Source organism: Streptomyces mayteni (assembly GCF_054783955.1).
Map to the genome: position 1 here is coordinate 1 of NZ_BAAGPR010000010.1, position 108828 is coordinate 108828.

Annotated in this window: 118 protein-coding genes and 2 pseudogenes (1 of these 120 only partly in view); 59 read left to right on the top strand and 61 right to left on the bottom strand. The window is 72.6% G+C overall.

Going from position 1 to position 108828, the window contains the following annotated elements; translation table 11 throughout:
- Positions 1–105 precede the first annotated feature (105 nt).
- Entirely contained in the window at positions 106–1449 is a 1344-nt protein-coding gene (locus tag ACYVPE_RS06980) for an MFS transporter (RefSeq protein ID WP_461032533.1), read from the bottom strand.
- 114 nt (positions 1450–1563) lie between these two features.
- Positions 1564–2007 (bottom strand): MarR family winged helix-turn-helix transcriptional regulator, encoded by a 444-nt coding sequence (locus ACYVPE_RS06985; RefSeq protein ID WP_461032534.1) that lies wholly within the window; start codon positions 2005–2007, stop codon positions 1564–1566.
- A 159-nt stretch (positions 2008–2166) separates the two neighbouring features.
- On the opposite strand from ACYVPE_RS06985, the gene ACYVPE_RS06990 reads away from it, so the two are divergent.
- Both ACYVPE_RS06990 and ACYVPE_RS06995 read left to right on the top strand, forming a co-directional pair.
- On the top strand, positions 2167–2463 hold the full coding sequence (locus tag ACYVPE_RS06990) for a DUF2530 domain-containing protein (protein WP_461032535.1): 297 nt from the start codon (positions 2167–2169) through the stop codon (positions 2461–2463).
- Positions 2464–2490: 27 nt separating this feature from the next.
- Positions 2491–4941 (top strand): HAD-IC family P-type ATPase, encoded by a 2451-nt coding sequence (locus tag ACYVPE_RS06995; RefSeq protein WP_461032536.1) that lies wholly within the window; start codon positions 2491–2493, stop codon positions 4939–4941.
- Here ACYVPE_RS06995 and ACYVPE_RS07000 read toward each other — a convergent pair.
- Both ACYVPE_RS07000 and ACYVPE_RS07005 read right to left on the bottom strand, forming a co-directional pair.
- Positions 4832–5158, bottom strand: coding sequence for an antibiotic biosynthesis monooxygenase (locus tag ACYVPE_RS07000; protein ID WP_461032537.1), 327 nt, complete (start codon positions 5156–5158; stop codon positions 4832–4834). The two genes, ACYVPE_RS06995 and ACYVPE_RS07000, sit on opposite strands and share 110 nt — an antisense overlap.
- 41 nt (positions 5159–5199) lie before the next feature.
- On the bottom strand, positions 5200–5622 hold the full coding sequence (locus ACYVPE_RS07005; RefSeq protein ID WP_461032538.1) for an ArsI/CadI family heavy metal resistance metalloenzyme: 423 nt from the start codon (positions 5620–5622) through the stop codon (positions 5200–5202).
- 79 nt (positions 5623–5701) lie between these two features.
- Between ACYVPE_RS07005 and ACYVPE_RS07010 the strand changes: the two genes are divergently transcribed.
- The 4 genes from ACYVPE_RS07010 to ACYVPE_RS07025 all read left to right on the top strand — a co-directional run bounded on the left by ACYVPE_RS07010 (position 5702) and on the right by ACYVPE_RS07025 (position 7744).
- Complete coding sequence (locus tag ACYVPE_RS07010) at positions 5702–6058, top strand: ArsR/SmtB family transcription factor (protein WP_461032539.1); 357 nt, start codon at positions 5702–5704, stop codon at positions 6056–6058.
- Between the two features lie 29 nt (positions 6059–6087).
- A complete protein-coding gene (locus ACYVPE_RS07015; RefSeq protein WP_461032540.1) occupies positions 6088–6795 on the top strand; it encodes an aquaporin in 708 nt (235 codons plus the stop codon).
- Positions 6792–7214: an arsenate reductase ArsC gene (locus ACYVPE_RS07020; RefSeq protein WP_461032541.1), complete on the top strand. Its 423-nt coding sequence runs from the start codon at positions 6792–6794 to the stop codon at positions 7212–7214. The genes ACYVPE_RS07015 and ACYVPE_RS07020 overlap by 4 nt, the downstream gene beginning before the upstream one ends.
- A gap of 152 nt (positions 7215–7366) precedes the next feature.
- Positions 7367–7744 (top strand): nuclear transport factor 2 family protein, encoded by a 378-nt coding sequence (locus tag ACYVPE_RS07025; RefSeq protein ID WP_461032542.1) that lies wholly within the window; start codon positions 7367–7369, stop codon positions 7742–7744.
- Between the two features lie 369 nt (positions 7745–8113).
- Here ACYVPE_RS07025 and ACYVPE_RS07030 read toward each other — a convergent pair whose 3' ends face one another.
- The 3 genes from ACYVPE_RS07030 to ACYVPE_RS07040 form a co-directional block, all read right to left on the bottom strand.
- Positions 8114–8656 (bottom strand): hypothetical protein, encoded by a 543-nt coding sequence (locus ACYVPE_RS07030; RefSeq protein WP_461032543.1) that lies wholly within the window; start codon positions 8654–8656, stop codon positions 8114–8116.
- Positions 8657–8864: 208 nt separating this feature from the next.
- Positions 8865–9083, bottom strand: coding sequence for a DUF7848 domain-containing protein (locus ACYVPE_RS07035; RefSeq protein ID WP_461032544.1), 219 nt, complete (start codon positions 9081–9083; stop codon positions 8865–8867).
- Positions 9084–9142: 59 nt separating this feature from the next.
- Positions 9143–9394 (bottom strand): hypothetical protein, encoded by a 252-nt coding sequence (locus tag ACYVPE_RS07040; RefSeq protein ID WP_461032545.1) that lies wholly within the window; start codon positions 9392–9394, stop codon positions 9143–9145.
- Positions 9395–9516: 122 nt separating this feature from the next.
- On the opposite strand from ACYVPE_RS07040, the gene ACYVPE_RS07045 reads away from it, so the two are divergent.
- Positions 9517–10860 (top strand): XRE family transcriptional regulator, encoded by a 1344-nt coding sequence (locus ACYVPE_RS07045; RefSeq protein ID WP_461032546.1) that lies wholly within the window; start codon positions 9517–9519, stop codon positions 10858–10860.
- Between the two features lies 1 nt (position 10861).
- On the opposite strand, the gene cutA is transcribed toward ACYVPE_RS07045, so the two are convergent.
- Positions 10862–11179 (bottom strand): divalent-cation tolerance protein CutA, encoded by a 318-nt coding sequence (cutA, locus tag ACYVPE_RS07050; RefSeq protein WP_461032547.1) that lies wholly within the window; start codon positions 11177–11179, stop codon positions 10862–10864.
- A 68-nt stretch (positions 11180–11247) separates the two neighbouring features.
- Between cutA and ACYVPE_RS07055 the strand changes: the two genes are divergently transcribed.
- The 4 genes and pseudogenes from ACYVPE_RS07055 (at position 11248) to ACYVPE_RS07070 (ending at position 13051) form a co-directional block, all read left to right on the top strand.
- Positions 11248–11610, top strand: coding sequence for a hypothetical protein (locus ACYVPE_RS07055; RefSeq protein ID WP_461032548.1), 363 nt, complete (start codon positions 11248–11250; stop codon positions 11608–11610).
- A 159-nt stretch (positions 11611–11769) separates the two neighbouring features.
- A pseudogene (locus tag ACYVPE_RS07060) lies at positions 11770–12171 on the top strand (YdcF family protein); the annotation flags it as partial.
- A gap of 17 nt (positions 12172–12188) precedes the next feature.
- The gene (locus ACYVPE_RS07065) at positions 12189–12359 is read left to right on the top strand and encodes a hypothetical protein (protein ID WP_461032549.1); all 171 of its coding nucleotides are present in this window, start codon (positions 12189–12191) and stop codon (positions 12357–12359) included.
- Positions 12360–12391: 32 nt separating this feature from the next.
- Positions 12392–13051: a maleylpyruvate isomerase N-terminal domain-containing protein gene (locus ACYVPE_RS07070; RefSeq protein WP_461032550.1), complete on the top strand. Its 660-nt coding sequence runs from the start codon at positions 12392–12394 to the stop codon at positions 13049–13051.
- A 16-nt stretch (positions 13052–13067) separates the two neighbouring features.
- Here the strand turns inward: ACYVPE_RS07070 and ACYVPE_RS07075 are convergent, their stop codons facing one another.
- Positions 13068–13754: a TetR/AcrR family transcriptional regulator C-terminal domain-containing protein gene (locus ACYVPE_RS07075; protein WP_461032551.1), complete on the bottom strand. Its 687-nt coding sequence runs from the start codon at positions 13752–13754 to the stop codon at positions 13068–13070.
- A 120-nt stretch (positions 13755–13874) separates the two neighbouring features.
- Here ACYVPE_RS07075 and ACYVPE_RS07080 point away from each other — a divergent pair, with 120 nt between their 5' ends.
- Entirely contained in the window at positions 13875–14321 is a 447-nt protein-coding gene (locus tag ACYVPE_RS07080) for a hypothetical protein (RefSeq protein ID WP_461032552.1), read from the top strand.
- Positions 14322–14374: 53 nt separating this feature from the next.
- On the opposite strand, the gene ACYVPE_RS07085 is transcribed toward ACYVPE_RS07080, so the two are convergent.
- The 6 genes from ACYVPE_RS07085 to ACYVPE_RS07110 form a co-directional block, all read right to left on the bottom strand.
- Positions 14375–15343 (bottom strand): ABC transporter permease, encoded by a 969-nt coding sequence (locus tag ACYVPE_RS07085; RefSeq protein ID WP_461032553.1) that lies wholly within the window; start codon positions 15341–15343, stop codon positions 14375–14377.
- Entirely contained in the window at positions 15340–16239 is a 900-nt protein-coding gene (locus tag ACYVPE_RS07090; protein WP_461032554.1) for an ABC transporter ATP-binding protein, read from the bottom strand. The genes ACYVPE_RS07085 and ACYVPE_RS07090 overlap by 4 nt, the downstream gene beginning before the upstream one ends.
- A gap of 22 nt (positions 16240–16261) precedes the next feature.
- A complete protein-coding gene (locus ACYVPE_RS07095) occupies positions 16262–16666 on the bottom strand; it encodes a GntR family transcriptional regulator (RefSeq protein WP_461032555.1) in 405 nt (134 codons plus the stop codon).
- A gap of 129 nt (positions 16667–16795) precedes the next feature.
- Positions 16796–17629 carry an endo alpha-1,4 polygalactosaminidase gene (locus tag ACYVPE_RS07100; RefSeq protein ID WP_461032556.1) on the bottom strand — a complete coding sequence of 278 codons (834 nt, stop codon included), beginning with the start codon at positions 17627–17629 and terminating at the stop codon, positions 16796–16798.
- The gene (locus ACYVPE_RS07105; protein ID WP_461032557.1) at positions 17617–20826 is read right to left on the bottom strand and encodes a sacsin N-terminal ATP-binding-like domain-containing protein; all 3210 of its coding nucleotides are present in this window, start codon (positions 20824–20826) and stop codon (positions 17617–17619) included. The genes ACYVPE_RS07100 and ACYVPE_RS07105 overlap by 13 nt, the downstream gene beginning before the upstream one ends.
- Before the next feature lie 212 nt (positions 20827–21038).
- Positions 21039–21818: a DUF3027 domain-containing protein gene (locus ACYVPE_RS07110; protein WP_461032558.1), complete on the bottom strand. Its 780-nt coding sequence runs from the start codon at positions 21816–21818 to the stop codon at positions 21039–21041.
- Positions 21819–22121: 303 nt separating this feature from the next.
- Here ACYVPE_RS07110 and ACYVPE_RS07115 point away from each other — a divergent pair, with 303 nt between their 5' ends.
- From ACYVPE_RS07115 to ACYVPE_RS07130, 4 genes are read left to right on the top strand one after another with little or no spacing between them, the layout of a single operon-like run.
- Complete coding sequence (locus ACYVPE_RS07115) at positions 22122–23534, top strand: MFS transporter (RefSeq protein ID WP_461032559.1); 1413 nt, start codon at positions 22122–22124, stop codon at positions 23532–23534.
- A gap of 27 nt (positions 23535–23561) precedes the next feature.
- Positions 23562–24149 carry a hypothetical protein gene (locus tag ACYVPE_RS07120; protein ID WP_461032560.1) on the top strand — a complete coding sequence of 196 codons (588 nt, stop codon included), beginning with the start codon at positions 23562–23564 and terminating at the stop codon, positions 24147–24149.
- 47 nt (positions 24150–24196) lie between these two features.
- Positions 24197–25060 (top strand): futalosine hydrolase, encoded by an 864-nt coding sequence (locus ACYVPE_RS07125; RefSeq protein ID WP_461032561.1) that lies wholly within the window; start codon positions 24197–24199, stop codon positions 25058–25060.
- 9 nt (positions 25061–25069) lie between these two features.
- A complete protein-coding gene (locus ACYVPE_RS07130) occupies positions 25070–25975 on the top strand; it encodes a 1,4-dihydroxy-6-naphthoate synthase (RefSeq protein WP_461032562.1) in 906 nt (301 codons plus the stop codon).
- On the opposite strand, the gene ACYVPE_RS07135 is transcribed toward ACYVPE_RS07130, so the two are convergent.
- Complete coding sequence (locus ACYVPE_RS07135) at positions 25960–26340, bottom strand: cold-shock protein (protein WP_132818027.1); 381 nt, start codon at positions 26338–26340, stop codon at positions 25960–25962. The two genes, ACYVPE_RS07130 and ACYVPE_RS07135, sit on opposite strands and share 16 nt — an antisense overlap.
- Positions 26341–26505: 165 nt before the next feature.
- Between ACYVPE_RS07135 and ACYVPE_RS07140 the strand changes: the two genes are divergently transcribed.
- Positions 26506–26772 (top strand): hypothetical protein, encoded by a 267-nt coding sequence (locus ACYVPE_RS07140; RefSeq protein ID WP_461032563.1) that lies wholly within the window; start codon positions 26506–26508, stop codon positions 26770–26772.
- 200 nt (positions 26773–26972) lie between these two features.
- On the opposite strand, the gene ACYVPE_RS07145 is transcribed toward ACYVPE_RS07140, so the two are convergent.
- Entirely contained in the window at positions 26973–28160 is a 1188-nt protein-coding gene (locus ACYVPE_RS07145) for a helix-turn-helix domain-containing protein (protein ID WP_461032564.1), read from the bottom strand.
- 230 nt (positions 28161–28390) lie between these two features.
- On the opposite strand from ACYVPE_RS07145, the gene ACYVPE_RS07150 reads away from it, so the two are divergent.
- The 6 genes from ACYVPE_RS07150 (at position 28391) to ACYVPE_RS07175 (ending at position 32683) form a co-directional block, all read left to right on the top strand.
- Positions 28391–29377 carry a radical SAM protein gene (locus ACYVPE_RS07150; protein ID WP_461032565.1) on the top strand — a complete coding sequence of 329 codons (987 nt, stop codon included), beginning with the start codon at positions 28391–28393 and terminating at the stop codon, positions 29375–29377.
- A gap of 7 nt (positions 29378–29384) precedes the next feature.
- Positions 29385–30167 (top strand): hypothetical protein, encoded by a 783-nt coding sequence (locus ACYVPE_RS07155; RefSeq protein ID WP_461032566.1) that lies wholly within the window; start codon positions 29385–29387, stop codon positions 30165–30167.
- A 62-nt stretch (positions 30168–30229) separates the two neighbouring features.
- The gene (locus ACYVPE_RS07160) at positions 30230–31030 is read left to right on the top strand and encodes a hypothetical protein (protein ID WP_461032567.1); all 801 of its coding nucleotides are present in this window, start codon (positions 30230–30232) and stop codon (positions 31028–31030) included.
- On the top strand, positions 31027–31617 hold the full coding sequence (locus ACYVPE_RS07165; RefSeq protein ID WP_461032568.1) for an AAA family ATPase: 591 nt from the start codon (positions 31027–31029) through the stop codon (positions 31615–31617). The genes ACYVPE_RS07160 and ACYVPE_RS07165 overlap by 4 nt, the downstream gene beginning before the upstream one ends.
- An 82-nt stretch (positions 31618–31699) precedes the next feature.
- Positions 31700–32131: an NUDIX hydrolase gene (locus ACYVPE_RS07170; RefSeq protein ID WP_461032569.1), complete on the top strand. Its 432-nt coding sequence runs from the start codon at positions 31700–31702 to the stop codon at positions 32129–32131.
- Between the two features lie 126 nt (positions 32132–32257).
- A complete protein-coding gene (locus ACYVPE_RS07175; RefSeq protein ID WP_461032570.1) occupies positions 32258–32683 on the top strand; it encodes a hypothetical protein in 426 nt (141 codons plus the stop codon).
- A gap of 66 nt (positions 32684–32749) precedes the next feature.
- Here the strand turns inward: ACYVPE_RS07175 and ACYVPE_RS07180 are convergent, their stop codons facing one another.
- Both ACYVPE_RS07180 and ACYVPE_RS07185 read right to left on the bottom strand, forming a co-directional pair.
- Entirely contained in the window at positions 32750–33373 is a 624-nt protein-coding gene (locus tag ACYVPE_RS07180) for an HAD family hydrolase (protein ID WP_461032571.1), read from the bottom strand.
- 651 nt (positions 33374–34024) lie between these two features.
- A complete protein-coding gene (locus ACYVPE_RS07185) occupies positions 34025–34975 on the bottom strand; it encodes a hypothetical protein (RefSeq protein ID WP_461032572.1) in 951 nt (316 codons plus the stop codon).
- 324 nt (positions 34976–35299) lie between these two features.
- Here ACYVPE_RS07185 and ACYVPE_RS07190 point away from each other — a divergent pair, with 324 nt between their 5' ends.
- The 6 genes from ACYVPE_RS07190 (at position 35300) to pstS (ACYVPE_RS07215) (ending at position 41505) form a co-directional block, all read left to right on the top strand.
- The gene (locus ACYVPE_RS07190) at positions 35300–36025 is read left to right on the top strand and encodes a response regulator transcription factor (protein WP_461032573.1); all 726 of its coding nucleotides are present in this window, start codon (positions 35300–35302) and stop codon (positions 36023–36025) included.
- Positions 36026–36264: 239 nt separating this feature from the next.
- Complete coding sequence (pstS, locus tag ACYVPE_RS07195; RefSeq protein WP_461032574.1) at positions 36265–37380, top strand: phosphate ABC transporter substrate-binding protein PstS; 1116 nt, start codon at positions 36265–36267, stop codon at positions 37378–37380.
- A 158-nt stretch (positions 37381–37538) separates the two neighbouring features.
- Positions 37539–38483: a phosphate ABC transporter permease subunit PstC gene (pstC, locus tag ACYVPE_RS07200; protein ID WP_461032575.1), complete on the top strand. Its 945-nt coding sequence runs from the start codon at positions 37539–37541 to the stop codon at positions 38481–38483.
- The gene (gene pstA / locus ACYVPE_RS07205) at positions 38483–39574 is read left to right on the top strand and encodes a phosphate ABC transporter permease PstA (RefSeq protein ID WP_461032576.1); all 1092 of its coding nucleotides are present in this window, start codon (positions 38483–38485) and stop codon (positions 39572–39574) included. The genes pstC and pstA overlap by 1 nt, the downstream gene beginning before the upstream one ends.
- Before the next feature lie 24 nt (positions 39575–39598).
- Positions 39599–40378, top strand: a complete 780-nt coding sequence (gene pstB, locus ACYVPE_RS07210) for a phosphate ABC transporter ATP-binding protein PstB (protein WP_461032577.1) — start codon at positions 39599–39601, stop codon at positions 40376–40378.
- 29 nt (positions 40379–40407) lie between these two features.
- Positions 40408–41505 carry a phosphate ABC transporter substrate-binding protein PstS gene (gene pstS, locus ACYVPE_RS07215; RefSeq protein ID WP_461032578.1) on the top strand — a complete coding sequence of 366 codons (1098 nt, stop codon included), beginning with the start codon at positions 40408–40410 and terminating at the stop codon, positions 41503–41505.
- A gap of 176 nt (positions 41506–41681) precedes the next feature.
- Here pstS (ACYVPE_RS07215) and ACYVPE_RS07220 read toward each other — a convergent pair whose 3' ends face one another.
- Positions 41682–42536, bottom strand: coding sequence for a helix-turn-helix domain-containing protein (locus ACYVPE_RS07220; RefSeq protein WP_461032579.1), 855 nt, complete (start codon positions 42534–42536; stop codon positions 41682–41684).
- 214 nt (positions 42537–42750) lie between these two features.
- On the opposite strand from ACYVPE_RS07220, the gene ACYVPE_RS07225 reads away from it, so the two are divergent.
- Both ACYVPE_RS07225 and ACYVPE_RS07230 read left to right on the top strand, forming a co-directional pair.
- Complete coding sequence (locus ACYVPE_RS07225; RefSeq protein ID WP_461032580.1) at positions 42751–45141, top strand: helicase-associated domain-containing protein; 2391 nt, start codon at positions 42751–42753, stop codon at positions 45139–45141.
- Between the two features lie 144 nt (positions 45142–45285).
- Positions 45286–47451: a hypothetical protein gene (locus ACYVPE_RS07230; protein WP_461032581.1), complete on the top strand. Its 2166-nt coding sequence runs from the start codon at positions 45286–45288 to the stop codon at positions 47449–47451.
- Here ACYVPE_RS07230 and ACYVPE_RS07235 read toward each other — a convergent pair.
- Together ACYVPE_RS07235 and ACYVPE_RS07240 are read right to left on the bottom strand one after the other, a co-directional pair.
- Positions 47423–47896: a hypothetical protein gene (locus ACYVPE_RS07235; protein WP_461032582.1), complete on the bottom strand. Its 474-nt coding sequence runs from the start codon at positions 47894–47896 to the stop codon at positions 47423–47425. The genes ACYVPE_RS07230 and ACYVPE_RS07235 overlap by 29 nt on opposite strands.
- Positions 47897–48068: 172 nt before the next feature.
- Positions 48069–48863 (bottom strand): SGNH/GDSL hydrolase family protein, encoded by a 795-nt coding sequence (locus ACYVPE_RS07240; RefSeq protein ID WP_461032583.1) that lies wholly within the window; start codon positions 48861–48863, stop codon positions 48069–48071.
- A 177-nt stretch (positions 48864–49040) separates the two neighbouring features.
- Between ACYVPE_RS07240 and ACYVPE_RS07245 the strand changes: the two genes are divergently transcribed.
- The 3 genes from ACYVPE_RS07245 (at position 49041) to ACYVPE_RS07255 (ending at position 50737) form a co-directional block, all read left to right on the top strand.
- Positions 49041–49613, top strand: a complete 573-nt coding sequence (locus ACYVPE_RS07245) for a CGNR zinc finger domain-containing protein (protein WP_461032584.1) — start codon at positions 49041–49043, stop codon at positions 49611–49613.
- A complete protein-coding gene (locus tag ACYVPE_RS07250) occupies positions 49610–50086 on the top strand; it encodes a protein-tyrosine phosphatase family protein (RefSeq protein WP_461032585.1) in 477 nt (158 codons plus the stop codon). The genes ACYVPE_RS07245 and ACYVPE_RS07250 overlap by 4 nt, the downstream gene beginning before the upstream one ends.
- 63 nt (positions 50087–50149) lie before the next feature.
- Complete coding sequence (locus ACYVPE_RS07255; RefSeq protein WP_461032586.1) at positions 50150–50737, top strand: Uma2 family endonuclease; 588 nt, start codon at positions 50150–50152, stop codon at positions 50735–50737.
- A 45-nt stretch (positions 50738–50782) separates the two neighbouring features.
- Here ACYVPE_RS07255 and wrbA read toward each other — a convergent pair whose 3' ends face one another.
- The 3 genes from wrbA to ACYVPE_RS07270 all read right to left on the bottom strand — a co-directional run bounded on the left by wrbA (position 50783) and on the right by ACYVPE_RS07270 (position 53013).
- Complete coding sequence (gene wrbA / locus ACYVPE_RS07260; protein ID WP_461032587.1) at positions 50783–51400, bottom strand: NAD(P)H:quinone oxidoreductase; 618 nt, start codon at positions 51398–51400, stop codon at positions 50783–50785.
- A gap of 123 nt (positions 51401–51523) precedes the next feature.
- A complete protein-coding gene (locus tag ACYVPE_RS07265; protein ID WP_461032657.1) occupies positions 51524–52690 on the bottom strand; it encodes a cytochrome P450 in 1167 nt (388 codons plus the stop codon).
- An 89-nt stretch (positions 52691–52779) separates the two neighbouring features.
- Entirely contained in the window at positions 52780–53013 is a 234-nt protein-coding gene (locus ACYVPE_RS07270; protein ID WP_461032588.1) for a ferredoxin, read from the bottom strand.
- A gap of 468 nt (positions 53014–53481) precedes the next feature.
- Here ACYVPE_RS07270 and ACYVPE_RS07275 point away from each other — a divergent pair, with 468 nt between their 5' ends.
- Positions 53482–54126, top strand: a complete 645-nt coding sequence (locus tag ACYVPE_RS07275; protein WP_461032589.1) for a transglycosylase SLT domain-containing protein — start codon at positions 53482–53484, stop codon at positions 54124–54126.
- A gap of 122 nt (positions 54127–54248) precedes the next feature.
- Here the strand turns inward: ACYVPE_RS07275 and ACYVPE_RS07280 are convergent, their stop codons facing one another.
- The 3 genes from ACYVPE_RS07280 to ACYVPE_RS07290 are packed head-to-tail and all read right to left on the bottom strand — an operon-like array spanning position 54249 to position 56989.
- Positions 54249–55106, bottom strand: coding sequence for a hypothetical protein (locus ACYVPE_RS07280; protein ID WP_461032590.1), 858 nt, complete (start codon positions 55104–55106; stop codon positions 54249–54251).
- The gene (locus ACYVPE_RS07285) at positions 55103–55903 is read right to left on the bottom strand and encodes a MerR family transcriptional regulator (RefSeq protein WP_461032591.1); all 801 of its coding nucleotides are present in this window, start codon (positions 55901–55903) and stop codon (positions 55103–55105) included. Before ACYVPE_RS07285 ends, ACYVPE_RS07280 begins: the two co-directional genes overlap by 4 nt.
- 33 nt (positions 55904–55936) lie before the next feature.
- Positions 55937–56989, bottom strand: a complete 1053-nt coding sequence (locus tag ACYVPE_RS07290; RefSeq protein WP_461032592.1) for a LacI family DNA-binding transcriptional regulator — start codon at positions 56987–56989, stop codon at positions 55937–55939.
- A gap of 177 nt (positions 56990–57166) precedes the next feature.
- Here ACYVPE_RS07290 and ACYVPE_RS07295 point away from each other — a divergent pair, with 177 nt between their 5' ends.
- The 3 genes from ACYVPE_RS07295 (at position 57167) to ACYVPE_RS07305 (ending at position 59067) form a co-directional block, all read left to right on the top strand.
- Positions 57167–58189 (top strand): pectate lyase family protein, encoded by a 1023-nt coding sequence (locus ACYVPE_RS07295; RefSeq protein WP_461032593.1) that lies wholly within the window; start codon positions 57167–57169, stop codon positions 58187–58189.
- Between the two features lie 93 nt (positions 58190–58282).
- On the top strand, positions 58283–58888 hold the full coding sequence (locus ACYVPE_RS07300; RefSeq protein ID WP_461032594.1) for a helix-turn-helix domain-containing protein: 606 nt from the start codon (positions 58283–58285) through the stop codon (positions 58886–58888).
- A gap of 32 nt (positions 58889–58920) precedes the next feature.
- Positions 58921–59067 (top strand): DUF6126 family protein, encoded by a 147-nt coding sequence (locus tag ACYVPE_RS07305; protein ID WP_461032595.1) that lies wholly within the window; start codon positions 58921–58923, stop codon positions 59065–59067.
- Here the strand turns inward: ACYVPE_RS07305 and ACYVPE_RS07310 are convergent.
- A complete protein-coding gene (locus ACYVPE_RS07310; RefSeq protein WP_461032596.1) occupies positions 59064–60467 on the bottom strand; it encodes an aldehyde dehydrogenase family protein in 1404 nt (467 codons plus the stop codon). The genes ACYVPE_RS07305 and ACYVPE_RS07310 overlap by 4 nt on opposite strands.
- A 195-nt stretch (positions 60468–60662) precedes the next feature.
- Between ACYVPE_RS07310 and ACYVPE_RS07315 the strand changes: the two genes are divergently transcribed.
- Both ACYVPE_RS07315 and ACYVPE_RS07320 read left to right on the top strand, forming a co-directional pair.
- Positions 60663–61169, top strand: coding sequence for a carboxymuconolactone decarboxylase family protein (locus ACYVPE_RS07315; RefSeq protein WP_461032597.1), 507 nt, complete (start codon positions 60663–60665; stop codon positions 61167–61169).
- A 181-nt stretch (positions 61170–61350) separates the two neighbouring features.
- On the top strand, positions 61351–62511 hold the full coding sequence (locus tag ACYVPE_RS07320; protein WP_461032598.1) for a hypothetical protein: 1161 nt from the start codon (positions 61351–61353) through the stop codon (positions 62509–62511).
- Between the two features lie 102 nt (positions 62512–62613).
- Here ACYVPE_RS07320 and ACYVPE_RS07325 read toward each other — a convergent pair whose 3' ends face one another.
- On the bottom strand, positions 62614–63237 hold the full coding sequence (locus ACYVPE_RS07325; protein WP_461032599.1) for an NADPH-dependent FMN reductase: 624 nt from the start codon (positions 63235–63237) through the stop codon (positions 62614–62616).
- Between the two features lie 148 nt (positions 63238–63385).
- Here ACYVPE_RS07325 and ACYVPE_RS07330 point away from each other — a divergent pair, with 148 nt between their 5' ends.
- Entirely contained in the window at positions 63386–64249 is an 864-nt protein-coding gene (locus ACYVPE_RS07330) for a helix-turn-helix domain-containing protein (protein ID WP_461032600.1), read from the top strand.
- A 159-nt stretch (positions 64250–64408) separates the two neighbouring features.
- A complete protein-coding gene (locus ACYVPE_RS07335; protein ID WP_461032601.1) occupies positions 64409–65392 on the top strand; it encodes an aldo/keto reductase in 984 nt (327 codons plus the stop codon).
- A 27-nt stretch (positions 65393–65419) separates the two neighbouring features.
- On the opposite strand, the gene ACYVPE_RS07340 is transcribed toward ACYVPE_RS07335, so the two are convergent.
- The 3 genes from ACYVPE_RS07340 to ACYVPE_RS07350 are packed head-to-tail and all read right to left on the bottom strand — an operon-like array spanning position 65420 to position 67802.
- Positions 65420–65908: a glutathione peroxidase gene (locus ACYVPE_RS07340; RefSeq protein WP_461032602.1), complete on the bottom strand. Its 489-nt coding sequence runs from the start codon at positions 65906–65908 to the stop codon at positions 65420–65422.
- Positions 65797–67149: a sensor histidine kinase gene (locus tag ACYVPE_RS07345; protein ID WP_461032603.1), complete on the bottom strand. Its 1353-nt coding sequence runs from the start codon at positions 67147–67149 to the stop codon at positions 65797–65799. The genes ACYVPE_RS07340 and ACYVPE_RS07345 overlap by 112 nt, the downstream gene beginning before the upstream one ends.
- Positions 67140–67802, bottom strand: coding sequence for a response regulator transcription factor (locus ACYVPE_RS07350; protein ID WP_461032604.1), 663 nt, complete (start codon positions 67800–67802; stop codon positions 67140–67142). Before ACYVPE_RS07350 ends, ACYVPE_RS07345 begins: the two co-directional genes overlap by 10 nt.
- A gap of 82 nt (positions 67803–67884) precedes the next feature.
- Between ACYVPE_RS07350 and ACYVPE_RS07355 the strand changes: the two genes are divergently transcribed.
- From ACYVPE_RS07355 to ACYVPE_RS07365, 3 genes are read left to right on the top strand one after another with little or no spacing between them, the layout of a single operon-like run.
- Positions 67885–69144: an ABC transporter permease gene (locus ACYVPE_RS07355; protein WP_461032605.1), complete on the top strand. Its 1260-nt coding sequence runs from the start codon at positions 67885–67887 to the stop codon at positions 69142–69144.
- A 16-nt stretch (positions 69145–69160) separates the two neighbouring features.
- On the top strand, positions 69161–70540 hold the full coding sequence (locus ACYVPE_RS07360; RefSeq protein ID WP_461032606.1) for an ABC transporter permease: 1380 nt from the start codon (positions 69161–69163) through the stop codon (positions 70538–70540).
- A gap of 2 nt (positions 70541–70542) precedes the next feature.
- A complete protein-coding gene (locus ACYVPE_RS07365; protein WP_461032607.1) occupies positions 70543–71319 on the top strand; it encodes an ABC transporter ATP-binding protein in 777 nt (258 codons plus the stop codon).
- A gap of 65 nt (positions 71320–71384) precedes the next feature.
- Here ACYVPE_RS07365 and ACYVPE_RS07370 read toward each other — a convergent pair whose 3' ends face one another.
- From ACYVPE_RS07370 to ACYVPE_RS07405, 8 genes are all read right to left on the bottom strand, one after another.
- A complete protein-coding gene (locus tag ACYVPE_RS07370) occupies positions 71385–73499 on the bottom strand; it encodes a non-reducing end alpha-L-arabinofuranosidase family hydrolase (RefSeq protein ID WP_461032608.1) in 2115 nt (704 codons plus the stop codon).
- A gap of 262 nt (positions 73500–73761) precedes the next feature.
- Positions 73762–74784, bottom strand: coding sequence for a LacI family DNA-binding transcriptional regulator (locus ACYVPE_RS07375; RefSeq protein WP_461032609.1), 1023 nt, complete (start codon positions 74782–74784; stop codon positions 73762–73764).
- Between the two features lie 149 nt (positions 74785–74933).
- Positions 74934–75398, bottom strand: a complete 465-nt coding sequence (locus ACYVPE_RS07380; RefSeq protein ID WP_132819414.1) for a PPOX class F420-dependent oxidoreductase — start codon at positions 75396–75398, stop codon at positions 74934–74936.
- A gap of 243 nt (positions 75399–75641) precedes the next feature.
- Complete coding sequence (locus tag ACYVPE_RS07385; protein WP_461032610.1) at positions 75642–76052, bottom strand: hypothetical protein; 411 nt, start codon at positions 76050–76052, stop codon at positions 75642–75644.
- Between the two features lie 63 nt (positions 76053–76115).
- Positions 76116–76343 carry a hypothetical protein gene (locus tag ACYVPE_RS07390; RefSeq protein ID WP_461032611.1) on the bottom strand — a complete coding sequence of 76 codons (228 nt, stop codon included), beginning with the start codon at positions 76341–76343 and terminating at the stop codon, positions 76116–76118.
- On the bottom strand, positions 76340–76471 hold the full coding sequence (locus tag ACYVPE_RS07395; protein WP_461032612.1) for a hypothetical protein: 132 nt from the start codon (positions 76469–76471) through the stop codon (positions 76340–76342). Before ACYVPE_RS07395 ends, ACYVPE_RS07390 begins: the two co-directional genes overlap by 4 nt.
- Before the next feature lie 217 nt (positions 76472–76688).
- Positions 76689–77912, bottom strand: coding sequence for a helix-turn-helix domain-containing protein (locus tag ACYVPE_RS07400; RefSeq protein WP_461032613.1), 1224 nt, complete (start codon positions 77910–77912; stop codon positions 76689–76691).
- A 154-nt stretch (positions 77913–78066) separates the two neighbouring features.
- Positions 78067–78762: an alpha/beta fold hydrolase gene (locus tag ACYVPE_RS07405; RefSeq protein WP_461032614.1), complete on the bottom strand. Its 696-nt coding sequence runs from the start codon at positions 78760–78762 to the stop codon at positions 78067–78069.
- 184 nt (positions 78763–78946) lie between these two features.
- Between ACYVPE_RS07405 and ACYVPE_RS07410 the strand changes: the two genes are divergently transcribed.
- On the top strand, positions 78947–79588 hold the full coding sequence (locus ACYVPE_RS07410) for a phage tail tip lysozyme (RefSeq protein ID WP_461032615.1): 642 nt from the start codon (positions 78947–78949) through the stop codon (positions 79586–79588).
- Positions 79589–79621: 33 nt separating this feature from the next.
- Here the strand turns inward: ACYVPE_RS07410 and ACYVPE_RS07415 are convergent, their stop codons facing one another.
- The gene (locus tag ACYVPE_RS07415; protein ID WP_461032658.1) at positions 79622–80653 is read right to left on the bottom strand and encodes an aldo/keto reductase; all 1032 of its coding nucleotides are present in this window, start codon (positions 80651–80653) and stop codon (positions 79622–79624) included.
- Positions 80654–80915: 262 nt separating this feature from the next.
- On the opposite strand from ACYVPE_RS07415, the gene ACYVPE_RS07420 reads away from it, so the two are divergent.
- Positions 80916–81521, top strand: coding sequence for a hypothetical protein (locus ACYVPE_RS07420; protein ID WP_461032616.1), 606 nt, complete (start codon positions 80916–80918; stop codon positions 81519–81521).
- 105 nt (positions 81522–81626) lie between these two features.
- On the opposite strand, the gene ACYVPE_RS07425 is transcribed toward ACYVPE_RS07420, so the two are convergent.
- Together ACYVPE_RS07425 and ACYVPE_RS07430 are read right to left on the bottom strand one after the other, a co-directional pair.
- A complete protein-coding gene (locus ACYVPE_RS07425) occupies positions 81627–82049 on the bottom strand; it encodes a VOC family protein (protein ID WP_461032617.1) in 423 nt (140 codons plus the stop codon).
- A gap of 157 nt (positions 82050–82206) precedes the next feature.
- Positions 82207–82761 (bottom strand): MarR family winged helix-turn-helix transcriptional regulator, encoded by a 555-nt coding sequence (locus ACYVPE_RS07430; protein ID WP_461032659.1) that lies wholly within the window; start codon positions 82759–82761, stop codon positions 82207–82209.
- Between the two features lie 151 nt (positions 82762–82912).
- Between ACYVPE_RS07430 and ACYVPE_RS07435 the strand changes: the two genes are divergently transcribed.
- A complete protein-coding gene (locus tag ACYVPE_RS07435; RefSeq protein ID WP_461032618.1) occupies positions 82913–83992 on the top strand; it encodes an alkene reductase in 1080 nt (359 codons plus the stop codon).
- 82 nt (positions 83993–84074) lie between these two features.
- Entirely contained in the window at positions 84075–84446 is a 372-nt protein-coding gene (locus ACYVPE_RS07440; protein WP_461032619.1) for a PPOX class F420-dependent oxidoreductase, read from the top strand.
- Between the two features lie 45 nt (positions 84447–84491).
- Here ACYVPE_RS07440 and ACYVPE_RS07445 read toward each other — a convergent pair whose 3' ends face one another.
- Together ACYVPE_RS07445 and ACYVPE_RS07450 are read right to left on the bottom strand one after the other, a co-directional pair.
- Positions 84492–86549 (bottom strand): GMC oxidoreductase, encoded by a 2058-nt coding sequence (locus ACYVPE_RS07445; RefSeq protein WP_461032620.1) that lies wholly within the window; start codon positions 86547–86549, stop codon positions 84492–84494.
- Positions 86550–86636: 87 nt separating this feature from the next.
- Entirely contained in the window at positions 86637–87464 is an 828-nt protein-coding gene (locus ACYVPE_RS07450) for a TIGR03620 family F420-dependent LLM class oxidoreductase (RefSeq protein WP_461032621.1), read from the bottom strand.
- Between the two features lie 181 nt (positions 87465–87645).
- Between ACYVPE_RS07450 and ACYVPE_RS07455 the strand changes: the two genes are divergently transcribed.
- The 4 genes from ACYVPE_RS07455 (at position 87646) to ACYVPE_RS07470 (ending at position 90471) form a co-directional block, all read left to right on the top strand.
- Complete coding sequence (locus tag ACYVPE_RS07455; RefSeq protein WP_461032622.1) at positions 87646–88602, top strand: GlxA family transcriptional regulator; 957 nt, start codon at positions 87646–87648, stop codon at positions 88600–88602.
- A 118-nt stretch (positions 88603–88720) separates the two neighbouring features.
- Positions 88721–89722 (top strand): type I glyceraldehyde-3-phosphate dehydrogenase, encoded by a 1002-nt coding sequence (gene gap, locus ACYVPE_RS07460; protein ID WP_461032623.1) that lies wholly within the window; start codon positions 88721–88723, stop codon positions 89720–89722.
- A 48-nt stretch (positions 89723–89770) separates the two neighbouring features.
- A complete protein-coding gene (locus tag ACYVPE_RS07465; RefSeq protein WP_461032624.1) occupies positions 89771–90031 on the top strand; it encodes a ribbon-helix-helix domain-containing protein in 261 nt (86 codons plus the stop codon).
- Complete coding sequence (locus ACYVPE_RS07470; protein WP_461032625.1) at positions 90028–90471, top strand: PIN domain-containing protein; 444 nt, start codon at positions 90028–90030, stop codon at positions 90469–90471. The genes ACYVPE_RS07465 and ACYVPE_RS07470 overlap by 4 nt, the downstream gene beginning before the upstream one ends.
- A gap of 21 nt (positions 90472–90492) precedes the next feature.
- Here the strand turns inward: ACYVPE_RS07470 and ACYVPE_RS07475 are convergent, their stop codons facing one another.
- The 7 genes and pseudogenes from ACYVPE_RS07475 to ACYVPE_RS07505 all read right to left on the bottom strand — a co-directional run bounded on the left by ACYVPE_RS07475 (position 90493) and on the right by ACYVPE_RS07505 (position 94540).
- Positions 90493–91125: a bifunctional 4-hydroxy-2-oxoglutarate aldolase/2-dehydro-3-deoxy-phosphogluconate aldolase gene (locus ACYVPE_RS07475; RefSeq protein ID WP_461032626.1), complete on the bottom strand. Its 633-nt coding sequence runs from the start codon at positions 91123–91125 to the stop codon at positions 90493–90495.
- 73 nt (positions 91126–91198) lie between these two features.
- Complete coding sequence (locus tag ACYVPE_RS07480) at positions 91199–91672, bottom strand: TIGR02611 family protein (protein ID WP_461032627.1); 474 nt, start codon at positions 91670–91672, stop codon at positions 91199–91201.
- A 189-nt stretch (positions 91673–91861) separates the two neighbouring features.
- Positions 91862–92046, bottom strand: a pseudogene (locus ACYVPE_RS07485) (DinB family protein); the annotation flags it as partial.
- Positions 92046–93152, bottom strand: a complete 1107-nt coding sequence (locus ACYVPE_RS07490) for a methyltransferase domain-containing protein (protein WP_461032628.1) — start codon at positions 93150–93152, stop codon at positions 92046–92048. The gene ACYVPE_RS07490 and the pseudogene ACYVPE_RS07485, both read right to left, overlap by 1 nt.
- Positions 93153–93361: 209 nt before the next feature.
- Positions 93362–93907 (bottom strand): hypothetical protein, encoded by a 546-nt coding sequence (locus tag ACYVPE_RS07495; protein WP_461032629.1) that lies wholly within the window; start codon positions 93905–93907, stop codon positions 93362–93364.
- A 217-nt stretch (positions 93908–94124) separates the two neighbouring features.
- On the bottom strand, positions 94125–94355 hold the full coding sequence (locus ACYVPE_RS07500; RefSeq protein WP_461032630.1) for a hypothetical protein: 231 nt from the start codon (positions 94353–94355) through the stop codon (positions 94125–94127).
- Entirely contained in the window at positions 94352–94540 is a 189-nt protein-coding gene (locus tag ACYVPE_RS07505; protein WP_461032631.1) for a hypothetical protein, read from the bottom strand. The genes ACYVPE_RS07500 and ACYVPE_RS07505 overlap by 4 nt, the downstream gene beginning before the upstream one ends.
- A gap of 93 nt (positions 94541–94633) precedes the next feature.
- Between ACYVPE_RS07505 and ACYVPE_RS07510 the strand changes: the two genes are divergently transcribed.
- Together ACYVPE_RS07510 and ACYVPE_RS07515 are read left to right on the top strand one after the other, a co-directional pair.
- Positions 94634–95836 carry a helix-turn-helix domain-containing protein gene (locus ACYVPE_RS07510; protein WP_461032632.1) on the top strand — a complete coding sequence of 401 codons (1203 nt, stop codon included), beginning with the start codon at positions 94634–94636 and terminating at the stop codon, positions 95834–95836.
- Positions 95833–96351 carry a flavoprotein gene (locus ACYVPE_RS07515; RefSeq protein ID WP_461032633.1) on the top strand — a complete coding sequence of 173 codons (519 nt, stop codon included), beginning with the start codon at positions 95833–95835 and terminating at the stop codon, positions 96349–96351. Before ACYVPE_RS07510 ends, ACYVPE_RS07515 begins: the two co-directional genes overlap by 4 nt.
- 116 nt (positions 96352–96467) lie before the next feature.
- Here ACYVPE_RS07515 and ACYVPE_RS07520 read toward each other — a convergent pair whose 3' ends face one another.
- Positions 96468–96641 (bottom strand): hypothetical protein, encoded by a 174-nt coding sequence (locus ACYVPE_RS07520; protein ID WP_461032634.1) that lies wholly within the window; start codon positions 96639–96641, stop codon positions 96468–96470.
- 226 nt (positions 96642–96867) lie between these two features.
- On the opposite strand from ACYVPE_RS07520, the gene ACYVPE_RS07525 reads away from it, so the two are divergent.
- The gene (locus ACYVPE_RS07525) at positions 96868–97329 is read left to right on the top strand and encodes a protein kilB (RefSeq protein ID WP_461032635.1); all 462 of its coding nucleotides are present in this window, start codon (positions 96868–96870) and stop codon (positions 97327–97329) included.
- A gap of 2 nt (positions 97330–97331) precedes the next feature.
- A complete protein-coding gene (locus tag ACYVPE_RS07530) occupies positions 97332–97883 on the top strand; it encodes a hypothetical protein (protein WP_461032636.1) in 552 nt (183 codons plus the stop codon).
- Here the strand turns inward: ACYVPE_RS07530 and ACYVPE_RS07535 are convergent.
- The gene (locus tag ACYVPE_RS07535) at positions 97850–98557 is read right to left on the bottom strand and encodes an HD domain-containing protein (protein WP_461032637.1); all 708 of its coding nucleotides are present in this window, start codon (positions 98555–98557) and stop codon (positions 97850–97852) included. The two genes, ACYVPE_RS07530 and ACYVPE_RS07535, sit on opposite strands and share 34 nt — an antisense overlap.
- A 93-nt stretch (positions 98558–98650) precedes the next feature.
- Positions 98651–100534, bottom strand: a complete 1884-nt coding sequence (locus tag ACYVPE_RS07540) for a rhamnogalacturonan lyase family protein (RefSeq protein WP_461032638.1) — start codon at positions 100532–100534, stop codon at positions 98651–98653.
- A 212-nt stretch (positions 100535–100746) separates the two neighbouring features.
- Between ACYVPE_RS07540 and ACYVPE_RS07545 the strand changes: the two genes are divergently transcribed.
- Together ACYVPE_RS07545 and ACYVPE_RS07550 are read left to right on the top strand one after the other, a co-directional pair.
- The gene (locus ACYVPE_RS07545; protein ID WP_461032639.1) at positions 100747–101847 is read left to right on the top strand and encodes a LacI family DNA-binding transcriptional regulator; all 1101 of its coding nucleotides are present in this window, start codon (positions 100747–100749) and stop codon (positions 101845–101847) included.
- A gap of 153 nt (positions 101848–102000) precedes the next feature.
- A complete protein-coding gene (locus tag ACYVPE_RS07550) occupies positions 102001–103467 on the top strand; it encodes a glycoside hydrolase (protein ID WP_461032640.1) in 1467 nt (488 codons plus the stop codon).
- A 72-nt stretch (positions 103468–103539) separates the two neighbouring features.
- On the opposite strand, the gene ACYVPE_RS07555 is transcribed toward ACYVPE_RS07550, so the two are convergent.
- The 5 genes from ACYVPE_RS07555 to ACYVPE_RS07575 form a co-directional block, all read right to left on the bottom strand.
- A complete protein-coding gene (locus ACYVPE_RS07555; protein ID WP_461032641.1) occupies positions 103540–104235 on the bottom strand; it encodes a class I SAM-dependent methyltransferase in 696 nt (231 codons plus the stop codon).
- Complete coding sequence (locus tag ACYVPE_RS07560) at positions 104232–104426, bottom strand: MbtH family NRPS accessory protein (protein WP_461032642.1); 195 nt, start codon at positions 104424–104426, stop codon at positions 104232–104234. The genes ACYVPE_RS07555 and ACYVPE_RS07560 overlap by 4 nt, the downstream gene beginning before the upstream one ends.
- A gap of 225 nt (positions 104427–104651) precedes the next feature.
- Positions 104652–105104: an SRPBCC family protein gene (locus ACYVPE_RS07565; protein ID WP_461032643.1), complete on the bottom strand. Its 453-nt coding sequence runs from the start codon at positions 105102–105104 to the stop codon at positions 104652–104654.
- A 65-nt stretch (positions 105105–105169) separates the two neighbouring features.
- Positions 105170–106183, bottom strand: coding sequence for a glycoside hydrolase family 5 protein (locus tag ACYVPE_RS07570; RefSeq protein WP_461032644.1), 1014 nt, complete (start codon positions 106181–106183; stop codon positions 105170–105172).
- A gap of 106 nt (positions 106184–106289) precedes the next feature.
- Positions 106290–108828, bottom strand: the 3' portion of a protein-coding gene (locus ACYVPE_RS07575) for a CHAT domain-containing protein (RefSeq protein ID WP_461032645.1). 1100 nt of this gene lie beyond the right edge of the window; only the last 2539 of its 3639 coding nucleotides appear in the window; the start codon falls outside the window, past its right edge — the gene reads right to left on this strand; its stop codon occupies positions 106290–106292.

Below are 108828 nucleotides of genomic sequence, written 5' to 3' on the forward strand. Positions count from 1 at the left end.
CCGGCGCCAGCCCGCACCGCACCGGCGCGCGCCGGGCGCCGCAGGGCCCCGGCGCCCGGCGCCGGCGGTCCGTGCGCCCGCCCGTGTCGGAGAGACTGGCGGCCGTCAGGCCGCCCTCGCGCTGGGGATGGCGGGGACCTCGCGGGGGACGAGGGCGACGCGGCGGCGGCCGCCGCGGACGGTGATCTGGAGGCGGAGGCCACCGATCCTGGCCAGCACCAGGGCCACGGCCACCGCCGAGCCCAGGCAGATCGCGCCGCCGACCATCATCCCTATCCGGGCGCCGAGCTCGTCCGTCAGCCAGCCCATCAGCGGTCCGCCGATCGGCGTGCCGCCCACGAAGACCATCATGAAGAGCGCGACCACCCGGCCCCGCATGGCCGGGTCGCTGGCGACCTGGATGCTGGAGTTCGCCGTCACCTGGAACGCGAGCGCCGCCATCCCGACCGGGATCATCAGCACCGCGAACAGCCAGAAGACCGGCGAGAGCGCGGCCACCATCAGCGCCAGGCCGAACGCCGCGCCCGCCGCCACCGTGAACCGCATCCGTCTGCTGCCACGCCGCGCCGCGAACAGCGCGCCGGCCACCGATCCTGCCGCCATCAGCGAGTTGAGCAGGCCGTAGGTGCCGGCCCCGGAGTCGAAGACCCGGTCGGTGAAGGCGACCAGCCAGATCGCCGCGTTGAAGCCGAAGGTGCCGATGAAGCCGACGAGCACGATCATCCACAGCAGGTCGGGCCGGCTCCCGACGTACCGCAGGCCCTCGCGCAGCTGTCCCTTGCTGCGCGGGGCGCGCTCGGCCGGGTTGAGCTCGGAGACCCGCATCAGGCAGAGGCCGATGATGGGGGCGATGAACGAGAGCCCGTTGTAGAGGAACGCCCAGCCGGAGCCGACCGAGGTGATCACGACGCCGGCCACGGCGGGGCCGACCAGTCGCGCGGACTGGAAGTTGGCGGAGTTGAGCGAGACCGCGTTGCGCAGCAGCCCTGGCCCGACCATGTCGGAGACGAACGTCTGGCGGGCCGGGTTGTCGATCACGGTCGCCACGCCCACCGCGAACGAGAGCGCGTAGACGTGCCAGACCTCGACTACGCCGCCGAGCGTCAGCGCGGCCAGCGTGAGGCCGGTGATGCCGAGCGCGGCCTGGGTGCTGATCAGCAGGCGCCGCTTGTCGAGCCGGTCCGCGAGGACGCCGCCGTAGAGGCCGAAGAGCGCGAACGGCAGGAACTGGAGCGCCATGGTGATGCCCACCGCGGCGGCCGAGTCGGTGAGCTCGTGCACCAGCCAGTCCTGGGCGATGCGCTGCATCCACGTCCCGATGTTGGAGACGGCGGAGCCGAAGAAGTGGATCCGGTAGTTGCGGACCCGGAAGGAACTGAAGGTCGATATCTTGTCGGTCGTCGGGGAGGCGGGTGCGGGTGCGGAGTCGGCTCCGGGTCCCGAACTCAAGGGGAACACTCCTTCGTGCTGTGGTTCCTATCGGTGCGTCGGTGCGTGGGCGGGGTGGTCTGGGGGGATCGGGGGCTGAGGGGGAGCGGGCACGAGGCCCCGGCGCTCGCGGCGCTACAAGTGGGCGAGTTTGTGGAGTACGGGCGCCGCGTCGCGCAGCGCGGCCCACTCGTCCTCGTCGAGCTCCTCGACCAGCTTGGCCAGCCAGGCGTTCCGCTGGTGGCGGCTCGACTCCAGCATCTCGGCGGCCTGGTCGGTGGTGGCGACGAGCTTCTGCCGGCGGTCCTCGGGGTGCGGTTCGAGACGCACCAGGTGGCGCTCCTGGAGCAGGGCGATGATCCGCGTCATCGACGGCGGCTGCACGTGCTCCTTGCGGGCCAGCTCCCCCGGCGTCATCGCGCCGCAGCGGGTGAGCGTGCCGAGGGCGGAGAGTTCGGCGAGGCTCAGCCCGTGGTCGACGCCGAGATGACGCAGCCGGCGGGACAGTCGCAACACGCCCATGCGGAGCGTGTTCACCGCCTCGGCGTCATTCGCGTCGTCCATCATCGCGTGGGGCATGCGTCACACCACCGTCAACTCAATTAGCTTGCCTAACGAAATATATGACGATCATAGGCCCGGGTCCATTCCCCTGCACCCACTCGGGTGAGATCGGAGTCCTACGTCACACCCGGGCCGCACGCCCGGGCGGCCCACGGCCGCGGCTAGTCTTGGCCCATGCGCTGGGGTGACGTGACCAAGGGAAAGCGGGAGGCACCCGAGCCCCTCGAGGGCAACGTGGTGGCCACCATCCTCACCGGCACCATCGTCTGGGCCGTGGTCCTGGTCGCCCAGCTCCCCTTCTACTCCTGGTACGCGGACCACGGGCACACCCGCTGGCTGTGGTCCTGCGCGGCCGGCGTCGGCCTCGGGCTGCTCGGCCTGTGGATGGTGCGCCGGCGTGAGGCGGCGCTCCGGGCCGCCCGCGCGGCCGCCGGCGGTGCCTCGCCCGGGCAGAGCGCTCCGCAGGACTGAGGGCCCGCCCGGCCGTACCGTCGGAACATGACGGAGTCGCCGGAGCCGGGGGAGCCGGGGGAGCCGCAGGCCCCGCGGGAGACTCCGGCGGGCGGCCTGACGGCTGCCGAGGTCGCGGAGCGCGTCCGGCACGGCCAGGTCAACGACGTGCCCGCGCGTTCCTCGCGTCCGGTGCGGGAGATCGTCCGGGCGAACGTCCTCACCCTCTTCAACGGGATCATGGGGACGCTCTTCGTGATCATCCTGATCGTCGGCCCGATCCAGGACGCGCTGTTCGGCTTCGTCGTGGTGGCCAACGCGCTGATCGGCATCGTGCAGGAGCTGCGCGCCAAGCGGACGCTGGACAGCCTGGCGGTGATCGGGGAGGCCAGGCCGACCGTGCGCCGGGACGGCGCGGCCGTCTCCGTCGGCACCTCGGAGGTGGTGCTCGACGACCTGATCGAGCTCGGCCCGGGCGACCAGGTGGTGGTGGACGGGCGGCTCGTCGAGGCGGACGGCCTGGAGGTCGACGAGTCACTGCTGACCGGCGAGGCCGAGCCGGTGCTGAAGCGCCCGGGCGACCGGGTGCTGTCCGGCAGCTTCGTGGCGGCGGGCGGCGGCGCTTTCCAGGCCACCAGGGTGGGGCGGGGCGCGTACGCCGCCCGGCTGGCCGAGGAGGCCACCCGCTTCACGCTGGTCAACTCCGAGTTGCGCAACGGCATCCAGCGGATCCTGCGGATCTGCCTCACCGTGATGGTGCCGGCCGGCGTCGGGCTGGTGATCAGCCAGCTGGTGGTCTTCAACAGGACCGACACCTTCGGCGCGATCCGGCGGGCGGTGGCCGGCATCGTGGTGATGGTCCCGGAGGGCCTGGTGCTGCTGACGTCCGTCGCCTTCGCGATCGGAGTGATCCGGCTCGGTCAACGGCTCTGCCTGGTACAGGAGTTGCCCGCCATCGAGGGCCTGGCCCGGGTGGACGTCGTCTGCCTCGACAAGACGGGCACGCTGACCGAGGGCGGCATGGACGTGGCCGAGGTGCGGCCGCTCGGCGACACCCCGCGCCAACTGGCCGGGGACGCGCTGGGCGCGCTCGGCGCGGCCGAGCCGCGCCCCAACGCCAGCCTGCGCGCCGTCATCGCCTCGCACCCGCCGCCCGAGGGCTGGCGGGCCGCCGAGACGCTGCCGTTCTCCTCGGCCCGCAAGTACGCGGGCGCCGTCCTCACCGGCCCGGACGGCGCGACCGGGGTCTGGCTGCTCGGCGCCCCCGACGTGCTGCTGCCGTCCGGTCATCCACAGCTTGTGGATATCGAGGGGCTCAACGCGTCCGGGCTGCGGGTGCTGCTGCTCGCCCACACCGACCGGCCGCTCTCCGCGGGGCCCGAGGGCGTCTCCCCCGCGGCCCTGGTCATCCTGGAACAACGGCTGCGCCCCGACGCCGGCGACACGCTGCGCTACTTCGCCGAGCAGGGCGTCGCGGCCAAGATCATCTCGGGCGACAACGCCGTCTCGGTGGGCGCCGTCGCCGGCAAGCTGGAGCTGCCCGGCGCCGCGGACGCCGTCGACGCCCGCCGGCTCTCCGCCGGCGACCTGGAGCGGGCCACCGTCTTCGGCCGGGTCACCCCGCAGCAGAAGCGGGAGATGGTCGGCGGGCTGCGCGCCGGCGGCCACACGGTGGCGATGACCGGGGACGGCGTCAACGACGTGCTGGCCCTCAAGGACGCCGACATCGGCGTCTCGATGGGCTCTGGCTCGCCGGCGGCCAGGGCGGTGGCCCAGATCGTGCTGCTGAACAACAGCTTCGCCACCCTGCCCTCGGTGGTCGCCGAGGGGCGGCGGGTGATCGGCAACATCGAGCGGGTCGCGGCGCTGTTCCTCACCAAGACCGTCTACTCGGTGGTGCTCGCGGTGGTCGTGATCGCCACCGCGGTGCCGTACCCCTTCCTCCCCCGCCACCTCACGCTGCTGTCCGCGCTGACCATCGGCACCCCCGCGTTCTTCCTGGCCCTGGCCCCCAACACGGCCAGGGCCCGCGCCGGCTTCGTGCCCCGGGTGCTGCGGCTCGCCGTCCCGTTCGGCCTGATCGCCGGGGCCGCCACCATCGGCGTCTACCTGCTGGCCAGGGCCCACTACGGCGGCTCCGCCTCCTCCAGGGAGGCGGAGACCAGCGCCGCCACGCTCACCCTGTTCCTGATCGCGCTCTGGGTGCTCTGCATCATCGCCAGGCCGCTGACCGGCTGGCGGATCCTGCTGCTCGCCGCGATGGCGGTCGCGTTCGCCGTGGTGCTGCTGGTCCCCGCCCTCCAGCACTTCTTCGCGCTCCGCCTGGTCGGCGCCTATCTCCCGTGGACGGCCGTGGGGTTCGCGGTCGCGGCCGCCGCGCTGATCGAGCTCAGCTACCACCTCTTCCGGCTGCCCAGGCGTCGATCACCGCCACGTGCCGGATCCCGCCCGACTCGGAGATATGCCCGAACCAGGCGGCGCACTCCGGGATCGTCGTGATCATCCGCGCCGCCTCCTCGGCCTCCTCCCGGCTCCGCCAGACGATCACGTCGAGCCAGCTCCCGTCGTCCTCCTTGGTCAGATAGGCCGCCAGACACCCGGGAAACGTCCGGTGCAGCGCCTCGATCATCCGGGGCCGCTCGGAGACCAGCAGCCGCTCGGCCCCGTCCAGAATCCGAAACCGGGCCAATTCGATCACGTTCGACTCGTTGGACATGGCCGAGATTGTACGTTCGGCGACGGCGCGATGTGTTTCTGTCACGGCTGCGCCGCGCGGCAGCAGACGGTGTCGGCGGTGCCGCAGCGGGTGTCGGCGTCCCCCTTGACCGCGTAGACCTCCCACCGTTCGCCGCCGGGGCCGGTCGCCCAGACCTTGTCCTGCACGGCGTAGCAGCAGGCGACGTCGCGCTCCTCGACGGTGGGCAGCCCCTCCGCCGCCAGGCGCCCGGCCGCGACGGCGACCGCCGCGCCGTCGACCACCTCGACGCCGAGGTGATCGAGCCGGGTCTCCGCCCCCCGGTCGCCGCCCTCGATCAGCACCAGCTTCAGCGGCGGCTCGGCGACCGCGAAGTTCGCGTAGCCGGGGCGGCGCTTGGCCGGGGCGACGCCGAGGAGGCGGGAGTAGAAGGCGACGGACGCCTCCAGATCGCTGACACGCAGGGCCAGTTGAACGCGGGACATGCGGAACCCCCTCCTTGCATCGATGCCTGTCGATGCAGCCGAGCTTGGCACCTGCTTCGACATCCGTCAATATAGATCCATGCCTAAGCAAGCCGATCTCCCGCTGATCGACCAGACCGCCGTCTGCTGCGCCCCCATGGTCCGCGAGCCGCTCGGCGAGGCGGACGCCGCCGAGCTGGCGCGGATGTTCAAGGCGCTCTCCGACCCGATCCGGCTGCGGCTGCTCTCCCTGATCGCCTCGCACGAGGGCGGCGAGGCGTGTGTCTGCGACCTGACCGGCCGGTTCGACGTCTCCCAGCCGACGATCTCCCACCACCTGCGGGTGCTGCGCGACGCCGGCCTCGTCGACTCGGAGCGGCGCGGCACCTGGGTCTACTACCGGGTGCGGCCCGCCGCCCTGGCCCGCCTCGCCGCGCCGCTCCTCACCCCGGCGTGAACGGCCTCCCGTCGCCTCTGGCGCGGCGCGTGGCGGCCGAGGCGCTCGGCACGGCCGCGCTGGTCGCGGTGGTGGTCGGCTCCGGCATCCAGGCCGCCGAGCTGACCGAGGACGCCGGCGTCCGGCTGCTCGCCAACTCCCTCGCGACCGTCCTCGGCCTCGGCACGCTGATCGCCCTCCTCGGGCCGGTCTCCGGCGCCCACTTCAACCCGCTGGTCTCGCTCGCCGCGCACCTCGTCGGCCGCCGCACGGGCACCGGCCCGAGCCTGCGCGACGTGGCCGCCTACGCGCCCGCCCAGTTCGCGGGCGCCGTCGCGGGCGCGGTGCTGGCGGACGCGATGTTCGGCCGGCCGCCGGGAGCCCTCGCCACCACCGACCGCCTCGCCGCCCACCTGTGGCTCGGCGAACTGGTGGCCACCGCCGGCCTGGTCCTGCTGGCGCTCGGCCTCGACCGGGTCGGCCGGGCGCACCTGGCGCCGGCCGCGGTCGCGTCCTACATCGGCGCCGCGTACTGGTTCACGTCCTCGACGGCGTTCGCCAACCCCGCCGTGACCGTCGGCCGCGCGTTCACCGACACGTTCGCCGGCATCGCCCCCGGCTCGGTGCCGGCGTTCGTGCTGGCCCAGTCGCTCGGCGCGGCCGTCGGCCTCGCCCTGCTGGCCCTGCTCCTTCCCGCGCCCGCCCCCGCGCGGGCCACCGTCCACCCTCCCCGTCGCGAAGGCGTCCTCACCCCATGAACACCCCCGCCGTCCCCTCCGTCCTCTTCGTCTGCGTCCACAACGCCGGCCGTTCCCAGATGGCCGCTGCCTTCCTCGCCCACCTGGCCGCCGGCCGCGTCGAGGTGCGCTCCGCCGGCTCGGCGCCGGCCGACTCCGTCAACCCGGCGGTGGTCGAGGCGATGCGGGAGGTCGGCATCGACATCTCCGCCGAGACGCCCAAGGTGCTGACGGCGGAGGCGGTGCGGTCCTCTGACGTGGTCATCACGATGGGCTGCGGCGACGCCTGCCCGGTCTTCCCCGGCCGGCGCTACCTGGACTGGCGGTTGGCCGACCCGGCCGGCCAGGGGGTGGCCGCCGTCCGCCCGATCCGCGACGAGATCGAGCGGCTGGTGCGGGGCCTGCTGGCCGACCTCGGCGTCACGGCTGGTGGAAGGTGACCTCCGGATACCGCGCCGACGGCCCGCCGAGCAACGGCGCGTCCCGGCCCCGCAGTTGGTGATCGACGAACGCCGTGACGTACCGGAGCCCGTTCGGATCGGAAGGCGGCTAGCGGGACGAGCGCACGCGAAACGGCTGGTATTACTGGGGCATGCAGGAAGACATCGCACGCTCCGCGATCGACACGTTCATCTCCGCGTTCAACACCTCGGACGACAGCTATGTGACTGCCCTGCTCTCCCAGGCTCTGACCTCAGACGTGGTCTTCTGGGGGCCGTTGGGTCGCAGCGAAGGAATCGCGGCGGTCGAGCGGTTCGTGCTGGACATCCGGCACCACCCTGCGGGGACCGGCACGATGGTGCGCTGCTCGGCGGTGGACATGCCTGGCGAGTGGGCCCGGTACCAGTGGGTCTTCACCACGCCGGACGGAGGTCCCCGCCTGGCGGGAACGGACGTCGTCCATCTGCGGCGGAGCCTCATCGACCAGGTCATCGTCTTTGCGGGGGAGATCGAACCGTCCGTCTCCTGAGTCGTCCTTCCGCCGCTCCCCTTCTCGTGAACCTGCCTCTTTTCGGCGCTCGGGGGCTGCGGTGTCGAGGGGGCGTCCGCCCCAGCGGATGCCCTTCTCGCTGCGGGCGCGGGCGCGTTCCTGGTCTTCGTCGGCCTTTTGGCCAGCTGGGCGATCAGCGGCACCCGGTTCCCGCCCGCCGAGGCCAGCGGCATCATCGCGCGCCGGTAGCGCACCGAACTCGCGCTGCCCCTGCGCTTGATCTGCTGCGGCTTCTGCCCCTCCTGGTCGGTCAGTCTGCGTACACGGACGGGCTCGGCCACCGGGCCTCCAGCGATCGGATCGGACCTCGCCGCACATCCAACCGCCACGACCGCCAACCCGGTGAACCTATGCGGTCACAGCACCAGGCGGCACCCCCGAGTCCCCCCATCCGCCCACGGCCGACATTCCGGCACCGGCCCGCCCCCCGGGGTGAACCGGGCAGGGCAGGCCGGGGTTTGCTCTGTTGGGTGAGCAGGCGATGAGGTCGAGGGTGTGGTAGCTGGTTGCTTGGACGTACCAAGCGGCGTGCGTGTCGCCTCCCCGGCGGAGGACACCCTCGACATGCGCGACCTTCGCGGCGAGCCGCGCCGGCTCCCGCTCTTCCACGCTCGCGAACCCAGGTGCGGCGATGGTCACCTGCTCCTCGAACCAGGCGACGGTATCGCCGACTTCACGGAAGGTTGCGGCGATGGCGCCTGCCGGTCGTAGCAGCCAGTCGCTGATCCGCACGGGCGTGCACGGGTTGTTCGCGAACTCCGCCGACCCCGGCCGGCGCGGGCCCTCCCGGTCGTAGGTGCGGCGGTCGCCGCTCCAGCGGTAGGCGTGAAAGTGCGGCCGGGGCCAGCCCCCTTCCGAGGGCCGGCCGACTCGCGGGCTACTGACGTCCACAGCCGTCGCCGTCTCCACAACCGCCGGAGTCACCTGGATGGGGGCACCTCCCAGCGTTAGCTGGGGGAGGCTCGTCGTCTCCCGGATCCGCTGCCATGTCGGTTACCGTTCCTCTCATCCCAAGGCGCGCGGCTTGTCCCCACGCCGGTGATGCAGCCGTTCCGGGCGGGGACGGCCAAATCCATCCGCCCGGAACGGACATCTCTTGTCACGCGTGGTGCGGATTGCCAGGCGCAGGCGTGACGAGCCAGAACGACTCCGTCACCAACCGATAACGCCGGTGGGCGGGGTGCAGCCCGGTGTGCTTCAACGCCCACACCTCAACCGGCAACTGCTCGTCCTCCACCCGCATCGACGCCAGGCCACAGGACAGGCACATCACCTGGAACACGCCTTGCGGGACCCCGTCTTCGGCTTCGGCGGTCACCGTCCTCCCCCAGACTTCGTCCGGGGGTGCCCCCATGGCTGACCGGATCAGCCGGCGACTCAACGCAACTCCGCAGAACGCCGGTTCGCCTCCGCCACCAGCGGGCCGAGCGACTCGCTCAGCGCCACCGGCGCGACATCCTCCGGCAGGGCGGCCCACTCACACCCACCACCCAACGGCCGCAACCACACCCGCCCGCACTCATGCGCCATGACTCGGCCGACCTCGGCCCGGGATGCGTCGCGCGCCATCGCACCGACGTCCACCACATCCGTAGGGAACCTCTCGGGTTCTTCCCTTTCCCGCTCCATGGTTGGACTGTGACGGCTTGATGAGCCCCTACGATTGCCGCCGGCAGGGATACCCATCATGGGTAGACTTCCGGCCTGGGCTCCGTGCTATTCCTTGACTTCGATCTACGCGGGGATGCGAGATGGCCTTTGAGTCTCCGGCGGCGTTGCCCGTAAGGGTGCTGGAACGACCTGATGTTCGAGACGCATTGGCTCGTCATGACTTCGGGCGCGTCTTCTTCCTGGCCCGCAAGTGGGGCGGCATCAGCTATATGAAGATCGCCGACGCCTGCGCAATCAAGCCCGAGAGGGTTGGGAAGCTGGCAAGGGGGGAGGGCGCGATCACCACATACGAAAAGATCGCCACCATCGCCGACGGCCTACGCGTTCCAGGATGCCTCCTCGGACTCGCACCCCGCTCATGGGAGAGCAACCAGGCCCACTCAGAAGCCATACTGAGCACTGCCGGTACCTTGGCACTCGACGTAAGGCAGATGGGTCCCGAACACGCAGAGGACGAAACCTTGCGACGCAGAGAATTTCTCGCTGCCGCGATATCGGCGACCGGATCCACCCTCGACTTTCCCCTCGACTCGCAGCGTGTTGGTCCTTCGGATGTCCAACGCCTCAAGGAACGAACAATTCGACTGCGACGCCTTGACGACTTTCTGGGAGGAGAGTACACCTACCCGATATACGCTCGGGAGTTGCGTTCCATTTCCATGTTGCTGGACCGCGGAAGCTACCTGGAATCAACCGCGCGCGCGTTGCTCGCCCTAGCTGCCGAACAGGCTCAGCAAGCAGGCTGGGCCGCGTTCGACGCGGGGCAGCACCCTGAGGCCGAGCGGCTGTATCGCGTAGCGCTCCGTGCGGCCACAGACGGGAACGATCAGTCGCTCATCGGCAACTCGCTGGCCTTTCTCGCGTATCAGCAAATCAGCACTGCCCAGTCCGGGGTCGACATGGCAACGGCATCATGTGAACACGCAGGTCGCGACGCTCCGGCAGCCGTCCGCGCGCTTCTCTTCGAACGGCTTGCCTGGGCTCATGCCAAGGCCAGGCAACCAAGAGGCGCAGAACAGGCCCTGGCAGAGGCGGAAGCAGCAGTCGCATCCGCCGAAGCGGAGCAGGCCGGGCCTGACTGGGCGGCATGGGTGGATCAGCGGGAGGTCAGCATCATGACCGGCCGATGCTGGGCAGAACTGGGTCGACCGCTGCGCGCTGTGCCGGTCTTGGAGGAGACGCTGGCGGGCTTCCCCGACACTCGTGCGAGAGACAAGTCCCTCTACATGTCCTGGCTTGCCGATGCTTATCTCGATGCGGGAGAAATCGAGCAGGCGGCCGCAGTCACGGAGCGCTGCTTCCAACTGGCCCTTGGGATCGGCTCTGTTCGCCCCCAAGAACGGGTAACGATGTTACTGAACCGTTTGAAGCCTCATCATTCGGTGCCGGAAGTCGCCGAACTCCTTGAGCACGCGACGGCGTGAGTCAACTCGTGGCGCTGCGAATCCAGTCCAGATAGCCGGTCGCGCCGGCGCAGATGGGTACGGCGGCGATCTCAGGGTTCTCCCATGGATGATGGGCCAGGAGGTGTTCCTCCAGGTCCGGGTAACGGTCCATCCGGGTCTTGAGCAGCAACTGCCACTCCTCCCCGGTGCCGAACTCCCCCAGGTGCCAGAAGACCGAGACCACCGGGCCGACGATCTGAGCACCGGCGGCCAACCGAGCCTCGACAGCACTCCGGGCCAGGGCCTCCGCGGCCTCCCGGGTTTCGGTGGCGGTGGATACCTGCACGAAGTCAGTCATGGCCCGAGAGTACGCGCGAACGGCACGACAGCCGGCTGCTCGGCGAAGAGGAAGAGAGGAAGCACACGGTGAGCAACGAGGCCGGTCGGATCTTTCGTGAGGCGTGCATCGCGGGCGTGCGGAAGCACGATCCCGGTGAGCCCAAGCCGGGCTACGTGGCGCCCTGGGAGGAGACCCCGGAGTGGGAGCGGCAGGCGGCCGCCGCCGTCTCCGGTCAGGTGCGGGAGTTCGTCTCGGTCAGTGGTGGGAACACGAGCAGGCTCACGCGGGAGCAGAAGGGCCGCTTCGTCGCCCTCTGCTGGATCGCGCAGATCCACCGGCTGAACGAGTCGCCCAAGCCGGGCTATGTCGCGGACTGGGCGGATCTCCCGACGTGGCAGCGGGAGACCGACGCGGACGTCTTCGAGGCTATCGAGCGGGCCGCCGCATAGGGTCGGGGAGGTCACGAAACCTCGGAGGGCACGATGAACGTGACGGATGGCTATCTCGGCGCGGCGGAACGGTTGGCAGGACAGTACGGTCCAGGTCATCAACTGCGCTCCATCGAAGCCATCCGATGGCCGTTCGAGAGGACGAGACGGCCTGACTGAGGCTTTGCCGACGAGGCGATCCTCTTGGAGCCGGACGCCGCCAACACCGGGCAGAACATCGCCTTCGCGCGCCGGCTGCTCCAGGAGACGGGCATCGCGGTCGACTCGGTCCTGCTGATCTGCAAGCCGTACATGGAGCGCCGTGCGTACGCGACCTGCCGTCGGGTCTGGCCAGAGGTCGAGGTCGTCTGCACCTCGGAGCCGCTGTCCCTCGACGACTACGTCAAGTCCATCGGTGACGAGAAACTGGTGGTCGACATGATCGTCGGCGACCTGCAACGGGTGGTCGAGTACCCAGCGCTCGGCTACGCCGTCCCCCAACCCGTGCCGGACCGGGTCCGCGCGGCGTACGAGCGGCTGCTCCAGGCCCGGTTCGACAGCCGGCTGGTCGTCCGGAGCTAAGAGAAGGAGGACATCAGGTGACGAACGAGACCGGTCGGTTATTCCGTGAGGCGTGGATCTCGGGCGTGCGGAGGCACTGTCCCGGTGAGCCCAAGCCGGGGTACGTCGCCGACTGGGCGGAGCTTCCGGCGTGGCGGCGGGAGACCGACGCGGATGTCTTCGAGGCCGTCGAGCGGGACGCCGCATAGGGTCGAGGGTCCACGAGACCTCGGAGGGCACGATGAGCGTGACGGACGGCTATCTGGCCGCGGCGGAGCGGGCGGTGGCGCTGTTGGAGGCGCCGGAGGTGGTCGCCGCGTGGGAGCGGCCGAGCGTGCTGGAGGGGATGACCGTCGGTGGGCTGGCCGCGCACCTCGCGTACCAGATCTTCGACGTCGGCGCGGTGACGCAGGTGCTGCTCGACCCGGAGCTGCGGGAGTCCGGGCTGCGGGAGGCGCCGATAACGCTGCTGGAGAACTACGCCAGGGCGGCCTGGATCGACGTGCCGCTCGACGGCGAGGTCAACACCGGCATCAGGGAGCGGGCCGAGGGGCTCGGGGCCCAGGGGTCGGTGAGCCTGGCGGAGTTGGCCAGGACGACGTTGGCAACGCAGCGGGACGGGCTCGGCGCGTGTGCGGGTGACCAGGCCGTGTTCCTGCCGCGGGCGGGGTGGTCGCTGCGGCTGGACGACTACCTGGTCACCCGGTTGTTGGAGCTGGCCGTGCACCTGGACGACCTCGCCGCCAGCGTGGGGCTCGCGACCCCCGAGCTGCCGGACGCCGCCTTCGATCCGGTGCTCACGCTGTTGGCGCGGCTGGCGGCCAAGCGGCACGGGCAGAGCGCGCTGCTGCGGGCGTTGGCCCGGGTGGAGCGCGCGCCGGGGGCGATCAACGCGATCTGATCCGGCCGCCGCCGCGCTATCCGGCGAGTTCCCGCTCCAGGCCGTCGAGCAGGGCCTGGAGGCCGAACTCGAAGGTCCGGTCGGGGGCGGCGGCGTACTCGGTCGCCGCCTCGGTCTCCAGTCGGGCGCGCAGCCGCGGGTAACGCATCGCGATCTCCCGCGCCTTGGTCATGGTCTCGGCCATCGCCTCCTGGAACGACTCCTCCGCCGTGCCGTGGCCCCCGCCGAGTCTCCTGGTGAGTGAGGCGGTCGCGGCGATGCCGGCCGCGTTGCCGAGGACGTAGGTGAAGACGGTGGCCGCGGCCCGGTCGGCCTGGGCGCCGGTGAAGCCGGCGGCCTCGTAGACGGCCAGGCTGTGGTCGTCGTGGCGGGCCTTCCCTTCGCCGTAGACGAGGTGTGCGGCGAGGACCCGCACCAGCCAGGGGTGCCGGACGAACATCCCGTACAGGTCCGTGGCCATGGTGGAGGCCGCGGTGCGCCAGTCGACCGCGCCCAGGTCGGGCAGCGTGAGCTCGCTCCACACCTGGTCGGTGGCGAGCAGCACGAGGTTGTCCTTGCTCTTGACGTGCCAGTACACGGCCGTGGCGGCGGAGTCGAGCCGCTTGCCCAGGGCGCGCATGTTCAGGCCCTCGAGGCCGTCGGCGTCCAGGAGCTCGACGGCGGTGCGGACGATCTGGTCTCGGGTGAGTGTGTCGCGCGGCATGACCGCACGCTACCCAGCCCCTTGCACAAAGTTCAAGAAGGGGGTTGCACGGTGTTCAAGTCCTGACCTACGGTCTTCCTCGACACCGGTTGAACTTAGTTCAAGTCGAAGGAGAGTCCGATGAGTAACCTCGCCGGCATCATGCAGCTGCTCGTCGCCGCCGCCTTCGTCAGCATCCCGGTGGTCCGCCACCGGTTCGGCCCCGCCGCGAAGGCCGCCGCCGTGGCCGAGCTCCGCCGCCAGCGGGTCCGCCCGGAGGTGCTGGAGGAGAACCGGCTCCGGTTCGACGCCGGTGGCCACGAGACCGCGGCTCCGGCGGCCGTCGCCGCGGTGATGGTGGCCATCGCCGCCCCGAACTTCGCCGGCTCCGACCTGGCCCGGCCGCTGACCTGGGTCTTCTCCTCGCTGGTCCTGCTGATGAACGCGGCGATCGTCTACAGCGACCTCACCGCGGTGAGGTCCGTGGAGGCCGCCTTCCGCCGCTGGGTGCGGGCTCAGACCTACCTGCGCAACACCGTGGTCTTCGGCGGCTCGGCCGTCGCCCTGCTCGCCGTCTCCCTCGGCTGAGCCACCCCACCCACCTCGGCCCGCCGAGGTGGGGTGGGTGGGGTGGGGTGGGGTCAGGCGATCCGGCGGAGGCGGCGGAGCGCCAGGTAGCAGAGCAGCGCGGTCAGGGCGAGGAAGACGCCGGTCTCGATGAACTGGAAGGTCCAGAAGCGGTCACCCGGCTGATAGAGCTGCCAGTTGGTCGAGCCGGGTTCGACGCCGCCGCGCGCCAGGCACTCGGGGTCGTGCGGCGGGCAGCCCACCAGGCCGCTGCTGACGAGCTCGCCGTCCGCGTTCCGGACGCCGCTCTCGTAGACCCAGCTGGCCGCCGCGGGGTTGAGCCACTGGCCGCCGGTGGTGGCGTAGCTCAGTTCCACGGGGGCCAGGTAGTGCGGGCGGACCAGGATCTCGATGCCGAGGCGGACGACGACGAAGCCGCCCAGCGTGACGGCCATCGCCGGCAGGACGCGGCGGGTGAGGGTGCCGGCGAAGGCGCCGAGGGCGAGCGCGAAGAGGGTGTAGCCGACGGGGGCGACGCCCTGGACGTCGAAGAAGCCGTAGGCCAGCCGCCCGGTGCCGTTGGCCGCCACCGGGGCGAACCACCAGGTGACGCCCACCGCGTAGGCCACCGCGAGCGGGACGGTGAGGGCGGTGAGCAGGCCGAGCTTGGTGAGGGCCCAGCGGCGCCGGCTGATGCCCTGGGTCCAGACGAGGCGGTGGGTGCCGTGCTCGACCTCGCGGGCGACGAGGGGCGCGCCGAAGAAGAGGCCGACGAGCAGCGGCAGCACCATGAACAGGATGGCCACGATGGTGAGGCTGTTGAACTCGTCGGTGAACTGCCGGCGCAGCGCGTCGCACGTGTCGACCTGGCCGGAGACCAGCACCTCGGTGCCGAGCGCGTCGAGGCAGTCGGCGAGGCCCGAGTCCTCGAAGGTGGCGTGCATGTTCAGCCCGGTGGGCACCATCAGGGCCGCCAGTGCGGCCAACGCAAGGGCCAGGTAGAGGAGTTGCCTGCGGTGTTGGCGCCAGGTCAGCCAGATCACGCGGTCACCTCCGCGCGGCGGCTCTCGGCGGCGCCGAGGTAGGCGAGGACCAGGTCCTCAAGCGACACGTCGTGCGCCGACCAGGCGGGGTCGGCGGGGCCCGCGCCGGTGGTGCGGGCGAGCAGGGTGGTCTGCCGGTCGGTGTGGCTGGCGCGGATCACGCTCCGGACGCCGGGGAGGGCGTCGGGCGCGTCGGTGCGGGGGCCGACGAGGGTGCGGTGCTCGGCGATCAGATCGTCGACGTCGCCGACGAGTTGGACGTGGGCGGTCTGGAGCAGGATCAGGTAGTCGCAAACCCGCTCCAGGTCGGCGAGCAGGTGGGAGGAGAGCAGCACGGTGGTGCCGGTCTCGGCGACGGCGCTCATCAGGGCGCCCATGAACTCGTGGCGGGCCAGCGGGTCGAGGGCCGCGGCCGGCTCGTCGAGGAGCAGCAGTCGGGGGCGTTTGGCCAGCGCCAGGGCCAGCGCGACCTGGGCGCGTTGGCCGCCGGAGAGGCTGCCGACCGGCTTGCGGGTGGGGATGCCGATGGCGGTGAGCCGGTCGTGGGCGAGGTCGGTGTCCCAGCGGCGGTTGAGCCTGGCGCCCATGGTGATCAGCTCGTCGGCGGTGAAGTCCCGGTAGAGCGGGGTGTCCTGGGCGACGAAGCCGATCCGGGAAAGGGTCTCGGTGTCGCCGCGCGGGTCGCGGCCGAAGACCCGGACGGTGCCCGCGTCGGGGCGGAGCAGGCCGACGGCCAGGTGCAGCAGGGTGGACTTGCCGGCGCCGTTGGGGCCGACGAGGGCGGCTATCCGGCCGGCCGGCAGCCGCAGCGAGCAGCCGCGCAACGCCCAGGCGCGGCCGTAGCGTTTGCCCAGCGCGTCGGTCTCCAACGCGGTCTCGTGGGCTTCATCGGTCATCTGTGCTCCCACACGTCTCGGGTCATTGAGCGTCGTCGGGAACCGGGCGATCGAGGGTGGCGCGCAGCGTGGTGTCGATGAGGGCCGCGATGTCCTCGCGGGCGAGCCCCGCGGCCTCGGCCCGGCGCAGCCAGGCCACCAACTCCTCGCGCAGCTCCGCCTGTTGGGGCAGCGAGTCGCCGGCGAGGGTGCCGACGAGGAAGGTGCCGACCCCCGGCCGCCCCTCGGCGAGCCCCTCCAACTCCAGCTGGCGGTACGCCTTCAGGACCGTGTTCGGGTTGATCGCCAACGTTCGGGCGACCTCGCGCACCTTGGGCAGCTGGTCGCCGGGCCTGGCGATGCCGACGCGGAGCGCCTGCCTCACCTGGAGCACCAGCTGCATGTAGGTGGCCACCTTCGAGCGACCGTCGAGCACGAACTCGATCACCGGTTCATTCTCCTATTGTCCTATGACAGTAAGACAACATGCTCATGGCCTCGCACGATGTCAATCGCGCCGAGCATGCGAACGGGCCCGGGAGACGGCTCCCGGGCCCGTGACCGACACACGACGACGCTAGGCGGGGCAGGTCTCGCGCCACACGTCCAGGTCGTAGGTCTTCAGCAGCGAGCTGAGGCCCAACGCGGTGGTGGTGGGGCAGAACTCCTCGGTCGGCACGTTGTACTCGACGTGGAAGACCGCCTTGCCGGCCTCGATGAACGGGGTGAGCGCCTCGCACTCCTCCCACTCGAAGCACTCCTCGTTGACCGCGAAGTCGAAGTCGTCGACCAGCTCGGGGATCTGCTCCAGATCGTTCTTCAGCCCGACCGAAAGGCCACGCTCGTGCGCCAGGTCGGCGATCATCCGGTTGAACGCCAACTGGTCGTCGGCGGAGATGTCGAAGCCCGTCTCGTTCGCGAAGTTGTCGACGTTGTCCGGCTCGACCGCGTCGTAGCCCCGCTCCGCGCACATGTCGAAGCGCGCGGCCATCAGCGGCTCCAGCACGTCGAGGGCGCGGATGTCGAGCCAGCGCTCGCCCGGCCAGCCGTTGGACTCGCCCAGCAGCTCCTCCGGGAACTCGCCGGCGTCGGGACGCCAGTCCTCCCAGGCGCCGACGCTGATGTAGCAGATCACCCACCGGCCCTCGTCGTACAGCTCCGACACCACGTCGGCGTCGTTCTCGAAGCCGTCGATGTCGTAGACCGGCACGTCGATCGAGGTGTCCACGGTGCCCAGCAGCTGCCACTGCCAGTCGATGCCGGGCTCCGGGGTCCAGAACTCGCTGCTGGCGGCGGCCTCGTCGACGTCCGACGTGGAACGCTCGGCCGCCGCGTCCGAGTCCGACCCCGAGCAGGCGAACAACAGCGGCAGAACGGCCAGGGGCACGGCCATCCGGCTCAGTCGAACCATCGGGCGGTCTCCAACTCCTCGGTCCTGGACGGGTCCTCGAGCAGCGCCGCCAGCTCGAAGCGGCGCGGCCACTGCCCGGTGGCCCAGGCGAGGCCGGCGGCCAGGCCCTCGACGGTGGCCGCGTGCAGCGTGCCGTCCGCCGTCAGCCGCCAGTCCAACTCGACGCCGTCGACGACCAGTTCATCGTGCTCACGGTAGGTGGCCGGGGTGTCGGGGCCGAGCAGCGCGTGCGCCTCACCCGGGGTGTCGCGGAGGGTGCCGCCCTCCGGGGCCGGCGCCGGGACGGCGGCGCTCAGCGGCCGCACGTCGAGCACCGCGGCCAGCGCCGCCGCCCGCTCGGGCGGGACGGGCAGCAGGGCGCGGCCCGCGGCCAGCGGCAGCAGATCGGGCGCGTCCGCCACCAGGGCCTCGGCCGCCGGGACCACGGCGATGCCGCCGTCCACCACCGCGCACAGCTCGTCGGGCAGCGTGACGTCGGCCGGGTCGAGGTCGGCGAGCAGCGCGTAGAGGCCGTGGAGCTGCGCCGGGACCACGATCGACTCAGGGTCGGCGAGCCGGCCGAGCAGGTCGGCCGCGCCGCCGGGTTCGGCGAGCAGCGCGCGCGCCGTGGTGCGCACGCCGAGCGCGTGCAGCACGTCCTCGTCGGCGTCGGCCGTGTCGGCGTCCTCGTAGAGGCCGGCCAGCAGCGGGTCGCCGTCGGCCGAGCGCAGGCCCACCGGCCGGCGGCCGTCGAGGACGGGGGCGCCGCGCAGCCACCAGGCGGTGTAGGAACGGGCCCGCGCCACCGAGCCGTCCGGCATCCGCACCCGGAGCTGGGTGGTGAGCGCCTCCCGGTAGGGCGGGCGGGAGAGCAGCGCCAGGGCGCGCGGCCACTGGTCGTCCGCCACCAGGTCGAGGTCGCGGACGGCGACCACTTCGCCGGCCACCGGCGGCAGCCCGGACTCGGGCAGCGCGTCCAGCGCGTCCTCGCACCAGACGTCGACGGCGTCCAGCAGGTCGAGGTTGTCGGGCTCCGGGTAGCCGGCGTCCCGCTCCTCCGCCAGCTCGTCGGGATCGAGCACCACGTCGGCGGCCCGTATCAGCGCGAAGTCGGCCTGCACGCCGACCGCCGTCAGCGGCCGCTCGCCCCAGCGCTCGGCCAACTCGGCGTCGACGGCGGCCAGCTCGCCTGGCTCGATGATCTCGGCGAACGGGCTGCCGGGGAAGACCAGGTCGGCGGCCGGGCTGAGCTCGCCGTCCTCGTCGGGCAGGGCGAGCGCGCCGAGCCACGGCTCGTCGCCAGGGGCCAGGCCGGCGTCCCGCACCAGGGCGAGCACCGTCTCGGCGAGCTCGCCGGGTGGCACCGCCTCCTCGTCCCACACGTCCTCGTCGGACGAGGCGGCCACGGCCGCCCGCACCTGCGGGGTGGCCAGCACGGCGCGCGGCGTGGCCGGGCTCGCGCCCAGCTTCTCCAGCAGCGGATGGGCCGCCTCCGGGTGGACGACCCGCAGCCCGAGCCGGCCCAACTCGGCCGCGTCGGTGCCGGGCACCGGCAGCAGCGCCCGGCGCGGGCCGATCAGCACCCCGCCGTCGGCCAGCGGCACCGGCAGGCCGGTCAGCAGGTCGGGGTCGACGCCGGACAGCGACTCGTAGAGCCGCCACCACCAGCCGGGCGACCGCTCCACGCCGGCGAGCCGGTCGACGACCTCGCCGAGCGAGACCCGGGACACCTCCAACACCCGCAGCTCGGCACGGCGTTCCAGGCCGGCGGGCAGCAGCTGCGGGAACAGCTCGGCGAGCACCGCGACCGTCTCCGCGCCGGCCCGCTCCACCAGCTCCGCGTCCCTCGGGCGCAGCACGACGGCCGGCTCGGCGCCCTCCTCCTCGGGCGACGCGGGCGACGCGGGCGACGCGGGCTCCGCCGGCTCGGCGGGCTCGACCGCCTCCACGGCGGCCCGCGGCAGGAAGGACGTGCCGGGTAGCCGGTCGAGCAGCGCCTCCCGCAGCCGGCCGTCCAGCTCGCCGCGCCCCAGCGGCCCGGGAACCAGGTCGAGGATGTCGCTGGTGACGGGCCGCCAGTCGGCGAGCAACGCGGCATAGGCCGCGGCGGCCCGGTCGAGCAGGAAGTCGGTGAGCGGGCCTGGCGCGACATGCCGCCGGGTCGGCTCCAGCGGGAAGCTGGCGATCAGCAGCGCGGGCAGGCCAAGCGCGTCGTCCGTGGGTGTCGGCGCGTGCACCACGGCCGGGCTGGACGGCGCGGCCGGGGAGCCCTCCGCGTCCACCGGGACCGCCCAGGTGACGGACCAGTGCCGGCGCTCGCGCTCCTCGAGCGGCCGGTCGGCGAACAGCTCGGGCTTGGCCTCGCCGCCGTCCTGCGACACCCGCCACCGGGTGGAGCGCACGGCGAGCCCGGCGGGGCCCGGCTCCTCGGTGATCTGCGTGTAGGGGCCGAACTGGCGCCTGGTCAGCGTGCGGACGCCGCTCGGCGTCTCGACCGCGACGTCGGTGAGCCCCGGCAGGGTGAGCAGCAGCGTGTCGTCGACCGCGTCGAGCAGCCGCGTGGCCAGGTCCTCGGCGGCGGCGTCGCGCAGCGGCAGGGTGACGGCCGTGTCGAAGCCCTCGGGCACGACGGCGCCCGGCGCGCCGGGCGGCAGCGCGAACGGCAGCCGCAGCAGCGGGACGGCGTGCCGCTGGCCGGCCCTGCGGTCCAACTCGGCGAGCAGCCCCTGGCTCTCGGCCCCGGCGCCGCGCGCCAGCTCGGTGGCCTCCGCGAGCGACCAGCGGACGGCGCCCGCCGCGCCGGCGATGGCCGGCGCGTCACTCACCGTCAACACCGCGGCGAAGCCGACGCCGAAGCGGCCGACACTGCCGGGCGCCGCGCCGGGGCCGCCGCCCTCCTGGTCGCGCTTGGCCGAGGCGCGCAGCGTGGACAGCGACTCCACGCCCGTGGCGTCGAGCGAGGCCCCGGTGTTGGCGACGACCAACACGCCGTCGCGCAGCGTCAGGCGCAGCCGGCCAGGACGGCCGGCGCGGGCGGCGGCGTCCGCGGCGTTCTGCGCGAGCTCGATGACGAGGCGGTCGCGGTAGCCGCCGCGGGCCAGGTCCTCCTCGGCGTTGGCGTCCTCCCGGAAGCGGGCCGGCGACGCCGTCCAGGCGGTCAGAACGCCGTGCCGCAGACGCGCGGTGTCGAAGGGGTCGGCGTGGTGGTCGGTGGTCACGGTGCGACAGTACCGGGTCCCACCGACACCGGATTCCCGGGCGCGACAGGGCCTCCACAGGGTCGAGCGCGGCCCGTCACCCCATCGACACGAGCCGGAACCGTTCCGGCGTCCGGCCGGGGGAACACCGGTAGACGCAACGCGCCCCCGACGGATGAACCACCGGCCGACCGTGGACGAACTACGGACGCCCTACAGCGGGTACGGACGCCCTACAGCGGGTCGGCGCCCAGGTGGTCGATCACCGGCGGCGCCGGCCGCTGCGGCTTCGGCACCTCGGCCGCCTCCGAGTGCGCGCCGCAGCCGAAGGACAGCGACACGACCTGGCCGTCGGCCGGCGCGTACTCGTTGGCGCACACCCCGAACGCCTGCCGCAGCTGACCGGCCATCGGCAGCAGGAACCCGCAGCTCCCGCAGTTCGCCGGCGCCGCCTGGGCCATCGGCGTCTCCGGGCCGAACCGCTCCTCCCACCGGTCGGCCGCGTCCTGCAGGCCCACCCAGGACAGTACCCGGGGCCGGCCGAGCCCCAGCTCGTTGGCGACGTCCGTGACCACGCCACGCCCGGCCGCCGGCTCCTCCTCGTCGGCCTCCTCGCCCGGCGCCTCGGCCAACACCCCCGACTCGAGGCGCGCGTCGTCCGCCTCGGCGGGCAGCAGGTCGCCAGGACCCAGGTCGCCCGGGCGCAGCCGCTCGCTCCACGGCACCCAGTCGGGGGCGAGCAGCGCGTCCGGCCCCGGGGTCAGCGCCACCTCGTCGACCGTGACGTAGCGGGCGCGGGCCGCGCGGGCCACCGTGACGCTCCACCGCCAGCTCGGATAGCCGGGGTCCCGGCTGCCGAAGTAGTGGGTGACGATGCGGTCACCCTCGGCGACGGCCCCCAGGTAATCGCCGATCGGCTGGGGACGCGCGGCCTCCGCCGCGGCGTCGCGGGCGAGCTCGACCGCCTCGACACAGAGCCGATCGGGTGTGCCGCTTCGCGTCGGGCCTGCCATCCCAGCACTCACAAGAACTCTCCTACGCCGTTGTCCGGTGCGGGCGCCTGAGGGCGAACGGAGCCGACGGAGCGGACGCTGGGACCGCTGCGACGTCGCGCTGAACGAGGCAAGGCGCACCGCCGGCCCACGCTACCGCACGGGCCGGCCGGCCGGCGCCCCGCCCATACCAGGCCGGGGCCCTCGACAGGGGTGACCGACCGACGACGAGTCGGCGACCGGAGTGAGGCTGCCACACGAACCCGGCTAAACGCCGACGAGAAGCGGGAGCAGGAAGGGGCACACGGCTTAGGCTGGGTAATCATGGTCGCCGGAAGCTCGTCTGGTACGTCTGGTACGAGAAGCGGGGCCGGTTCGGGGCGCGTCTCCCGGGCGGTCCAGTCGGCGGGCCATGCCCTGCGAGCCGTGCCGATCGCCATCGGCCGCCGCATCCGCCGCATGACGCACGCGCACGGCGCCGGCGAGTCCGGGCTCGGCAAGCTGATCGAACTGCACGCCGTGCACTCGGCCGGCGACATGCTGATCACCATGGCGCTCGCCTCCACCATCTTCTTCTCGGTCCCCACCGGGGAGGCGCGCGGCCGGGTCGCGCTCTACCTGATCGTCACCATGGCCCCCTTCGTGCTGCTGGCCCCCGTCATCGGCCCGCTCCTGGACCGGGTGCCGCACGGCCGCCGCGCCGCGATGGCCGCCGCGCTGCTCGCCCGCGGCATGCTGGCCCTGGTGATGGCGAGCGTGGTGGCCTCCGGCGGCCTCGAGCTCTACCCGGCGGCGCTCGGCGTCCTCGTCTGCTCCAAGGCGTACAACATCGTGCGGGCCGCGGTGGTGCCACGACTACTTCCCACCAGCATCTCGCTGGTGAAGGCCAACGCCCGGATCACCCTGACCGGGCTCATCTCGGCCGGCGTGATGGCCCCGTTCGGGCTGGCGCTGCACGCCGTCAGCGACCGGCTGCCGCTCTACGTCGCCTGCCTGTTCACCATCGTCGGCGCCTTCCTCAGCTTCCGGCTGCCGCACAAGGTCGACCTGGCGCGCGGCGAACGCGACGTCCACCTGGCCGAGCTGGCCGAGACGCGGGCGGCGATGGCCAGGGAGAAGGACGAGCGGCGCGGCGCCAGCCCGCTGCGGGCGGCCGCCGAGTCACCGGTGTTCAAGGCGCTGCTGGCCAACGGCTCGCTGCGGGCGCTCTCCGGCTTCCTGCTGTTCTTCCTGGCCTTCCTGCTGCGCCACGAGTCGCTGCCCGGGCTCACCCCCGCGTTCTCGCTCGGCCTGGTGGGCGTGGCGGCCGGCGGCGGCAACGCGCTCGGCAACCTGCTCGGCAACTGGCTGCGGGACCGCACCCCTGAGCTGAACCTGCTGGTGATACTGCTGCTGGCGCTCGTCGCCACCGCCGCGGCCGCCGTCGCGTACACCGCGTTCACCGTCGTCGCCGTCTGCGCGGCGGCCGGCATCTGCCAGGCGATGGGGAAGCTGTCGCTCGACGCGATAATCCAGCGGGACATCAGCGAGGTGGTCAGAACCTCGACGTTCGCCCGCTCCGAGACGGCGGTGCAGATGTCGTGGGTGCTGGGCGGCGCCATCGGCATCTCGCTGCCGCTCAACGGCGCGCTCGGCATGTGGGTGGCGGCCCTCTTCGTGTCGGTCGGGGTCCTGGCCACCGGCCGCAGCCTGGCCGCCGCGGCACGGCGCGGCACCTCACACCCCCGCGTCAGGTGACGGCGGGCGCGCGGGTAACCTGCCCGCATGACTGCGATCTCCACGAACCGGGGCCGCCGGGCCTTCCGCTCCACGCTCGCGCTCGGCGCTGTTTCGCTGGGACTGGTCGCCCTCTCCGCGTGCCAGAAGCCGACTCCCAACGCGCACTTCACGATCAACACGGACACCACCTCGCGGGAGACCCCGCAGGACTGCTACGGCCACGGCGAGGCGCTGGGGGCCGAACAGGCGCGGTCCTGCACGGAGAGCAACGACGACGTGCCGTCCTTCACCACCCGCGCCGGCGACACCTTCCGGGTCGGCGTCGACCCGGACGTGGCGCACAACGGCTGGCTGCTCTTCGTCAACGGACTGCTCTACGACACGGAGCCGTTCACCACGACCTACCAGACCTTCGTGAGCGACGACCTCTACCGGGCCGCCGAGCAGCAGGCCGCCAACGGCGGCGCGCCGGCGGAGGACGAGACCCTGCGGCTGAACGTGGTCGAGGTGTCGGACGACTACGACGCGGACGAGATCTTCAACTCCCAGACGCAGGAGGAGTACGAGCAGAAGATGTTCAGCTCGGTCGAGGGCGTCTGGAACGTCGAGCTGGAACCGCACCGCGAGTCTTGAGCGAACCAGCCTGAGCGAACCAGCTTGGGCGACGGGAGGCCCCACCCATGCGGCTGCTGATCGCCACCGCCGTCGACTCGGAGCGGCGGGCCGTGACCTCGGCCGCCGGCGTCGACCCCGCCGTGGTCCGCCTGGCGAGCGGCGTCGAACTGCACCGCGTCCCGCTGCCGGCGAGGCCGACCGGCCTCGGAACGGCGGTCCGTCCGGCCGCCGGCGGCCCCGGACACGATGCGGCCCCATCGAACGCGGAGCAGCCGGTCGCCGACATGACCGATCGGGCTGGCGGGGAGCCAGGAGCGGCGACACCACTCACCGCGGATGTCGTCGTGACGGGAGTCGGTGGCCCGGCCGCCGCGGCCGTGGTGGCGAGCGTGCTGGCGGCCGGCGACGGCCGCTACGACCTGGTGGTCTCGGCCGGCATCGGCGGCGGCTTCGCCGAACGGGTGCCGGTCGGCGGCCTGGTCGTGGCGTCGACCGTGCTCGCCGCCGACCTGGGGGCGCAGACCAGGGCCGGCTTCGCCGACATGGCCGAGCTGGGCTTCGGCGTCGTGGCCCACCAGCCGCCAGAGGAGCTGGCGACCGCCGTGGCCGCCGCGACCGGCGCCGTCCACGCGCCCGTGCTCTCCGTCTCCACCGTGACCGGCAGCGAGGAGCGCCGCGCCGAGCTGGCCGCCCGCCACCGAGGCGTCGCGGGCGAGGCGATGGAGGGGTTCGGCGTGGCCTGCGCCGCCGCCCTGCACGGGGTGCCGATGCTGGAGATCCGCGCCGTCTCCAACGCCGTGGGCCCGCGCGACCGCGAGGCCTGGCGCATCCCCGAGGCGCTGGCCGCGCTCACCGCGGCGTTCACCGCCGTCGGGCCGGCCGTCCACGACTGGCACACCCGGTCCTCGCGGACCGGCTCACCCTCGTAGGGAGACACCATGACCGGGCACGCACCGCGACCGCTGGGCATCGCCTACTCGCCCTGCCCCAACGACACCTTCGTCTTCCACGCCTGGGCCCACGGCCTGGTGCCCGGCGCCCCCGCCATCGACGTGGACTTCGCCGACATCGACCTCACCAACGGCCGCGCCGAGCGCGGCGAGGGCGACATCCTCAAGGTCTCGTACGCCGTGCTGCCCTGGGTGCTCGACGAGTACGCGCTGCTGCCCTGCGGCGGGGCGCTCGGCCGCGGCTGCGGCCCGCTGGTGCTCACCCGCGAGCCGGGCGCGGGGGGCACGGTGACCTCGGCGACCACGGCGACCTCGGCGGCCGACCTCGCCGGCCGGACGGTGGCGGTGCCGAGCGAACGCTCCACCGCCTACCTGCTGTTCCGGCTCTGGGCCGCCGCCCACGTGCCGGGCGGCGTCGGCGAGATCCGGGTGCTGCCGTTCCACGAGATCATGCCCGCCGTGCGGGACGGCTCGGTCGACGCCGGCCTCGTCATCCACGAGGCCCGGTTCACCTACCGGCGGTTCGGCCTCCACCAGCTCGCCGACCTCGGCGAGTTCTGGGAGGCGAGCACCGGACACCCGATCCCCCTCGGCGCCATCATCGCCAAGCGCTCGCTCGGGCCCGAGCGGCTCGCCGCGATCACCGACGCCATCCGCGCCTCCGTCCGGCGGGCCTGGGACGACCCCGCCGCCAGCCACGACTACGTGCTCGCGCACGCCCAGGAGATGGACCCGGCCGTGGCGCGGGCCCATATCGACCTGTACGTCAACGAGTTCACCGCCGACCTGGGCGAGGCCGGCTACGCGGCGATCAACGAGCTGCTGACCAGGGCGGCGGACGAGGGCCTGGTGCCGCGAGTTCCCCTCGGGCCCGCGCTTCAGACGTCCAACTGATCGGCCACGGCGCGCAGCATGCCGGCGACCTTGCTGCCGCTCTGCCGATCCGGGTAGCGGCCACGCTCCAACTGCTGGGTGACGCTCTCCAGCAGGGTCGTCAGATCCTGCACGATCGAGGCCAGTTCGTCGGGCTTGCGACGCTGCGCGGCGGCCACGGACGGCGGGTTGTCGAGCACGGTGACGGAGAGCGCCTGGTCGCCGCGCTGGCCGGCGACCACGCCGAACTCGACGCGCTGACCCGGCTTCAGCTCGACCCCTCCTGGCAACGCTGAGGAGTGCACGAAGACATCGCCGCCGTCGTCACGGGAAAGGAAGCCGAAGCCCTTCTCGCTGTTGAACCACTTGACCTTGCCGGTAGGCACGTGTCCTCGTCCTCGCACTCGTCATAACAAGACGGCGGGTCACAAGACCCGCACTCACTCCAGGCTAACCGCCCCCTGCCCGGTGACAAGATGCCGCCGGGCCGTTTCGGAGGATCACTGCCCCCGCCGTGCGGCGGGTAACCCTGCGTCTGCCACTCTGTAGGAATGAGTGAGGTGAGTGAGCGGACCCCTGGGACCCCTGGGACCTCAGGGACCCCAGGGGACGCGTGGGTACGAGTCGGTGGCGTCATCTTCGCGGTGGGCGCGGTGGCCACGTTGGTCACCGTCATCCCGCTGCTGATCGGCGCCGAGCCGCTGCCGACCGTGGCCTATGTGGTGTCGATGCTGATGGGCGTGGGCTTCCTGGTCGCCGGCGTCGGGCTGCTGCGCACGATCGCGGCGCAGCGGGCGGCGGCGAAGGCGGGCGGCTGACGCCGGCGTCCGGCCCTCGGCCCTGGACCGAAGGCCCCGGAGGCGCCGACGAGCCCGGCAGCGGCAAAGGACAGTCACGCCGCTGGCCATGGGCTCCAGCTTGGCTGAGCGGGGGACGCTGCGCTCATCTCGCCCCGCCGGTTCCGAGGCGAGGACGCGATCGCATCCGCGACCGGCCAAGTCTGCGATCAGCGCACCTGCTACAACTCGATTCCCGAGAGCTTGGAGAGGTCCAACAGTTTCGAATTGCTTCGCCTGTGCAGGGAGGCGACCACCCGAAAGACCTCCCGCCCCATCGGGTGGATTCGCGCCATTTGTGGGGCCACTCGCCATGCGATAGTCAAATTCTCAAGTGCGCCGTCCCTATTGCCCATATCGAGCTGAGCCCGAGCGATATTGATGCGCGTAGGGGAAATGCGCGTCGGGGGCAGAGCGGACAGGACCTCGTCGAAATTCTCACCGCCGGCGACACGGAGCGCATCACCTGGCCGACCAAGGTCAAGGAGCGTGGCGAGTTCATGCGTTGCGGTGTTCCCAGGGCCGAAGATCATGCTGTGCATTTTGAGGTCCTCGCTAAAACCCTCTGAAGCCGTCCACGCGGATCGAATATGCCGCTCGGCCTCGCGTTTCCCTTCTCGCTTATCCCGGAGTCGTCCCGCGAGGGTCATACCGCGTAGATTCAACACACCAAGGGCGAAGGCACGCTGGGCTCCTGTGAGATGGGATTCTGCGGAGACGATCGCACGGTCCACGATATTCAACCCACCCTCGAAGTCGCCACCGTTGAGGTAGGCCCCGGCCCTATCTCGTGCCGCGATTGCCTCACCGAGAGGATTGGGCTTCTGCTCAACGGCCCAGCGCTGCCGCGTTACGGCCAACTCCGCCATATCCATCCAGCGGTGCCGGGCAGCAAGCCAATAGATGGTGCCGTAGACGTCGGCCAAGTCCGTCCAGCCCTCGACCACGTTTACTGAGAATGCGCGCGTCGTGGCACTTCTGAGCAGTCCGGGCAATAGCCCTAGCAGGCTGACAACATCAACCTTGTCCCGGCAAACATCGGCCTTGGCGAGCTCAGCGGCGAACATCCGCCCTTCGGGTTCGACGTCTCGCGGTAGATCATAATCACGCATAGCTGATCGCAGCTCAGATAGGCGAGCTTCATCGCTCCGCGTGACCGGGACTTGGCCGAGCACTTCGGCCATGGTGATGCCCATGGCGTGGGCGAGCGCTGCCGCCACGGCCGGTGTGAGGGTGCGATCTCCCACTTCGATCTTGCTGAGGAGCGACACGGAGATGGCCGCCTTCCGGGCCAGTACCGCCTGGGAGAGCCCGCGCATGTTCCGCAACGCCGCGACGTTCGCGCCTGGTGCCAGGTTGGTGGTGCCCACGAGATCCGTCTTCCCACGTCGGTGACCTGACCCCCCATGGTCGCACTCCCGGCGAGCCGACGCTGGGCCGTTGTGCAAAACCTGTGCAAGTCGCCCTCCGTGGATCCTTGTTGACTGGCTGTAGGCGCGGCAGAACCGGCCCGGTCGCGTGGTGACCGCCATTCCGTCCGCCTCGAACTCCCAGCAACCGCGCTGCCCTCCAATCCACCTCGATCGAGGGAGACACGAACATGACCGATCTCGGAATCCCCGGCGTGCCAGCGAGCAGGACGCGATCCATCAGCCCTGACGTGGCTTTCGCCAAGGACGGCCACCACTTCACGGCTGGCACGGACGTGGATGTCTCGGCGGTGGCGAACAGCGCCGCCGCGCCGCTCTCGGTGATCCTCCAGGTCACCAAGCGGTGCAACTTCGATTGCTCGTTCTGCTCGGAAACCCTCCAACTCCCGGACCCGACCCTCAGCCAGCTCGACACGATTCGGCAGAACCTCGCGGGGGTCTCCCGCGTGTTTCTGTCCGGCGGTGAGCCGCTGATGCGCAAGGACTTCGGCGAGATCGTGGACATGTACCACGAGGATCACATCCTCGCCGTCCCGACCAACGCGACTCACGGGCTCCAGCACGCGAAGCACATCGCGGGCAAGATCGCTTTCGCCAACATCGGCCTGGAGGGGCCGCGAGCGACCACGAACCGCGTGCGCGGGGACTACGACCAAGTCATGACAGGGGTCCGCGCCCTCATGGACGCCGGTATCCCGCTGTCGCTCTCCGCCGTGGTCTACCGCTCGACCCTCGCGGCGCTGCCGTTCACCTGCCAGATCGCCGATGTCCTTGACGCGGGCAAGGTCAAACTGATCATGCCGCTGCGCAAGGGCAACGCCCTCGACCTGGATGAGAACGAGTTCATCAGCGACACCGAGGCCGCCGAGACTTTCGCGCGGTTGTCGGAACTGCGCACCATTCACGGGTGGAGCCCGGCTCTGCGTATGACCACGTGGACGCCGGAGAACGAGGGTCACATGATCGTGATCGAGCCCACGGGGGTGGCGCGAGCCTGGCCGGTCTACGACGCGCCGGACCTGTGGGAGCCGCTGGGCAACGTGTTGGAGGAGCCGATCAGCGCGATCTGGCAGCGGTACCGGTTCAAGGAGAACCACTACGCGAAGTACCTGGGGCGCTCGATCCGTACGGCCGCGCACGCCGGGGCGGGTGCATGAGATGCGAGTGATCACGAACCTGAGCTGGCCACAGACCCCGTACGGGGCGGACAAGCGGCCGTTCGCGCGGCACGTCCAGTTGCTGACAGGGCTGGCCATGCAGTGGGTGGACGATGGCACCGCCGGTGTTCCGGCGAGCGTGGCAGTGGTCTTCCTGCCGGTCAGGCGGACGCAGGCTGTTCAGCTGACTCCGCAGACGCTGCACTTCGGTTACCGGCTAGCCGTGGCCGAACGGAACGACGATGCGCCGGAGCTGCTTCGTCTCATCGACGGCATCCTTGTGCAGGGGCGTCGCCATGCGGCCGGGATCGCCTGGCACTCCTTCGCCGACGACCTTCACGTGACGCAGGCCCTCGCTATTGAGCGGCTGCCTGGGTTCACCGCGCTCGGCGAGGCGTGGCGGGACCGGTCGCAGCGTGAGCGCGGCACGGCTCCGCTGGTGGACACCGCCACCGACCTGGGCATGTACGCCCTCACCACGCAGGCCGCGAAGGCCCAGGGCCTCGAACTCGGCCCGAACCTCGCCACGTTCCAGGACACGTCCGTGGTCCAGACCAGTCACGAACAACTCACCGCGGAGGAGGGGGACGGCGAGCTGCTGGTTCAGGAGCTGGCGGCCGGAATCCTCGGCCAGGCGTTGACTGTGGCCCTGCTCGGCGGCCGGACGATGAACCGGATCACCTGGCAAGCGCCGTTCGACGTGGCCGCGGCGGTCGGGCTGGAGGCGTGGCACGTCCTGCCGCTGCTGTACGACGCTGAATCGCCTACGGCGTCAGCCCCGAGCCAGTAGCCTCCCCCGGATGGTGGGCCTGGCCGTCAGGGACCAGGCCCACCCCAACCCCGGAGACCCGCGTGATCATCACCAGCAACCTCACCAACCCGAACCACCCGCCTCGCAAGACCAACGGCACTATCCGGATCGCATCCATCGATGTGGAGTGGACGAAGAACTACCGCATCACGAACGGCAACCGGCCGTTCTGCTACTCCATTGTCTGGCTGGACCTCCCCGACTCCGCGACACCCGCCGACCTCGGCGACCTGCCGTTCGCGTACACCAGCGTCTACGTCGAGGATGCCAGCGAGACCGCCGCCCTCGTCCGTTCCGCCGCCGCCACCCTGCGCACGGCGAGCGGCAGCGCCGACGTGATCACTGGTCATCAGCTCTGCTCTGACCTTGCTGTACTCGAAGCCAACGCAGACCGCCCTCACGAGCCCATCGGGAAGGCCCGTAGTGCGTGGAAGCGGCGCCGCACCTCGGCGGAGAGCGACCCGCGCTACCTCGATACCCGGTTCGACGCCGGGCACCTGCTCGCCGGCGCTTCCCGGCGCCTGGTGGACGTGTGCGCAGAGCTTGGCCTGGATGTCACCCAGCCGGAATTGCGCGGCACGTCCATGACCGCCCTGCACCGCCGATGGATCGAGCAGGACGACACCCAGGCCCGCGAGAAGATCAGCGTCCTCAACGTCCGCCATTCCCTGTCCACCGCCTACGTCGCCGCCCACGCGGCCGAACTCGGCCACTGGGACCCCCAGGGCCTCAACGTGAACCGCGCCCTCGCACGCGGCACCGCGGGCGCCTGGTCCTGGCTCACCTCACCGACCTTCACCGACCTCTTGGGAGAGATGTGCCTATCCGCGACTGCACCGTGATCGCCATCGAAGGCACCCAGGCCGCAGGCAAGACCACCCTCGTCCACGCCTTGACCGCCCACTACCGCGAGCAGTCCATCAACGTCACCTGCACCGGCGAGCCCGCCCGGACCAGCCCTTTCATGGAAGCGATCGTTCTGCACGGCAAGGGCACCTTCGACCTCGCCGCCGAACTCGACCTCTTCGCCCTCCAGCTCACCACCCCACTTCGCGCCGCGTGCAATCACCGGCTGCTGATCACCGACAAGACCCCGGCCAACGTCCTCGCCCTGGCCCGCCTCGTCCTCGACCCCGCCGAGCCCGGCAGTGCCGACATCCTCGCCGCCATGGACACGATGTGCCGGGCGTGGATGCCCACCGCCTATGACCTCGTCGTCTACTGTCGCGACCGCTACGACCAGAAGGCAGGCGGCGACCGCTTCCGCGAAAAGGTCCTCACCCTCCAGGACGAGGCCGATCAGGCCGTCTACCAGGCGTGTAAAGACAGCCGCGTCCCGCTCGTGGAACTCCCCACCGGCTTGGGCACGTCTGAGCGTGTCCGCTGGATAGCCGAGCAGGTGAGCAACAGGGGACTCTCCGTGACCTGATGTACCGACAGCCGCTAGGGTCCCTACCGCATCGCCACGCGCCGGAGGGGGCACCCCCGGACGAAGTCTGGAGGAGGACCCTATGGCATCGCACACCGTCATCGACGTCATGATCATCCTGGAGCGTGACGGTCATCTACTCCTCGCCGAACGCTCCGGCACCGGCTACGCCGACGGCCTGCTCAACCTCCCCAGCGGCAAGGTTGACCCCGGCGAGAACGTCATCGACGCCGCCGTGCGCGAGGCCCGCGAGGAGGTCGGCGTCATCATCGCCCCCGCCGCCCTCCGCCCCGCCCACGCCATGCACTACCGCAACCCGGAAGGACAGCCTCGTGTCGGCTGGTTCTTCGCCACGGCGCAGTGGGAGGGCGAGCCCGTCAACGCCGAGCCCCACAAGTGCGCTGGCATCTCCTGGCACCGCCCCGACGAACTTCCGTCCAACACCGTGCCGTACAACGCGCTAGGCATCGTCCACTACCTCAAGGGCGAACAGTTCTCCGTTCACGGTTGGTGAGGTAGGCCCTGGTCGCCGGCGTCGGCCTGCTGCGCTCGATCGCGGCGCAGCGGGCGAGCGCCGCCTCGGGCGGTCCGCCCGCGTGCGCCCGCCGCCCCCGGCCGCGCCGCAGGGCATGCTGTCCCGATGGAAACAGGTGAGCGACTGCACCGAACCCGCTCCTACTACTGGGGCTGCATCTACGCCAACGACGCGGAGGAAGGCGATTTCGAACCGGCGAGCCTGGACGGCCCCGGCCCGATATGGCCCTCGCACTGTTGGGTGACCATCGGTGTCAGGCACGAGCGGTTGGTCGAGGCAGGCGAAGCGGACGTCGACCTCGTGGTGGAAGTCCGGCAGGAAGCCACGGCGAAGTCCGGCTACGAGGCGACGATCGACCTGCCGTCCGGTGTGCTCTCCATCGGCGACGCCGACGGCGACGACACCATCCAACTCACGCCGGGCACATGGCTCATGCAGGTCGATCTCAACTCGCCGGACGACGCGACCGAGGTGCGGATCGCCATGTCTCCGACACACGCATCGTCGTCCGACGGGTCCGCGTCGAATTGATCAGGCGTGTGGACACCCCGAACCCCACGCATCACTGGCGTGAAAACGACTCAACGGGCGACGTCATCAACCGCTGACGGCGAGGTGTTCGTCCAGCCAGGCCGGGAAGCCGGTCAGGTCGGGGAGCACGATATGCGCGCCCTCGCGGTGCAACTCCTCGGCGCTGCACGGCCCGGTGGCCACCGCCACGGACAACGCGCCGGCCGTGGCCGCGCCACGGACGTCCCCCACGTGGTCGCCGACGTACACCCCGGCGGCGTGCTCGCGCAGCGCGGCGCCCTTGGCCTCCGCCCAGAGCGAGCCGATGACCACGTCGGGGCCGAGACCGAGATGGTTCACGTGCCGCTCGGCGTTGGGCTGGTGCTTGGCGGTCACGACGATCGCCCGCCCGCCGCGCGCGTGCACGGCGGCGATCGCCTCCCGCGCCCCCGGCATCGCGGGCGTCGTGGTGATGGCGTGCTCGACGTACATGCTCCGGTAGCGGTCCGCGACCTCGGCTATCCGCTCGGCCGGAAACCAGTTGGCCAACTCGACCTCCAACGGCGGCCCGAGCCGGGTCACGGCCAGATCGGCGTCGATCGGGGTCCCAGTCTCCGCGGCGAGGGCGAGATAGACGCCGCGGATGCCGGGGCGGGAGTCGATGAGCGTCATGTCCAGGTCGAAGCCGACGGTGAGGGGGGTGGTTGACATACGAAGCATTCTGCCCGAACCGGGTGGGGGGATTTCCCCCACCCACCCGCCCCTCCTCCGCTGCGCGGGGCGTTCCCCCACCCACCCGCCCTTCCCCCCGCTCCGCGGGCGCCCCGCGCGCTACGCGCGGCCCGGCGCTCCACGCCACCGCTCCGCGCGGGGGTGGTGGCGTTGGCGGTGGCGCGAGGTCGGCGCTGCGCGTCGCCGGTCAGCTCGGGCCTGGGCGGGCCGGAGCCTGGCGGCTCCGCTCCGGCGCGAAGCGCCGGGTAGAGCCCGAGGGGCCCGCCCGGCCGCCAGGCCGCCAGGCCGGGGGAGCCTGGGGCACAGGCACGGCACGGAGCCGCCAGGCTCCGCCGCCCCCTCCGCGCGAAGCGCGCCAAGGGGCGGGTGGGTGGGCACAACCCCACCAGCGGCCGCGCGGGGCACGGCGGGCGGGGGGGGGGGGGGGGGGGGGGGGGGGGGGGGAAAGCCGCGCAGCGAACAGAGCCGGGGCGGCGCGCAGTGGCGCGAAGCGCACCAAGGGGCGGGCCAGCGGGGAAACCCCGCGCAGCGGGGGCGGCGAGCCGCCGCCGCACGCGGCACGCGCACAGCGCCGCCCCAATCCGCGCGCAGCGCGCCAAGGGGCGGGTGGGTGGGGGAGAACCCCCGTCGTCAGGTGTCTGCCTTCGGCGGGGGGACGTGGCGGCGAGCCCGCAGCAGCAGGAGGGCCGCGCTGGCGAGGGCCGCGCCGCGGAGGAGCCAGGGCCAGTGGTCGGAGAGCAGCGCCTCGGCCTCGCCCTCGGCGAGGAGTTCGCCCCAGTAGCCGCCGGCGCGGCCGAGGAGCCAGACGGCGTAGCCGCTGGCGACGACGGCCGGCATGCCGAAGGTCGCCCACTGGGCTTCGCGGCGGCTGAGGCGGGGTGACCAGTAGCAGGTGAGCCAGCCGAGGGCGAGCACCACGACGGAGCCGGCGACCGTGCCGCCGACCAGCAGGATGACGCCGAGCAGTTCGACGGGGCCGCCGACCCGGCGGCCGCCGAGCGCGGCGCGGGCCAGCCGGCGGCCGGGGGACGGGCGCGCCGGCGCGGGCGCCGGCGCCGTCGCCACCGGCGGTTCGTCCGCCGCCGCGTCGGACGGTTTGGTGAGGGTGGCCGGCTCGTCGTCGCCGGCCAGGCCGGGCCGCAGCATCTCGGGGATCTCGATGCCGCCGTGGAAGCCGCCGATGTCGCCGTCCGGCCAGAACGCCTTCGGCATCGCCTCGAAGGCCGGCCCCGGCTCGGCGGCCGGCAGCCGCGGCAGCGGCAGCGGCACCGCCGCAGCGGGCGCCTCCGGAGCGGGCACCGCGGCCGGCACCGGGGCCGGCGGCGGCGCGCCGCCCCCGCCGCCTCCTCCGGAGGAGGCCGACGCGACGACGTCCTCCGGGGTGCCCATCCGGCCGAGGATCCGCCTGACCGACGACCGGCTCTCGCCGCCGCCCGTCGCGGCGGACCGCTGGCGGCCGATCTCGTCCCGCAGCCGCCCCACCAGCGCCGCGCGCTCGGCGGCGGACATGCTGGTGCCGTGTGCCAGGTCGCCGACCCGGCTCAGATAGTCGAAAACCAGCTGTTCACTCTCGATGCCCACGCCAACTGCCCCTGCGTCCAGACCGACCCGGAACCCTCCCTGATGCTACTCGTGAGCGACCGAACCTGAGATAACGCCGTTGTTCATCGGGGGTTCACCGAACGCCGTACAACCCGCTACCCACGGCTCGTTACATGGTGAACGTCCCCGTCTCACTTCAACGCCACACGCCCCGGGAGCGCGACCGCACCGCGTTCTTCACCGCCGACCGCGACAGCGAGGGAGAGCGCCATGGGCGCATGGTTGAGTTCGACCAGACCGCGACGTTCGACGTCGTCCTCCTCCCAGCCGAGCGAGCCGAGAAACTTCTTCCCCGTCCCGGCCGTGCCCGATCTCCCGGAGGAGCTGCCCGCGCCGATCCCGCTGGGCTCCAACCCCGTGGTGCTGCTTGCCGATTCGGACGAGCGGATCCGGCAGGGGCTGACGGCGCAGCTCGCCAAGTACCAGGTGTCGGTGGTGCACTGCGCGGACGGCGCGGCCGCGCTGTTGGAGGCGGGGCTGCGGAAGCCCGACGTGCTGCTGGTGTCGGCGGAGCTGCCCGTGATCGACGGGGCGACGGTGTTGCGGCTGGTGCGGAAGCGGCTGTCGATCCCGGTGGTGCTCGGTGTGGGCCCGGACGACACGGCGCAGGTGGGCCCGGCCCTCGCGGCCGGCGCGAGCGCGTGCGTGGCGCGGCCCTACCGGCCGCGCGAGGTGGCGCAGCTGTTGAGCCTGGCGGACCGGGGTCCGCGCGGCTGGGACCAGCCGCTGGTGTGCGGCCCGCTGACGCTGGACCCGAGCACCTACGAGGTTCGGATGCACGGCATCTCGACGGCCCGGCTACCGTTGCGCGAGTTCCAGCTGCTGCACCTGTTGATGCTGCACGCCGAGAAGGTGATCACCAGGGACCGGATCCGCGCCGAGCTGTGGGGCGAGGGGGCCCGGCGGTCGAACACCATCACTGTTCACATTCGGCGCCTGCGGGAGCGCCTGGGTGACGACCCTCACCACCCGGAGATCATCCAGACGGTGCGTGGCGTCGGCTACCGGCTGGTGCCGCCGGAGAGCTGATGGGACAAGGGTCGAGCCCGACGGCGCACCGTCGGGCCCGCCGGCGTTCCCCGGCGGTCCTGTCCGGCTCGCTCCTTAACGATTCCAACACTTTTTGTGAAACGGTCGGTTCCTCCGAACCTATCTTTCTGTTCACCTTCTGGCCCTCGCCGCTTCGTCGTCCCCTCCTACGTTCAGCACGACATATTCAAGTCATCTGCACCCAGCCGGCCGGCTGGACATGAACAAGGAGCAAGGTCATGCGCAACATGCGCGCCAAGACCGCCGCGATAGCCGTGGTTTCCGCCCTGGCCCTGGTCACGGCCTGCAGCAGCGAGAACGAGGACGACACCAGCAACGGCACGGGTGGCGGCGACAGCACCACCGAGGGTTCCGACCTCTCCGGCAACCTCGCCGGTGCCGGCGCCAGCTCGCAGGACGCCGCGCAGCAGGCCTGGATGGCCGGTTTCCAGTCCGCCAACCCGGATGTCACGGTGACCTACGACCCGGCCGGTTCCGGTGCCGGGCGTGAGCAGTTCATCGCCGGTGGCGTCTCCTTCGCGGGGAGCGACGCCTACCTGGAGGACGAGGAGCTGACCGCCGCCACCGAGCAGTGCGGCGGCGACGTCGTCGAGGTTCCGGTGTACGTGTCGCCGATCGCCGTGATCTTCAACCTGCCGGGTGTGGACTCCCTGAACCTGTCCCCCAGCACGATCGCCCAGATCTTCAACCAGCAGATCACCACCTGGAACGACGAGGCGATCGCGGCCGACAACCCCGACGTCGAGCTGCCCGACACCGCGATCACCCCGGTGAACCGCTCCGACGAGTCGGGCACCACCGAGAACTTCGTGGACTACCTGTCGCAGACCGCCGGCGACGACTGGCCGCACGAGGTCAGCGGTGACTGGCCGGTCAGCGGTGGCGAGGCCGCCCAGGGCACCTCCGGTGTCGTGCAGGCCGTCACCGGCGGTGAGGGCACCATCGGTTACGCGGACGCCAGCCAGGCCGGGGAGCTCGGCACGGTGAACGTCGGCGTGGGCGAGGAGTTCGTGCGGTACTCCCCCGAGGCCGCGGCCGCCGTGCTCGGCGTCTCGGAGCGCGCCGAGGGCCGTGGCGAGCACGACTTCGCCTTCGACCTGGCCCGTGACACCACCGAGGCCGGCACCTACCCGATCGTTCTGCTCTCCTACGGCCTGGCCTGCGCGTCCTACGACGACGCCGCCCAGGGTGAGCTGGCCCGCGCCTACCTGTCCTACATCGTGAGCGAGGAGGGCCAGGCCGCCGCCGCCGAGGCCGCCGGTTCCGCTCCGATCTCGGACGAGCTGCGCCAGCAGATCCAGCCGGCCGTGGACGCCATCGGCGCCGCCGGCTGAGTCCGTTCGACCCCGCGGTCCGGGCGGTCACCCAGCGGGGTGACGGCCCGGACCCCTGGGCTTCTCGGCCCGGTGTCCTTGAGCCGGCCGGAACGCCGTGCGAGCGGCGCGCAGAGTAGCGAACAGAACCGCGAGAAGCAGCGAGAAAGGGACGAGGAGTGCCCCCCACCTCAGAGAAGACGCGCACCCGCGGGGCGCCACAGCGGCCAGGGGACCGCATCTTCGCCGGTGCCTCGACCGGCGCCGGTGTGACGATCCTGGTCATCCTGGCCGGCGTCGCGGCCTTCCTGGTCACCGAGGCCTGGCCGGCGATCACGGCGCCGGCGGAGGACATACCCGGCGGCGACTCGTTCGTCGTCTACGTCTGGCCACTGCTCTTCGGGACCTTGCTTTCGGCGTTCTTCGCCCTGCTGATCGCGACCCCGCTGGCGGTGGCCATCGCGCTTTTCATCACCCACTACGCGCCGCGGCGGCTCGCCACGGCGCTCGGCTACGTGATCGACCTGCTCGCCGCGGTGCCCAGCATCATCTTCGGCCTCTGGGGCCTCGCCGAGCTGGCGCCGCGGACCGTCGAGCCGACCCGCTGGCTGGAGGAGAACCTGGGCTTCATCCCGTTCTTCGAGGGCCCGGCCTCGACCACCGGCCGCACCATACTGACGATCTCGCTGGTGCTCGCGGTGATGATCCTGCCGATCATCACCGCCGTCGTGCGTGAGGCGTTCCTGCAGACGCCGCGACTGCACGAGGAGGCGTCGCTGGCGCTCGGCGCCACCCGCTGGGAGATGATCCGGATGGCGGTGCTGCCGTTCGGCCGCTCGGCCATCGTCGGTGGCGCGATGCTCGGCCTGGGCCGCGCGCTGGGCGAGACGATGGCGGTGGCCATCCTGCTCTCGCCGTCCGGCGGCGTCAGCTTCAACCTGATCAGCAGCGCGAACCCGTCGACGATCGCGGCGAACATCGCGCTGACGTTCCCCGAGTCCTCCGGCATCACGATCAACGTCCTGATCGCCTCGGGTCTCGTCCTCTTCGCCATCACCCTGCTGGTCAACATGGGTGCCCGCGCGGTGATCAACCGGCGTCGCGAATTCTCGGGAGCCAACTGATGTCCACGACCCCCACCACCTCCGAGAGCCGCGCGGCCGACGCAGCAGTCCCCTCGCTCCAGCCCGCGTCGCTGACGCACGGCTCGCTGCCCCGGCGGGCCGCCCCCGCCGCCCTGGTCGCGGCGGCCGTGGTCGGCGCCGCGCTGTGGCTGCTCGGCGCCCTCGGCCCGGTGGCCGCGGCGCTGCTGGCCGCCGTCCTCTACACGGCCGGTGTCTACCTGTGGTCGCGCGTGGTCGAGGGCGGCAGGAAGGCCTTCGACCGGTTCGTGACCGCCATGGTCTTCTCGGCGTTCCTGCTGGCGCTGCTGCCGCTGGTGTCCGTCCTCTTCACGGTGGTCGACCGTGGCCTGGAGCGGATGGACGGCGAGTTCTTCAGCTTCTCGATGCGGAACGTCGTCGGCGAGGGTGGCGGCGCCCACCACGCGCTGTTCGGCACGCTGATCATCACGGCCCTGGCCACGCTGATCTCGGTGCCGGTCGGCATGCTGACGGCGATCTACCTGGTGGAGTACGGGCGCGGCCGGCTGGCGCGCTACATCACCTTCTTCGTGGACGTGATGACGGGCATCCCGTCGATCGTCGCCGGTCTGTTCGCGGTCGCGCTGTTCCAGATGTTCATGGGCCCCGGCACCCGGATGGGCATCATGGGCGCGATCGCGCTGAGCGTGCTGATGATCCCGATCGTGGTGCGTGCCACCGAGGAGATGCTGAAGCTGGTGCCCAACGAGCTGCGTGAGGCGTCGTACGCGCTCGCGGTGCCGAAGTGGCGCACGATCATGAAGGTGGTGCTGCCCACGGCCGCCGCCGGCATCGGCTCCGGTGTGACGCTGGCGATCGCCCGGGTGATCGGCGAGACGGCGCCGCTGCTGGTCACCGTCGGCATCACCGCGAGCGACAACTTCAACCCGTTCGACGGCCGGATGGCGACCCTGTCGGTGTTCTCGTACACCCAGTACGCCTCCCCCGGGGTGCCGCCCGTCCACAGCCTGGACCGCGCCTGGGCGGCCGCCCTCACGCTGATCCTCATCGTGATGGTGCTGAACCTCCTGGCGCGGCTGATCGCCCGCTTCTTCGCCCCCAAGACCCGCTGACGACACGGAGAGAAGAGAAAGACAGTGGCCAAGCGCATCGAGGTCAAGGGTCTCGACATCTACTACGGCAACTTCCTGGCCGTGCAGGGCGTCTCGATGACGATCCAGCCCCAGTCGGTGACCGCCCTGATCGGTCCCTCCGGCTGCGGCAAGTCGACGTTCCTGCGCACCCTCAACCGCATGCACGAGCTGGTGCCAGGCGCGCGCGTCGAGGGCAAGGTCGTGATGGACGACCAGGACCTGTACGGGGCCGACGTCGACCCGGTGAACGTCCGGCGGCAGATCGGCATGGTGTTCCAGCGGCCCAACCCGTTCCCGACCATGTCGATCTACGACAACGTCGTGGCGGGCGTGAAGCTGAACAGCAAGCGCATGAAGAAGGCCGACATGGACGCGCTGGTGGAGCGTTCGCTGCGGGCGGCCAACCTGTGGGACGAGGTCAAGGACCGGCTCTCGAAGCCCGGTTCCGGCCTCTCCGGCGGTCAGCAGCAGCGGCTCTGCATAGCCAGGGCCGTGGCCGTGCGGCCCGAGGTGCTGCTGATGGACGAGCCCTGCTCGGCGCTCGACCCCATCTCCACGATGGCCATCGAGGACCTGATGATGCAGCTCAAGTCCGAGTACACCATCGTGATCGTGACGCACAACATGCAGCAGGCGGCGCGGGTCAGCGACACCACCGGGTTCTTCAACCTCAAGGCGGTCGGCGAGCCGGGCGGCCTGGTCGAGGTGGACTCGACGGAGAAGATCTTCTCCAACCCGTCGGTCCAGGCCACGGAGGACTACATCTCCGGCCGGTTCGGCTGACCGGGCTCTTCGGATCGCGAGGGGGTGCCATGCGCGGGAGACCTTTCGCATTCGCCGGGGCCAGGGCCGTCGCGCTCACGGCGACGGCCGCCCTGGTCCTCGCCGGCTGCGTGGCCGGCGGGGACGACCGGCCCACCGTGACCAGGGGCTCGCTCTCGGGCGAGCTCACGGGCGCGGGGGCGACGTTCCCCGATCCGCTGTTCCAGGAGTGGATCTCCTCCTACACCGGCGGCGTCGAGACCGGCGTCGACATCGACTACCAGGCGGTCGGCTCGGGCGGCGGGATCGAGCAGTTCCTGGCCGACGCGGTCGACTTCGGCTCGTCCGAGCGGTACCTCCAGCAGGGCGAGCTGAGCGTGGCGCGCGAGGTGCGCGGCTGCGAGGCGGTGCAGTTCCCGGTGCTGTTCGGCGCCGTGGTGCTGGCGCTGCACGACGACGCGCTCGACGGTCTGGTGCTCGACCCCGACGTGCTGGCCGGCATCTACGACCGGCGGATCACCCGATATGACGACCCGGCGATCGCGGCCCTGAACCCGGACCTGGAGCTGCCGGACACCGAGATCCTGCCCGTGCACCGCTCCGACGGCTCGGGCACCACCTACGTGTTCACCCGCTTCCTGACCACCGAGGTGCCGTTCTGGGCCCAGGGGTACGCCGAGGGCACGGACATCGACTGGCACGACGACACGCTGGGCGGCGAGGGCAACGAGGGCGTGACCAGGGCCGTCCAGGAGAACGCGGGCGGCATCGGCTACGTCAACCAGTCCTACGCGATCGCCAACGACCTGGCGACGGCGCGGGTGGTGAACGAGGACGGGACGCCGGTGGAGCCGACGCTGGAGGCCACCACGGCGGCCTCCGAGGAGGCCACGATCCCTGACGACTTCCAGTTCAACATCGACGACATCGGCGGCGAGGGCTACCCGATCACGGGCGCCAACTGGATCTTCGCCTACGAGTGCGGCTACGAGGACGAGACCGCGGCGCTCGTGCGGGACTTCTGGACCTGGGCGCTCACCGACGTGGAGGCCGACCGGCTGGCGGCCGAGCTGGGGTACGCGCCGATGGGCCGGGAGCTCAAGCGCCGGGTCATCGAGGAGATCGGGCGGATCAACAGCCGGGACTAAGCAGGTCAGGCAAGGTTCGTTTCGGCTCGACGGCGCCCCCAAAGGGGGCGCGGGGAAGTGTCATCTGCCGCTCCGCGGCGTGGGCGCGATCAGCCCCAACGGCGCCGCAGAGGGAAACGGCCCCGTCGCGGCCCCGCGGCGGAGCCGCACATCGGTACTTCCAGCGGAGCGCCGAGTCACATCTCGCGGGCCACGTGGTAGATCAGCTGCCGTGACTCGTCGGGCGGCAGTGAGACCTTGAGGGCCCGTTCGAAGAACATCCGGTAGCGGGAGAGTGGGGCGTCCGTGTCGAGGTAGAAGCCCCCGATGGGGGTGTCGATCTGCACGGTGTCCAGCTCGGGCACCAGGCCGTGGGCGTAGGAGACGGCCGTGGTCGCCTCGAAGAAGTCCTCGTTGGTGAACGGGATGATCCGCACCTTGATGTGCGGCCGCTCCGTGTCCCGCAGCAGCTGGTCGAGCTGGGCCCTGGCGACCGTCCGGCCGCCGTACCGCATCCGGAGCACGGCCTCGTGCAGGAACACGTGGAAGGGCATGGGGTTGTCCCGATCCAGGACAACCTTTCGCCGCATCCGGTGCTCGAGCCGGGCCTCCAGCTCCTCGCGTGGCAGTTCGATGAGCCCGCCGCCGAAGAGGGCCCGGGCGTAGTCCTCGGTCTGCATCAGCCCGGGGATGGTCACCGTGCAGCAGAGGAGCATGCTGGCCGTGTGGTGTTCCAGCTCCGAGATGTCCAGCCAACTAGGAGCAAGGATGCCACGGTACTCGTCCCACCAGAACTGCCCGCGGTGCTCGCGGGCGATCGCGCAGAGCGCGTCGAGCAGGGCCTGATCTGTGCATTCGTAGAAGGTGGCGAGCTTGCGGATGCGTTCCTCGCTGACGCCGATCCGGCCGGACTCTATGTGACTGATCTTCCCCTGGTCCGTCCCCAGCATCCCGGCGGCCTCCCGCGCGGTACGACCGGCACGCTCCCGCAGTTTGCGCAACTCCGTGCCCAGACGCCCCTGTCGGTAGGTGGGGTTCTCCCTCGGCGGCATCGGTACCTCTGTCCTTCTGTCGACTGAGCACCGAGTCTGCCGTCCGATAACCCCCCGAGTCCACTCGCCTACAGATCTTGGCATATGCAGCTTTGCTCCGGCGCAACCATGCTCCTGTTCGGAGAACGATGTCCTGTGCGGTGTTGTGCGGAGTTCACGTCTCGTTCCGTCCCGTCCGGTGCTCACCGGCGGCCGTCCGGGTAGCGTTGGGTGGATGACAAGGCCGCCGGCCCCCCGCACCCTCGCCGACGAACTGCGCGCCCGTACCGACGCGCAGCTGGCCGGGCTGCTGCGGGCCAGGGCCGACCTGCTCTCGCCGCTGCCCGGCGACCTCTCCCAGCTCGCCACCCGCGCCGGCACCCGGGCCTCCGTGCTGCGCGCCCTCGAACGGCTCGACACCTTCACCCTGCGCGCCGCCGAGGCCCTGGCCGTCGCGCCCCAGCCCTGCTCCGCGGCGGCGCTGGCCGCGCTGCTGCCAGGCGGCGAGCACCGGCTCCCGCTCGCCCTCGCCGCCCTGCGCGACCGGGCCCTGCTCTGGGGCCGCGACGACGCGCTGCGGCTGGTGCGCACCGCCCAGGAGCTGCTGGCCCCCAACCCGGCGCGGCCCAGCCCCACGGGCCTCGGCCCCACCCTGGCCGAGACCGCCGCCGGGATCTCGCCGAGCCGCATCCAGGAGCTGCTGACCGGCGCCGGGCTGCCGGCCACCCACGACCCGGTCTCCGCGCTGACCGCGCTCGCCACCCTGTTCGCCGACCGCGCCCGGCTGACCGCGCTGCTCGACCAGGCCCCGGAGGCCGCCCGCGCGGTGCTCGACCGGCTCACCTGGGGTCCCCCGTACGGCGAGGTCTCGGCCCGCCCCAGCCCCCCGGTGCGCTGGCTGCTCGACCGCGCCCTGCTGATGCCGACCGCGCCCGGCACCGTCGTGCTGCCCCGCGAGGTGGCCCTGGCGCTACGTGGCGGCCGCGCCCACCGGGAGCTGACCGCCGAGCCGCCGGAGCCAGGGCCGGTCACCGAACACGCCCCGACCGCCGTGGACGCGGCCGCCGCCGGCGCCGCGCAGACCGCGCTCGCCGTCGTCGAACAGCTCGCCACCGGCTGGTCGACCGAGGGCCCTGCCGTGCTGCGGGCCGGCGGGCTCGGCGCCCGCGAACTCAAGCGCGCCGCCGTGCTGCTCGACACGCCCGAGCCCGAGGCCGCCTTCTGGATCGAACTCGCGTACGCCGCCGGGCTGCTCGCGCCCGACGGCGAGGCCGACGAACACTGCGTCCCCACCCCGCGCTACGACGAGTGGCTGGCCCTGCCGGCCGCCGAGCGGTGGGCCGCGCTCGTCACCGCCTGGCTCGCCACCACCCGGGTGCCGGGGCTGGTCGGCACCAGGGACGGCAAGGGCCGGCTGCTCGCCGCGCTCGGCCCAGGGCTCGACCGCGGCCCCACCGCCGCGCTCCGCCACCAGGTGCTGGCGCTGCTCGCCGACCTCCCGGCCGGCCACGCGCCGGCCCCCGAGGGCGTCCAGCGGCGGATCGGCTGGGAGCTGCCGCGGCGGATGCCGGAGCCGACCAGGACCACGCTGTGCGCCGCGGTGCTCGCCGAGGCCGACCGGCTAGGCGTCACCGGGCGCGGCGCGCTGGCCGCGTTCGCCCGCCCGCTGCTCCGCCTCCCCCGCCCTGACGTGGCGGCGGCCGCCACCGCGCTGGCCCCCCAACTCCCCGAGCCCATCGACCACTTCCTCCTCCAGGCGGACCTGACGGCGATCGCGCCAGGGCCGCTGCGCCCCGACGTCAGGCGGCTCATGGACGCGGCCGCCGACATCGAGTCCACGGGCGGCGCCACCGTCTACCGCTTCACCCCCGAGTCGCTGCGGCGCGCCCTCGACGCGGGCTGGACGCCCGACGAGCTGCACACCTTCCTCGCCGAGCACTCCCGCACCCCGGTGCCGCAGCCGCTCGACTACCTCGTCGACGACGTGGCCCGCAGGCACGGCCGGCTCCGGGTCGGCGCGGCCAGCAGCTATCTGCGCTGCGAGGACGAGGCGCTGCTCACCCAGCTGGTCGCCGACCGCCGCGCCGCCCCGCTGCGGCTGCGCCGGCTCGCCCCGACCGTCCTGGTCTCCGACATCTCCCCCGACACGCTGCTCACCAGGCTCCGCGACCTCGGCTTCGCGCCGGGCGCCGAGTCGGTGGAGGGCGCACTCGTGACGCTGCGCGCCGAGGCGCGCCGCACCCCGCCCCGCACGCCCCCCGAGGCGGCGCCCGACAGCCCGCCGCCCGCGGACAACGCCCTGCTCGCCGCCGCCGACCGCGCCATCCGCGCCGGCGACCACGCCACCGGCGCGACGGCGACGCCCGCCTCCCGGGTCCCGGAACCGGCAGGGCCGCCGCCGCGCACGGCGGCGGTGGAGACCCTGACCACCCTCCAGTCCGCGGCCCGGGCCGGTGCCCAGGTCAGCATCGGCTACGTCGCCTCGGACGGCGTCGCCGCCCACCACGTCCTCTCCCCGGTCCGGGTCGAGGCCGGCTTCGTCACCGCCTTCGACCACACGGCGGACGAGATCCGCACCTACCCGCTGCACCGGATCACCGGCGCGGTGACGCTGCGCCCCGCCTGAGCGGGGCGCACCCGGCTTCGGGGCGGTGGCTTTCGTCCGGCGGTACCGTTGGTGGCAGTCGGTGGAGTGCTCGTCACATGGTGCTCGGGCGCAAGCGGCCCGCCCTTCGACGTTCACGGGTGGACCACGGGGGAGAAGCGGCGCATGGCAGGGGGATCACGCGGGTTCAGGCGGTGGCTCGGCCGCGTCTTCTGGCGTGCGGATCCGCCGCGAGCCGACCGCGGCCACATCAACATCGTCACCGGCGGGCACGCGGAGAACCTCGTCCAGGCACACAGCATCGGTGTGCTCAACGTAGGTGCTCCGCCGGTCGACGGAGCGACTCCGCTCGAACGGTCCGTGCGCGCGCTCGCGCTGGCGGTACGTCATCAGTGGCACGCGGAGACCCGTACGCTCGGCCTGTACCAACCAGCGCCGATGCCGGTCCCGCTGATCGTCACGTCGGGACCGCTGAAGGGCCGGACCGCCACCACCGCCACGGCCGCCGGGCTCCTCGAGGGGGCGCCGAGTCGTCGCCTCGTCATCACCGGCCCCAGCGGGTGCGGCAAGACGACCTGCGCCATGCTGCTCGTCGAAGCGCTCCTGGCGGACTGGGGCCCGGGGGCTCCCGTCCCCGTCCTGCTCCCGCTCTCCTCCTGGGACCCGGAGAGCGAGAGCCTGCGTCACTGGGTCGCCAGGAAGATCGCCGAGGACTACCCCGGTGTCCTCACCGAGCAGGTGTCCGCACGCGAACTGGCCGAAGGCAGCCATCTGTTACCGGTGTTCGACGGGCTCGACGAGGTCGCGGGGAAGAAGCGGTCGCTCGCCCTGCGGAAGATCGGCACCGCGTACGACAGTCGGGACCCGCTGGTGCTCACCTGCCGCGGCGCGGAGTTCGACGCGGCGCTGGCCGCCGGCGGGGGGCTGACGGCCGCCTCGGTCGTCTCGATGCTCAACGTACCGCTCGCGGACGTCACGGACTACCTGTCCCCCCTGGACGGCGACACCCCCTGGCGCCGAGTGCTACCCGAACTCGCCAGGCGGCCCGGGATGGCGCGCGCGGCCGGCAGCCCACTCCTGGTGGGTCTGTTACGCGGCCACTACGACGTCCCCGGCCGGCATCCTGGGGAGTTGCTGAACACGTCCGCGTTCCCCGACGCGACAGCCGTCGAACGCCGGGTGCTCGACGACGTCATCCCGACCGCCTTCGCCCGCCGTCCGGTCGGCGACCGTGGATCGGGGCGGCAGCGCCGCTGGCCCGAGCCCCTGGCGCAGCGCTGGCTCCGCTACCTGGCCGCACGGGCGCACGGTGACGGGCTGGCGTGGTGGCGGTTGGCGGAACCAACACTTCATCGGGTGGTGGTGTTGGGGGCCGTGGCTGGTGGGCTGTGGTTCACGGCGGCGTTCGCGATGGCACGGTTGGCCCTGCGGGACGCCCAGGTGGCGCCCGACTTCGGCCAAGCACTGGGCCTGTTGGTGCTGCTCGCGGTACTGGCCTGCGGCGTGGCCATCGGCTTCTGTGTGACGCTCACGAGCACGACCACGGCCACGTCGCGGATATGGCGAAGGATCGAAGCCGTTCCCGGAACGGCCAGGCGTGCGCGTCGGCTGGGCACCCTGCTCGGCGTCTACCTGGTCCTCGGGCTGTCATGCGGCGTCGCGGCGACCGTGGTCCCCTGGGCCGTCGTGGGCGCCCTCAACGCGATGTCGATGAGCGAGGAGGAATGCGCCGCCCAAGCGGAGAAACGCGGCACCGACACCTGCGTCCCAGCCATCGGCGTCGTCCTTCCGGGCCCGGGAAACGGGGCCATGCCCGGGCCGGTCCTGGAGTACCGGCCCGAGAACGTCTCCGCGGGCGAAGTCGACTGGCAGGCGTTCGTACGGCACGGCCCGGCTCTGGTCACCGCGGGGCTGGCCGTCGCGTCCGTGACCTTCCTCTACGGGCTCGCCTCACCACCCGCCCGTGACGCCTCCCCCACCCCGCGATCCTCCCTGGCTGCGGCTCGCAGGCGGGCGCTGGGCGCCGCGCTCCTGCAGACCGTGGGTCTCGTCACCGTGGGCACGTTCCCGGCCCTGCTCTTCCGCCTCCCGCCCGGCGTCGTCGGTTGCGGCGCCCTGCTGGCCCTCACCCTGGTGCTCTGGCAGCTGTCACGATCGGCCTGGGTCCAGTACCGGGTCGCCCACGCGGTGCTCGCGCTGGAAGGGCACGTGCCCTGGCGGCTGATGGCCTTCTGTGACGACGCGCATCGCCGCAACGTGCTGCGCCAGGCCGGCTCGGCCTACGAGTTCCGGCACGAGACGCTCAGGACGCATCTGGCGGCCGATCCGTGAGCTCCGCCGAACGAGGGGGGCCGCCGATGGAGAGCCCCGAGATGTCCCTGGCCTGGATCACCGGGCCGTGCTGGGTGCCCCCGGTGATCACATTGGTCACCTCGCCCCCGCCGGTGCCCACCGCTCCGGCCTGCCGCCACCACTCCGCGAGTTCGGCGCGGAATCCCTCGTCGAGTGCTGCCCGCACCGCGAGGGCGGCGCTCAGCGCCGAGGCCCGGTCCGGATCGGACGGCTCCTGCCGCAGCCGGGCGAGCTCAGCCTCTCCCGAACTCACCGACGGCTCATCCGCGGCTCCGTCCGTGCCGTCCGTGCCGCTCGCGCGAGCCGTGCCGCGCCGAAAGGGCCGGCGAACCAGGGCACCGAGCGACGCCCAGGCCTGACGGCCGGCCTCACCACCGATGCCGCCGGCCAACGCGGCCAGTGCCGCCGCCGAGATCGGGTCCATCTCCACTCCCCCCGTGTCCGCTTCTTCCCGATCTACGGACCGGAAGCCCGATTGGTTCCCGCCGGGAAGCCAGCCAGGGGCCGGGCGTGGGTCCGTGGCGGACCGGGCCCGGCCCCTGGCCGGTTGGGGGGTGGCGGGTGGGCGGGGAGGCGCCCCTCGCCGTGGCGGATCGTCAGTCGTTGGCGTTCAGCACCGGCAGGTAGCCGTTCGCGTGACCGGTGCTGGTCGGGTGGTAGGACTCCCAGACCGGCAGCCGAACGTCGTTCAGGTAGTCGTCGCCGGAGCAGAGCTCGTGGGTGTTGAAGGTCGGGCGGACGTCGCCGAAGCGGAAGCCGGCGGCGGAGGCCCGGCCGGAGATCACCGAGTTGAGGACGTCGGCGACGTCGTTGATGGCCTCGCGCTTGGTGTTGCTCAGGCCGAGGCAGTACCAGGGGGACGGCTCGATGTACATCCGCGGGTAACCGAGCACGACCACCCGGGCGTTGGGCGCCCGCGACCGCACCGCGTTGTAGACGGCGTCGAGCCGGCCGGGCAGCGTGGCGTTGATGTAGGACCGCGCGGTGTTCAGGCGGTTGACGCAGGTGCTGTCGGAACCGGTGACGCAGGTGGTCATCGCGTCGGCGAAGCCCGCGTCGTTGCCGCCGATGGTGATGCTGACGAGGGTGGTGGAGGAGTTGAGCGCGCCCAGCTGGCCGTTGATCACGTCCGTGGTCACCGCGCCCGAGCAGGCGGCGAAGGTGAAGGAGGACGGAGCGTTGGCGGCGGCCCAGCGGGCCGGGTACGCGTTGTTGCTGCGGTGACAGTCGCCGCTCGACGAGATGTAGCTGCCGGCACCGTTGCCGGAGGAGTACGAGTCGCCGAGGGCCACGTAGGAGGGGGCCGCCGCGTGGGCCGGGCCCGCCAACAGGGCGAGGACGAAGGCGGATACGAGAACGAAGACGGCTGACAGGGACCTGGTGAGTCTCACGGAACCTCCAACGGCATGGACTCTGCGGCCACTTGTAGCAAGCTACGCGCGTTGACGGAAGTGTTCATGCCAACGTTTTGGTTGAAGATCCACGGAACATCTCCCGACCCCCGGCACCGCCGTAACCTGTATAGTCGCCCTACATCAGTTACGGCCCGGTGTGATCGGAGGCGACGGGTGGAGTTCCCCCTGCACGACTACGCGGCCGGGGCGCGGGTGGCCACCGCCCTGGTCGTCACCTCGCCCACCGTGCATGGCGAATCGCTCGCCACCCCACCGGAGTTGGCCCGCTTCCTGGCGGAGCAGCGGCTACGTCTCGACGCCCCGGCGCCGGGCGCCGAGGAGGTGCGGCAGGTGAGCCTGCTCCGTCGCGAGGTGCGGGGCGTCATCGAGACCGAGACCGCGGAACAGGCCGTCGCCGGCGGCCGCGTCCTGCTCCGCCGCGCCGCGCTCGCCCCGGTGCTGCGGCAGGACGGGGCGGACGGCGCGTGGCGGTGGTTCGTGCCGACGGCGCAGGGCGCCTCGCTGGCCGACGAGTTGGCGGCGTTCCTGGCCTACGGGCTACTCGGCATCGTCCGCGCGCTCGGCCACGAGCGCTTCCGCGCCTGCGCCGCGCCAGGCTGCCGCGGCGTGTTCGTGGACACCAGCCGGGCCGGCCGACGGCAGTACTGCGTACCGGAGTTGTGCGGGAACCGGGTCAAGGTCGCCAACTTCCGCTCACGACGGCGAACTCAGGAGGTCATGCCATGAACACCCGGGCGTTGGAAGGCGCGTTGCTCCTGCCCGACGGCGCGCCGGTGCGGGCGCGCGGCCTGCGGAACGCCTGGCCGGCGGGGCCCGAACCCGACTTCGGCCTCTATCTCGGCTCGCCGCGACTGCGGCGGGCGCACGACGCGCGGCTCGGCTGGCCCCACGAGTGGCTGGACTGGCCGGACTTCCGGCTCCCCCGCGACCACGACCTGGCCGTCCGCCGGATCCGCGCGCTGCACGCCCGCGCGCACGCCGGCGAGGCCGTCGAGGTCGCCTGCGGTGGCGGCGTCGGCCGCACCGGAACCGTCATCGCCTGCCTCGCCACCCTCGCCGGCCTCCCCCCGGCCGAGGCCCTGACCTGGACCCGCGCCCACCACCACCCCCGCGCCGTCGAGACTCCCTGGCAACGCCGCTGGATCACCCGCTTCGCCGCGGCGGACACGGACACGGACGCGAAGCGTGGGCGTGACTAACGTATCTGCGTATCGTTGGTCATGCCGGCTGCGCGCATCAGGCGCTCGGGGAGGAGCGGCACAGTGACCCTCGTCATGATCGACAGGACTCAGATGCCCAGTACCGATGGCCTGAGCTTGGACAAGCTGTTCGAGCATCTGGAGCGGACGACCCCCGAAGGCTTCAGGGCCGAGATCGTCGGAGGGGGCATCTTCATGTCGCCACAGCGGGACACTCACTGGGAGATCATCCGGAGGTTCGTCCGAGCGTTGGAAAGGCATTTCGGCGAGGAGGTCAAGGTGAAATCCGACGTCCGCGTCGACTTCCCCGGCGACAGGAACGCCTTCTGTCCGGACGTCGCGAAGCTCTCCGACGACGCGGAGAAGGACGGACATGGGCGCTGGCGCTACAAGGACATCGAGTTCATCGCCGAGGTCATCTCCAAGGACACCGCACAGAACGACTACGGCAGGAAGCGGGAGGCGTACGCAGCGGCCGGCATCCCCGTCCACGTGATCGTCGACCCCTACGCCAAGAAGTGCCTCGTGTCCACCGAGCCCGAAGGGGACAGGTATCGCACGGAGGTCACGGTGAAGTTCGGCGATCCCATCGACCTCACCGGCACGGTCGTCGACATGGTCATCCCGACCGACCGCTTCCCGCACGACTGAGCCGGGCGAGCACGAAGGCACCCGCCCGGCCAGGGGCCGGAGGCGTCAGACGGCCAGGCCGGCCTTGAGGGCGGCGGTGATGCGGACGACGCGCTGGGACTGGTGGCGGGCGGCGTCGCGGGTGGTGTCGTTGATCGGGTTGTTGCCCTGGGCGTCGACGTGCGAGGTGCCGTACGGGTTGCCGTCGACGAACTTCACCGCGTCGGTGTAGCCGGGGGAGACGATCAGGCCGCCGAAGTGGTGGATGGAGTTGTAGAGGGCGAGCAGCGTGGTCTCCTGGCCGCCGTGCTGGGTGCCGGTGGTCACGAAGCCGCTGTAGACCTTGTCGGCCAGCCGGCCCTGCGCCCAGAGGCCGCCGAGCTGGTCGAGGAACTGCTTGAGCTGGGAGGCGACGTTGCCGAACCGGGTCGGGGAGCCGAAGACGACGGCGTCGGCCCAGTCCACGTCGTCCGGGGTGGCCTCGGCGATGTCGGCGCTGGCGGCGGCATGCGCGGCCCACGCCTCGTTGGAGGCGATGGCGGCCTCGGGGGCCAGCTCGGCCACCTTCCGCAGGCGGACCTCGGCACCCGCCTTCTCCGCGGTGTCGGCGATCTCCCTGGCGATCTCCGCGCTGAACCCGGTGGAGGAGTAGTAGATGACTGCCAGCTTGACGGGGGTGGACATATGCCTCGGCTCCCATGGAGTGGTTGACCATTCAAAGTTCTCGTTGAAGGTTAAACCACACCGGAATCCGGCCCACCACCCACCCCCACCGTCACGACGTCACGACGTCACGACGTCACGACGTCACCAGGTGACCGGCAGCTCGTGGACGCCGTAGACCGAGCCGTCGTGCTTGAACGGCAGCCGGTCGACCTCGGTGGCGAGCCGCAGCGTCGGGATGCGGCGGTAGAGCGTGCCGTAGACGACCTGGAGCTCCATCCTGGCCAGCGGCTGGCCGAGACACTGGTGCACGCCGAAGCCGAACGCGACATGGCGGCGCGGGTAGCGGGCGACGTCGAGGCGGTCGGGGTCGGGGAAGGCGTCCGGGTCCCGGTTGCCGATGTCGTTGGGCACGACGATGCCCTCGCCGGCCCTGATCACCTGGCCGGCGATCTCGATGTCGGCGAGCGCGAGGCGGCGCAGCCCATTGTGGGTGATGTTGAGGTAGCGCAGCAGCTCCTCGACGGCCGAGGCGACCAGCTCCGGGTCCTCGGTGTCGCGGACCGCGGCGAGCTGCTCGGGGTGCTGGAGGAGGAGCACGGTGCCGAGCGCGATCATGTTGGCGGTCGTCTCGTGGCCGGCGATCAGCAGCAGCACCCCCATCTCGGCCGCCTCCTCGACCGTGAGCTCGCCCACCTCGGTGCGGCCGACCAGGCCGGACAGCAGGTCGTCGCCCGGTTCGACCCGCTTTCTGGCCACCAGCTCGCGCAGGTAGTGGGTGAGCCGGCCGAGGGCGGCGGTGCGGTCGTCGGGGGTGGCGGCCCGGCTGATCAGGATCCGGCTGCTCTCCTGGAAGAAGGGGTGGTCCGCGTAGGGCACGCCGAGCAGCTCGCAGATCACCAGCGAAGGCACCGGCAGCGCGAACGCCGGGACGAGGTCGACGGGCCGCGGGCCGGCCAGCAGCTCGTCGATCAGCCCGTCCACGATGTGCCGCACGGCGGGCCGCAGCGCCTCGACGCGGCGGACGGTGAAGGCGGCGGTGATCATCCGGCGAAGCCTGGCGTGCTCCGGGTCGTCCTTGGTGATGAAGCTGAGGCCGCTGCCACTGGAGGGGACGGTCTTCGGGTAGCCGGCCCTCGTCACGTCGGAGCTGACCCGGGGGTCGGCGAGCAGGGCCCGCTGCTCGGCGTGCCGGGTCACCAGCCAGGGGGTGCTGCCGTCCCACAGCCGGACCCGGGTGAGCGGCGCCACCGCCCGGCGGTCCCGCAGCCCGGGCGGCGGGTCGAAGGGGCAGCCGGCCGCCCTGTCCATGGGGAACGCCGGGATCTCGGCCCGCCCGCCCGGCGACGCGGCGGCCGCCTCCCTGGACGACGCGGCGGCCGGCGGTTCGAGCGCGCTGGTCATGGGTTCGCCTCCTCCTGGTGCCCCTGCTCGGGGGGCGTCTCCTCGACGGTGATGGCCCCGGCCGGGCAGACGACGACGGCCTCGCGGACCGCCGCGCCGTGGGCCGGCGCCGGGCGTGGCTCCAGCAGGGCCACGATCCCGTCCTCCTCGCGCTGGTCGAACACCTCGGGCGCCAGGAGCACGCACTGGCCCGAGCCGCAGCATCGATCCGTGTCGACGGTGACACGCACGGTCGTCGCCTCCTCTCCCCGGGCCCGACGCGGTCGGCGGCCCGTCCGTCCAGGGAACCGAGCACCCGCCTTTACGTCAAGCGATTGACTTAAGTCGACCTATACCCATCACCCCCGGGGCTGATTACCGTCCGTTTGACCGCCCACACGAGGGGCAACGAACGGGGCCCGGTCGGCGTGCCCGCTCCTCACGGAGCGCGCCGGCGTCTTCGACGCCGGGTAGCCGCGAGCGGGGCCGGATGTGACCTCGGCGATGAGACGGCCGTCACGTCCGACGGCGGATCGTAGGACGGCGGCGGGCCGGGGGCGCTCGCACCGGCCCCGGCCCGCCGGTCGACCGCGGTTCTCGCGGGTCGGCATCGTAGGTCACACCTTTGCCTCCCGGCCCCCGGGTTCCTAACACTGGGCCACGTCGCCGCGCATCGGCTCGGCGGACGAATCCCGAACCCCCGCTCGAGAGGTGGATCCATGCCCGCCATCAAGACGACCGTCGCGACCGCGCTGCGCCGCCCCCCGGCGCGAGTGGCCTGCCTCGCGGCCGCCTCGGCGGCCGTGGCTGTCTCCCTGACCCTGCCGGCCAACGCCGCGGACACCGGGTCTGAGGCGACGGCCTCGACCCAGCAGGTGTCGCAGCAGGCGAACGAGGCCCAGACGGCCACCACGAGCGACACGCCGAGCGCCGACACCGGCAGCAAGCCCGTCGACGACCCGGGTCGTGGCGCCCAGTACGACGACAACGGCCGACTGATCCCGATCGACCGCGCGGAGCAGCCCAAGGCGAAGCCCGCGAGCGACCAGCAGATCGACGAGTGGATCAACGACGCTCTGCAGGTCATGCACGAGAACGACATCCCGGGTACCTACGACGGCATCTACAAGAACCTGATGCGTGAGTCCTCGGGTGACCCGTACACGATCAACATGTGGGACACCAACGCCCAGGAGAACATCCCGTCCAAGGGCCTGCTGCAGGTCATCGACCCGACCTTCGACCAGTACCACGTGGACGGCACCAAGAAGGACGTGTACGACCCCGTCGCCAACATCGTCGCGGCCTGCAACTACGCCGCCGACCGGTACGGCTCGATGGACAACGTGAACCACGCGTACTGATCCGGGCCACGCCAGAACGCCCCACCGACGCCCCGCCGGCCTCCCGCCGGCGGGGCGTCGTCGTGCGCGCACAGCGCCGTCGTGGGGCCGTCGTGGGGCCGTCGTGGGGCCGTCGTGGCGCCTCAGACCCGGTCCAGGCCCGCACGGGCGCGGAGGGCGGCGACGGTGGCCGCCGGGTCCTCGGCGTAGAGCCGGAAGGCGCCGGCGCTGGCCACCCGGCCCAGGGGCCTGGTGAACGCGACCGGCCCGGTCAGCTCCACGGTGACCGTGGTCTGGCTGCCCACCGCGAGTTCCGCGACGCCGTCCGCGTCGACGGCGCCGGGCCGGGATCCGGGGAAGCGGCGGTCGACCCGGGCCGCGGCGACGCGCCCGGCCGGGATCCGCACGTCGAGCAGCGCGCCGTAACGCAGCCGGAGCGAGCCGTCGGCGCCGACGACGTGCGGGCGGACCACGCAGGAGGCGTGCAGCGCGAGCACGAAGTACACCCCCCAGACGCCGACGACCAGGGTGATCAGGTGCACCACGGGCCACGGGATGAGCAGTGCGAGCACCACCGTCTCCAGCACGGAGGCGAAGAGGAAGCAGAACATGACGGCCGCCTGCCCCGAGGCGTAGGGCACCGGCACGTCGCCCTCCCGCACGCCGTGCGGGCCGCGGCGGGCGATCCAGCGCAGGAAGCAGGCCGAGAGGTGGATCTCGTGCGCGGTGAGCCGCCGCACCGCGGCCGGCACGGTGTCGGCGACGGCGGCGCCGAGGGCCGCGCGTCGGCCGAGGCCGGCGCGCCGGTGGCGGCGGTGGTCACGGGCCAGCAGCGTGCCGGTGGCCACCAGCACGGCGAGCACGACCAGCTCCGCGGCGAGCCGCGCCGGGGGTGGGATCCGCACCCCGGACAGCACGCAGACCACCAGCACCAGCTCGCCGGGCAGCAGCGCGGCGAGCGACCAGCGCACCACCCTGCGTAGCGCCCGTGGCCCGGTCACCTGTCCTGCTCCCGCAGCAGCTCAACGGCCCGGCGGACCGCCGCCGCCTGGGCGGGCGCGAACTCGGCGAAGAACGCCTCGGCGAAGCCGCCGTCGCCCAGGTTCTCGGGCGACAGGTCGTGCGGCGTGAGCACCTCGCGCACGCCCTCCGGGATGCCGTCGGCGATGGCCCGCGCGGTCCGCTCGACGCGGGGGTCGTCCTCGGCCACGTCCGCCAGCTCGTCGAACCCGGCGTAGACGTCGTAGGCCCTGGCGATGGCCTCGGGGCCGGTGCTCAGCGCGGACATCAGCCCGTCGAGCCAGCCGCGCTCCCCGCTCGGCGGGGAGCCGGTCTCCAGCAGGGCGAGCAGCTCCCGCTCGCGCGCCGCCCACGTCGGCTCGGGGCCGCCGCGCTCGGCCGAGGCGCGGGCCATGTCGTCGAAGAGGGCGGCGAGCTCCGGGGAGACCGGCGCCTCGGCGACGCTGCCGCCCCGCTCCGCCCGCCGCAGCAGCTGCGCGAGGCGGGCGCGGCGGCGCCGGATGTCGGCCTCCTGGCGGGCGAGGTCGGCGTCGAGCTCGGCGAGGACCTCGACCAGGTCCTTGCCGGCGTCCTCGGCGAGCACGTCGCGGACCTCGTCGAGGCTGAGCCCGAGGTCCCGCAGCCGCCGGACCCGGGCGAGCTCGACCGCGTCGCGCAGCGTGTACTCGCGGTAGCCGTTGGGGTGGCGCGCCGGCTCTGGCAGCAGTCCGATGCGGTGGTAGTGCCGCACGGCGCGTGGGGTGACGCCGACGATGTCGGCGAGTTCTCCGATCCGCATGACTCCAGTGGAAACGTTGTCGCTACGACAAGGTCAAGCGAGCGGGTCACCTGAGCGCGGGGCGCGGGCCGGGGGCGCCGTGCTGGCGCGGACGACGAGCTCGGTGGCCAGCTCCACCCGGGTCTGGCGGGGCGGCTCGCCATGGGCCAGGGCCACCACCATGGCGGCGGCCGTGGCGGCCATCTCGCTCAGTGGCTGCCGGACGGTGGTGAGCGGCGGGACCGTCCACTGGGCCGGCGGCAGGTCGTCGAAGCCGACCACGCTCAGGTCCTCGGGGATGCGGAGCCCGGCCTCGGCGGCGGCCTGGTAGAGGCCGACGGCCTGCGCGTCGTTGCAGGCGAAGACGGCGGTGGGGCGGTCAGGCAGGCGCAGCAGCTCGCGGCCGGCCGCGAAACCGGCCGCGGGCTGGAACTCGCCGGCCCGCAGCAGCGCCGGGTCGAAGGGGACGCCGGCGTCGTCCATCGCGGCCCGGTGGCCGTCGAGCCTGGCCCGGCCGGCGAGCGATCCCGGCGGTCCGGTGATCACGGCGATACGTCGGTGGCCGAGGCCGAGCAGGTGCCGGGTGGCGGCCAGGCCGCCGCTCCAGTTGCTCGCGCCGACCGAGGGGGACGTGTGGCCGGGCTCGCCGCCCGGGTCCACCAGGACGAAGGGGATGCCGCGGCTGCGCAGCTGGGCGCCCTGCGCCTCGGTGAGCCCGGAGAACACCAGGAGGACACCGGTCGGGCGGCGGGCCAGCAGGTCCTCGACCCAGCCGAGCCCTGGCGTGTGCCGGCCCTGGAGCTCGGAGAGCACCACGGCCAGCCGGTGCTCCCGCGCCACCTGCTGGACCCCGCCCATGATCTCTATCGCGTAGGCGTCCCTGACCTGCCGGAAGACGAGCTCGAGCAGCGGCGCGGGGCCGCCGGCCCGCCGCTTCTGTCGCAGATGGCCGTGGCGGCGGATGACGCCCTCGACGAGGGCCCTGGTGCGGGGCGCGACGTCCGCCTGCCCGTTGATCACCTTGGAGACGGTCGACACCGAGACCCCGGCCCGCTCCGCGATCTGGGCGGCCGTGAGCGGGCCCTTGCCCGTATCTGTTGGGGACACGCCGGGATCGTACCCATCGGGTCGTCGAATATTTCGACAGCCCAAATCCCCGTGATTTCAGCCCCCTTGACGGCTTCCGGGGGCGGTTCTACGGTGCCCGCGACCTCGCTACCGGTTCGAGCTCCGAAAATTTCGAAGCTCACAAGTGCTCCCCCACACGTCTGGAGACGAGATCCCATGATCGAGACACGCGCACGGCAGCGGTGGCTGTTACTCGTGGCCCTGGTGGTCGCGCTGTGCGGCTCGCTGCTCGGCGCACCCGCCGGGACGGCCGGCGCCACGGCGCCGGCCGCCGGGCCCGGCGTCGCCGCCTGGCCGAACACGCCGGACGGCTTCGCCTCGACGGCCGGCGGCACCACAGGCGGCGCGGCAGGACCCACGGTCACCGTGACCAACTTCGCCGACCTCAACCGCTACGCCACCGCCAGCACCCCGTACGTCATCCGGGTGGCCGCCCCGATCACCGTCACCCCGTTCGGCCACGAGATCCGGGTCGCCTCGAACAAGACCATCGTCGGCGTCGGCACCTCGGGCCACATCGTCAACGGCGGCTTCTTCCTGAACGGCGTCTCGAACGTCATCATCCGGAACCTCACCATCCGGGACACCCGGATGCCCGACGACGACCCGGGTGACGACGCGTACGACTACGACGGCATCCAGATGGACACCGCCAACCACGTCTGGATCGACCACAACCGGATCGAGCGGATGAACGACGGCCTGATCGACAGCCGCAAGGACACCACCAACCTCACGGTGTCCTGGAACATCCTCAGCGAGGGCAACAAGTCCTTCGGCATCGGCTGGACCGAGAACGTCACCGCCCGGATCACCATCCACCACAACTGGATCCGGAACACCAACTCGCGCAACCCCAGCACCGACAACGTGGCCTACGCGCACCTCTACAACAACTACATGCAGAACATCACGGGCTACGGCAACTACTCCCGCGGCCAGACCAGGATGGTCCTGGAGAACGGGTACTTCCAGAACGTGAAGGACCCCTACTACCGGGACTCGACCGCCACGCTGACCCAGACCGGCAGCATCCTGACGGGCACCAGCGGCCGGCAGGAGTCCGGGGGCACCACCTTCAACCCGCGCGACTTCTACCCCTACACGCTGGACCCGGCCGGCCAGGTGCCGTCCATCGTGGGCGGGGGCGCCGGGCCGCGGGCCGACATCGGCCTCTGACGCCACCGCCTGGCCGCCCCCGCCGACCTGGGATTCCTACCTCAGAGGCAAGAACTTTTGCCTAGCGGGCAACTCTCTGGCTCAATCGGAGACATGCACCCTGGTCCCCCGGGGGCGGCCGGTGAGCCGCCCGCCGTCGCCGCCCGGCTGCGCGAGCTGCGCCGCCGCGCCGGCCTGACCCTGGAGACGGCGGCCGGGTGGGCCGAGCTCTCCCCCGCGCACCTCTCCCGCCTGGAGACCGGGCGGCGCCAGCCCTCGCTGCCGGTGCTGCTCGGTCTGGCCAGGATCTACGGTACGACGGTCTCCGGGCTGCTCGGCGAGGCCGCCCCGGCCCCCGACCCGATCATCAGGGCGGGCGCCGCGCCAGCCCGCGGGTCGGGCGGCTGGACGTACCAGGAGGCGGGCATCCCCGGCCGGGCCATGCAGGCGCTCCGGGTGCGGGTGCCGCACGGCGAGGCCGAGGACGACCTGGTCCGCGTCCATCCGGGCGAGGAGTGGCTCCACGTCCTGAAGGGACGGCTGCGGCTGCGCCTCGGCGAGGCGGAACACCTGCTCGCCGAGGGGGACAGCGCGCACTTCGACTCGCTCACCCCGCACCGGATCGGCGCCGTCAACCCGTCCGGAGTCGAGCTGCTGTTCGTCCACACCCTGCTGCGCAGCGCCGGAGCCGAGCTGTGCCTCGGCGCCGGGCCGCGCTGAGACCTGGCCGTCGAGACGTGAAGGAGAACTCCATGGCGGACGCGCGCGACGCCTCGAAGGGCAGCGGCCGGGACCGGATCCCCCGGGGGCTGTGGATCCGCCTCCTCGTCTACGGACTGGTCGGCCACGCCTTCGCGGGCTTCCTGATCTTCCTCTTCTCGCTGGGCGCCAATCGCTAGGCCGCTCCGATCGGCACGTCCAGCCGGGCCCTGCGATGGCTGAACGTCGCGAACGAGTGGTGGCCGTGGTAGGCGCCGAAGCCGCTCTCGCCGACACCGCCGAACGGCAGCTCGGGGACGCCGAGATGGGCGAAGGGCAGCCCGAAGTTCACGGCGCCCGACCGGGTCTCGTCGGCCAGCCGCCGCCGCGCCTTCTCGTCGCCGGTGAACGCGTAGAGCGCCAACGGCCGGTCACCGTCGTTGACCTGGGCGATGGCCTCGTCGACGCCGGCCACGTGGACCACGGGCAGGATCGGGCCGAAGACCTCCTCCCGCATGGCCGGGGCGTCCGGTGCCACGTTCGCCAGCACGGTGGGCGCGAGATACCGGTCGGCGCGGTCGTGCCGGCCGCCGAGGACGACGCGCCCGGAGTCGAGCAGCGCGACGAGCCGGTCGAAGTGGCGCTCGTTCACGATCCGCCCGTAGTGCTCGGAGGCCGCCGGATCCGGGCCGAAGCGCTCCTCGACCGCCCTGGCGAGCTCGGCCGTCAGCCGGCGGCCGGTGCCGGGATCGGTGAGGACGTGGTCGGGCGCCACACACGTCTGGCCGGCGTTGGCGAACTTGGCGCGCGCCAGGCGGGCCGCGACGGTGGCCAGGTCGACGTCGCGGTCGACGAACACAGGGCACTTGCCGCCCAGTTCGAGGGTGACCGGGGTGAGGTGCGCGGCGGCGGCCCGCATCACCACCCGGCCGACCGTGCCGTTGCCGGTGTAGAAGACGTGGTCGAAGGGCTCGGCGAGCAGCGCGGTGGTCTCCGCGGGGCCGCCCTCGACCACGGCCACCGCCTCCGCGCCGAGGTAGGCGGGCAGCAGCCGGGCGAACAGCGCCGAGGTGGCGGGAGCCAGCTCGCTCGGCTTGACGACCACGGTGTTCCCGGCGGCGAGCGCGCCGACCACGGGCGCGAGCAGGAGCTGGACCGGGAAGCTCCAGGGCCCGATGACCAGCACGGTGCCGAGCGGCTCGAAGCGGGTGGCGGCGGTGGCGCCGGGTGGCAGCCGGCCGAGGGTGGCGGCGGGCACCGGCTCGGGCGCGAGCCAGTCGGGCAGGTGGCAGAGCGCGTGGTCGATCTCCCGCAGGGTGAAGCCGACTTCGGCGTTGTCGACCTCGGAGCGCGGCTTGCGGAGGTCGGCGTGGAGCGCGGCGGCGAGGTCGTCGTGGCGCTCGGTGAGCAGCGCGCGGAGCGCGGTCAGGCGCTCGGTGCGCCAGGCGAGCGCCCTGGGATGCCCGGCGCGGGCGGTCTTCCGAACCCGGGCCAGCGCGGCCGCGGTTGCGGCCGCTGTCACGGCCGCGGTCGTGTCGGCGGCGCCGGGTGTTTCGGTGGTCTCGGTGGCTTCGGTGTGCGGGATCTCTCGGATGTCCATCGCGTTCCCCCCTGGTCGCTGAGCGGGCCCTGGTGACGAAGCCCGGCTGAGACCTTGCCGGCGCATCACCGACAAAAACCCCATCCCGCAATTGATCACGCGTTCGAGTGAAGCTGGCGGGCCGGCGGTCACGTTTCCCCTCCGCCATCCGTCAGGGCAGATGACAGCAGTTCGAAAGTCCCTGAGGAGGCGGCGATGGCAACACAGTCGATCACGACCGAGATCCCGATGGTCCCGCGGATGTCCGAGGATCCGGCGGAGGTCGTCCCCGAGCTGGCCGAGGTGTCGGCGGCGCTGTTCCGGGTCGTCGGCAACGGCTCGCTGCCGCGCGCCACGATCAGCCTGGTCCACCTGCGGGCGGGTCAGATCGTCGGCAGCACCTACCTGACGGTGCTGCACACGGGGTTCCTGCGCTCGGCGGGGCAGTCGGAGGAGCGGATCACGTCGGTGGCCTCCTGGTGGGACTCGCCGTACCTCACCGCCGCCGAGCGCGCCGCGCTGGCGCTGGTGGAGGCCGTGCTCCAGCCGGCGGGAGCGGGCGAGCGGGTGCCCGACGAGCTGTACGCGCTGGCGGCCGAGCACTACGAGCCCAAGGCGCTGGCCACGCTGATGTTCGCCATCGGGCAGGTGAACTTCTTCATTCCCATCGCCCTGATAGCCAGGCCGACGCCCGGCCGTCCGTTGTCCGCGCCGTGGAACTGAGGCTCCCCGGGTAGGGGTCCGGTCGGCGCCCGAACGCTGTTCACCCGGGCGTCGACCGGACGTTGGCGGGGCCCGGCGGTGCGCTCACCGGGCTTCCCTAGGGTCCGGGCTGTTTCGCGCTCACGGGCTCCGCGCCCACCCGGCCACCCACCGGACCGCTCATCGGAGAAGGAGGCACACCATGCCACGCGTCAGGACCATCCTCGTCGCCGCCCTGGCCGTCGCCGCCACCGCCGTCGCCGGCCCCGCGTTCGCCGCCCCACCGGGCGGCGGCCCCGACGTCGGCGAGCTGCCGACCCACATCAACGGCGGCGCCTGGCCCACCAGTCATGTGCAGGGCGTCACCGTCGACACCGAAGGCGGCTTCGTCTACTGGTCGTTCACGCAGATGCTGGTGAAGACCGACCTGGCGGGCAACGTGATCGGCACCGTCGAGGGGCTGACGGGCCACCTCGGCGACATCGACCTCGACCCACGCGACGGCCGGGTCTACGGCTCCCTCGAGTACAAGGCCGAAGAGGCGTTCTACATCGCGATATTCGACGTCGACGCGATCGACCGGGTCGGCATGAACGCCGAGACCGACGGCGTGATGACGGCCGTTCACCTCTCCGAGGTCGTCGAGGACTTCACCGCCGACATGGACGGCGACGGCGTCTTCGACGGCGACACCGCGGACACCGCCGACCACCGCTACGGGTGCAGCGGCATCGACGGCGTCTCCTTCGGCCCGTCGTTCGGCTCGCGCGGGGGCCAGCCGCGGCTGATGGTCGCCTACGGCGTGTACGCCAACACCGAGCGCGCCGACAACGACCACCAGGTGGTCCTCGAGTACGACGTGCGGAACTGGTCCCGCTACGAGCGGCCGCTGTCGCAGAGCGACCCGCACCGCAGCGGCCCGAACCGCCCCAACGGCAAGTACTTCGTCCGCACCGGCAACACCACCTACGGCGTGCAGAACCTCCAGTACGACCCGTACACCGGGAACTGGATGATGGCGGTCTACAACGGCACCAAGGAGGAGTTCCCCAACTACTCCTTCTTCATGGTCGACGGCGACGTCAGGCCGCGCCGCGGCGAGATATCCGGCCAGCCAGAGCCGGAGCGCGGCCAGTTGCTCAGCCTGGTGCGGGACGGCAGGTACGACCCGGCCACCGGCGTCCACGGCTGGGACTTCCACGGCAACTACGGCCTGGAGGCCCTGGGCGGCGGCTACTACTACGCGGCCGAGGGGCGGGCCGTCACGGTGGACGGCCAGCGCCGCCAGCTCGGCGAGGTCTACCTCTACCGGTGGACGGGGGCGACCCCGACGCCCTTCGAGCGGGTGGCCGAGCCGTCATAGCCCGGCCGTCGTAGCCGAACCTTCGTGGCCCGGCCGTCGTGGCCGAGCCTGTCGGGTGACGCCCCGCCGCGGCCCCCATGCGCGGCGGGGTGCCGCCCCGGCTCACCCCGCGTAGGGGCGCTCGCGCCGGGCCTCGCGGAGGGCGGTGCCCCACCAGTCGAGCTCGTCGAGCATCGTCTTGGCCGCGCCGGCCGGCTCCGTGGGCTCCCTGAGCCGCCCGGCCTCGTCGAAGAGGAGGTAGTAGCGAGGAAAGGAGACGAGATTGCGGACGGTGTGGGCGTGCAGCTCGCCGAGCACCTGCTTGAGGTGCTCGACCGCGAGCAGCCCGCCGGAGCCGCCGCTGTAGCCGACGAAGCCGACCGGCTTGGCGCGCCACTCCGTGTAGTGCCAGTCGATGGCGGCCTTCAGCGAGGCGGGGTAGCTCCGGTTGTAGTCGGGCGTCACGATGACGAACGCGTCGGCGGCGCCGAGCCGCCGGGTCAGCTCCGCCATCTCGGCGGGGCGCGCCAGGGCCGGGTCGACGGCCGGCGGCACCGGGGGCAGCTCCAGCGGGAGCGGCGTCTCGGCGAGGTCGACCACGTCCACCTCGAACGCGCCGTGCGCCGCCGCGTGCTCGGTGAACCAGCGGGCGACGACCGGTCCGAACCGGCCCTCCCTGACACTGCCGACGACGACCGCGAGCCGGAGCCGGTCGTGCCGCTCCTGCGGCACACGCTGTTCTGACATGAGGGTGTCCTGCCTTCCGATGCGGTGGTGCGGTGATGCGGTGGTACGCCCACCACGCTGCCGCCCGATCGGCGCCCCGGGGAGACCGGCCGGAGAGTGGTAGTGACGGGGCCACCCTCCGGACGCCCTGGCGCGTTACGTTGGCGGGGTGAGCGCGCACGACCACCCCCGCGACAACGAGCTCGGCGTCTTCCTGCGGACCCGCCGCGAGGCCGTCACGCCCGCCTCAGTCGGCCTGCCCACCGGGCCGCGCCGCCGCACGCCCGGCCTGCGGCGCGCCGAGCTGGCGACCCTGGCGGGGGTGAGCGTCGAGTACCTGACCCGGCTGGAACAGGGCCGGGACCGCCACCCGTCGCCGCCGGTGCTCGCCGCGCTGTCCCAGGTGCTGGGCCTCACCACGCGCGAGCGCGTCCACCTGTACCGGCTCACCAAGGCGGCCGACCCCGGCTTCTCGTGCGTCGCCGCCGGGGCGCCGCTCAACGCCCTGCGGCCGACCGTCCTGGCGCTCCTCGCCCGCCTGGAGCCCGCGCCCGCCCTCGTCCTCAACCGGGTCGGGGACGTCCTCGCGCACACCGACGGCTATCGCCCGCTGGCCGGTCCTGTCGGCCTGCTGGACGGCGATCCGCCGAACCACTACCGGTTCGTCCTCGCCGACGAGCGGGCCAGGGACGTCTACCCGGACTGGGAGCTGGTCGCCGACGACCAGGTCGCCGCGCTGAAGCAGGGCCCCTTCCGCTCGGAGGCGCACCTGGCGGCGCTCGTCGACGAGCTGACGCTGACCGCCGGCGCCGGGTTCACCGAGCGCGTCGCCCGGGTGGCCGGCCCGCCCAGGGCCAGCGTCGTGCGGCGCCTGCGCCACCCGGAGGCGGGCGAGCTGCGGCTGGCCCACGAGACGCTCGACCTCTCCGACGACGACCAGCGGCTCGTCGTCCTGCTCCCCGCCGACGACGCCACCGCCGCGGCCCTCGACGGGCTCGCCGGTCGCCACCCCGGCGCGCTGCGCGCCGTCTAGGTCCTGTCCTGCCGGCCGGCCGGTCGGCCGGTCGGCCGGTCGGTCGGTCGGTCGGCCGGTCGGCCGGTCGGCCGGTCGGCCGGTCGAGGCTGTACATTCCGCCCTCCCGCCACCCACAATCGGCCTCCGTCACACGTACCACGGGAGAGGGTTACGACCATGGAGCAGCGGGTCCTCGGCAGGAGCCGGCAGCAGGTGTCCGTGATCGGTCTCGGCACCTGGCAGCTCGGGGCCGACTGGGGCGAGGTCCGGGAGGAGGACGCGCTCGCGGTCCTGGCGGCCGCCGTCGAGGCGGGCGTGACCTTCTTCGACACCGCGGACGTCTACGGGGACGGCCGCAGCGAGGCGCTCATCGGCCGCTTCCTGCGCGAGCAGCCGGGCTCCGGGGTGCTGGTGGCGACCAAGATGGGCCGCCGGGCACCGCTCGACCCCGCCCGCTACACCCTGGACAACTTCCGCGCGTGGACCGACCGTTCCCGCCGGAACCTGGGCGTCGACCGTCTTGACCTGGTGCAGCTGCACTGCCCGCCCACGCCCGTCTACTCCTCGGACGCCGTCTTCGACGCGCTCGACACCCTGGTAGAGGAGGGCCGGATCGCGGCGTACGGGGTGAGCGTGGAGACCTGCGACGAGGCGCTCACCGCCATCGCCCGCGCCGGCACGGCCAGCGTGCAGATCATCCTCAACCCGTTCCGGCTGAAGCCGCTGGCCGAGGTGCTGCCCGCCGCCGCCGAGGCCGGCGTCGGGATCATCGCCCGGGTGCCGTTGGCCAGCGGACTGCTGTCCGGCAGGTACACGGCGGACACCGCCTTCCCCGAGAACGACCACCGCACCTACAACCGGCAGGGCGCGGCCTTCGACCAGGGCGAGACGTTCTCCGGCGTCGACTACGCCACGGGCGTGGCGGCGGCCGCCGAGTTCGCCACCCTGGCCCCCGAGGGCGCGACCCCGGCCCAGACCGCGCTGCGCTGGATCGCCCAGCAGCCTGGCGTCTCGTCCGTCATCCCGGGCGCCCGCTCCCCCGAGCAGGCCCGCGCCAACGCGCGGGCCGCCGAGCTCGCGCCGCTGCCTGAGCAGGCCCTGGCAGCCGTGCGCGAGCTCTACGACCGGCGGTTCAGGGCCGAGGTCCACGACCGCTGGTAGGCCCGTCGGGCCCGTGCACCCGAGGGTTCAGGAGGGCAGTACGCGCTCGATGGCGGCGACGACCTCGGCGGCGTCCGGCTCGGTCCGCGGCGAGAAGCGGGCGGCGACGGCGCCGTCCGGGCCGACCAGGAACTTCTCGAAGTTCCAGCGGATGTCGCCGCGGTACCCCTCGGCGTCCGCGGTGTCGACGAGCCCCGCGTACAGCGGGTGCCGCCCCGCCCCGTTCACCTCGACCTTCTCGGTCATCGGGAAGGTCACGCCGTAGGTCGCGGAGCAGAACTCGGCGATCTCCTCGGCGTTCCCCGGCTCCTGGCCCATGAACTGGTTGCAGGGCACGCCGAGCACGGTGAAGCCGCGCTCGGCGTAGCGCGCCTGGAGCTGCTCAAGCGCGGTGTACTGCGGGGTCAGCCCGCACTTGGACGCGACGTTGACGACCAGGACCGCCGTGCCGCGGTACTGGGCGACGTCGGCGTTTCCGCCCCGCAGGGCGTCGATCCGCACCTCGTAGAAGGACATGCCGACGAGCCTACTGCCGGGTCGTCGGGGAAGGTGACGGCGACGGTGAGGCCGCCGTCCGGCCCGGGGCGGGCGGTGACGCGGGCGTCGTGCGCGGCGGCGATCGACGCGACGACGGACAGGCCGAGGCCGTGTCCCCCGGTGCTCGTGCCGGTGCTGGTGCGGTCCTGGCCGAGCCGGCGGAACGGCTCGAAGAGGCCGTCCACCTGGTCGGGTTCCACCGGCGTCCCGGTGTTGACGACGGTGAGCGTCCGGTCGGCGAGCCGGATCGACACGGTGCCGCCCGGCCGGTTGTACCGGACCGCGTTGCCCACCAGGTTCGCCACCAGGTGGCGCAGCAGCACCGGTTCGCCGAGGATCGGCACCGGCTCGGCGGCGGTCAGCGCGACCGAGACCCGCCGTTCCCCGGCCGACGGCCGCAGTTCGCCGACCACCCGGCGCGTGACGTCCCGCAGGTCGCACTCCTCGACCACGTCGAGGCCGAGGTCGCTGCGGGCGAGCACCAGCAGGGCGGCGATCAGCCGTTCCGCGTCGCGGTTGGTGGTGAGGAGTTCCTCGCGCACCTCGGCGAGGCCGTCGGGGACGGGGTCCGCGAGCCCCACCTCCAGGCTGGTGCGCTGCGCCGCGAGCGGGGTGCGCAGCTCGTGCGCGGCGTTGGCGACGAACCGCCGCTGGCTGTCGAAGGCGCGCTCGAGACGGTCGAGCATGCCGTCGAAGGTGGCGGCGAGCCGGTGCAGTTCGTCGTCCGGGCCGGTGAGCGCGAGCCGTTCGTGGAGGTGTTCCTCGCTGATCCGGCGGGCGGCGTCCGTCACGGCGGCGACGGGCCGCAGCGCCCGGCCGGCGAGCCACCAGCCCATGACCCCGGCGAGCAGGGCGAGCAGCGCGAGGCCGATGCCGGACCAGAGCAGCAGCTGGTGGAGGACCGTGTCCTGCACGGCGCGCACGGTCTCCTCGACCAGCCGGACGTCGACGGCGTCGTACGCCTCGGACAGGAGGGGCCCGGTGGGCGCCGCGCCGTCAGGCCCTGGGGTCGTGCGGCCCGCCGTGGCGTACCCCGCCAGGTCGGTATCCACCTCGTCGACGGCGACCACCTCGGCGCCCCGCACCTCCCGCGCGGTCCCGTGCCTGGCCAGCAGCACCACGAAGGCCAGCAGCAGGACGCCGGCCAGCAGGAAAAGGCCGGTGAAGGCGGCGGCGAGGCGGGTGCGGAACGGCGGCCTGCGGAGCCGGCTCAGCCGCACAGCCGGTAGCCCCGGCCGGTGTCCGCGGCGATGACGACCCGGTCGCCGAGCTTGCCGCGCAGCCGGCTGACGGTGGCCCGGACGGCGGTGGTGCGGGGGTCGAGGTGTTCGTCCCAGACGGCGCGCACCAGGTCGCGGTGGGCCACCGCCTCGCCGCCCGCCTCCATCAGGGTCCGCAGCACGGCGAACTCCTTGGGGGTGAGCTCGGTTCGGCTGCCGTCGACCGTGACCTCGTGCCGCGCCGGGTCGAGGACGATGCGGTCGTGCCGCAGCGGCGGCGGCGCCTGGCGCCCGGCGCGGCGGCTCAACGCCCGCACCCGGGCCACGAGTTCGGCGAAGTCGAAGGGCTTGGCCAGGTAGTCGTCGGCGCCGAGGCGTTCGAGGCCGTATATCCGGTCGCCGAGTTCGCCGGCCGCCGTCAGCAGCAGCACGCGCGGCGGGTCGGGCAGCCGGCGCACCCGCCGGCACACCTCGTCGCCCGTGAGCACGGGCAGGTCGCGGTCGAGGATCACCACCTCGTAGTCGGTGTGCCGGCACATCCGCTCGGCCTCGTCGCCCGACGCGGCGACGTCGACGGCCATGGACTGCCGGCGCAGGCCGGTCGCGATGTTCCGCGCGAGCAGATGGTGATCCTCGGCAACCAGCACTCTCATGGTCCGATGCCATCAGACGGCCGGTTACAACGGGGTAAGGACCTTACGTCGCCGCACGCGGCGGCCTGTTTCGCTGCGCCCCGTGAACTTCGTGAAACGCGCGGCCCTGAGTCTCCGGGCCAGGAAGGGCAAGTCCGCGCTGCTGCTGGGGATCTTCCTGCTGATCTCCGCCCTGCTGCTCGGCGGTTTCCTGCTGCGGGGGGCGACCGAGCGGCAGGAGGCGGAGACGCGTCGCCTGGTCGGGGTGGACGTCACGGTGCGCGGCGACCGGCTGACGGCCGGGGCCGCCGACCGGATCGGCGCCGCGCCGCCGGTGGCCCGGTACAACCCGGTGCTGCGCGGCGTGACGGCGCCGCCCGGCGTCACGCCCGTCACGTCGGGCGCGCCCGAGCCGCCGGAGGCGCGGGCCGACCAGGAGCGGAACGGTCTCGCGCTGACCGGGATCCGCGACGCCGGGCTGCTGCTCGCCTTCGCCACCGGCCGGGCGGAACTCGTCGCCGGGCGCGGCCTCACCGAGCGGGACGCCGGGCGCCACGTCGTCCTGCTGGAGGAGCGGCTTGCCGAGCGGAACGGGCTGGCCGTCGGCGACCCGGTCGAACTGGCCGCCGCCGAGGGCGGGGAGACGGTCCCCTTCGAGGTCGTCGGCCTCTACCGGAGCCCGCAGCAGACCCCGGCGCAGTGGGTGGCGCCCCGCGACCTGGCGGCCAACCAGCTCTACGCGCCCCTCGCGGCGGTCTCCGCGCTCGGCTTCGGCGACCGGTTGGACGAGGCGGTGTTCCGGGTCGAGTCGCCCGAGGCGGCGCGGCCGCTGCGGGCCGAGGTCGAGCGGGTGTTGGGCCAGGACGGCTTCCGCTTCGACGTCAACGACAAGGCGTACCAGGACCGGGTGCGGCCGATCCAGCGCGTCGCCGCCTTCGCGGGCGCCCTCGTCTGGCTGATCTCGCTGGCCGGCACCGTGACGCTCGGGCTGATCGTCGCGCTGACCATCCGGGAGCGGCGCGACGAGCTGGGGATGCTGCTGTCGCTCGGCGAGCGGAAGTGGAAGCTCGTCGGCCAGCACACGGTGGAGGTCGCGGCGGTCGCCCTGGTCGCGCTCGCGGTGGTGGCCCCGCTCGGCCTGCTCGTCGCCCCCCTGGTCGGCGAGCGCCTGCTGTCGCCAGGGCCCGACGAGCCGGACCGTGCGCCAGGCGACGAACCGGCGCCGCCCGAACTCCGGATGGCGGCGGCCGACCTCGGCGCGGTCGCCGGCGTCGGACTCGGCATCTCGCTGGTGTCCACCGTCCTCCCCGGCATCGGGATCCTCCGCCTGCACCCCCGCTCCATCCTCACCGACAGCGAATGACCAGAGGCGAACAGCCATGAACTTCATCAAACGCGCGGCACTGAGTCTGCGGTCCCGCGCCGCCAGGACCCTGATCACGTTCGGCACCTTCGCGGTCGTCTCCGCCATGGTGCTCGGCGGCGTGCTCATCACCTCCGCCACCGCCGAGGCGGGCGAGGCGGCGAAGCGCGAGGTCGGCGCCGAGGTCGAACTGGGGGTGGACATCGACGCGATGGTCGCCGGCGGCTCGCTCCAGGCGCCCGCCATCGGCATCGACACCCTGGAGCGGATCGGCGAATCGCCGCTGGTGGAGCGGTACAACTACCAGTCCTTCAACGGCACCCGGCTGCTGGGCGGCGCGGGCACCGTGAGCGACACCCCCATGTACGCCGACGCGCCGGACGACTACACGCTGGTCCACGGCGTCCTCGACTCCTCGCTGCTGCCCGGCTTCGCGGACGGCTCCTGGCGGTTGCTGTCCGGCGAGCAGATCACCGCGGACGACCGGGAGCGGGACGTCGTCCTCGTCGAGGAGCGGCTGGCGCGGCAGAACGGGCTCGCGGTCGGCGACACCCTCACGCTGTCCGAGAACGACCCGGCTGGCGACCGGCAGGCCGAGTTCACCGTCGGCGGCATCTACCGTGACCCCTCGGACGAGCCGGACCCCGAGTTCCAACAGCTGCCAGGCGACCGACTGTTCATCCCGGCGGAGGCGCTGTCCCGGCTCAACCCCGAGGAGGGGCCGGCGAGCGTCAGGTCCGCCACCTTCCGGCTCGGCGACCCCGCGACGTTCGCGGCGTTCGAGGAGTCGGCCCGGGAGATCGCGGGCACGGATCTCGACGGCTTCCAGCTCGGCCTCAACGACCAGGCGGTCGCCCAGATGACGGGCCCGCTGGAGAGCATCGCCTCGACCGCGACGACGACGATGTGGCTGATCGGCGTCGCGGGCGCCGGCGTGCTCTGCCTGTTGGCCGCGCTCGCCGTGCGGCAGCGCCGCCGGGAGTTCGGCGTGCTGCTGGCGATGGGCGAGCGGCGGTGGCGCCTGGTCGCCCAGCAGGCCGTCGAGACCCTGGTGGTCGCGGTCCTCGCCGTGGGCCTGGTCTCGGTGGTCGCCGAGAGCCTGACGCAGCGGGCCGGCGCGGCGCTGCTCAGCGACGAGGCCGCCGCGGCCCAGCGGGAGATCGACGCCTGGCAGCCCCCGCCGCCCGGCTCGACCGGGCTCGGCGAGGGCATCGACCCGAACGACGCGCCGGTCGAGAACGCGGACCCGATCGACGAGATCACCGTCCGGCTCGATCCCGCGGCGCTGGCCACCGTCGCCGGCGTCGGGCTCGGCCTCGGCGCCCTCGCCACCGCGATCCCCGCGGCCGCCGTCCTGCGGCTCAGCCCGCGCGCCATCCTCACGAAGGGCAACTGACCTTGACCGCCGCACCGCAGACCCCCGAACCGCGGGCCCCCGAACCGCAGGCCCCCGCCACCCCGGCACCGCCCGCACCGCCCGCACCGCCCGCACCGCCCGTGCTCACGCTCTCCGGCGTCGGCCACGTCTACCGGGACGGACCCCGTGCCCGCACCGTGCTCCAGCACGTCGACCTCGACTTCGAGCGCGGGGTCTTCTACACCATCCTCGGCCCCTCGGGCAGCGGGAAGACCACCCTGCTCAGCCTGGCCAGCGGCCTGGACTCCCCCACCAGGGGCACCATCCGCTTCGACGGGCGCGACCTCGCCGACCTGGGCCTCGGCCGCTACCGCAACCGGCACGCCGCGACGATCTTCCAGCAGTACAACCTGCTGACGTACCTGACGGCGGTGCAGAACGTCACCACCGCCATGGAGATCACCGGCACCCGCCCCGCCACCGGCAGCCGCCGGGCCCGCGCCTTCGAGCTGCTGGAGCGGGTCGGCCTCGACCACGAGGCGGCGCGCAGCCGGGTGCTCAGGCTGTCCGGCGGCCAGCAGCAGCGCGTCGCCATCGCCCGCGCGCTCGCCTGCGACGTGGACATCCTCTTCGCCGACGAGCCGACCGGCAGCCTCGACGAGGAGACGGCCGCCGGCATCGTCGCCATCTTCAAGGAGCTGGCCCACGAACGGAACCGGTGTGTCGTGGTCGTCACCCACAACCAGGCGCTGGCCGCCGAGTCCGACCGGGTGCTGACCCTGCGGCGCGGCCGGGTCACCACGACGCGGCGGCGCTGAGGCCGCGCGAGGGCGGCCGCCCGGACGCGCACGCGTCCGGCCGGCCGCCCCAGTACTGCGGTCGCTCAGCAGGTGGGGTTGGTCTGGGTCAGCAGGCCCATGCGCCAGGGCAGTTGGCTGTAGTCGCCGCCGGCGCTCGGGTTGATGCCCTGGTAGAGGAACTGGAGTCGGCACGTGTTGATGGTCATCGTCTGGTCGTTGCCCGCCCGCAGCAGCTCACCGTGGCTGAAGTCCTGTGTCCAGTTCGCGGTGCCGGACGGGAAGGTCACGTTGTTGGAGCGGGCGAACGGGTTGGCCTCCGTCCCGTGCAGCGGGGTCCACTGTCCGCCGATGCTGCTGGAGGTGAACGACCGGTACCATCGGCGGCCGTTGGAGCCGATGGCCTCCTGGAGCAGCAGGTACTGTCCGGTATCGCTCATGCGATAGACCGCGGTGCCCTCGAAGAGGTTGTTGCGGTTCCCGTCCTGGAGCGCGATCACCGTGTTGCCGAACCCGTTGGGGAAGTTCGCCAGGGAGGTCTGGGCCCGGTAGATGTGCCCGTTGTCGTCGCTGGAGAACAGATGGCAGTTGGCGGTGTCGCAGATCACCCAGAAGTCGACCCAGTAGCCGTTGCCGATGTTCTGCCGGATGATGTCCGGCATGCTGCTCATGAAGTTGCGCGGCGTCGACCAGGACCTGGGGTTGCTCGGGTCGCTGCTGACCGAGTACGAGGGCAGTCCGGTCTGGTAGACGAGGTACCACTGGTTCTGTGGCGCGAAGTAGAACACGTGCGGCGCCGCCCGGTAGCCGGCGCCGACGCCGGACGCGGTGTCGAGGTACGTGTGCTGCGCGTTGGCCATCTGCGGCCAGTCGGGGGCGGAGAAGTGCACCAGGTTCCAGCCGCCGCTCCGGTTGGCGGTGGTCGCGTAGACCTGCCACCTGTTGTTGTGCCAGACCACCGAGTAGTCCTTGATGGAGACGATGTCGTGCGTCGCGTCCGGCCTCGGACTGGCGAGTATCCCGCTGGAGTTCCACCGCATGGACGAGGGCAGCGCGGCGGCCGACGGATCGTCGCCGGCAACGGGCTCGGCAGCGGGCTCGGCGGGCTCGACGGCTGCGGCTGGCTCGACGACGGCGGCCGGCTCGGCGGTGGCCGGCTCGGCTGCCGCGGCCACCCCGTTGAGCGCGTTCAGCACCGAGGTGTAGGCCGGCTTCTTGTTCCCCGCGTTGTCGAAGAGCAGCGGGTTCTGCCCGGTCCGCCATGAGTCGCTGTCCCGGATGCCCCACACCGTGATGCCGGTGCAGCGCGAGACGGCCAGGCAGGCCCGGGTGACGGTGGAGTAGACGTTCGCCTGGTTGGCGCCCGCGATGTCCAGCTCGGTGATCTGCACGTCGACGCCGAGGTCGGCGAAGCGCTGGAGGTTCGCCTGGTAGTCGCCCGGCACCGAGTTGGTCAGGTGCGACTGGAACCCGACGCAGTCGATCGGCACGCCGCGGGCCTTGAAGTCGCGGACCATGTTGTAGATCGCGGTGCTCTTGGCGTTGACGCCGTCGGTGTTGTAGTCGTTGTAGCAGAGCCGGGCGCCCGGGTCGGCGGCGCGGGCCGCCCGGAACGCGGCCTCGATCCAGTCGTTGCCGGTGCGCTGGAGGTTCGAGTCACGGCGCGCCCCGCTCGTCCCGTCGGCGAACGCCTCGTTCACCACGTCCCAGGAGTGGATCTGCCCCCGGTAGTGGGTGGCGACCTGGGTGACGTGGTTGATCATCGCCGACCGCAGCGTGCTGCCGGAAAGGCCCTGGGCCCAGCCGGGCTGCTGGGAGTGCCAGAGCAGGGCGTGGCCGCGGACCGACATGCCCCGCGAGCGGGCGTGGTCGACGATCCGGTCGCCGTTGGTGAAGTTGAACTGGCCGCGGTTGGGCTCGGTGGCGTCCCACTTCATCTCGTTCTCGGCGGTGACGCTGTTGAACTCGCGGTTGAGGATGCCCGTGTAGACGCCGTCACCGAGCTTGTACGCGGCGACCGCGGCGCCGAAGTAGCGGCCGCGTTCGGCCGCCGAGGTGCCGAGCGTGGTGCCGGCCTGCGCGGTGCCCGCCGTGGCGACGATCGCGCCAGAGGCGATGAGCACGGCGCTGAGCAGCATGACCAGCGTCCTGAGCCGGCGGAGCGGGGTGAGCCATAAGCCCGTTCCGATGGGGTGGTTCATCTGTCGTCCCTTCTGGGTGGGGAGGTGTGTCGGGCCGCTGCCGGCGTGAGGGGACGTCAGGCGCCGGCGCGGGAGGGGCCCGAACCCGCCGGTCATGCCATAGACATGACAGGCAGGCGCTTGAGTGGTGGCCCGCCCGACGGATGGCGGACCCACCCGGCGCCGACCGGATCGTTCGACATCTCGAACGATGGCCGGATCGCCGGGCATGGCTGAAGGTACGGGAGGGCGGCCGCGCGGGTCAGCGCCGCGTCGACGCGGGTCAGCGTCGCGCCGGCGGGGCCGTGCTGTCGCGGATGATCAGCTCGGTGGCCAACTCCACCCGGGTCTGCGGGAGTTCCCGCCCCTGGGCCAGGGCGAGCACCATGGTCGCCGCGGTGGCGGCCATCTCGGCGAGCGGTTGGCGGACGGTGGTGAGCGGCGGGGTCAGCCAGGGCGAGGGGAAGAGGTCGTCGAACCCGACGACGCTCAGGTCCTCGGGAACCCGCAGCCCGGCCTCGGCGGCCGCCCGGTACACCCCGAGGGCCTGGCCGTCGTTGCCCGCGAAGATCGCGGTCGGCGGGTCGGGCAGCCGGAGCAGGTCCCTGGTGTGCTTCAGCCCGTCCAGGATCTGGAAGTCGCCGGTGCGGACCAGGGCCGGGTCGACCGGCAGGCCCGCCGCGTCCATGGCCGCCCGGTAGCCGTCCAGCCGGGCGCGGCCGGCCAGCACGTCCTCCGGCCCGGCGATCATGGCGACCCGCCGGTGGCCGAGGCCCAGCAGGTGCCGGGTGGCGGACAGCCCGCCGCTCCAGTTGCTCGCGCCCACCGAGGGCGGGGCGTGCCCGGGCTCCCCGGTGGGGTCGACCAGCACGAACGGGATCCCGCGGCTGTTCAGCCGCTCCGCCTGCGGCCCGGTCGGCCCGGAGAACACCGAGATGACCCCGGTCGGGCGGCGGGCCAGCACGCCGTCCGCCCAGCCCTGGCCAGGGGTGTGCCGGCCCTGGAGCTCGGCGACCACCACGGCCAACTGGTGCTCGGCGGCGACCCGTTGGACGCCCTGGTAGATCTCGAACGGGTAGGGGCCGCGGACCTCGTGGAAGACCAGCTCCAGCAGGGCCGCGGGACCCGCGACCTTCTGCCGCCGGTATCCGTGGCGGCGGATGATGTCCTCGATCAGCGAACGCGTCCCCGGCGCGACGTCCGCCCGGCCATTGACGACCTTGGAGACCGTGGCCACGGAGACCCCCGCCCGCTTCGCGATCTGCGCGATCGTCAGCGGCTCGTCCCGGGCTTCGGCTGAGGGCATGCGAGCAGTCTAACGACGCCACTTCCGATCCTTTCGAAGAGGACGGTGCCGCACGCCCACGGGGCCTCTTGACGGCTCATCGGGTCGTTTCTACAGTCCTCGCATCGCAACGATCGGTCAATAGCCTCGAATGTTTTCGCCCCTTGCCGTCACTCCACCAGCCGGGCCGGGAACCCACCAGTGGCGATCGGGCTCCACCGCTTCGGCGTGATCCGGATGATCGACTTCCCCTGCCGGACCATCGCGGCCCGGTACTCGTCCCAGTCCGGGTGCTCGCCTGAGATGTTGCGGAAGTACTCGACCAGCGGCTCCACCGAGTCGGGCGCGTCGACGACCTCCGCCTCCCCGTCGACCTGCACCCACGGCCCGTTCCACTCGTCCGACAGCACGACCAGCGACACGGCCGCGTCCCGTCGCGCGTTCCGCGTCTTGGCCCGCTCCGGATACGTCGAGGCGACCAACCGCCCGGAATCGTCGACCCCACACGTCAACGGCGACGCCTGCGGGGCGCCGTCCGCCCGTCGAGTGATCAGCAGACCACGGTGCCGAGGCCGAACGAACTCCAGCAGACCGGCCAGGTCGACGGTGGTGTTGGTGGCGATGGAAGGGCTCATGACGACACCGTATGACATCACTCCGGCGGCAGGGAGGCACCGCCGGAACCCCCCACGGCCAGCCGTGGGGGCGGGCATCGGCGGGTCTACTGCGCCGGTTGCCCCGCGCCCGTGCACATCTCGCGATCTCCCAACCGCTGGTGCCCCGGCGTGGGCTGGCCCTTCTCAGCGCTCGTGTACGCCCCGCACTCGGGACAGCTGGCGTTGGTCCGTCCTGGATCGATAGCCGGCACGCGTGACCTCCTACGAAAGCATGCAGAAGACCCTCGCCCCCGAGTGGAAGATCACCCCGAAGCCGGGATGCATCGCCGGCGGCGTGTGGTCCGAGTAGCCGTACGTCCGTAGGATCTCCGTGCTCCCGGAGTTGTTCAAGACGGCCGCCAGGTACCCCTCGACCTGACGCGGATCGGCGCCTTTCCCAAGCTCGGGCACCGCCACCGGAGCCGGTGCTTCCTTCTCCACCGGCTGCTCCGGCTCCGCATACTTCTCCCCCTCGCGCGACTGCGCGGTGATCGCGTGCCGGATCTGCTGCCCGGTCGGCAGAGTCAGCGCGATGCCCATCGGTCGCTTCGTGTCTTCCGACCATGGCTCGGCCTGAATGCCGGCGGCGCGGTAGGCGTCGATCGCGAACTGCTGAAACCTCTGCGGGCGCATGATGACGTGTTCCTCTCCTAGGACGACCGTGGGCAGTTTAGGAGCCGGCCACGGCAGGTGCGGTCAGGACGCATCGGCCACCGCCGTCAGGACGGTGGCGTCCGCCGTCCACTCCCTCCCGCTCCCGTCCACCGGGCGCATGTGCGCCTCCGCGTGCAGCACGCGGCCGCTCTCCCGCGCCACGTGTTCGAGCACACCGTCCAGCCGGCCGACGCGGCCGGTCGTCGGGTCGGTGACCAGCTGCCCCATCAGCTCGTGCCCGCCCCAACGCAACGCGATCTCCACGGTCACCGGGCCACCGCCTTCCCCGGCTTCCAGGGGCAGGTGACGGCGTGGTCGTCATTCGCCACGATGGCGTGGCGGCAGTAGCCGCACGTCACGGGCTCGGCAGGGTCGACCGAGCCCTCCAGCCCGGTCACCACGGTGACGGTTTCCCCTGGTTCGCCCAACCAGCCAAGGGCGGCGAGTAACGTCCGCGCGGCTTGACGCGCTCGTCGGATCGAGTCAGGCAGAACGGCATCGGTGTGCACCGGGCACCCCCCGAGTCATCGGCGATGATTCCGATGACAGACGGTATGGAGCCGGTCACTCCCGAATATGAATGTCGGGAATAGCTGCTGGCCAGGCGCTCGAAATCTAGTCGCCCAGGTTGAACCGGTTGGACATCCGGCGGATCCGTTCGCTCACCGCTACCCGCTCGGCCTGCCGAATGCGGCGCAGCGTCGCGCGCGCGATGGGGTGGTTTCGGATCAGCTGTGGTGCGGTGGCTTCCGCTCTTTCCAACTCGGTCAGCGCACGGTCCCGGCGACCGGACCACAGGTACGCGCGTGCGAGATCGAGGGCGTAATGACCGCGCCTGGACTTCGGAAGCTCCCTCAGGTCAGACGGGTCGGTCTGGCTGTGAAGCCGCAGGGCCTCGTCCTGGTTGCTCATCTCCAACTCGGCGCCGACCGCGTGGATGGCCACGTTGCCGGGGGAGAACGTGAGCGAATGGCGGTCGAACCGGAGGGCTGTCCCCCGGGAGCGTTCGGCGACCTCGCGCCCCTGGGCGATGCGGTGGCGAGCCTCGCTCTCGCGGCTTCCGCGGGCAGCCGAGATGGCCGCCCGCAAGTGGAGCGCCCCCCAAACCCGCAAGGCCGATGGGTCACCCCGGTCGTACAACGACTCGATGTCCCGCAGTGCCTTGTCCGACAACGCGATCGCATCATCCCAATCCGCTGTCGCCCACATGTCCCATACCCGCATCCAGTGAGCGACGGCTGGCATCAACTCGTCCCCACTCCGCTCCGCTGCCCAGGCGGCGCGCTCACACGTCATGGTGACCAACTCAGGGTGGCCGAGGGCGTGTGCGCTGGTGTGGCCGAACTTGCAGACGATGGCGTAGACGCCGTACGCCTCTTCACGCTCCCGGCCGCTCGCCACCTCGGCCAGGGCCCGCGACTCGCGCAGCAGGTCAGGCAAGGCGGCCAGTATCGAGGTGTTCTTGGCGTTGTCCCGCAGCGTGTGCAGCTTCGCGGTCTCGGCCCACAGCTTCTCGGCCGGCCGTGGCTTGCCGTCGAACACGGGCGCCAGGTCGTAGCGCCGCAGCTCTCTTATGATCGCGGCCGCCGACACCTGCCACTGGTTGGCCGAGGCGGCCTGGGTGTACGGGCGCTCGATCAGTTCGTTGGGGTGGATGTGCAGCACTCCCGCCAGCGAGTTGATGACGCTGGTGCGGTCCAGTTCGATGGCGCCCTTCTCCACCTTCGACACCCACCCCTGGGTACGGCCGAGTCGGGCGGCCACGTCGGCCTGCGTCAGGCCGAGCCGGAGCCGGGCGTCGCGCAGACGCTGGCCGATGGTCAGGGCTTCGTCCACCATCACGCCACCCGCATTCCGTGCGTGGTGATGTGCTGGAGCGTCAAGTCCCACATGATGAACTCCGATTCGTCCTGCGGTGGCACGCACTCAGGACGGTACCTCTGTCAGCACTCGGGGTGAACAGCGAACGGCCGCGCGCCTACGCGGCGCCGGCCTACCTGGTGCCGGCGCCGGCGGCCGCGTCGGCGAGGAGGTGCGCCAGTGCGCACGGCGCGGTGACCATCGGCCAGTGGCCGGAGGCGAGGTCGACCAGTTCCAACCGGCTGGCCCGGGCCATCTCGGGGAGGTCGCCGGCGTCGATCCACTCCTGCGCCTCGGCGGGGCTGAACTCGGGGCAGACGACCGTGACGGGGACGTCGAAGCGGCGCTCGTCCGTCAGCCGCACCGGGCCGGTGGCCACGCCCTCGGGGACCGGGATGGCGGCCGAGGCGAAGCGGTGCCTGGCCGCCTCGTCCAGGTCGGCGGCATCCGGCCCCTCGAACGGGCCCCAGCCGGGGAACGGCATCGCGCCGTCCTGGATCGGGAAGAAGTCGGCGTACGGCTTGCCGTCGGCCGCCGGGAAGCCGCCGATCATGACGACGCCGGCGATCCCCGCCGGGCGCGCGTCGGCGACCAGCCACGCCAGGGTGGAGGCGGCGGAGTGGCCCACCACCAGCGGCTTCTCGGGCGCGGCGTCGACCGCGGCCAGCACCGCCGCCAGCTGGTCCTCGAGCGTGGCGGCCGTGGCCCCGTCGCCCTGGCCGGGGAGGGTCAGCTGGACCGGCCGGTGGCCGAGCGACCTGAGCTCGGCCGCGACGTCGTCCCAGACGGCTCCGTCGAGCCAGAGTCCCGCGACGAGCAGGATGTCCATGATCAGTTCCCCGTTCCTTCGGTCGCACGGTGCCGGCCCACCGTGGCACCGACCCTAGCGACCGGCACTGACAACCCAGCCGAAGCGATCCCAAACCCCGAATCGGTGGCCTCCCGTCCGGTTAACGGCTCCCCAGGCGGAAACCCGGGGCGGGAACAGACCAAGAGCGGGATTCGGGAGCATCATGACCAACGCAACGAAGGACCAGCACTGGGAGCAGAAGAGCCTCGACGACCGCATGCGGTACGTGATGGAACACCTGGTGGACCGTTACGGCTACCCCGTGAACGGGGCGGCGGGGGTGGTGGGCAACCTCGTGGCGGAGTCCGGGGTGATACCGAACCGGGTCGAGGGCAGCGCCCCCGGCACGCCCATGCGCTCGACGAACTTCGCCGGCGCCGTGGTGAACCACACCCCGCAGGCCATCATGAACCGGAACTCGGCCCAGCACGTCGGGCCGTCCAGGCCCGGGATCGGCCTCGCGCAGTGGACCGCGCCGCCGCGCCGCGCCGGCCTCTTCAGCCACCCCTTCGACGGTGGGGGCGCGCTCGGCGCGAACGCGATCTTCAGCATGGACGACCAGATCGACTACCTCGCGGACGAGATCCACGATGTCTACACCGGGGTCAACGCCTTCCTGAAGAAGCCGACCGTGCAGGTGAACGACGCGTGTGACGAGGTCGTGTACAACTACGAGGTCCCGGGCGCCATCATCGCGGGCGGCTCCAGGCTGCCCCGGTCCGATGCGCGCGTTCGGGCCGTCTTCGCCAAGCGGCGCCCCTCGGCCCAGGCAGCCCTGAGCGCCTACCGCGCCGCCCATCCCTGAACCGAACCTCCGACGCCGCCCGGGCCCGACGGGTCACGGGTGGCGGCGGCGCGCCTCGGGGGTGAGTTCGGCGTCGCCGTAGCTGTTGTCGGCGGGGTTGACCGTGACGCCGGGCGCGACGAGTTCGTCGATCCGGTCGAGCAGTTCGGCGGGGAGCGCGACGTCGGCGGCCGGGAGTTGGGACTCCAGCTGCTCCATCGTGCGGGGGCCGATGATGGCCGAGGTGACGGCCGGGTGGTTGATGACGAACGCGATCGCCAGCTCGATGAGGCTGAGCCCGGCCTCCTCGGCCAGCACCGCCAGGCTCTCGGCGATCTCCAACTTGCGCTGGTTCTCCGGCAGTGACATGTCGAACCGGTTGGCGAGCCGGCGCCTGGCCTCCGAGGCCGGGGCCTGCGCGTCCCGGCCGGTGCGGTACCGGCCGGAGAGCCAACCGCCGCCGAGCGGGCTGTAGGTGAGGATGCCCATCCGGTGCCGGCGCGCCGTCGGCAGCACGTCGAGCTCGATGCCGCGCACCATGATCGAGTACGGCGGCTGCTCGGTCACGAACCGTTCGAGGCGGCGGTCGCCGGCCACCCACTGGGCCTCCACGATCTGGCTGGCCGCGTAGGACGACGAGCCGAGGTAGCGGACCTTGCCCTGCCGCACCAGGTCGGTGAGCGCGCCGAGCGTCTCCTCGACGTCGGTGTCCTGGCTCGGCCGGTGCACCTGGTAGAGGTCGATGTGGTCGGTGCCGAGCCGGCGCAGCGAGTCCTCCACCGCCCGGATGATCCAACGGCGGGACGCGCCACGCTGGTTGGGGTCGGCGCCCATCGGCATGAAGAACTTGGTGGCCAGCACGACGTCGTCGCGGCGGCCCTTGAGCGCCTTGCCGACGATCCGCTCCGACTCGCCGTCCGAGTACACGTCGGCGGTGTCGACGAAGTTGATCCCGGCGTCCAGCGCCCGGTGGATGATCCGGATCGACTCGGCCTCGTCCTCGTTCCCCCAGGGGCCGAACATCATGGCCCCCAGGCACAGTGGGCTGACGGAGACGCCGGTCCCGCCAAGCACCCGGTTCCGCATCGTCATGGTCATGCCTCCTGGCACGCTCGGCTGCGCTCTCTCGACACGGCGGCAGGCTAGGCGCGGCACCCCCGGGCGTGACAGGCCGTACCACTCCCCTGATCGACATTCACCCTCGCGAGGGCCGCATCCGGCGGAGGACCCTGCCCCGCGACACGTTCGGCCCGTCCGCGATGGCGCCCGGCGGGGAGCGACCCGAGGATCGTCTCGACGGCTTCCCCTGATCTCCCTCGTCCCCCACGCGACAGAGAAAGAGCTGGAGATGAACAGAAGTTCACTGAACACCCTCGGCACGCTCGGCCTGGCCACCGCGCTCGTCCTGCTCCCGGCGAGCGTCGCCCTGGCCGGCGACACCCACGACGCACCCGACGCACCCGAAGCCCACGACGCCCCGCACGTGCTGCCGGCGGAGTCGGAGCCCGACCAGGCCGGCGGGACCGGCGGCGGCCTCACCGAGGAGGACGTCGAGGCCCAGCTGGAGCGGGTCAGGCGGGCGACGGACCGCTACCAGAACGTGCGGCTGGCGGAGGCGGACGGCTACACGCTCGGCGAGTCGTGCATCACCGGCCTCGGCTACCACTTCGTCAGGGAGGTGGCCGAGAGCCAGGAGGAGTTGGCGATCACCGAGCCGAACTCCGTGGTGTACGTACCGCAGGAGGACGGCAGCCTGAAGCTGGCCGCCGTCGGGTACGTGTCCAAGCGCCCGGCCAGCCTCTTCGGCGAGGAGTTCACCCCGCCGCAGACGCTCCCCTACTACACGCTGCACGCCTGGGTCTGGGAGGAGAACCCGAACGGCACGTTCGAGCACATCAACCCGAACATCACCTGCCCGGGCCGCCAGGCGATCCCGCCGCCCAGCGAGGCCTGACCCGGCCGACGCCCGACGAGGGTCCCGTGGTCCGTCCTCGACGGCGGACCACGGGACCCTCGCGCGAGCCGAGTCCCGGGCTCGGACCCGGGATCGGCCCCGGGCTCAGCCCTGGTGGGGGGCGGCGACGTCCAGCACCCAGGTGACGCCGAAGCGGTCCCTGAGCATGCCGTAGAGCGGCGCCCAGGCCGCGGCCTCCAGCGGGCGCAGCACGGTCGAGCCGTCGGCCAGCCGCCGCCACAGGCCGCCGAGTTCGTCGGCGTCGTCGCCGCGCACCGAGACGAAGAACGGGTTCTCGCCCTGGTTCCACGGCAGCTCGGACGGCACGTCGTAGGCCATGACGCGGAAGCCGTTCCCGGCGACCACCTCGCCCCACATCACCCAGTCCGCCTCGGCCCCGCGCGAGACGTCGCCCGCGTCCCGGTAGCTGACGGCGGCGGTGCGCCCGCCGAAGACGGAGTGGTAGAAGTCCAGCGCCTCGCGGGCGGCGCCGCGGAAGTTCAGGTGGGTCGTGGTCGTGACGGACATGGGTGGCTCCTCGCCTGATCCGGTCGGTTCGGGGTCGGGGCTCACCGTGCCAGGGGTGGCGGACAGGGTGTGTCCGCTACGTCGCCCGGCGGCCGGTCAGTGGGTGAGCGGCCAGCCGGCGGCGCGTGACGGGTCGTCCGGGCGGTGGTCGCCGTGGTCAGCGGGCGTTCCGGGCCGTGGCCCTGGCGAGGCGCTCCTCGATCCTGGCCAGCGCCTCCATGGTGGCCCGCCGCTCGTCCGTGGTCAGGCCCTCGGTGAGGCTCCGCTCCATCTCGGTCCAGGCGCGCTCGACCTCGTCCTGGAGGGCGAGGCTGGCGGACGTCGGCGTGATGATGGTGACCCGCCGGTCGGTGGTGGAGGGGGAGCGGCGGACGAAGCCGGCGTGTTCGAGGCGCCGGACGGTGCGGGTCATGGTGGCGGCGTCGGAGCCGAGCAGCGCCGCCAGGTCGCTCTGGCGCTGGGGGCCGTGCTCCCACAGCTGCATCATCACCAGTTCCTGCATGGGGTGGAGGCCGAGGCGGCGCAGCAGTTGGCCGGCGAGCATCCGGTGCAGGCGGGCGACCCGCAGGATCGCGTGCGTCATCGGGCCCGACCCGACCGGCTGCGTGCCGGCGGCGCAGCCGACCCGGGCCGCGACGGCCGCGACCTCGGCCGGGGTCGGCTCGTCCGGCCCGTTCGACTCGTTCGGGGCGGTCGGCTGGCTCATGGTCAGGAGCCTACCGGCCACGGCTCCCCGGGCACCGGGGCTCCTGTGGCGCGGATCACAGTCCTCAGGGAATGCCCTCGACGCATTTACTTGTTCGAGCAGGTAATCACGGGTCGCGACGCGCGCGATCCGACTCCCGACGATGAGGAAACCGCTCATGACCACGGCATTCGACCACCACGACCTGGCCGGCAGGCGGCTGGCCAACCGCATCGTGATGGCCCCGATGACCCGCAGCCGCGCCTACGGCCCGGGCGCGAGCCCGACGGAGCTGATGGCCACCTACTACGCGCAGCGGGCGAGCGCCGGGCTGATCGTCACCGAGGGCACCCAGCCCTCCGTCGTCGGCCAGGGTTACCCGAACACCCCGGGACTGCACTCGGACGAGCAGGTCGCGGCCTGGCGCGGGGTGACCGACGCCGTCCACGAGCGGGGCGGGGTGATCTTCGCGCAGCTGATGCACGCCGGCCGGATCGGCCACCCCAGCCTGCTGCCGGAAGGACTGCGCCCGGTCGCGCCCTCGGCGGTCACCCCGCTCGGCCAGGTCTTCACCCAGGAGGGCCCCAAGGAGCTCGGCACGCCGAGGGAGCTGACCGAGGACGAGATCGCCGCCACCGTCGCCGACTTCGCGTCCGCCGCCCGCAACGCCATCGCCGCCGGCTTCGACGGCGTCGAGCTGCACGGCGCCAACGGCTATCTGATCCACCAGTTCCTGGCGCCCAACGCCAACCGGCGCACCGACGCCTGGGGCGGCTCGGTCGAGGGCCGGGTCAGGTTCGCGGTCGAGGTGGCGGAGGCGGTGGCCGCGGCCGTCGGCGCGGAGCGGGTCGGGATCCGGATCTCGCCCGGCAACCCGGGGAACGACATCGTCGAGGACGACCCGGCGGACAGGACCGAGGTCTACCGGACCCTGGTCGCCAGGCTGGCCCCGCTCGGCCTCGCCTACCTGCACGTGATGGAGGTCGACGGCCAGCGCGAGCTGGTGCGCCTGCTGCGCAAGGAGTGGCCGGGAACCCTGGTGCTCAACCCCTTCACCGGCGCCGAGCCGACCGGGCCTGCCGAGCTGAAGCTGGTCGAGGACGGCACGGCCGACCTGATCGCCTACGGCTCGCTGTTCGTGGCCAACCCCGACCTGCCGGCCAGGCTCGCCGTCGGCGGCCCGTTCAACACCCCCGACCTGGCCACCGCCTTCGGCGGCGACCACCGGGGCTACACCGACTACCCGGCCCTCGACTGACGTCCGCCCTCCGGCGCCCGGCCGGGTGACCGGCCGGGCGCGGATACCCCGCGGAGGAGCCCCCCATGGGAAGGGTGCGCCCATGACCTACTTCACCGATGCCCAGCGCGCCTACCTCGCCAGCCAGCGGCTGGCGAGGCTGGCCACCGTCGACCCCGACGGCCAACCGCAGAACAACCCGGTCGGCTTCTTCCTCCAGGACGACGACACCATCCTCGTCGGCGGCCTGCGGATGGGCGCCACCAAGAAGTGGCGGAACCTCAGGACCAACCCCAGGCTCGCCCTCGTCGTCGACGACGTCGTGAGCGTCACCCCGTGGCGCGTCCGCTTCCTGGAGATCCGCGGCACCGCCGAGCTGCTGGTCGGCCCGCACGAGCTCGGCTCGCACTTCAGCCCCGAGGTGATCCGCATCCACCCGACCAGGATCCACAGTTGGGGCCTGGACAACGAATGACCCGATTGGGCCGGTTGACTGCTCGACCAAGTATCCCGGGAGCCGTCAGCCGGCCACCCACCCGCCGGTCATCTCCTCGACGCTGCGCAGCGCGGTGGCGAAGATCGTCAGGACCGGGTTGACGCCGCCGTTGGTGACATGGACCGAGCCGTCCATGACCCGCAGGTTCTCGTGGCCCCACACCCGGCCGAAGGAGTCGACCACCGAGGTGGTGGGGTCGTTCCCCATCCGCAGCGTGCCCGCCTGGTGCTGGCCGCCGGACGGGCCGTGCGGCGGGAACCGGTAGGCGAAGACGTCCCGGGCGCCGGCGGCGCGCAGCCACTCGGCGCTCCGGCGGCTGGTGAAGTCGCGGGCCCGCAGGTCCTCCGGGTGCACGCCGCCGCTGATCCTGGCGACCGGGACGCCGTGCCGGTCGACCACCCCGTCGTCCACCAGGACCCGGGCGTCGGCGACGGTGACCTCCTGGACCGGGCCCATCAGCCGCATGCTGCGCCGCACCAGGTCCCGCATGCCGCGCTTGCCGGCCGCCCCGGCACGCGGCAGGAGCCCGGCGCCGACCAGGTAGCGGTAGGTGTTGGACGGGGTGGCGACGAACTCGTTGGCGATGATCCCGCCGCCGACCAGGTCGCCGTTCCGGTGCCGGTGGTCCGTCGTCGCGATCGAGGGTCCTGGCCCGACCAGGTCCTCGACGACGTCGTCGAAGACGCCCATCGCGCCGCCGTACAGGTGCCCCTGGAGGTGCCGGCCGACGAGGTCGTGGCCGTTGCCGAGGCCGTTGGGCTCGCGCTCGCTGCGGCTGTTGAGCAGCAGCCTGGCCGACTCGATCGCGCCGGCGGCGACGACGACCTCGGCGGCGTCGACATCCCGCCGCCACGCCACGCCGTCCACGGTGCCGACGAGCGTGACGCCGACCACCCGGCCGGCGCCGTCCGTGCGGATCCCGGCGGCCCGGCTCTCCAGCACCACGGTGGCCAGGCCGGTGGCGAACGCCCGGGTCAGCATCGTGTTCTGGCTGCCGTTCTTGGCGTCCACCTGGCAGGCGAAGCCGACGCACAGGTTGCACTGGGCGCACGCCCGCCGCCCCAGGTAGGGGCGCGAGTTGATCAGCAGCGGCACGTACACGGTGGCCAGGCCGAGCGAGGCGGCCGCGGCGGCGAGGCGCTCCCGCGCCGGCCCCGCCGGCAGCGGGCCCATCGGCAGCTCCCTGGCCCGGGCGCCGGCCCACCGGCCGTCGTCCGGGCCACCGCTGACGCCGATCTCCCACTCCGCGCGCTCGTAGTAGGGCGCGAGGTCGTCGTAGCCGATGGGCCAGTCACGGAGCGCGCTGCCCGGCGGGACGCCGTAGGCGGTGGCCATCGCGAAGTCGAGCGGCGCGAACCGCCAGGCCTGCGCCCCGTAGACGCGGGTCCCGCCGCCGGCGGTGAAGGCGTTGTTGTGCCAGCCGGAGTCCGTGGGGTGCACGACGAGTTCGCGCCGGCCGTCGTCCAGCACCCGCGGGTCGCCGTCGGCGGCCGGTCCCGAGAGCGGCGCAAGCCCCCAGTCGGAGCGCGGGTTCCGCATGTGGTCGTGGGCCAGCTCGGCCGTCTCCGGCCAGGCCCCGGCCTCGACGACCAGCACCGTGCGGCCGGCCTCCGCGAGGCCGCAGGCGGCGACCCCGCCGCCGGCCCCCGAGCCGATCACGATCGCGTCGTAGCGGGCGGCCAGCTCGCGGGGGTGCGTGGTGGCGGGGGTGGCGGCCGCCACCGGGACCTCGGTCCCCCAGCCGCCGAGCGGTTCCGGACGCCAGTCCACCATCGCCCAGGACGCGGCGCCCGCGTTGCCGCCGTTGCCGGGGTCCGCGTAGTAGCCGCCGGCGACGAGCTCCGCGAACCAGTCCCAGTGCGCGCTGGCCCGCCCGCGGCGGAGCACGTCCGCCACCCGCGGCCGCCAGTCGGGGCGTTCGGCGAGCACCGAATCGACGAACGCCAGCCCGCCGGCCGCCGACGCCGAGGGGAAGTCGTCCCCCGGCACGACCTCGTCGAGCAGCGCCGCCAGCCGCGCCCGCTCGTCCTCCGCCGTCCCCGTCTGATCCGGTATCCGCTCCTGATCCCGTTGTTCCGACACGCCGGACCCCTTTCCTTTCGCCACGTTCGCCGCGAGTATCCCCGCGCGCCACGCTCCGCTGTAAGGGGTGCCGCCGGCGCGGTGGCCTCAGCCGAGAGCGGCGGCCAGCGCCCGCCACTCCGCGTGCGGCACGGTGTCCGGCTCGGTGGGCCGCACGGCGAGCACCACCTGGTCGGCGCCGGCGGCCAGGTGCCGCCGCACCCGGGCGGCGACGGCGTCGACGTCGCCCCAGGCGACGACGCCGTCGATCAGCCGGTCGCTCGTCTCGGCCAGGTCGGCGTCGGTGAAGCCCATCCGGCGCAGGTTCTCGGGGTAGCCGCCGACCCGGCTCAGGAAGCCGACGGGCTCCCGGACGGCGTCCCTGGCCCGCCGCGGATCGGTTTCGACGACGACGTACTCCATGACGACCAGGGCCGCCTCATCGCCGAGCACCGCGCGGGCGCCCGCGGTGAACTCCGGGGTGACCAGCAGCGCCAGCGCGCCGGCCGCCCGGTCCCTGGACAGCTCCAGCATCCGGGGGCCGAGCGCCGCGAGCAGGCGGGCGTCGGCCGGGACGGGCGGGGTCGCGGCGTCCAGGCCGTCCAGGTAGGCGTTCATGGTGCGGAGCGGGCTGCCGCCCTGCACCCCGCCGAGTCCGGTGATCAGCCGCCCGGGCGCGGTGGCCTCCAGGTCGCGGCGGAACGCGACGACGTCCGCCGGCGGGTGCACCCGGGCGGGGATGATCGCGCTGCCGACCGTGACCCGCTCGGTCGCCAGGACGACGTCCCGCAGCGGATCGAGGGCGGCGAGCTGGCCGCCGGCGATCCAGAGCGTCGAGTAGCCGAGGTCCTCCAGCAGGGCGGCGTCCTCGAGGTGCCCGCCGTCGGCGCGCACGTCCAGGGTGACGCCGACGGGTCCCAGGCCGAGCCGTGTCATCTGTGTTCCGTACCTTCCGTGCGAGTGGGAGTGGGAGTGGGAGTCGTGCGCGGCGTGGTTCGCGGTTCTTCGCAGTTCTTCGCAGTTCTTCGCGGTCCTTCGCCGGACGACCACGACGCTAGGCTCTCAACCGCACTTGAGGTCAACCGTCGGCCCACGCCGCCGCCGTACCCTCGTCCCTGTGCCCGCCTCCCGCCTGCGCCGCGTCGCCGTCCTCGTGCTGGACGGCGCCAAGCCGATGGACGTCGGCATCCCCGCCCAGGTGTTCACGACCCGCGCGAGCATGCCGTACGAGGTGCGGGTGTGCGGCCCGGCACCCGGTCTGGTGGCCGGCGGCGACGGGCTCTCGTACCACGTCGCGGACGGCCTCGACGCGCTCGCGTGGGCCGACATCGTCTTCATCCCCGGCTACCACCACCCGGACCGCGAGGACCCGCCGCCCGCCGTGGTCGAGGCGCTGATCGCCGCCCACGCCCGCGGCGCGCGCCTGGCCGCGATCTCCACCGGCGCGTTCGCGCTCGCCGCCACCGGCCTGCTCGACGGCCGCCGCGCCACGACGCACTGGCACTACACGCGGGCGCTCGCCGCCCGGCACCCGCACGTCAGGGTCGACGAGAACGTGCTGTTCGTCGACGAGGGCACCGTGCTGACGTCGGCGGGCGCCGCCTCCGGCATCGACCTGTGCCTGCACATCCTGCGCGGCGACCTCGGGATCGCGGCCTCGAACCACGCGGCGAGGCGGCTGGTCGCGGCCCCCTACCGCAGCGGCGGCCAGGCGCAGTACGTGCCGCGCAGCGTGCCTGAGCCACTGGGCGAGCGGTTCGCCACCACCCGCGAGTGGGCGCTGCGCCGGCTCGGCGAACACCTCACCCTGGGGGCGCTGGCCCGGCACGCCGCGGTCTCGCCCCGCACGTTCTCGCGGCGCTTCGTCGAGGACACGGGGTACACGCCCATGCAGTGGGTCATGCGGGCCCGTCTCGACCTCGCCCGTGAGCTGCTGGAACGCTCGGAGCTGAGCGTGGAGCGGATCGCCGCGGACGTCGGCCTCGGCACCGGCGCCAACCTGCGGCTGCACTTCCAGCGGGTGCTCGGCACCACGCCGAGCGAGTACCGGCGCACCTTCGCCAGCGGCGAGTGACCCGCGCCACTCCACCGGGCGCGATCCTTTCGAACGATGGCACTCGCGCCGCTGTCTCGGGCCGCGGGCCGCGGGCGAACCTGGCGGTGATCGACGGGACATCGAAGGGACACCACTCATGCCGCGCATCGCCGTCAACGGATTCGGCCGCATCGGACGCAACGTGCTGCGCGCCCTGCTCGAACGGGACAGCGACCTGGAGGTCGTCGCCGTCAACGACCTCACGGAACCCGCCACGCTGGCGCGGCTGCTCGCCTACGACACGACGGCCGGCCGGCTGGGCCGCCCGGTGACGGTCGACGGGGACACCATCGTCGTCGACGGCCGCCGCATCCGGGTGCTGGCCGAGCGCGAGCCGGCGCGGCTGCCGTGGGCCGAGCTCGGCGTCGACGTCGCGCTGGAGTCGACCGGCCGCTTCACCGCGGCCAAGGCGGCCCGTGCGCACCTGGCCGCGGGGGCCGGGAAGGTGCTGGTCAGCGCGCCGTCGGACGGCGCTGACGTGACGCTCGCCTACGGCGTCAACACCGACGCGTACGACCCGGCCACGCACACCGTCGTCTCGAACGCCTCCTGCACCACCAACGCGCTCGCGCCGCTGGCCTCGGTGCTCGACGAGCTCGCCGGCATCGAGCACGGCTTCATGACGACGGTGCACGCCTACACGCAGGAGCAGAACCTGCAGGACGGCCCGCACCGCGACGCCCGCCGCGCCCGCGCCGCCGGCGTCAACATCGTGCCGACGACGACGGGCGCCGCCAAGGCGATCGGCCTCGTGCTGCCGAACCTCGACGGCCGTCTCTCGGGCGACTCGATCCGGGTGCCGGTCCCGGTGGGCTCGATCGTCGAGCTCAACACGACGGTCACCCGCGCCGTGTCGCGCGACGACGTGCTGGCCGCGTACCGCGCGGCGGCGGACGGCCGGCTGGCCGGCGTCCTCACCTACTCGGAGGACCCGCTGGTCTCCTCCGACATCACCGGCGACCCGGCCTCGGCGATCTTCGACTCGGCCCTCACCCGCGTCGACGGCCACCACGTCAAGGTGGTCGCCTGGTACGACAACGAGTGGGGCTTCTCGAACCGCGTGGTCGACACCCTCGAACTCCTCACCCGCGCCGGCTGACGCCCTGGCGCACATACACCAGCCGGGTACATGGACTACGCTTGGTACATGTCCATGAAGCGCACGAACGTGTACGCCGACCCCGAGGACCTGGCCATCATCAAGGAGGCGGCGAGGCGGCGGGGGATCAGCGAGGCCGAGATCATCCGCCAGGGCATCCACCTCGCCGCGATGGCCAACCGCGTCTGGGACGAGCCGCTGTTCTCCCGCACCTTCGAGGGGTCGGGCCGCACGCCGTCGGCGGCCGAGGTCCGTGACACGGTCGCCGACGCCGTCCGCCGCGAGTCGGACACCGGAACCGCCGCGTGATCATCGTCGTCGCCGACACCTCGGGGCTGCTGGCCGCCCTCGACGCGGCGCACCCGGAGCACGGCGGGGCGAACGAGGCGCTCACGGCCGCGGGGCTGCTGGTCATGTCCCCGCTGCTGCTGGCGGAACTCGACCACGTCGCCACCCGCGAACTGGGCCGCGCGGCCGCGCTCAGCGCGGTCGACGACATCCGCCGCTGGATGGGCCGGGGCCGCGTGGTCGTGCCGGAGATCACGGAGCACCACCTGGCCGCGGCCCAGTCGATCCGCGGCCGGTACCGCGCCCTCGACCTCGACCTCGCCGACGCGGTGAACGTGGCCCTGGCCGCCGACTACGACACCGACGCGATCCTCGCCCTGAACCGGCGCGACTTCCGCGCCGTGCGCCCCCTCGGCCGGCACAAGGCGTTCCGGGTCCTGCCCGACGACCTCCCGCTCTGAGCCGCAGGCCGGCCGGCTTCCTCACGCCGCGCCGGCCACCGCCTCGCGCAGGCGCGGCAGGGCGGTCGGGTCGGCGAGGGCCGAGCCGATGGCGACGGCCGAGCAGCCGGCCGCCAGGAAGTCGGCGGCGTTGTCGGGGCCCACGCCACCGGTGGCGACGAAGCGGACGTCGGGGAACGGCGCGCGCTGGGCGGTGATCCAGCCGGGCCCGAGCTGGGCCGCGGGGAACGCCTTGACCCAGCTCAGGCCGGCGGCCTGGGCGCCCGCGATGTCGGTGGCGGTGGCGACGCCCGGCAGATGCGGCAGGCCGGCCTCGGCCGACGCCTCGACGACCGCCGGGTGCAGCCCGGGCGCCACGGTGAACGCGGCGCCTGCCGCGTGCGCGGCCCGCAGCCGCCGCTCGGTGGTCACGGTGCCGGCCCCGACCTGCCTGCCGTGCTCCCGCGCCGCCTCGACCGCGGCCGCCAGCGACGGCAGGGCGTCGTCGGACTGGATCGGTATCTCGACCAGCTCGACGCCGAACTCCCAGGCCCGAAGGCAGAGTTCCACCGTGCTCCGGGGGTCCTGGCCGCGGAAGATCCCGAGGACCGGGCTCTTGGCCAGATGGCGCGCGAAGAAGGCGGCGCCGGCGTCGGCGTCCGGGGCGGCGGTCATGGGGATGGTTCCTTTCCAGCCCAGCCTGGTGCTGAGGGGTGTGACGGAGATGTCGTGGGTGACCGCGACGCGCTCAGGTGTCGATCTCCCAGGGCATGGCGAAGCCGAAGTTCAGCAGGTACACGGCGAGCAGCACGGCGCAGATCGAGCCGGCGGCCACCGTCAGCGCGATGTTGCGGCGCCGCACCCTGGGGTCGAGGGCGCGCTGCGCGGCCTCCGCGACCTTGCGCCTGGTCCAGCGCAGCACCAGCTGGGCCCAGACGAACTCGCTCCCCCAGATCGCCATCCCGGCGAAGATCACGAGCCAGCCGGGGCCGGGCAGCGGCAGCATGATGATCCCGATCACCACGACCACCAGGCCGGCCACGAAGACGCAGGCCTGCCAGCCCAGGTGGAGCGGGCGGGAGCTCTTGACGAACTGCGGCGCGCGGGAGCCGAGCGGCTTCTCCTTCTTCACCGGTTCACCGACCTCGCTCCGGCCGCCCCCCGCCGGCTCGACGGCCCCGTCGGGCCCGTCCGAGCCCGCGGCGGATCTCCGTACGTCCATGTGGCTCATGCGAAAGGTCAACCCCCTTGGTGGCAGCCAGCACCGACCCGGTTTCTGTCACTGAGTGACAGAAAGGCAAGTGACAGGAGATGACACCAGGCCGCGGCACCATCCCCTTCCCCCTACCGTAACCGCACCACCGCCGCACCGCCCCCGACGCGGATCAGAGGGGGGGCGGGCCCGCCGGAGGTCGACCACCGCCCGGAACCGCTCGACGGCGGGCGCCGCGTTCGGGGTGAAGTCGACCAGCTCGACCGGATCCCGCCGCCGCGCGCCGAGGTCCACTCCCAGCCCCCGCCGAAGCAGAAGTGCAGGTGGGCGAGGCGCCACGCGATCGTGGTGACCGGAGCCGCGTCGGGCTCCGCCGGCGCGGTCACGCACTGGCGAGAGCGTGGTCCGGCTCGTCGAGCCAGACGCGCTGCCCGGTGGAGGTGACCGTCAGACCGAACCGGTCGAGGTCGGGGCGGCCTTCGGCGGAGTATCCCTGGTGGAGCTGCTCGATCCTCTCCCAGAGGGCACGGGGCCCGTACTCCCACACGGTGCCGGTTCCGTCGGCCTGGGCGGCTGAGCCCTCACCATCGAGGACGGTGGCCTCGGGGGCGGCCGGTGGGCCGGAGAGCGCGACGTGCAGCTCGGGGTGGTGGGCGTGGAGGTAGACGAGGAAGCCCACGTTCGCGACCGCCCTGGTGTCGAGGTCGGTGGGGCTCTTCCAGCTCTGGGCGCCCGGGGGCACATGGGTCATGCGGTCGCGTTGGGGGCGGCTGAGCATGAAGGAGCTGCCTGTCACGAAGGGGCCGGCCGCGGTGCCGTCTTCGGCGACGGTGAGGCGGACGACGGCACCGGCGTGCAGGGGGGTGACGATGACGCCCCCGGGGCGCGTCTGCCCCACCCAGGCGTGGGGGACGGAGCGGACCGAGAAGGTCCCGATCAGCCGGTCGTACGGAGCGGCGGGCGCCCAGCCGCCCTCCCCGTCACCATCGACGACGCCGACCTGCGCGGGGTCGATGCCGGACTCCGTGAGCGCCCGGCGGGCCTGGGCGGCAACATCGGGGTCCAACTCGACGGTGGTGACCACCGCGCCGCGGTGGGCGAGGAGCGCGGCGTTCCAGCCGGTGCCGGCGCCGACCTCGAGGACCGTGTGCCCGGCGGCGAGATCGAGGTGGTGCAGCATCTTCGCGACCATCGAGGGCATCGAGCTCGACGACGTCGGATCAGCGGCACCGCCCGTCGTTCGCGGCCTGCCGTCGTTGAGCTGGGTGACGACCGGCTCGTCGCTGTACACCAGCTCCCACCACGCGTCCGGCTCCTGGGCCCGGTCGACCTCGCGGAAGCCGCGACCAGCCATCCGCCACACCCGTTCGGGGATGAAGAGGTGTCGCGGGGTGGCCTCGAAAGCCGGCCGCCACCCGGGCCTCAGATGCCCGCGGTTCTCCAGGGCGTCGAGCAGCCCCGCGTGGCCGGTCCGCCAGCCGCGACTCACCCGTTACCGCCGCCCGTGCCGCCATCGCCGTCCTCGGTTGGCGGGTTCGGCACATCGGGCCCCGCCCCGTCCGGGGATGGCATCGGCGGCTCGTAAGGCCGGTCCGACGGCTCCCCACGATGCTTGGCCACCACAGCGACGCTCTCCATGGTCCCGCGCCCTCCCCGCTCCCGTTCACGGCCGCCGCGTCATCGCCGCGCCGCCGTCGATCATCTTCCCCAAAACGTCATGTCCGAGGCAATACGGCCAGGACTTTGTGTCGCTGACCGGTCGCTCTCCGTCTCCTCGACAGAGGCGATACGGCCGACGTCCGCCAGAAGGCACTCGACATCCTCCGGAAGGGTTCCGGCCGTGACCGCGCCCATCCGGATGGGGGTGTCGTCGGAGAGGCCTTCCAGTGCCTGCCGGAGATCGCCGACTGTCAGGGCTCGGTGCTGCGCGAACCGGTCCACGTGGAGGTCGAACTCGTAGCCGTGGCGGCCTGGGTGCCCCTCAGGGAGCGTGCATGCCTCGGCGTCCACCAATTCCGGGTTCTTGGAATCCTTCGGGCAGTTTGGGTGCCTGATGAGCTCGCGGGCGGTCGCGTGCCAGCGGATCCACGTGGGACCGTTCGTCGAGGTCTGGCCGTGGGCCCAATGCCACGGCCCCTCGTGGCCACCCTCCAGAGCACACCAGGTGAACTCCTCCAGTTTGTCCGAGCCGAAGGGCAGGCTGGCCAGGTGGTTGTACTCCTCGACGGTATAGACCGTCGCCATGGGGCACCCCGAACGCATCATCGTCAACTCAAGCTCTCCCCTTCACGAGGTCGTTCGCAGCCAGGCCACGTACCCGCGGGGCCGGGGTCAGCGTTGCGTCGACGCTACAGGCAGCGGCCTCGGTCGGTGGCGAAAAGCGGTTCCGCCCCAGCCGGCCAGCACCAGCAGCGCCACGTCGATCAGCGGCCGGCGCGGACGGCGGTGCGCGCCGCGCGCCTCAGGCCTCGGCATCGGCCACCGCCGTCAGGCGGGTGGCGTCCGCCGTCCACTCGATCCCGCTGCCGTCCACCGGCCGGACGTGCGCCTCGGCCAGCACGACCCGGTCGGTGGCCCTGTCGACGTGCTCCAGCACGGCGGCCAGCCGGCCCACCCGGCCGGTCGCCGGGTCCGCGACCAGCTCGCCGACCAGCGCGTGCCCGACCCATCGCACACCGGTGTCCGGCCTCACCGCGCCGCCGCCTTGCCGCGCTTCCACGCGCACGTCGTCGCGTGGTCGTCGTCCGTCACGACCGCGTTGCCGCAGTAGCCGCACGTCACCGGCTCGGCCGGATCGACCGCACCTTCCAGACCGGTGACGACAATGACGGCATCGGACGGACAGCCGGGAGAAGGGGACGTGGGGACTACGGCCATGGTCGGCTCCTCGGTGTTGGTGCCATCCGGACCGTATGGGCGGTACAACAGACCGTAAGCACGCAGTTCGCGTGCCTCGCGCACAGAGGACGCATGAACACTGAGCACAGAGTCGGCCGCCGCATCGCCTACTGGCGCGAGCACCGAGGGCTCACACAAGGCGACTTCGGGCGCCTGATGGGCCAATCCCGGCGCTGGGTCCAGGACCTGGAGGGCGGCCACCGGCAATCCGACCCAAGGCTGTCGCTACTCCAGCGGGCGGCCGACGTCCTACGCATCCCCCTGGAACAGCTCGTGACCGATTCCACCCCCAGCCCAGCGCCGACGACTCCGCCCGCCGAGGTCGTCGCCCTCGCTGACGCGCTGCACCGTCTCCCCGCCCTGGCGCCGACAGGCAGACCGGTGGATCTGCCGGCGCTGTGGAAGCGGCTGAACTTCTGTTGCCACGCCTGGGCGTCCTGCCACTACGTCGCGACCGCGCGGGACCTTCCGGCGCTCCTCACCGATGCGCACCGCGTCGCAGCAGGCAGCAGCGAAGGGGCTGTGTTGTTGTCGCGGGCCTACCAACTCGCAGCCAGCCTCTTCTACAAGTACGGCTCGGCTCTGTGCACGCCCGGAGTGCTCGCTGCCGACCGCGCGCTCGCCGCCGCAGAGGTCTCCGGCGACCCGGTAGCCATCGGGGCCTCGGCCCGACGAGTGGCACGTGGCCTGATTCACCAGCACCGGCACGATGCCGCCACCGAGTACGCCGCCGCGCGGGCTACCGTGCTCCGCCCCGACCTCGAACAGGCAGGCACCGCGGGCCTGTCCACGCTCGGAATGCTGCATCTGGTCGCGGCCATCGGGGCCACCGGCAGCGGCCGCAACCCCGCAGCCGTCGCTGCCGCGGACGAACACCTCGGCGCGGCCGCCGAGGTCGCCGAACGGCAGGGCGGCGCCGGCGCCGACTTCACCAGTTTCGGCGCCACCAATGTGCAATTGCACAAAGTCGACGTCCTACTGCGCCTCGACGACGCCTGGGCCGCGGTCGAGGTCGGGCGACGCATCGTCCCCAGCGCCGTGGCTTCCCTGGGCCGAGAGCGCCGGGCCCGTCATCTTGTCACCACTGCACGCGCCTTGGCCTTGACACGGCAGCGAGAGGAAGCTGGCACCGCCCTCATCGAGGCCGAGCGGCTGGCCCCGGAAGAGATCCGACGGCCTGCCGTGATGGCGGTCGTGCAGGATCTCCTGCTGCTCGTGTCGTCCCCGTCGTTGGAGTTGCGCTCGCTGGCCGAGCGCTGTGGACTCCGCGCATGACCAAGGTGCTGTACTTGATCGCCTGTGCCGCTGGCCCCACGCAGTATCTGGACCGAGGTGTCCGGGAGGCGCAGGCCGCCGGGTGGGACGTGTGCCTGATCCTCACGCCTTCCGCCGCCCGCTGGTGGGAGTCGCGGCTCCCGGAGCTCGCGGAGCTGACGGGGCACCCGGTCCGCTCGCAGTACAAGCTGCCCTGGGAGAAGGACGCCCTGCCGAAGGCGACGGCGATGCTGGTCGCGCCGCTCACCACCACCAGCGCCTGCAAGTGGGCCGCCGGCATCACCGACACCGTCGCCCTCGGGCTGCCCGCCGAGGGGGTGCACCTCGGCGTGCCCGTGGTGGCCATGCCGTTCTGGTCCACCGCCCTCGGCGCGCAGCCGGCGGTCGAGCGGGCGGTGGGGACGCTGCACGAGCAGGGCGTGCGCGTCGTCTTCGGTGCCGGCGAGCCGCACCCGCCGAAGCGGGGCGACACCGCCGGGTTCCCCTGGCGCGACGGGCTGGCGGCCCTCGTCTGAGGGGCCCCGACCACGGCAGCAGTTGGGGCGCAAGGCCCAAGCGCCTGCGGGGATCTGAACGCCCAGGTGCGCGCAGCGTGGGACCGCGCGCGGGCGACGCGCCGGGCTGGGCAGGGTCACAGACCGCCGCCGCCACCGCCCATGCCACCTGCGGATCCGCCTCCGTCCATGCCGCCGCAGCCGTCGCGGCGGCGGGGTTTCTCGAAGGTGGCCCACCAGACCAGGCAGGCCGCGATGCCGAGCACGCACACCGCGATGACGATCAGCCCCACGTTGACGGGAATCTCCACGGGTCCCTCCCTCCGCCGACGCCGAACCCCTCGCCTACCCGGTCCTGCCATGGCGACACGAACGGCCGGTGACGGGGCCCGCCGGGGGGAGGGGCAGGGCGGGCCCCAGTGGAGGGGACCCTACGCCCGGTTGGCCGGGAAAGCGCCGGTCGTGCGGTGCCCGGGGCGGGGATCATGGGCATGGCTTCGGGGGAAGCGAAGGATCGGCAGGAGGGGGAAGCGCGGCATGTGGGCCAGCGTCATCGCCGTGGCCGGCACGTTGTTGGGCGGCGTCGTCACCGGGTTGTTGCAGGAGCGCGCGGGCCGGGCCGCCCGGCGGGAGGCGCGGGCCGATCAGCGGCGTGACGACCAACTGCGGGCCGTGGCCGAGTTGGTGGCGGCGCTGGGGGACCACCGTCGGGCCCTGTGGCTCAGGGAGGATCTGCGGTTGGCCGGCGCCGACGCCGAGGCGCTCGCCGCGGCGCGGACGGCGTCGCACGCCACCCGGTCCGCCGTCACCGAGCCGCTGGTATCGGTGTCCGTGCTCGCGCCGCCCCTCGCCGGGGCGGCGCGCGAGGCGGCCCTGGCGACGTTCGCGGTGCGGGCGGCGGCGGACCGCGACGCGCTCGCCGCGCTGCGACAGGCGGCGATAGCCGCCACCGACCGGTTCGTCGCCGCGGCCGGCGGGCATCTGGGGCGTGGCCTGTAGCGATGTCGGGCTTCCTCCAGCAACTTCCGGCGCTGATCGGCGTGGTCGTCGGCGCCCTCGGCTCCTATCTGGCCGTCGCCCTCGGCGATCGAGCGCGTTTCCGACGCGAGCAGACGGCCCGGTGGGAGGATCGGCGCCTGATCGCCTACACGGAGTACAGCGGGTCGCTCAAGGCGATGATCAGCGTGCTGTTCAGGGTCTCGGCCCACTTCGGCAACGACCCGCACCCGCATCCCCTGGCGCCGGCCGAGGCGAGTCCGCGGCTGGCCGGTGCCTCCGAGGCCCGCGACCGGGCGTGGGAGACGATGCTGCTGCTGGCGGCCCCCGAGGTCGTGGACGTGGCGCACGCCTGGGCGAGGACGGTCGCCGAGATGGAGCTGTTCGTGCGGAACGGGACCCGTGATCCGGACGCGTGGTCGACCCTGCTCGGGAAGCAACGCGTGGCCCGCGAGAGGTTCTACACGGCGGCACGGCGTGACGTCTCGCGACCCACCGGCCACCCGGGGCGTTTCGACGCGGCTCAGCCGCGCGGCGACTCCGCGTCGGGGAGGTAGCCGTCGTAGTCGCCCCACCCGACGAGGTCCCGCCAGCCGGGCCAGGTGCCGCCGGTCCGCTGGCGGACGAGTTCGCCCGGCATGGTGAACGGCGGGGCCTTGTGCGGCTTGGCCAGGGCCTGGCCGACGATCGCGTCGTGGAGGACGGCGGCGGCGTGCAGCCGGGGGAGGACGGCGTGCACGCGGTCGACGTAGCCGGGCGGCAGGGGATGCTGCGGGTCGGGGCCGATGTCGTAGCCGGCGCCCAGGGTCACCAGCGCGATCTCGGGGCGCTTGCGGACGGCGACGTCGTAGTGCAGGTGGAGGGCGACCGCGTCCCAGACGACGGCCACCCGGTCGTCGGCCACCCCCTGTTCGGCGAGGAACCCGGCGGCCAGGTCCGCGCCGTCCACGTCGAACGTCCCCTCGCCGTTCCCCTCCCGGCTGAGGCCGGCGTCGTGCAACACGCAGCCCAGGAAGAGCAGTTCGTCGTCGTAGTCGTGGCCGGCCCGCAGCCCCTGCCGCTCGCCGAGGAAGCGGCCGTAGAGGTAGCTGCGCACGCTGTGGTGGAACAGGGCCGGGTGCTCGATCGACCGGGCGAAGCGGGCTGCGGCGCGCGCCGGTGCGGTGCGGGGGATCGGCAGGTCACCGAAGTCGTCGGTCTCGGTCGGGGCGGCGGTCGGGACGGCGGTCAAGACGGCTCCCGGGGAAGGGAAGGGACGGAACAGCTGACAGGTAGGTAGCCAATATGTTTGCTACCTACCTGTCAAGGGTGGCCCAGGACCGACCTATCCCGCGTACCTGATGTTCGGCTGCGGGGGCCGGGCCATGCCGCTGCCCAGGTAGTAGTCGGGGTGGTGGGACTGCATGTAGCCCTTGAAGGTCATGGCGTTGCGGTAGGCCGGGTTGTGCGCCAGCGTGTAGAGCCTGGTGTCGCTCGGCTGGTTGGTGGTGAAGATGATCAACTCGTCGTAGGCCGCGTTGGTGTACACGGCCTCCTCCCGCCAGTCGCCGAAGAGGTCGCCGACCAGGGTGGGTCCGCCCTGGGCCGCGGTGACCGCGCCGTAGTTCCAGGTGCTGACCAGCCGGGGCAGGCTGCCGGTCGGCGTCGGGTTCGCCGGGTTCCACTTCTCGATCTTGCCGTCGTTGAGCAGCTCCATCGAGACGTCGCCGTCCCACCACAGGCCGAGTTGCGGCCACGGCCGCAGCGACGTGTTGGGCTCGGTGAGCCGGTTGGTCGGGCCGTTGTAGAGGCCGGAGAACGACCAGACCTCCATGCCGGGGAACCGCGGGTCGACGTCGCCCGCCATGCCGCGTCCGACGTCGCCCGGGGTCCCGTAGTGACCCCAGATCATGTCGCCGGTCGCCGCGTCGTAGTAGTACTCGAGCAGGCCGCTCGGGTTGCTCTGCTGCACCCCGTAGCCCTCGAGACCGGGCCGGGACGGGTCCATGTCGGCGATGTGGAAGCGGTCGCCGTGCACGACGCCCTCGTTCGCCATCGAGTACTTCAACGTGCCGTCGCCCTCCAGCACGAAGCCGATCTCGGCGATCTCGTCCGCGCCGTCCCCGTCGACGTCGAGGGCGCGGGTGTTGTGGCCGTCGGGCGCGTTCTGGCCGCCGCGCAGCCACTTCCACTGCATCGAGAGGTTCTGGCCGCTCCACCGCCAGGCGGTCATCATCAGGTTGAAGTTCCCGTTGTCCTGGCGGTTCTTCATGTAGGCGACCAGGCTCGGCGTGGCGCCGTCGAGGTAGGCGACGCCGAGCCGCGCGGCCATCGGGCCGTCGCTCAGGTAGTCGGTCGGCACCGCGGCCCAGTTGCGCAGCGCCCCGGTCTGCCCGTCGAGGATCGCCATGAACTGCCGGTTGTCGTCGGCGTGCGTCCAGGTGGCGCCGTCGCCGAAGGTGACGCCGTCGGCGATCTTCAGGGCGACCTCGGCGCGGCCGTCGCTGTTGAAGTCGTAGACGGTGACGCCGTCGTTGTGGCCGACGTCGATGGTGGCGGAGCCGGGCTCGATGTTGTCCTGGTTGACGCTGTTCGGCCCCAGGTCGACCTCCCAGAGGAAACGGCCGTCGGAGGTGTACGCCTCCAGCGACTGGGGGGACGTCTGCCGGTCCACCACGTAGTCGTACTCGCCGTCGCCGTCGAGGTCGCCGACCCAGACGAACTTCACCGGGCCGCCGTCCCGCAACGGCACCCGCACCACCGGCTCCTGGGCGTGGTTGGCGGTCAGGGTGAAGGCGTCGCTGGCCGGTTGCTCGACGCCGTTCAGCACCGGCCGCACGTGATAGCTGTTCGAGCGGGTCAGATCGGCGGTGGCGTCCACGTAGTTGGTACCGCCGGTCAGGACCGCGGAGTTGAGCCGGACGGCGGCGCCCCCGGCGGTGGAGCGGTACACGTTGAACCCGATCCCCTGCGGGTCGAGCCCGAGCAGTCGCCAGGAGACCAGCACCTGGGTGGCGTTGCTGCGCACGGCCACCACCCCGCGGCCGAGGTTCTCCATCGCGCGCGGCGCCAGCGCGCTCGCCGCCTGGTCACCGGCGTCCGCCGCCGCCGGGTCGTGGGGGGACGCGGGGCTCGGGGAGCTGGTGAGCAGCGTCGCGCAGAGCGCGAGCAACACCGTGGCGATGGCGGCCCTCCCGCGACGCGGGCCCCACCGTTGCCTGTCGTGCATGCAGACCTCCTTGGCTGCTCCCGGGTGGAACCGGGCCGGTTAAACCGTTTACACAATCCGAGATGGAAGCAAAGTGGCGCGAGCACGTCAACAGGCTGGACGAGGTGGATCACCCGACCTCAGCGGCTTGACGCGCTCAACCCGCTGCCCCACGATCAAGGTTCAAACGGTTCCACGCCAGCATGCGGAGACCGGTCACCAAGGGAGGACGGATGCCTCGCCGAGGTTCGGCCCGGGACGGACGGCCCCGCCCCCCGACCATCAGGGACGTGGCCGCGCGCGCCGGGGTCTCCGTCGCCACCGTCTCCCGCATCCTCTCCGGCACGTATCCCAACGCGCCCACCACCCGGGGCCGGGTGATGCGCGCCGTCCGCGAACTGGACTACGTGGCCAACCCGCACGCCCGCGGCCTCGCCGGCGTGCGGCCAAGGAGCGTGGCCGTCGTGGTCAACTCCGTCACCTCCCCGCACTACGCCCACGTCGCGCAGGGCGTGCAGGAGGAGGCGGCGCGCGCGGGCCGGCTGTGCATCGTCGGCACCACGGGCGGGGACGCCGAGCGGGAGTTGGAGATGGTCCACCTGATGCGCGAGGAGCACGTCGAGGCCGTGATCCTGGTGGGGAACGTGGTCGCGGACGACGCCTACCGGGAACGCATGACGGACTACGCCCGCGCGCTGGCCCTGGTGGGCTCCCGTCTGGTGCTCTGCGGCCGGCCGCCGATGGGGCCCGAGATACCGGCCGTCGTCGTCGAGTACGACAACACGGCCGGCGCCCACGCCGCCACCAGCCATCTGCTCTCGGCCGGCCACCGGCGCGTCCTCTTCCTCGGCCGGCGCCCCGGCTACACCACGCAGGAGAGCCGACTCGCCGGCTACCGCGCCGCGTTGGCCGCGCACCGCGTCCCGCACGACCCCGGCCTGGAGGCGGACGGCACGATGGAGCGGCACGAGGGCCACCGCATGATGCGCGAGCGACTTGACGCGGGGCCGCGGGACTTCACCGCCGTCCTCGCCGTCAACGACCAGATCGCCGCCGGCGCGCGGGTGGTGCTGCGCGAGCGGGGGCTGCGCGTCCCGGACGACGTCTCGATGGTCGGGTTCGACGACCTGCCCCCGGCGGCGGACATCGACCTCACCACCGTGCACGTGCCGCACCGGGAACTCGGCCACACCGCCGTGCGGTTGGCCCTGGACGACACGGCGCCCGACACCGCGAGCCATGTCGTGCTCGGCACCCACATCGTGGTCCGCGACTCCGTCCGCCACGTCGGAGCCGGTCGGTCGGGAGGGGGCGAGGGACCGATGGTTACGTGAACATGACGAGCCGTTGACCGTCAGTATGGGAGCCCGCGCCACCCGGTCAACCCCCGGCGCGCGGCGGCCGGTTGCCGCCCGGGGTCTGGACATCCGGCCCGCCGCGCCGCACCGTGTTACGGGGCGAGGGACCCTGTGCGAAGGGGAACCTCCGTGAAACGCAGAACACTCCTGGCCGCCTCGGGCGCGGCCGTGCTCGGCAGCGGTCTGGCCGCCGGCACCGCGCGGGCGGACGCCACCGTACGGATCGACCCGGCCGCCGGGCAGGGCACCTGGGAGGGCTGGGGCACGTCCCTGGCCTGGTGGGCCAACGTCTTCGGCGAGCGTGACGACTTCGCCGACGCCTTCTTCACGCTGGGGAACGTCTCCTACGCCGGCCGCACCCTGCCGGGCCTCGGCCTGAACATCGCCCGCTACAACCTGGGCGGTTGCGGCTGGAACAGCGTCGACGGCGAGGCCATGGTGGCCTCCCCCAACATCCCGCGCTTCAAGCAGATCGAGGGGTTCTGGCAGGACTGGCGCAGCGAGGACCCCGCCTCCACCTCCTGGAACTGGAACGCCGACCGGGTACAGCGCGCCGCCCTGGCCCGCGCCGTCCAACGCGGCGCGCGGGCCGAGCTGTTCTCCAACTCGCCCATGTGGTGGATGTGTCTGAACCACAACCCGTCGGGCGCGGCGGACGGCGGCAACAACCTCCAGTCCTGGAACCACCGCCAGTTCGCCACCTATCTGGCGACGACGGCGCGCCGCGCCCGGGACTCCTGGGGCGTGCCGTTCGTCTCCGTCGAGCCGTTCAACGAGCCGTCCTCGTCGTGGTGGCGCGCGGACGGCACCCAGGAGGGCTGCCACGTCGACGCGGGCGTGCAGGCCACCGTCCTCGGCCACCTGCGCGCCGAGTTGGACCGGCTCGGCCTCGGCTCCACGGCCATCGCCGCCTCGGACGAGACCAGTTACGACCTGGCGCGCACCACGTGGAACTCGTTCTCCACGGCCACCCGCGCGCTGGTCGACCGGGTCAACGTGCACGGCTACCAGGGCTCGGGCGGCCGCCGCGACCTCCTGCAGCGGGACGTGGCCGCCACCGGCACGGCGCTGTGGAACTCCGAGACCGGCGACGGCGACGGCACCGGGCTGTCCCTGGCCACCAACCTGCTCCTCGACTTCCGCTGGCTGCGCCCCACCGCCTGGGTCTACTGGCAGGTGATGGACCCCACCGCGTCCTGGGCGCTGATCGCCTACGACCCGAACACCCTGGCGGCCGGCGCCGTCCAGACCAAGTACTACGTGCTCGCCCAGTTCACCCGGCATATCAGGCCCGGGATGCGGATCATCGACACCGGCACAGACTACAGCGTGGCCGCCTACGACCCGGCCGGGCGGCGGGTGGTGGTCGTGGCCGCCAACCCGGGCGCGGCCCAGACGCTGACCTTCGACCTCTCGCCGTTCGGCCAGGTCACGGGCGGCGCGGGCGGCGTCGTCCCCCGCTGGTCCACCAGGACCGGCGGCGGTGGCGACCTCTACGTCCGCCGCGACGACCTGCGGCTGACCGGCCGCACGGTGGCGGTGCCGTTCACCACCGGGCAGGTGCAGACCCTCCAGATCGACGGCGTCACGGAGTAACCGACGGGCGGGGGGCGGCGGTTGGGCCGCACGTGCGGGCCCGACCCCGCCCCCGAGGGGCTGGGGAGGCGGCTACGGGCGGCGCAGCCGAACCGTGAGGAAGAAAGGGGTGGTGTGCGTCCGGTCGAAGCGGCCGGGGTCGAGGTGCCTGGCCTCCTCGGTGGCCCGCGGCTCGACCAGCCGCTCCAACGTGAAGCCCGCGCCGAGGAGTTCCCCGAGGAACCGCTCCAGGGTCATCCGCCAGTAGTGGTGGGTGAGCTCCTTTCCCATGGTGCCCTCGACCCGCCCCTCGTCGAAGTACGAGCCGCCGAACCAGGTCCAGTCGCCGGCGGGGTGCGTCGTGGAGACCAGGAGCACTCCCCCCGGCCGCAGCACCCGCCGCAGCTCGGCGAGCAGTTGCTCCCGCGCGTCGATGTGGTGGTAGACGAGGGCCATCGTGGCGAGGTCGAAGGACGCGTCGGGCAGGAAGGTCAGCGGCCGCTCCAGATCGTGCCGGTGGAGCTCGGCCTCGTCTCCCAGTCGGGCTTTGGCGGCGCTCAACAGCGTCTCGCTGCCCTCGACTCCGACCACCCGCGCCGCCCCCAGGGCCAGGAACTCCGCCGCGAGATGGCCGGCCCCGCAGCCCAGATCGAGCACCCGGGCCCCGGCCACGTCGCCGGCCAGCCGCAGCATGGCCGGCCGGTCGGTGTACGCGTTGTAGACGTTGTCGGTGGCGCGGGCGGCGAAGTACACGCCCCGCTCGCCGTGGTAGGCGGCCTCGGCACTCATCCGGGCAGCCTCGCAGATCCGCCGGACGGTCGACCACCCGGTTTCCGCGAGCGGTCGGCCGCCGTGCCGCGGGGGCGGGCGGCCTCCCAGCCCACCGGGACGTCGGCGGCCTCCGGCCACCGCGAGCGCCGGTCCTCGTCGTCGACCAGGACCAGGTGGCGAGCCTCGGGATCCGCGAACGGGTTGGTCATGCCCGGTCGCCTTCCCGCTCGGCACGGCCACCGCCGCGGATTCACTTCGGATGCAGAACGACGTCCCGGAGGGCACGAGGGCCCGGTTCCATCCGGGGCCATCAGCATGGGGTTCAAGTGGCGTTGAAGTCAACGGCTTTCCCCCTCTGGCAAGCCGATGATCTTGCATCTAGAGTGATAGCGACTGCGGCCTACCGCCGATATCCGCAGCCGGTCGAGGAGGCCTCAGGCGACGTGACGGTCCAACTCGTCGGCCAGACGCCGCATGACCGTGCGGTTGGCGCGCCGCATCGTGGCCCGGACGACCGGCGCGAACAGCCGGTCGGCGAGCGGCGCGCGCAGCCACTCGTAGGTGAACGCGACGCGGCTGCCGCCGGCCGCCAACGGCTCGATGGTGTAGATGCCGTGGGCCCGCCGGCCGCCGCCCGCGCTGACGTTCCGCTCGACGATCCGCGACGGCGCCTCGGCCTCGACGACCTCGACGGTGACCTCGGTCCGCACCCCGCCGAGCGCGGCGGTGACCGTGGCGCCGGAGCCGACGCCACGATCCGGGCCGTGGTAGCGCCAGTTCGTCATGAAGTGGTCGGTGAACCGCTCGTGGTGAGCCATGACGTCGAGGAAGTCGTAGACCCGCTCGGGCGGATGCGGAACGTCGATCGACTCGGTGAGGGACCTCATGCACCCCACGGTACCCGCGCCATGTACCGATCGGTACACGCGCGACGTGGGTCACGCGACGTGGGTCAGGAGATCCGGTCCCTGATCCAGACGCCGGCCTCCTTGAGGGACCCCGGGTCCGACCACCGCCCGCCGTCGCAGGTGCCGGTCTCGAAGACGGCGCCCGAGCGGAAGTCGTCGGAGTAGTTCCAGTTGGTCCAGCTGATCCCCTTCTCCGCCATCAGGTCGAGGTACCGCTGGGCCATGGCGAAGTCGTTCGGGCCGTCGCCCGTGTAGTCCTGGGTGCCGAACTCGGTGACGAACATCGGGATCCGGTCGGCCGCCCGGGAGAGCGTCCGCAGGTAGTCGTCGCCGTGCGAGCCGGCGTAGAAGTGGAAGGTGTACATGATGTTCTCGGCGTCCACCGGGTCCGCCACCACCTCGGACTCGTCGGATCCCTCCGAGACGCCGAGCGAGGACCAGGCCCTGGTGCCGACGAGGACGACGGCGTCCGGGTCCCCGGCGCGCACCACCGGGATCATCTCCTCGGCGTAGCTCCTGATCGCGTCCCAGCCGACGCCGTTCGGCTCGTTGGCGATCTCGTACAGCAGGTTGTCCTGGTCGCCGTGGCGGGCGGTGATGTCGGTGAAGAACCGCTCGGCCAGCGCGGTGTTGGCGTTCGGGTCGCCGGGGCTGAGCATGTGCCAGTCCACGATGACGTAGAGGCCGCGCTCGGTCGCCTGGTCGATGACGCGGCTCGCCAGGTCGGTGAAGTACGCGGGGTCGGTCTCGTACCCGTCCTCCTGGACGTACGTCGACACGCGCACCACGTCCGCCCCCCAGTCGTCGGCGAGGACGTCGAGCGAGTCGCCCGTCACGCACTGCTCGTACCACTGCGTGCCGTGGGTGCTCATGCCGCGCAGCTGGACGGGCTCGCCGCCCTCGCCGCACAGGGTGGTGCCGCAGACCGCGAGCCGCCCGTGCTCCCCGTACGGGGTGGCCGCCTCGGGCGGCGCGGCCCAGACGGTGGCGGATCCCGCGACGGCCGCGCACACGGCGAGCGCGCCGGCGGCCCAGGCGAGGCGATGCGATGTCGGCATGGTTCTGTACCGTCCTCTCCAGTTCACCGGGGCACGTCGACCGGCCCCGGCGGTGGGGGTGATGGAGCTGAGGTCCCGGTGACCGTACGGTGGGTAGTCCACGCGGTCAACGGGTCGGCGCCGCAGCCGGGTTGCCCTGGTGGGTGAAGGCGGCCCACAGGTGGACCTGGTCGAGGTCGGCGCGGCCCGCCTCGGCGTGGAGCGGGTCGCCGAGTCCGGGCGGCGGGCGGCGGTCCCGGTCGAGCATCCACAGCTGGGCCGCGCGCAGCGCGTCGGCGGGGCCGAGGCCCCGGTCGCTGAGGAAGCGGTGGAACACGACCATCATCAGCGCGGTCGCGCCATCCCTGACGGCCCAGCGGGAGCCGACCACGTCGGCCGCGCCCCGCGCGACGAGGGCGGTGGAGAGGGTCAGCGCCTCGTCGTGGTCGCCGGTGCTCAGGTCGGTCTCGCAGGCGCTGAGCACGACGAGCGGTCCTTCCGGGTGGGGCGCCGCGGCCTCGGCGTGGTCCAGGATCCTGGCGACGGTCAGCTCGCCGTCGGCGAGCGACAGCGCCGACCTGGTGGGGCTCGGTCCCGCCACGCCGTGGCAGGAGACGTGCATGACCGCCGCAGGACGGCCGCCGCCCGGCAACACGGCCAGCAGGTCGTCGCAGCCTCCCGGCGCGTCGGGCACCCCCTCGGCGGCCACGAACTCGCCGTAGCGCCGGGCGTCCGGGTAGCAGGCCGCGCGCAGCGCCTCCGTCTCGATCTCGGCCCAGGCCAGGCTGAGCCGCGGGTCGGTGACCAGCACCCGGGGGCCAGTGGTGGGCAACCTGGCGCGGGCGGCGGCCTGTTGGAACTGCGCACCCGACGACGCGTAGGTGAACACCGCATCCTGGCAGGCGTATCGGTGGCCGCCGAGCACGATGTGCTGGCGCGCCGCGTGCCAGGGGACGACGCCGAGCGGGCCACAGGGGATCAGCACGATCCGCGGCGGCCGGCCGAGGGGGGCGAGGGAGCCGAGGACCGGGCCGATGGCGGCGGGCCAGGCCCAGTCGCACAGCTCACTCAGCGCAGCCTGCCACTCCGCCTCGGCTGCCTCCCGCGACGCGCGCGAGGCATCCTGGGCGGTCGCCACGCGGGTGCGCTCCGCGGTGGCGGTGAGGTAGCGCTCAAGATGGTGGCTGCCCGACGAGAGCAGCAGGGGCAGTTCGAGCACGGCGGGCTCGGCGTCCCCGGGGCGCAGGACCAGCGCGCACCCCGGGATGTGGGGGCGGAAGCCCTCGCCCGGGACCAGGTAGACCAGCGCGTCGGCGCCCGAGGCGGCCAGAGCGGCGGTCAGCGCGACGACGTCGGGGGCGCCGAGCAGTTCCCGCGCGCCGGTGCCGTCTCCCGTGCCCAGCGCGGCGAGCGCCCTGCGACGCGGGCTGCTCGGCAGCCCGGAGCCCGGCGGCGTCTCTCCGGTGGCGGTCCCTGGCTGGAGCGGATGCCGGGGCGTCTGCGCCCGCCGCTCCTCGGCCAGCTCCGCGTGCCCCCGGTCGGCCAGCAGCCGCGGCACGCCGTGGGTTGCGGCGGCCGCCTTGAGCACCAGGGCCCGGCCCAGTTCCAGGGCCTCCACCGCCTCGGCGGGGCGGCGGTTCTCGGCGCAGCGCAGGGCCAGGAACAGGACGTGGCCGGTCGCGGCGCGGGCCGCCGACAGGGCGTGCTCGGCGCCGAGTTGTCTGAGGACGTCGGCGGCCGTCAGCTCAAGCGCCTCGCGGCGGATCTCCATGCTGGCCTCGCGGTCCCGGCTGGCGTTCGGGCCGCCGGTGACCGCACTCGTCCAGTGGGCGGCGGCGAGTTCCCTCAGTGTGTCGTGGCGCAACGGCCCGTGGCTCTCGGCGACCAGGGCCCGGACCCGGCTCAGCTCGGCGATGCCCGGGTCGAGCAGGCCGAGGTCAGCGCGGTGGGTGATCGCGCGGAGCATGGCCTGGCCGAGGTGGAACCGGAGCACGGCCTCCTCGCGGCGGGACATCCGCGAGCCCTCGATCACCCCATGGACCTCGGCGGCGGCACGGTCCACGACCTCCCTACGGGGGTCGACCTTGGCCAGCGTGGTCATCAGCCTGGCCCGCTCCACGGGGAAGTACGGCTCGTACTGCGCCGGGAGAGTGGCGGGTTCGGTCGCCAGGGCCTCACACAGGAACCGGGCGGCGGCACGGCGGTCGGCTGGGTCTCCGGTGAGGGCGGCGCGTTCGGCGTAGGCGCTGCCCAGCGTTCCGGTGATGTCGAAGCGGGTACGCGGGTCGGACGGGGCTGCCTCGTACCGGTCGCTCAGTGTCCTGATCAGATCCTCCATCAGGCTTTCCCTCGCCGCCCGGTCCAGGCTGCGGCGGGCTAGGTCGTACCTGGAAAGGAGACCGAGCAGCGCCAGGTCGTCGTTCGGTTCAGTGGTGTCCGCCAACTCCTCGGCTATGGCCTGGGCGGCGACTCCGTCCTGGAGGCTGCCGTCGAGCTGGCCCGCGCGGCCGAGGCGATGGGCGAGGTAGAAGGAGAGGAGCCGCCGGGTGGCCGCAGCGCGCGGCCCGTCCGTGGGGAGGGCGTCGATCGACTCCCTAAGCCAGGTCGCGCTGCGTTCCACGCGCTCGATCTCGCCGTTCGACACCCACAGGTTGTCGATCGAGGCG

Bases quoted from the DNA above. Each gene is read 5' to 3' on its own strand.
- ACYVPE_RS06985 (WP_461032534.1), bottom strand. From the start codon at position 2,007: ATGCCCCACGCGATGATGGACGACGCGAATGACGCCGAGGCGGTGAAC.
- ACYVPE_RS06990 (WP_461032535.1), top strand. From the start codon at position 2,167: ATGCGCTGGGGTGACGTGACCAAGGGAAAGCGGGAGGCACCCGAGCCC.
- ACYVPE_RS06995 (WP_461032536.1), top strand. From the start codon at position 2,491: ATGACGGAGTCGCCGGAGCCGGGGGAGCCGGGGGAGCCGCAGGCCCCG.
- ACYVPE_RS07000 (WP_461032537.1), bottom strand. From the start codon at position 5,158: ATGTCCAACGAGTCGAACGTGATCGAATTGGCCCGGTTTCGGATTCTG.
- ACYVPE_RS07005 (WP_461032538.1), bottom strand. From the start codon at position 5,622: ATGTCCCGCGTTCAACTGGCCCTGCGTGTCAGCGATCTGGAGGCGTCC.
- ACYVPE_RS07010 (WP_461032539.1), top strand. From the start codon at position 5,702: ATGCCTAAGCAAGCCGATCTCCCGCTGATCGACCAGACCGCCGTCTGC.
- ACYVPE_RS07020 (WP_461032541.1), top strand. From the start codon at position 6,792: ATGAACACCCCCGCCGTCCCCTCCGTCCTCTTCGTCTGCGTCCACAAC.
- ACYVPE_RS07025 (WP_461032542.1), top strand. From the start codon at position 7,367: ATGCAGGAAGACATCGCACGCTCCGCGATCGACACGTTCATCTCCGCG.
- ACYVPE_RS07040 (WP_461032545.1), bottom strand. From the start codon at position 9,394: ATGGAGCGGGAAAGGGAAGAACCCGAGAGGTTCCCTACGGATGTGGTG.
- ACYVPE_RS07045 (WP_461032546.1), top strand. From the start codon at position 9,517: ATGGCCTTTGAGTCTCCGGCGGCGTTGCCCGTAAGGGTGCTGGAACGA.
- cutA (WP_461032547.1), bottom strand. From the start codon at position 11,179: ATGACTGACTTCGTGCAGGTATCCACCGCCACCGAAACCCGGGAGGCC.
- ACYVPE_RS07070 (WP_461032550.1), top strand. From the start codon at position 12,392: ATGAGCGTGACGGACGGCTATCTGGCCGCGGCGGAGCGGGCGGTGGCG.
- ACYVPE_RS07075 (WP_461032551.1), bottom strand. From the start codon at position 13,754: ATGCCGCGCGACACACTCACCCGAGACCAGATCGTCCGCACCGCCGTC.
- ACYVPE_RS07080 (WP_461032552.1), top strand. From the start codon at position 13,875: ATGAGTAACCTCGCCGGCATCATGCAGCTGCTCGTCGCCGCCGCCTTC.
- ACYVPE_RS07090 (WP_461032554.1), bottom strand. From the start codon at position 16,239: ATGACCGATGAAGCCCACGAGACCGCGTTGGAGACCGACGCGCTGGGC.
- ACYVPE_RS07100 (WP_461032556.1), bottom strand. From the start codon at position 17,629: ATGGTTCGACTGAGCCGGATGGCCGTGCCCCTGGCCGTTCTGCCGCTG.
- ACYVPE_RS07110 (WP_461032558.1), bottom strand. From the start codon at position 21,818: ATGGCAGGCCCGACGCGAAGCGGCACACCCGATCGGCTCTGTGTCGAG.
- ACYVPE_RS07115 (WP_461032559.1), top strand. From the start codon at position 22,122: ATGGTCGCCGGAAGCTCGTCTGGTACGTCTGGTACGAGAAGCGGGGCC.
- ACYVPE_RS07120 (WP_461032560.1), top strand. From the start codon at position 23,562: ATGACTGCGATCTCCACGAACCGGGGCCGCCGGGCCTTCCGCTCCACG.
- ACYVPE_RS07125 (WP_461032561.1), top strand. From the start codon at position 24,197: ATGCGGCTGCTGATCGCCACCGCCGTCGACTCGGAGCGGCGGGCCGTG.
- ACYVPE_RS07130 (WP_461032562.1), top strand. From the start codon at position 25,070: ATGACCGGGCACGCACCGCGACCGCTGGGCATCGCCTACTCGCCCTGC.
- ACYVPE_RS07140 (WP_461032563.1), top strand. From the start codon at position 26,506: ATGAGTGAGGTGAGTGAGCGGACCCCTGGGACCCCTGGGACCTCAGGG.
- ACYVPE_RS07150 (WP_461032565.1), top strand. From the start codon at position 28,391: ATGACCGATCTCGGAATCCCCGGCGTGCCAGCGAGCAGGACGCGATCC.
- ACYVPE_RS07170 (WP_461032569.1), top strand. From the start codon at position 31,700: ATGGCATCGCACACCGTCATCGACGTCATGATCATCCTGGAGCGTGAC.
- ACYVPE_RS07175 (WP_461032570.1), top strand. From the start codon at position 32,258: ATGGAAACAGGTGAGCGACTGCACCGAACCCGCTCCTACTACTGGGGC.
- ACYVPE_RS07180 (WP_461032571.1), bottom strand. From the start codon at position 33,373: ATGTCAACCACCCCCCTCACCGTCGGCTTCGACCTGGACATGACGCTC.
- pstS (WP_461032574.1), top strand. From the start codon at position 36,265: ATGCGCAACATGCGCGCCAAGACCGCCGCGATAGCCGTGGTTTCCGCC.
- pstA (WP_461032576.1), top strand. From the start codon at position 38,483: ATGTCCACGACCCCCACCACCTCCGAGAGCCGCGCGGCCGACGCAGCA.
- pstS (WP_461032578.1), top strand. From the start codon at position 40,408: ATGCGCGGGAGACCTTTCGCATTCGCCGGGGCCAGGGCCGTCGCGCTC.
- ACYVPE_RS07220 (WP_461032579.1), bottom strand. From the start codon at position 42,536: ATGCCGCCGAGGGAGAACCCCACCTACCGACAGGGGCGTCTGGGCACG.
- ACYVPE_RS07225 (WP_461032580.1), top strand. From the start codon at position 42,751: ATGACAAGGCCGCCGGCCCCCCGCACCCTCGCCGACGAACTGCGCGCC.
- ACYVPE_RS07230 (WP_461032581.1), top strand. From the start codon at position 45,286: ATGGCAGGGGGATCACGCGGGTTCAGGCGGTGGCTCGGCCGCGTCTTC.
- ACYVPE_RS07235 (WP_461032582.1), bottom strand. From the start codon at position 47,896: ATGGACCCGATCTCGGCGGCGGCACTGGCCGCGTTGGCCGGCGGCATC.
- ACYVPE_RS07250 (WP_461032585.1), top strand. From the start codon at position 49,610: ATGAACACCCGGGCGTTGGAAGGCGCGTTGCTCCTGCCCGACGGCGCG.
- wrbA (WP_461032587.1), bottom strand. From the start codon at position 51,400: ATGTCCACCCCCGTCAAGCTGGCAGTCATCTACTACTCCTCCACCGGG.
- ACYVPE_RS07265 (WP_461032657.1), bottom strand. From the start codon at position 52,690: ATGGACAGGGCGGCCGGCTGCCCCTTCGACCCGCCGCCCGGGCTGCGG.
- ACYVPE_RS07275 (WP_461032589.1), top strand. From the start codon at position 53,482: ATGCCCGCCATCAAGACGACCGTCGCGACCGCGCTGCGCCGCCCCCCG.
- ACYVPE_RS07285 (WP_461032591.1), bottom strand. From the start codon at position 55,903: ATGCGGATCGGAGAACTCGCCGACATCGTCGGCGTCACCCCACGCGCC.
- ACYVPE_RS07295 (WP_461032593.1), top strand. From the start codon at position 57,167: ATGATCGAGACACGCGCACGGCAGCGGTGGCTGTTACTCGTGGCCCTG.
- ACYVPE_RS07300 (WP_461032594.1), top strand. From the start codon at position 58,283: ATGCACCCTGGTCCCCCGGGGGCGGCCGGTGAGCCGCCCGCCGTCGCC.
- ACYVPE_RS07305 (WP_461032595.1), top strand. From the start codon at position 58,921: ATGGCGGACGCGCGCGACGCCTCGAAGGGCAGCGGCCGGGACCGGATC.
- ACYVPE_RS07310 (WP_461032596.1), bottom strand. From the start codon at position 60,467: ATGGACATCCGAGAGATCCCGCACACCGAAGCCACCGAGACCACCGAA.
- ACYVPE_RS07315 (WP_461032597.1), top strand. From the start codon at position 60,663: ATGGCAACACAGTCGATCACGACCGAGATCCCGATGGTCCCGCGGATG.
- ACYVPE_RS07320 (WP_461032598.1), top strand. From the start codon at position 61,351: ATGCCACGCGTCAGGACCATCCTCGTCGCCGCCCTGGCCGTCGCCGCC.
- ACYVPE_RS07325 (WP_461032599.1), bottom strand. From the start codon at position 63,237: ATGTCAGAACAGCGTGTGCCGCAGGAGCGGCACGACCGGCTCCGGCTC.
- ACYVPE_RS07335 (WP_461032601.1), top strand. From the start codon at position 64,409: ATGGAGCAGCGGGTCCTCGGCAGGAGCCGGCAGCAGGTGTCCGTGATC.
- ACYVPE_RS07340 (WP_461032602.1), bottom strand. From the start codon at position 65,908: ATGTCCTTCTACGAGGTGCGGATCGACGCCCTGCGGGGCGGAAACGCC.
- ACYVPE_RS07350 (WP_461032604.1), bottom strand. From the start codon at position 67,802: ATGAGAGTGCTGGTTGCCGAGGATCACCATCTGCTCGCGCGGAACATC.
- ACYVPE_RS07360 (WP_461032606.1), top strand. From the start codon at position 69,161: ATGAACTTCATCAAACGCGCGGCACTGAGTCTGCGGTCCCGCGCCGCC.
- ACYVPE_RS07370 (WP_461032608.1), bottom strand. From the start codon at position 73,499: ATGAACCACCCCATCGGAACGGGCTTATGGCTCACCCCGCTCCGCCGG.
- ACYVPE_RS07375 (WP_461032609.1), bottom strand. From the start codon at position 74,784: ATGCCCTCAGCCGAAGCCCGGGACGAGCCGCTGACGATCGCGCAGATC.
- ACYVPE_RS07380 (WP_132819414.1), bottom strand. From the start codon at position 75,398: ATGAGCCCTTCCATCGCCACCAACACCACCGTCGACCTGGCCGGTCTG.
- ACYVPE_RS07385 (WP_461032610.1), bottom strand. From the start codon at position 76,052: ATGCGCCCGCAGAGGTTTCAGCAGTTCGCGATCGACGCCTACCGCGCC.
- ACYVPE_RS07400 (WP_461032613.1), bottom strand. From the start codon at position 77,912: ATGGTGGACGAAGCCCTGACCATCGGCCAGCGTCTGCGCGACGCCCGG.
- ACYVPE_RS07405 (WP_461032614.1), bottom strand. From the start codon at position 78,762: ATGGACATCCTGCTCGTCGCGGGACTCTGGCTCGACGGAGCCGTCTGG.
- ACYVPE_RS07410 (WP_461032615.1), top strand. From the start codon at position 78,947: ATGACCAACGCAACGAAGGACCAGCACTGGGAGCAGAAGAGCCTCGAC.
- ACYVPE_RS07415 (WP_461032658.1), bottom strand. From the start codon at position 80,653: ATGCGGAACCGGGTGCTTGGCGGGACCGGCGTCTCCGTCAGCCCACTG.
- ACYVPE_RS07420 (WP_461032616.1), top strand. From the start codon at position 80,916: ATGAACAGAAGTTCACTGAACACCCTCGGCACGCTCGGCCTGGCCACC.
- ACYVPE_RS07425 (WP_461032617.1), bottom strand. From the start codon at position 82,049: ATGTCCGTCACGACCACGACCCACCTGAACTTCCGCGGCGCCGCCCGC.
- ACYVPE_RS07435 (WP_461032618.1), top strand. From the start codon at position 82,913: ATGACCACGGCATTCGACCACCACGACCTGGCCGGCAGGCGGCTGGCC.
- ACYVPE_RS07440 (WP_461032619.1), top strand. From the start codon at position 84,075: ATGACCTACTTCACCGATGCCCAGCGCGCCTACCTCGCCAGCCAGCGG.
- ACYVPE_RS07450 (WP_461032621.1), bottom strand. From the start codon at position 87,464: ATGACACGGCTCGGCCTGGGACCCGTCGGCGTCACCCTGGACGTGCGC.
- gap (WP_461032623.1), top strand. From the start codon at position 88,721: ATGCCGCGCATCGCCGTCAACGGATTCGGCCGCATCGGACGCAACGTG.
- ACYVPE_RS07465 (WP_461032624.1), top strand. From the start codon at position 89,771: ATGTCCATGAAGCGCACGAACGTGTACGCCGACCCCGAGGACCTGGCC.
- ACYVPE_RS07475 (WP_461032626.1), bottom strand. From the start codon at position 91,125: ATGACCGCCGCCCCGGACGCCGACGCCGGCGCCGCCTTCTTCGCGCGC.
- ACYVPE_RS07480 (WP_461032627.1), bottom strand. From the start codon at position 91,672: ATGGACGTACGGAGATCCGCCGCGGGCTCGGACGGGCCCGACGGGGCC.
- ACYVPE_RS07495 (WP_461032629.1), bottom strand. From the start codon at position 93,907: ATGGCGACGGTCTATACCGTCGAGGAGTACAACCACCTGGCCAGCCTG.
- ACYVPE_RS07505 (WP_461032631.1), bottom strand. From the start codon at position 94,540: ATGGCCGTAGTCCCCACGTCCCCTTCTCCCGGCTGTCCGTCCGATGCC.
- ACYVPE_RS07510 (WP_461032632.1), top strand. From the start codon at position 94,634: ATGAACACTGAGCACAGAGTCGGCCGCCGCATCGCCTACTGGCGCGAG.
- ACYVPE_RS07515 (WP_461032633.1), top strand. From the start codon at position 95,833: ATGACCAAGGTGCTGTACTTGATCGCCTGTGCCGCTGGCCCCACGCAG.
- ACYVPE_RS07525 (WP_461032635.1), top strand. From the start codon at position 96,868: ATGTGGGCCAGCGTCATCGCCGTGGCCGGCACGTTGTTGGGCGGCGTC.
- ACYVPE_RS07530 (WP_461032636.1), top strand. From the start codon at position 97,332: ATGTCGGGCTTCCTCCAGCAACTTCCGGCGCTGATCGGCGTGGTCGTC.
- ACYVPE_RS07540 (WP_461032638.1), bottom strand. From the start codon at position 100,534: ATGCACGACAGGCAACGGTGGGGCCCGCGTCGCGGGAGGGCCGCCATC.
- ACYVPE_RS07545 (WP_461032639.1), top strand. From the start codon at position 100,747: ATGCCTCGCCGAGGTTCGGCCCGGGACGGACGGCCCCGCCCCCCGACC.
- ACYVPE_RS07555 (WP_461032641.1), bottom strand. From the start codon at position 104,235: ATGAGTGCCGAGGCCGCCTACCACGGCGAGCGGGGCGTGTACTTCGCC.
- ACYVPE_RS07560 (WP_461032642.1), bottom strand. From the start codon at position 104,426: ATGACCAACCCGTTCGCGGATCCCGAGGCTCGCCACCTGGTCCTGGTC.
- ACYVPE_RS07565 (WP_461032643.1), bottom strand. From the start codon at position 105,104: ATGAGGTCCCTCACCGAGTCGATCGACGTTCCGCATCCGCCCGAGCGG.
- ACYVPE_RS07570 (WP_461032644.1), bottom strand. From the start codon at position 106,183: ATGCCGACATCGCATCGCCTCGCCTGGGCCGCCGGCGCGCTCGCCGTG.